Below are 115,343 nucleotides of genomic sequence, written 5' to 3'. Positions count from 1 at the left end.
TTGGCCTTGGGGGCAGCATAGGTTTTGGCGGCGGGGCGCTCAAGGCCGGTGTCCGTCACCGCGTCCACCACGCCGTCGCGGAAGTGAAGCGTCAACGTCCCCGCGTCGCGCGCCGACGTTGCGGACGCGAGCGTCTCGCCGCCGGGACGCGCCGTGACGCGGGCATAGCCGCGGTCGAGGATCGCGTCGGGGTTGAGCGACTGGACGAGCCGCCATGTCGCATCAAGCTGCGCGCGTTTCGCTTCGAGTTTGCGCTCCAGCGTGGCGGGACGGAGTGCGGCGCCCGAGCGATCGAGACTGCCGCGCGCGAGCGTCAGGCGGCGCTCAAGCCCGCGATCGAGCCGCTGACCGAAATCGTCGGCGCGCTGGCGCTGCGGTCCGAGCAGCTGGTCGCGCTTCGGGAGCAGGCGTGCGAGCGCATCGAGCCGTTCGCGACCGCGCTCGACATGGCGGCGCGCGCAGCGTTCGGTGCGGTTGCGGTGGCTGTCGATTGTCAGGCGCAGGTCCGCTAGCACTGGCACCGCGATCTCGGCCGCGGCGGTCGGCGTCGGCGCGCGCAGGTCGGCGGCGAAGTCGCACAAGGTGGTGTCGGTCTCGTGCCCGACAGCGGAGATGATCGGGATCGTGCAGGCGGCAACCGCGCGGACCACGACCTCCTCGTTGAACGACCACAGGTCCTCGACCGAACCGCCGCCGCGCGCGACGATGACGAGGTCGGGACGCGGCACCGGACCGCCGGGGGCGAGCGCATCGAACCCGCGGACGGCGGCGGCAATCTCGGCGGCGGAACCCTCGCCCTGCACCTTCACCGGCCAGACGATGACGTGCGTCGGGCAGCGATCCTCCAAGCGGTGGAGGATGTCGCGGATCACGGCGCCGGTGCCCGAGGTGACGACGCCGATCACCTTCGGCATGAACGGCAGGCGCTTCTTCCGCGCGCCGTCAAACAGCCCTTCGCCAGCAAGCTTCGCCTTCAATTTCTCAAGCAGCGCCATCAGCGCGCCGGCGCCTGCCAGCTCCATCCGCTCGATGACGATCTGGTATTTCGAGCGGCCGGGATAGGTGGTGAGCTTGCCGGTCGCGATCACCTCGATGCCGTCCTGCGGCACGAACGCGAGGCTCGACGCATTGCCCTTCCAGATGACGCCGTCGATCACCGCCTGGTCGTCCTTGAGCGACATGTAGCAATGCCCGGACGCGACGCGCTTCCAGCCCGAGATCTCGCCGCGCAGACGGACATGGCCGAATTCGCCCTCGACCATCCGCTTCAGCTTGAACGCGAGTTCGCCGACCGACATGGCGAGTGCGTTGTCGCCGGGGACTTGCTCGGCTACCAGCCGGCCCATGTCGCTGGACAAGTCATCGGAAAAGGGATCGGGCATGAACGTCCTGCTGCTGGGCTCGGGGGGGCGCGAACATGCGCTCGCGTGGAAGCTGGTGCAATCTCGCGGCCTCGATACGCTGTATGCCGCGCCGGGCAACCCCGGGATTGCGCGTGTTGCGACGCTCGTGCCGCTCGATGCGACGGATCATAGCGCGGTCGTCGCGTTCGTGCGCGAGCATGAGGTCGGGCTGGTCGTGATCGGGCCGGAGGCGCCGCTGGTCGATGGGCTGGCGGACACGCTGCGCGACGCGGACGTTCCGGTGTTCGGGCCTTCGAAGGCGGCGGCGCAGTTGGAGGGGTCGAAGGGCTTCACCAAGGATCTGTGCCTTCGCGCCGGCATTCCGACCGCGGGCTATGTCCGCGTCAAGACCCGCGAAGAGGCGGACATCGCGCTTGCCCGCACCTTCTCGCTGCCGGTGGTCATCAAGGCGGACGGGCTAGCAGCCGGCAAGGGCGTGGTGATCGCGTTCAGCGCGGCCGAAGCCGATGCCGCGCTCGACGCGCTGTTCGCGGACGGGGAAGCCGAGGCGGTGATAGAGGAATTCCTCGAGGGCGAGGAGGCGAGCCTCTTCGTGCTGACCGACGGCGTGTCGCTGATGCCGTTCGGCTCCGCGCAGGATCACAAGCGCGTTGGCGAAGGCGATACCGGGCCGAACACCGGCGGCATGGGCGCGTACAGCCCTGCGCTCGTGCTGACGCCGGCGCTGGAGAAGCGCGCGATCGACGAGATCGTCGCGCCGACGGTGGCGGCCATGGCGGCGGAAGGCATGCCGTTCTCGGGCGTGCTGTACGCTGGGCTGATGCTGACGCCGCAGGGGCCGAAGCTGATCGAATACAACGCGCGGTTCGGCGATCCCGAGACGCAGGTGCTGATGATGCGCTTCCAGGGCGACCTGCTCGCGACGATGCTGGCGACCGCGGAAGGGCGTCTCGGCGATATGCCGGCAGCGCAGTTCAGCGACGAGACCGCGTTGACGGTGGTGATGGCGGCGGAGGGGTATCCGGGGACGCCCAAGGCGGGCGGGTCGATCGTCGGGCTGGACTCGGCGCGGGCCGCGGGCGGCACGGTGTTCCACGCAGGCACGCGGCTGGAAGATGGTGGGCTGGTCGCGTCCGGCGGGCGCGTTCTTGCGGTGACGGCGACCGGCGACACCGTCGCAATGGCGCAGGCGAACGCGTATCGCGCGGTCGAGGCGATTGATTTCGCGGAAGGCTTCTACCGCCGCGACATCGGCTGGCGCGAGATCGCGCGCGGGGCTTGAACGAGAGGGCTGAACGGGTCGCTTGAACGGACTCGGGCGACGTGACACTCTCCGCGACTATCATCCGGGAAAGTGGTTGCGATGCGCATCTTGTCCGTACCGTCGCTTGCCATCGTGGCGCTGATCCTGACGTCGGCCGCGCCACTGCCGCCCGTTCAGATCGCCAGGCGATCTACCGTCGGCAATGACTCCCCGGTTCGATGCCGGGTGACCGATCCTGATCCTCGCGGATCGGGGCGAACGGGCGGCAACATCGTCGTCACGGGATCGAGAGTCGCGCCCCCGCCCCCGGGACCGCCCCCGCCGCCGCCTCCCCCGCCACCCGCGCCAGTACCGATGATGGCGCCCGCGGCACCCGGCGCTCCCATGGCACCCATCACCCAGAGCTTTGCGATGCAAAGGCCCGCGCCCTTCGGATCGCCTGAGAACACCGAACGCTATGATGGCCGCGCGGTGGCTGCGGTCCAGCAGGTCGCGACGAACCCGGTCTCCACCTTCTCGGTCGATGTCGATACCGGGTCCTACGCCAACGCCCGCCGCTTCCTGACGAAGGGGGAAACGCCGCCTGCCGACGCGGTGCGGACCGAGGAGATGATCAACTATTTCCGCTACGATTATCCACGCCCGACGGACCGCGCGGTACCGTTCAGCGTGACGACCGACGTCGCGCGGACGCCGTGGAATGCGGAGACGCGGCTGCTCCGGATCGGCCTGCGCGGGTATGACGTGACGGGGGCGACGCGCCCGCCGGCGAACCTCGTTTTCCTGGTCGACGTGTCCGGGTCGATGGACTCGCCCGACAAACTGCCGCTGGTGAAAGCGGCGCTGATGGGCCTCGCCGACCGTCTCGAACCGGCCGACCGGGTGTCGATCGTGGTCTATGCGGGCAACAGCGGCATCGTCCTCGAACCGACCGCGAACAAGGGATACGTCAAGGCGGCGCTCGACTGCCTCAGCGCAGGTGGTTCGACTGCGGGCGGCGAAGGCATCGCACTGGCCTATGCAACGGCGCGCGCGAATTTCCGCCAGGGTGGAGTCAACCGGATATTCCTCGCGACCGACGGCGATTTCAACGTCGGGATCAGCGATACGAAGGTGTTGGAGGCGCTCATCAAGACAAACCGCGACGATGGCATCACGCTGACCACGCTCGGGTTCGGCACGGGCAATTATAACGAGGCGATGATGGAGCGGATCGCCGACGTCGGCAACGGCAACTACGCCTATATCGACAGCGCGCTGGAGGCGAAGAAGGTGCTGGAGGACGAACTGTCCGCGACGCTCGTCACGATCGCCAAGGACGTGAAGGTGCAGGTCGAGTTCAATCCCGCCCAGGCCAGCGAATACCGTCTGATCGGCTACGAAAACCGCGCCTTGAAGGAGGAGGATTTCACCAACGACGCGGTCGATGCCGGCGATATCGGCGCGGGGCATCAGGTGACCGCCTTGTATGAGATCGTGCCGGTCGGCGCGAAGGGCTGGGTGCCGACGCGGCGCTATCCTGCGAACCGAACGGCGGCAGCGCCCTCGGCCGGGACCGAACTGGCGGTGGTCAAGCTGCGCTACAAGCTGCCCGACGGAACGACCTCGCGGGAGATCGTTCGGCCGGTCCCCGCGGCGCTGATCCGCGATGCCACCGCGCCGTCCGGCGACTTCGCGTTCGCGACGGCGGTGGCGGCGTTCGGGCAGAAACTGCGCGGCGACCCGTATCTCAGCCAATATCGCTATGCGGACATGCGGGCGCTGGCGAGCCATGCGGACGGTTACTGGCGGCAGGAATTCCTGCAATTGACCGAACTCGCCGCGCGTGACGGCAATCGTCCGGCATCGTCGAACGACTGAACGGTGACGGCGCTCGCGGATTAGGTCTCGCCGCCCTTCGCGGGTGACGCTACGGTATGGGAATGAACGAAACTTCCTCGACCTCCGCCTCGGGCCTGAGCCTATTGCCTGACGGCATCGGGACGCTGACCGCGATCCACTTCGCGATCATCGCGGTGCTGGCGGTCCTTGTCATCATTGGGCTGCTGTGGGGCATCAAGGCCAAGCGCAGCCGCACCAAGGCGTCGCACGAGGTGATCGCGCACGCCGAGGAGGCTGGGGTCGCGCCCGAACCGGTCTCGGCGGATCCCGTCGCCGACGAGCGCAGGGTCGAGCAGTCCCAGCGCCAGACGCAGACGGTAGCCGCTGCCCCCACCCCTGCCCCTGCCCAATCGCCGGTACCGGCGGCTCGGGCAGCAGATACACCGCGGGATGTGCCGTCTAGTCAGAGCGCGCCTGCACCAACCCCTGCCGCTGCTCCGCCCGTACAGCCAATTGCAGACGCACCGGACGACTCCGCGGCGGCGCCCGAGCGGCTAGCCGACGAGCCGATCGCGGCAGCGTCGCCGTTGGAGGCTAGCCCAGCGACCGAGGTCGCAGCGCCGACGCCGATCGCACCGGCAGCCCCGACCCAGTCCTATGCAGACGGTCCCGTCACGCAGTTGAAGGGGCTTGGGCCGAAGGTCGCGGCACAGCTTGGCGCGCTCGGCGTCGCGACGGTCGGCGAGATGGCGGCGCTGTCGGACAGCGAGGCGCAGCGCATCGACGCGCAGCTCGGCAACTTCACCGGTCGGATGGGCCGCGATCGCTGGATCGAACAGGCGCGATTGCTGGCGGCTGGCGACAAGGCCGGCTTCGAAGCGGTGTTCGGCAAGCTCTGAGCTACGCCTTCGCTCCCGACGGATCGGGACGGGGCGTCGCGCGATCGGTTAACCTCGATCCGCACGCGCGGATGACGATTGGCTCTATGCTCCACGCGCGCCGACGGGCATGTCAGGTGCGTCGCATCTCGATGTAGGAGAGCGGCCGACAACAGGGCGATGAGTGCACATGCTGGTAACGATGAGCGCAATGCTGTTGACGGCTGCCCCCGTTCACGTGACGGCCGCGCCGATAGCGTTACCTGGCGTCGGTGCAAGCGTCGCGCTGCCCGGCGCGGTATCGTCGCCGTTCGCGGGTGACTTCGAGCCAGTCGCGGCGATGGCGGTTTCGCCGCTAGCCTTGGCCGCGTCGCTTCCGGCGATCGAGATTTTCGCCCAGGGGCTGCCGACGCAGGACATTCCGCCGGTTGGTCCCGCTCCACTGGGGACTCCGCCTGTCCAACGGACGCCCAACGACATCATCGTCACCGGCCGCAAGGAGAGCGCGGGCGATCCGCTGCGCGCGGTCAACGCCGAGTCGTTCGCGGTGACGCAGAAGGTCGACGACGCGGTGATCGGCCCGGTCGCGCGGACCTACAAGAAGACCGTGCCGAGCCCCATTCGGCGCGGCATCCACAATTTCCTCTACAATCTGCGCGAGCCGATCGTCTTCCTGAACTTCCTGCTGCAATTCAAGCCGGGCAAGGCGGCGGAGACGGTCGGGCGGTTCGCGATCAATACGACGATTGGCGTGGCGGGGGTGCTCGACGTCGCCAAGAAGAAACCGTTCCACCTGCCGCGGCGGTCGAACGGGTTCGCCAACACGCTCGGCTATTACGGCGTCAAGAACGGCCCTTTCCTGTTCCTGCCGTTGGTCGGACCGACGACGATCCGCGATCTGCTCGGCGGTGCGGTCGATCGTTTGATCCTGCCGGTCGCCATCGGCAAGCCGTTCACCAGCACGGCGTACGCCATTCCGGCGGGTATCCTGGGTGCGCTCGATCACCGGTCGGAATTCGACCAGACGCTGAAGGACCTGCACGACAATTCGCCCGATCCGTATGCGGCGACGCGGTCGTTTTATCTCAACCGGCGGCAGGCCGAGATCGACCATCTTCACGGGCGGGTCGAGGGCGATCCGGCGGGGATGTCGGGGCCGCCGCCAAGCGTCGTGCCGTTCGTGCCGAGCGACCTGGAGCCTGGGGCTAGGCCGGTTTCGGAGGTGCCTGAAAAGACTCCGGTGGTTGAGACGCCCCAGGTTGATGCGAAGCCCGCGGCCGAAACCGGTCAGTAGAAGGGGACGGAGCCGAATGGTCTAGTTTTGGCTTACTTCCTCCTTCCCCTCTCTCCTGCCCCCCTCCGTTCGTGCTGAGTAGAGACCGAGTAGCTCCGTCAGGAGCGTATCGAGGGCGCGTATCGAAGCATGAGTTCCGCGCGCCAACCTGTCCTTCGATACGCCGCTTCGACGAGCTCAGCAGCTACTCGGGACGAACGGAAGGTGGGGGTCAGCGCGTCCTCGGCGTAAGAGGAACGAGTCCTTAAGGAGGGAACAAGTCTCCCAATCGACCACCACCCCGGCGGAGGCCGGGGCCCAGTTGGGGGACGTCGAAAACTAGCGACTGCGCTGCGTTACTGCGGCCTTGCCAACTGGGCCCCGGCCTCCGCCGGGGTGGTGCAGAACGGAGACGCCGTGTTCGATCTTACCCGCGCCGCGTAAGCCCTCAGACTTCGCTCACCAGCAGCTTGTCGATCCGCCGCCCGTCGAGATCGACGATCTCGAACTTCCAGCCCTGCTCGACGAAGCTCTCGCCCTCGCCCGGCAGGTGGCGGAACACCGACAGCGCCAACCCTGCGACGGTCGCGTAGTCGCGGTCCTCGGGCAGGTCGATGCCGAGGCGATCGGCGAGCGAATCCGCCGCCATCGTGCCCGCCACCAGCAGCGAGCCGTCGTCGCGCACCACGACGGAAGGCGCATCGTCGGGATCCGAGTCCGACTTGAACTCGCCGGCGATCGCCGCAAGCAGGTCGGCGGGCGTGACGATGCCTTCGAAATGGCCGTATTCGTCATGGATCAGCGCCATCGGCACTTCGGCTTCGCGCAGCGCGAGCAGCGCATCCATCGCGTCGATCTGGTCGATCACCACCGGCGCCTTGCGCATCAGCGCGCGCAGGTCGATCGGCTCGCCGCGAAACAGCGCGGCGGCGATGTCGCGCGCCTGGACGACGCCCTTGACCGTATCGATCGAGCCTTCGCCGACCGGCAGGCGGGTGTGCTGCGATGCGAGCAGCGTCTCGCGGATCTCGTCGGGGCCCCAGTCGCAGTCGAGCCAGTCGATCTCGGTGCGCGGCGTCATCACTTCGCGCACCGGACGATCCGCGAGGCGGACGACGCCCGAGATGATCGACCGCTCATGCTCCTCGATGATCCCCGATTTCGACGCCTCGGCGACGATCATGTGGAGTTCTTCGGCGGTGACGTGTTCTTCCGATTCGCGGTTCAGGCGCAGCGCACGGAAGATCAACGCGCTGGTCGAATCGAGCACCCAGACGATTGGCGCGGTGCCGATCGCGAGCCAGCGCATGACGGGCGCCATGAACGAGGCGATCGCCTCGGGCGCGCGCAGTGCGAACTGTTTCGGCACGAGCTCGCCGATGATTAGCGACGCGTATGTCGTGAGGCCGATGACGATCGCGAACCCGGCGGTCTCGGCGGTCGAGGCGGACAGGCCCCACGCCTGCAACCGCGCGGCGGTCGGCATGCCGAGGCTGGAGCCCGAATAGGCACCCGCGAGGATGCCGATCAGCGTGATGCCGATCTGGACGGTCGACAGGAATTTGCCGGGGTCGGCGGCGAGCAGCAGCGCGGCGCGCGCGCCCTTCTTGCCCGAGCGCGCCATCGCCTCGAGCCGCGCCTTGCGTGCGGAGACGATCGCGAGTTCGCTCATCGCGAACACGCCGTTCAACGCGACGAGCGCGAGGATGATCGCGACGTCGATCCAGGGGAAGGGGGGAAGCGGTGCCATTGGCTCACGCGCTCTTTGCAGGACAACGGTCCGTCGCACAACCGTCCTTACGTACTGGCCTGCGCATACTCGACATCGGACCGCGAAGATGGTCAGGCTCGGTTCAGTGCGCAGGCGGAACAATCGTCGCGACACCGGGTTATCGGCGGTATCAGGCGAAATGCCGTCATCCAACACGTCCCAGGGAGATTATCTATGAAAACCAAGATGTTCGCAGGTGCTGCGATTGCCACACTGATCGCCACCAGCGGCTGCACCACCGATCCGGAGACGGGTCGCCAGACGATCTCGAAGACCGCTCTCGGCGGTATCGGTGGCGCGCTGGGCGGCTATCTGCTCGGCGACGTGGTCGGTGGTCGGCATGACCGGACCGAGAAGCTGCTGGGCGCGGGCATCGGTGGTCTCGCGGGTGCGGGTATCGGCGCGTACATGGACAAGCAGGAGCGCGACCTGCGCGCGCGTACCGCGGGCACCGACGTGCAGGTGATCCGCCAGGGTGACGATCTGGTGCTGAACATTCCGTCGGGCATCACCTTCGCGTATGACAGCGCCAACGTGCAGCCGCAGTTCCAGCGCACGCTCGACCAGGTCGCGGATACGCTGTCGCAGTACAACCAGACGTATATCGACGTGTACGGGCATACCGATTCGACCGGCAGCGACGCGTACAACCAGACGCTGTCCGAGCGCCGCGCGCGCTCGGTCGCGGACTATCTGGCGGGCCACGGCGTGCAGACCGCGCGCATCGGCACGCGCGGCTACGGCGAAACGCAGCCGATCGCGTCGAACGATACCGATGCGGGTCGGGCGGCTAACCGTCGCGTCGAGGTGAAGATCGTGCCGATCACGCAGAACGACCTGCGCCAGTAAGGGGCGCCTATCGAGGGCATTCTCCCCTCCCTACCGTTCCCCCGCGAAAGCGGGGTCCAGGAGCCACGAGCGTTTCGACTGGTACCCTGGGCTCCCGCCTTCGCGGGGGAACGGATTTAGGCGGCGACCGGACGGTTCAAAACAGCCGGCCGCCATTCGGGACTGGTCCGGTCGGCGAAATCAGCACCACTTTGCCGTCCGCATCGGGGAAGCCGAGCGTCAGGACTTCGGACATCATCGGGCCGATCTGACGCGGCGGGAAGTTGACCACCGCGGCGACCTGACGGCCTACCAGCGTCTCCGGCGTATAATGCTCGGTGATCTGCGCGGACGAGCGCTTCACGCCGATCTCCGCACCGAAATCGATCCGCAGCTTGATCGCGGGTTTGCGCGCTTCGGGAAAGGGTTCGGCCTCGACGATCGTGCCGACGCGGATGTCGACCTTCGCGAAGTCCGCGAACGCGATCTGGTCAGAAATCGACATTGTCGTAGTGCGCCGGGGGTGAGATCAGCTCCATCCGCTCGGACAGCAGCGGGCGGAAGCTCGGGCGGCTCTTGAAGCCGCGATACCAGCGCGCGGTCTGGTCGTGGCCCTTCCAGTCGATCCCGCCGAGATAATCGGTGACTGATATCTGCGCGGCCGCCGCGAGATCGGCGAGACTCATTGTCGCGCCGCCGAGCCAGTTCCGATGATCGAGCAGGTAATCCATATAGTCGAGATGCCCGACCGCGGCCTTCATCGCCTCGCGCAGGCCCTTCGCGTCGGGCGCGGTGCGGTGCGCGAGGCGCTTGACCATGCGTTCGTGGAGCAGTGGTCCGGTGACGTCGCGGTAGAAATGCGTGTCGAACCACGTGACCAGCCGGCGGATCTCGGCGCGGTTGGTCGCGGTGCCGTTGATCATCGCCGCCTTCTCGACGGTTTCCTCGAAGAATTCGCAGATCGCCATCGAATCGATCAGCGGAGCCACGCCGCGCGACGCGTCGACCATCACCGGGGTCTGGCCGGCGGGGTTCATGTCCATGAACTCGTCGCGGCGGTCCCAGGGCGATTCGCGCACCAGTTCGTAGCCGACCCCCTTCTCGCCCAGCAGCAGGCGCACCTTTCGCGAGAAGGGACACAGGGGGAATTGATAAAGCTGCCACATGCCATCCGTTTAGGCGGTGGGGGGCGGCTGTGTCACTAGCGCGGGTTGGCGTCGCGTAAGAAGATTTGGTTCGCGCGGAGGCGCGGAGACGCGGAGGTGTTACGTTCGCAGCGAGCGAAGCTCCTTCACCACCGATCGCAATAAGAGAGATGCAGAGGGACTTTAGCTCCGCGTCTCCGCGTCTCCGCGTGAACCCCTCTAACTTGCCCCCCCCCCCCCGGCGAAGGCCGGGGCCCAATTGGGAGACATCGCTAACGGAGGTCCGCGTTCCGTTACTCCAACCTTTCCAATTGGGCCCCGGCCTTCGCCGGGGTGGTAGGCCTGAAGAGGCTATTCCGCCGCTACCAACTCGGCGCTGTCGTCGAGTGGGTGGCTCAGGCGGGTCAGCATTTCCTTGGGCACGATCTGCCAGAAATGCGGCGCGACCCGGTCCCAGTCCTCGAGCAGGCCCTTCGACCATTTGCTATCGGTGTGGTCGGCATGATCGCGAACCAGGTCGAGCAGCACGTCAGCCCAGTGGAGCGACTTCACGCGGTCCCAGGTGATGTTCTCGGGGTTGGCGCGCTTCGCGAACACGCCGTCGGGATCGTAGACGAACGCCATCCCGCCGGTCATGCCCGCGCCGAAGTTCGCGCCGACCGCGCCCAGTACCACGGCGATGCCGTTGGTCATGTACTCGCACCCGTTCGCGCCGCAGCCTTCGACGACGACGATCGCGCCCGAGTTGCGGACCGCGAAGCGCTCGCCCGCCTGCCCCGCCGCGAACAGTCGGCCCGAGGTCGCGCCGTAGAGCACGGTGTTGCCGATGATCGTGTTGTCCTGCGATGCGAGCGGCGAACTCACCGCCGGCCGGACGATGATCGTGCCGCCCGACAGCCCCTTGCCGACGTAATCGTTCGAATCGCCGAACACTTCGAGCGTGATCCCCTTGCACAGGAACGCGCCGAGCGACTGGCCCGCCGACCCACGCAGACGGATCGTCACGTGATTGTCCGCGAGCGTCGACATGCCGAACTTCCGCGTGATCTCCGACGAAAGCCGCGTGCCGACCGCGCGGTGCGTGTTGCGCACCGAATAGGTCAGCTGCATCTTCTCGCCGCGCGAGAACACCGCGGACGCGTCCTTGATGATCTGCGCGTCGAGACTATCGGGCACTTCGTTGCGGAACGTCGACAGGCTGAACCGGCGCTGCGAATCGTCGGCATCCACCTTCGCCAGGATCGGGTTGAGATCGAGATCGTCGAGATGCTCCGCGCCGCGGCTGACCTGCCGCAGCAGTTCGGTCCGCCCGATCACGTCGTCGAGGCTCTTCACGCCGAGCCGCGCGAGGATATCGCGGACTTCCTCGGCGATGAAGGTCATCAGGTTGATCACCTTCTCGGGCGTGCCGACGAACTTCTGGCGGAGCGCGTCATTCTGTGTGCAGATCCCGACCGGGCATGTGTTCGAATGGCATTGCCGCACCATGATGCAGCCCATCGCGACCAGCGACAGCGTGCCGATCCCGAACTCCTCCGCGCCGAGGATCGCGGCGATGACGATGTCGCGCCCGGTCTTGAGCCCGCCATCGGTGCGCAGCCGCACGCGGCCGCGCAGGCCGTTGAGCGTCAGCACTTGGTTGACCTCCGACAGGCCCATTTCCCACGGCGTGCCGGCATATTTGATCGACGTCTGGGGCGATGCCCCGGTGCCGCCGACATGGCCGGCGATCAGGATCACGTCGGCATGCGCCTTCGCCACGCCCGCCGCGACCGTACCGATGCCCGCCGACGAGACCAGCTTGACGCAGACCCGCGCGCGCGGGTTGATCTGCTTCAGGTCGTAGATGAGCTGCGCGAGATCCTCGATCGAGTAGATGTCGTGATGCGGCGGCGGCGAGATCAGCGTCACGCCGGGCGTCGCATGGCGCAGCTTGGCGATGAACTCGGTGACCTTGAAGCCGGGCAGCTGGCCGCCTTCGCCGGGCTTGGCACCCTGTGCGACCTTGACCTCGATCTCCTCGCACGCGTTCAGATATTCCGCCGTCACGCCGAACCGGCCGGACGCGACCTGCTTGATCGACGAGTTGGCGTTGTCGCCGTTCGCGTACGGCACGAAGCGCGACTTGTCCTCCCCGCCCTCGCCCGACACGGCCTTGGCGCCGATCCGGTTCATCGCGATCGCCAGCGTTTCGTGCGCTTCCGGCGACAGCGCGCCGAGCGACATGCCCGGCGTCACGAAGCGCTTGCGGATTTCGGTGATCGCCTCGACCTGGTCGACCGGAACGCCTTCCGCAGGGAAGTTGAACTGAAGCAGATCACGCAGATACACCGGCGGCAGATCGGACACGCCGCGCGAGAATTGCAGGTAGCTCGTATAGCTATCGGTCGCGACCGCGGTCTGGAGCAGGTGCATCAGCTGCGCGGAATAGGCGTGCGTCTCGCCGGTGTGGCGCTGGCGATAGAAGCCGCCGATCGGCAGCGTCGCCACCGCCGGGTCGAATGCCGCTTCGTGGCGATCGGTCGCGTTGACGTGGAGCGAGGCATAGCCCTCGCCGCTGATCTTGGCGGGCATGCCGGGGAACAGGTCGTTGACCAGGCTGCGCGACAGGCCGACCGCCTCGAAGTTGTAGCCGCCGCGGTACGACGAGATGACCGCGATGCCCATCTTCGACATGATCTTGAGCAGCCCCTCCTCGACCGCGATGCGGTGGCGGCGGAGGCATTCGGCGAGGTCGAGATCGCCGAACAGCCCGCGCGACTGGCGATCGACGATCGCGGCCTCGGCGAGATAGGCGTTCACGGTGGTCGCGCCGACGCCGATCAGCACCGCGTAATAATGCGTGTCGAGGCACTCGGCCGAGCGGACATTGATCGACGCATAGGAGCGCAGGCCACGGCGAACGAGGTGTGTGTGCACCGCGGCGACCGCGAGCACGCCGGCGATGCCGACCCGGTCTTCGCTGATCGCCTCGTCGGTGAGGAAGATCTCGCTCTTGCCCTGGCGGACGGCCTGCTCCGCCTCGTTGCGGATCCGCTGGATCGCCGCGCGCAGCTTTTCGGGGCCACCGCCGACGTCGAACGTGCAGTCGATCTCGGCGACCGCGTTACCGAAATGCGCCTTCAGCCGCGACCAATGTTCGCCCGTCAGCACCGGCGAATCGAGCACCAGCACGCGCTCGCGCTGGTCGCGCACGTCGAGGATGTTGGCGAGATTGCCGAACCGCGTCTTCAGCGACATCACGTGGCGCTCGCGTAGCGGATCGATCGGCGGGTTGGTGACCTGCGAGAAGTTTTGGCGGAAGAACTGGCTGATCAGCCGCGGCTTGTCCGAGATAACCGCGAGCGGCGTGTCGTCACCCATCGATCCGATCGCTTCCTTGGCGGATTCGACCATCGGCGACAGGATCAGCTCCATGTCCTCCATCGTCTGGCCCGCGGCGACCTGACGGCGTGCGAGCTCGGCGCGGTCGTAGCGGACGATCGCGTCCTCGACCGAGGGCAGGTCGGCGAGCGTGTGGAATTCGCCGATCATCGCGGCGTAGTCGGCCTCGCCAGAGATGCGATCCTTCACTTCGCGATCCTGGAGCAGGCGACCTTCGTCGAGGTCGACCGCGATCATCTCGCCTGGTCCGAGCCGGCCCTTGGCGACGATCGTCGATTCGGGAACGACGACCATGCCGCTCTCGGAGCCGACGATCAGCAGGCCGTCCGACGTCAGCGTATAGCGGAGAGGGCGCAGCGCGTTGCGGTCCATGCCCGCGACCGCCCAGCGGCCATCGGTCATCGCCAGCGCGGCGGGGCCGTCCCATGGTTCCATCACCGACGCGAGATACTGGTACATCGCGGTATGTTCGGGCGGCATGTCCGGGCTGGCGGCTTCGGGGACTAGCATCAGCTTGGCGGTCGGCGCATCGCGGCCCGAGCGGCAGATCGCCTCGAACACGGCATCGAGCGCGGCGGTGTCGGACGCGCCGGCGGGGATCACCGGCTTGATGTCCTCCGAATTGTCGCCGAACGCGAGGCTCGCCATGCGGATCTCGTGGCTGAGCATCCAGTTCTTGTTGCCGCGGATCGTGTTGATCTCGCCGTTGTGCGCGAGGCAGCGGAACGGTTGCGCCAACCACCATTGCGGGAAGGTGTTGGTCGAATAGCGCTGATGGAAGATCGCGACGCGGCTCTCGAAGCGCTGGTCGCACAGGTCCGGGTAGAAGACGGAGAGCGATTCGGCGAGGAACAGCCCCTTGTAGATGATCGAGCGGCACGACAGCGAACAGATGTAGAAGCCCTGGATCTGCGCCGCGATCACGCGCTTCTCGATCCGGCGGCGGACGAGGTACAGCGTCTTCTCGAACTCGGCGGCGTCCTGTTCCTCCGGCAGCGGCCCGGCGATCATGATCTGCTCGATCTCGGGGCGCGTAGCCTGCGCCTTCTGGCCGATCACCGACACGTCGACCGGCACCTGGCGCCAGCCATAGATGGTGTAGCCCGCCTCGATGATCGCGCTCTCGACGATCGTCCGGCAATCCTCCTGCGCGCCGAGATCGGTGCGGGGGAGGAAGATCATGCCGACGGCGAGACGGTTCGGGCGAACCTTGTGTCCCGACGCGGCGACCGCATCGTCGAAGAAGCGCAGCGGCAGGTCGATATGCAGACCTGCGCCGTCGCCGGTCTTGCCGTCCGCATCGACCGCACCGCGGTGCCACACGGCCTTGAGCGCATCGACCGCGGACTGCACGACACGCCGCGACGCGCGGCCATCGGTGGCGGCGACGAGACCTACACCGCACGCATCGCCCTCGAATTCGGGGCGGTACATGCCGTGTTCGGCGAGACGGGCGCGTTGATCGATCATCGGGGAACCCTGTTCATTGCTCATGCCGCCACCTTCGCGTTGGCCGCCTTGGTCTTCAGCCATTTGTGCATCGTCGCGGCGACGTCGCGGCCGTCGCGGATCGCCCAGACGACGAGGCTCGCGCCGCGGACGATGTCGCCTGCTGCGAACACGCCGTCGAGCGAGGTCATCAACGTCTTGCCGTCGACCAGCACGGTGCCCCAGCGGCTCACGCCCAGTTCCGGCGTTGCGAACAGCGTCGGCAGATCCTCGGCATCGAAGCCGAGCGCCTTGATGACGAGATCGGCATCGACCGAATAGTCGCCCGCTGGATCGGGTTCGGGTGCGCGGCGGCCGCTCGCGTCGGGGGCGCCGAGACGCATTTTCCGGACCTTGACGCTCGACACCATTTCACCGCCATCGAAGCTCTGCGGGCCGGAGAGCCAGACGAACTCGACGCCTTCTTCCTCCGCATTGGCGACTTCGCGCTGCGAGCCGGGCATGTTGGCGCGGTCGCGGCGGTAGAGGCATTTCACCGACTTGGCGCCTTGGCGGATCGCGGTGCGGACGCAGTCCATCGCGGTGTCGCCGCCGCCGATCACGACGATGTCCTTGCCCTCCGCGTTGAGGCTGCCGTCGTCGAACGCGGGAACGGCGTCGCCAAAGCCCTTGCGGTTCGAGGCGACGAGGAAGTCGAGTGCCGCGACCACGCCGTTCGATCCGCCGCCCGGCAGGTCCATCGCACGCGCCTTGTAGACGCCGGTCGCGATCAGGATCGCGTCGTGGCGCTGGCGGAGATCGTCGAGGCTCGCATCGTCGCCGACCGCGAAGCCTTCGTGGAAGACGATTCCAGCGGCCTTCAACCGCTCCACACGGCGCATGACGATCGGCTTTTCGAGCTTGAAGCCGGGGATGCCGTAGGTGAGCAAGCCGCCGGCGCGATCGTAGCGGTCATAGACGTGCACGTCATAGCCATGCCCGCGCAGATATTCCGCCGCGGTGAGACCAGCTGGTCCCGCACCGATCACGCCGACCGACTGGCCGCGCGACTTGCCGGGGACCAGTGGTTCGACCCAGCCATTCTCCCAGGCAGTGTCGGTGATGAACTTCTCGACCGAGCCGATCGTGACCGCGCCGTGCCCGGTGAATTCGATGACGCAATTACCTTCGCAGAGCCGGTCCTGCGGGCAGATCCGGCCGCAAATCTCGGGCATCGTCGAGGTCGCGTTGCTGAGCTCATACGCCTCGCGCAGCCGACCTTCCGCGGTCAGCCGGAGCCAATCGGGGATATGGTTGTGCAGTGGGCAATGGACCGAACAATAGGGCACACCGCACTGCGAACAGCGCCCGGCCTGCTCCTCGGCGGGCTGGACCGCGTATCGCTGCGCGATCTCACGGAAATCCTCCTGCCGCTCATCCGCGGTGCGCTTTGCCGGATAGGATTGCTCCCGCCCGACAAACTTTAGCATCGAATCGTTCGCCATACATGCCTCCGACAGCCGCGTTATTGCGCCATCGGAAACTTGTCACCGTGAAATCGACCAGTATGTCAGGATTGCTGCCGTATTAATCGGTCAATTCAGTCAAATTATCTAAGAACAATTCTCAACAAGACTTATTGATACCGAAACGGACCTACTTGCTGAGCAGCCAGACCAGCGCGGCCGAACCGGCAGCTACCCGGTACCAGGCAAAAGGCACGAACCCATGCTTGGTGACGATCCCAACGAACCACTTCACGACCAGCAGCGCGACGACGAACGATACCGCAGCGCCGATCGCGATCGCGCCAAGCCCGACACCGCCGCCGCTAGCGATCGCATCGCGGTTCTTCAGCAGTTCGAGCGCGCTTGCCCCCAGCATCGTCGGGATCGCGAGGAAGAAGCTGAACTCGGCCGCAGTGCGCCGCTCGACGCCCAGCGCCAACGCGCCGAGAATCGTCGCACCGGAGCGGCTGACGCCGGGGACCATCGCGAGGCACTGGAGGAAACCGATGCCGATCACGGTCTTCAGCGGGATGTCCGCGACGCCGCTGATGTCGCTGCGCGGTGCGAACCGCTCGACCGCGAGGATCGCGAACCCGCCGACGATCAGCGCGATCGCGACGACCTCAGCATTCCCGAGCAGCGCCTCGATATACTTGTGCAGCGCGAGGCCGATGACCGCCGCCGGGATGAACGCGACGACCAGGTTGCGCAGGAACAGCCAGGATTTCGGCTCGCGCTTGATGAGCCCCATGCCGACCGCCCAGAACGTCCGCCAGTACAGCACGACAATCGCGAGGATCGCGCCAAGCTGGATGACGACGTTGAACACCTCCCAGCGCCCCGCGTCATAGCCGAGCAACCGTGTCGCGAGGATCAGGTGCCCGGTCGAGGAGACGGGCAGGAATTCGGTGATCCCCTCGACGATGCCGAGAAGGATGACGGTGAGAAGTTCGGTCAAGCGGGAGCTCCGGCGCGGTAGGTCAGGGCAGTCTCAAGGGTAGGTAGCACGCGCAGGATCAGGCGACATGAACTTCCGCATGCGTCTCGGCGCGACGACCGAACCGTCCGGCCTTGCGAAAGCGCACCAGCCAGCCCGGTGCGACCGTCGACAGTGGTGTAGCCTCGATCCCGAACGCGGCAAGGCCATCGGTGCCGGTAACGATATTGTCGGTCTGCAGCATCGTCCACTGGTCCTTGGTGATCGGTGCCCCCGGCAGGAAGCCGCCCTTGGCGATCAGCGCGCCGGCAAAGTCCGGCAGCTCGACGATCGAAGGGTTGCGCCCGATCGTCTTGGCGATCCAGCGGATGAGATTGCCCATCGTGATTATGTCGGGCCCGCCGAGTTCCAGCGTCTGGCCGCCGAACGTCTCGGGATCGGACGCCGCTGCGACCACCGCGTCCGCCACGTTGCCGACGAACACCGGCTGGAACTTCGCGCCCGCGCGCAGGACCGGCACGACCGGCGCCTTGGCGATCATCCCGGCAAAGCGGTTCACGAACTGGTCTTCCTGGCCGAACACGATCGACGGTCGCAGGATCGTCGCGTTCGGGAACGCCTCGAGCACCGCTGCCTCGCCCTGTCCCTTGGACTTGCCGTAGGCCGAAGCGGAGGCGGGATCGGCGCCGATCGCCGAGACGTGCACGAGCGCCCCGACGCCGGCCTTCGCCGCAGCCTGCGCCACCGTCTGCGCGCCGAGTGCCTGGACGCGCTGGAAATCGCCCGCGAGCACGCCGACCAGGTTCACCACGACATCCGAGCCATGCACGGCATGCGCGATCGTCTCGGGCTTGGTGACGTCGGCACCGACGAACTGCGTCTGGCCGAGCCCGCCGAGTGGCTTCAGGAAGAACGCCTGCCGCGGATCGCGCTGCGCGATGCGGACGCGTGCACCCGTCGCCAGCAGCGCCTGTGCGACATAGCGGCCGACGAAACCGCCACCCCCGATCAGCGTCACCAGTTTGTCGTTCATCGCGCGTCCGTCCACTTTGTTTTGCCTGCCAATCACGAATAACCCCTTGCCCCAGCAAGAGGCGTGTTGACAAGCATCGCGACCCTCCCCTAGAGGCGCCCTCCTACCCCGTGCCCGGATGGCGGAATTGGTAGACGCACCAGCTTCAGGTGCTGGCGATCGCAAGGTCGTGGAGGTTCGAGTCCTCTTCCGGGCACCACTTCTGGTCAAAGAATGGCATTGCGCCTTCTTTGACGGGAAGTCCTACAGTGACACGGGTTTCAGGACATGAAACTGGGCCTGAGATGACAATCTCCCGGTCCGACACCTACGGTGCGCTGACGAACATCTGCGGTCTGATCTACCGCCCGTTTCCCGGAACCCAACATTGGTTCGTCTGCACTCAGACCAAATCGGGTTCGCCGTTCTGACGGCCTTGGACCGATCCAAAAAACCATGCTTCGGTCGCAAGGGAGGAAACCATTCGCCTTGGAATGACTGTGCTCTGGCATCGGTGCCGGCAGCTAGGGCACAATCACCGCGCGCCCTGCACTACCGCAGGTGGGAGCCAATCAGGATCCAGTCGAACGGGATAATCCGCAAAGAAGACAGGTATGGCATCGCTCGCACCATGTTCCGCACGGCCGAGGACGTCAGTCAACCACCCTGCATAAGCCCAGTCTCGGCCATCGCCCTTTTGCGCGATGATCGGAAAACGCTGGATGAAGAGAACGGCGAGTTCGCGGGCGGAGCGTCCAGCGGCGTCCTCCCAGCCGAAATAGCGATCCTCGCTTCCCGAAGAATGGTGGGCTATCTCATCGTTGGGCGTGCTGGCTAGAAACGATATGCCGTCGGCCGCAATATTACCGGCATGCGTGATCGCGCAGCGCCAATGCAATCCGCTCGGCGACATACCGGAGTAAAATCTGAGACGCTGATAGCCCGCCTTGTGAAGTTCGTGAATCATCGACAGGAGTCGGGTGGCATTTCGAATAGAGAGCTGCGCAGACGGCTGCATGGAGATTCGTCGGGCCATGCAATCCTATAGATTAGGGAACGTAGCAGCGTCACGCGGCGAATGTCGCAACCCCCGACGTGCACGTCCAATGCTCCCACTGCACACTGCAACTTGCCTGCGAGGATCGAGCGGATGCCCATGATTTGGAGCGCTTCCCGGCACGCTGCTTCGCTAACCAAGACGCGTGCGCGCTGTCCTACGAACGATGAAGCAATGGAAACTGAGCCACGTTTCGAACGTGCGATCGAGCAAGACCGGGAGTGCACGCGGGTCCTGCAACAGGCGACCTCGTGCCGCGGCGAGCTCGACGGGTTCATCGCCGGAGTGATCGAGGATCATATCCGCGAGCACATGATCGATCCCGCATCGTCGCGTGACGATCCCCGCACGGTCGCGGCCGAGGAGCTGGTCGAGATCGTTCACGCCTACCTCACCTGAGCGCCGCCGCCTCTATGCAGCGAACTCCTTGGGGAGATAGCGATCGGCGACGATCTCGAACCGGTCGCCGTCGACCAGAACCTGCGGGCTGAGCGCGCGGCAGTTGTAGGTCGAGGCCATCGCCGCGCCGTACGCGCCGGTAGCGTGCAGCACGGCGAGATCGCCGCGGCGGACACGGTCGATATCGCGCGCGACCGCGAACACGTCGCCGCTTTCGCAGACCGGGCCGGCGATATTCGCGACCATCCGCTCGCCGTCCGGCATGACCGCTTCGAAGCGGTGAAAGGCATCGTACAGCGCCGGCCGCGCGAGGTCGTTCATCGCGGCATCGACGATCACGAACGGATGGTCGGCGCCAGGTTTCACCCAGATCACCCGCGTCAGCAGCACGCCGGCGAGCCCCGCGACCACCCGTCCCGGCTCGAACGTGAGTTCGACGTCCCAATCGCGCGTGACCCGCGCGACCATGGCGGCATAGGCGTCAAGCGTCGGAACCACGTCGTCGGCGCGATAGGGTATGCCAAGGCCGCCGCCGAGATCTACGCGGCTGACGACATGGCCGCGCGCGCACAAGTCCGCCACGAGCCGGCCGATCCGGTCATAGGCTTCCTCCAGAGGCGCGAGATCGCGCAACTGACTGCCGATGTGCAACGCGACCCCGACCAGGTCGAGACCCTCGAGCCGTGACAGTCGGTCGTACATCGCCGGGACGTCGGCGATCGCCACCCCGAACTTGTTGCCGCGCCGTCCGGTCGAGATCTTGGCATGCGTGCCGCCATCGACGTCGGGATTGATCCGCAGCACGGCGGTCGCTCGCCTGCCGTGCGCGCGTGCCAGCGCGGCGAGCACCTGCCCCTCCTCCTCCAACTCGAGGTTGAACTGCCCGACGTCGGCAGCGAGCGCGTCGGCGAGTTCGCGGTCGGTCTTGCCGACGCCCGAGAAGACGATGTCCGACGCGGCGATCCCCGCGTCGAGCGCGCGCCGCATCTCACCGCCCGAGACGATGTCGGCGCCGAAGCCACACCCGGCCAGCAGGTGCAGCACCGCGCCGTTCGGGTTCGCCTTGACGGCAAACGCGACCCGCACCCTCGGGAGGATCGACAGCGCCGACCTGAAACGGTGTGCGGCATCGCGCAGCGCCGCGGCGGAATAGACGTGGACGGGCGTTCCCACCGCCTCGGCGATGACGGGCAGCGGCACGCCTTCGGCGCACAGGACGCCGTCCCGCGGACTGAAATAAGTCATGAGTGCTCGGTGTCCGGTCATCAGGAATGAGGCGGAGCGACGCGCCGGCGGGAGCGACGAAGGCGCACGGCGTGGATCGCTTCGGCGGTATGCCCATGACCATGACGTTCGGCCCGCAGCACCACCACCACGCGCTTGCCGTTGATCATCAGCGTCAGGCCCAGCAACGCGATCGGAAACACGAGCATCGCCATCGCCGACCCATTCATTGCCGCGGCCACGCCACAGGCTCCGACGGCCAGCACCACGCCTATTCCGCGCCAGAGGATATCGCGCCGGGTCATGCCGCGATTCCCCGGACATGGCATGCGGCATCATCGGTGATGACGATCCGCCCGGCGTTCCGGACCGCACGCGCTGCCTCTGGACGACGGTCTCTCGCGAGGTCGTGGCAGATCACGATATCGGCCGGCAGGTCCTGCTCGTCGCGCAAGGCCGTGATCATGTCCGCCGCCTCGAAGTCCACACCGAGCGCCGGGTCGGCAGCACGCCTCGCCGCCAACCGCGCGCGGCCGATCAACAGCGACGATCGATCGATCCCATGCCCCTCCACGGCGGTGAATCCCAGCTGCCTCGCATGTCCCAGCGCATGCAGCAGCAGCGTTCCGGCACCGCAGTCGGCATCGACGATGCGGACCGCATGCCGCCCGCTGGATCGTAATGCCAACAAGGCGGCCTCGATACGAGGCCAGCGCAGGTCATCGACCGCCGCCTCCGAGCCGTGTTGCGCACGACAGGTCCGCTTGACCGCGCCGACGACGGTACGCGACCAGATAGGTAGAGTGTGGACGTTCATCGCCATTCCTCCCCTCACGCCGCGCGCGGCAAGGCGCGCTCGTCGCGACCGACGGGCGTAAAGGACACCAGTGGCGTGAGCGGCAGCTCGGCGATCTCGACGCTGGCATGGTAGATATCCCGCTCGGCCTGCGCATAGCCCATCGCGGCACCGTAGGAGATGAAGCGGCCTTCGAGAGTGCGCCGGCTGTCCTGGACCAGCCAATGGCCTGCGCGATCCTGGCCGACATAGATGACGAGCCCGGTAGGATCGGGCTCCGATATGGGTTCGGACGACATTTCGCCTGAGTGCCTTTCGTATCGCGAGCGTCCTGCCCGCCCCAGGTATGTACGGGTCGCGGCATAGCGCTTCGAGATCGATCCAGGCCTATCGCATAGTGCGCGCATAGTTTTGCGCTCGCAACCGTATCGGCGGTCAAGGAAGCGTTCGATACTGTCGGCGGCCGCTTAGTCGTGCTGTTCGGCTTCACCGTTCTGACCGCCCCGCCCGCCGCGGCAAACGGCAGGCGTGGCTGTTGGTACCAATACCGGCCGGCAGGCAGGGCACACCGCGTTTCAAAGATAAAACGCGGTATGCCCCAACGCCGAAATCAGAACCTCAGGCGCAGACCAGCGGTCAGGCTTTCCTGATGATCGTCGCGACCGGTCTGCGAGCCGGCCGAGGCGAACAGGTCGAGTCCGCTCGGCAGACGATACGCGATCCCCGCCGCCGCCGTGCCGACCACCCGCGCTCGCTGCGCGCCGAGCGCCACCAGACCCAGACCTCCGCCGGAATATCCGGCGACAGCGTCGGTCCGCGTGCCCTCGATCTGATACCGCGCACCGAGCGACACGAACGGACGGAACGGGTTCGTCGATGTCTCAGGACGGGCAAACGACATCCCGGCATCGGCAAAGCCGGCGACATGCCGGTCGCGCGCAACGGTCAGCGCGAACGGACTGCCGCCCGTTTCCGCCACGCCGTCGCGCGTGGTGCGGACATAGGTGACACCGGCGCGCGGGCGAAGCGTCCAATCCGACGCCATGTCGAGATCGTAGCTGACCGACACGTCGCTGACCCAGCTGTGAAGGTCATACCGGCCGTTCGCGGACGCCGTCCCCGGCAATGCGCGGTCGGTCCGTGCCGTTCCACCGTCGTAGAGGACCGATGCGGTCAGGCCGAACCCGCCCTGGGTAAGGTAGCGGCCATGAACGCCCGCAACGACGCCGTCGAGCTTGGTCCGTGCCCCCAGTGCGTCGATCTGCTGGCGATCGTTGAGATAGCCGGCGAAACCGCCGATGCTCCAGCTTGCGTTGCCGATACCGATGCCACCCAGGAAACCGTAGCTTCGGCTCTGCGCCATCGCGGTACCCGTGGCCGGGTCGCCGCCAAGCCGGTGCCACCCGCCCAGCGTCTGCGCGAACGTGAAGGCGTGCGTGTCGTCTCCCGAAGTGCCGAACGCCGAGCCACGCGCGACGCTGGTGAGTGCGAGTGCATTGTCGACACCGACCTGCGTTGCGGATGCGTAGGCTTCAGGCGTGATCTGCGCGAACGCCACAGGGTTCGACGCACCGCTGGCGGTCAACAGCGATGGCAGCGCGTTGAACAGCGTACTCGTCGCCGGGACCGCCGCAAGCGTCGCATTGGCATAACCGATGCTGCGCGTGACCTGCGGCGAGAAGGCGGCATCACCCAGGAACTGGCCGAGCAACTGGATCCGGTCGGCGCGCTGGACCACGAACCCGAACAGCGTGTCCGGTTTGATGACCGTCGAATAGCTGCCGGTGATCCCGCCGCTCGCGACGATCAGGTCGTAGGAGGTGCCGGGACGCAGCGTTCCGCTCGGCGCCAACTGAAGCGTCGCACCCGACGCGATCGTCAGCGTGCCGTTGATGAGCAGCTTGTCCGACACCGTCGGCGTGATCTCGAACAGCGAGACCGAGCCCGATTGCAGCGCTACGTTGCCGTTCACCGTCATCGTGCCGGGCGACGCGCCCGGGCTGAGCGTGCCAGCGACCGTCAGGTTGGCGTTGACCGTGCCGGCCGACCCGAAGGTCGCGCCCTGACGAACGAGGATCTGCGAGGCGCCGATCGTCGAACCGGCGAAACCGACCAGCCGTCCCCCGGCGAGGTCGACGTTGCCGAACGCAGCCGTACCCGTCACCGTCGCAAAGCCGCCCGACATCGTGAAGGCCTCGACATTGGCGACCGAGCCGAACGCGACCGGCGTGGACTGGCTGCCACCCGATACGGCGATCGTGTCGCTGCCTGCACCGCCATCGACCGATCCTGCAAAGGTGCCCGCGATCGTGAAGCGGTTGTCGCCCCCGGCGAACACGACCTGCGACGCGACCAGCGATGCGCCGGCCACAATCGTCAGATCGCTGCCTGCCAGCACACGGTCATAGGCGTGCGCGCCGCCGAGCGACAATGTGCCGGTACCTTCGGTCGCAAGCGTTTCGAACCCGCTCAGCACGGCACCGAGGGTGCGATTGCCCGCCAGTTCGATCGTCGCGACGTCGGTCCCGGCTCCACCGGCGATCGTCCCGTTCAGCGTGCCCGTAGCGGCAAGGCGGAAACTGTCATTGCCCGCGCCCAGGTCGATCGTACCCGCAAGCATCCCACCGCTGGCGACGGTGACCCGCTGGTCGCCGGCGCCGAACGTGAGTGCGGCCCCGGCGGTGCCAAGTGTACCCGTCACGGTCAGCGCACCGCCTGCGAGCGCGACCTGTTCGAAGCCCGTCGCCGTGCCCGCCAGCGTGACCGGCGCCAGCGCACCGAAGCGCAGCGTGTCGTTACCCGCACCACCGTCATAGCGTCCCGCCGCGCGCGTCGTACCGAGCGTGAGACCGTCGTCGCCCGCACCCAGCGAGACGCTGGCGATATCACCGTCGACGCTCAGCGTTTCGGCCGCCGCCGATCCCGTCACCGCGCCGACGCTGTAGCCGGCCAGTGCGAGGTTCAGTCCCGTGCCGGTCAGCGCGATCTGGTCGAGCCCCTGATCGAGCGTCAGCGACAGCGTACCGGAACCCGCCACGCCCAACCGCTCGAACCCGGTCCAGGTGCCGAGGCCGGAACGATCGCCAGCGAGGATCACGGAGTAGAGATCGTTGCCCGCACCACCATCTACGCCACCGACAACGCGGCTGTTCGGCTGTGCGACGAACTCGTCGTCTCCATCGCCCAGCGACACGGCACCGCCGACCACGCCGGCATTGACGAAGCGATCGTTGCCACCCAGCAGCATGACCGAACCTGCGATCGTCCCGTTGTTGATCACCGTCTCGGCAGCGTCCGAGCCCGTCAGCGTGACGGCGCCGTCGCTGGCCAGTGTCTCGCCAGCCGCGATCGTGACGGTCCCCATCGACACGCCGATCGTATCGAAGCGAAAATTGCCCGAATAGGCGACACTGCCCTGGCCGATCTGGCTGAAGCGTTCGAAGTTGATGAACTGGTCGCCGTTGACCGCGCCGCCGCCAGTGGCATCGACGATCAGGCTGTCGAGCCCGGTACCGCCATCGACGGTACCGAGCAGGGTCGCACTCGCCAATTGCAGGAAGCTGTCGTCGCCGGCGCCGAGGACCACGTTGCCTTCGATCCGGCCGCGGTTCTCGATGGTATCGTTGCCCGCAGCAAGGTCGATCAAACCGGTGATCGTGCCGGCATTGACGATCCGGTCGTCCGCGCTGCCGATCGTCCGGATCGCACCAGCGGGGTAGCCGGACGTGTCCGATCCCCCGCTGCCGACAGCGACGCCACCACGGATCGTGCCGGTATTGGTCAGATCGAGTTTCGCGTCATAGGACAGGATGGCGGTCGAGCCGGTGCCGGTCGCTTCGATCAGGCCTCCGCTTGCGTTGACGACCGTCGCCGTAGCAGGCGTGTTGCTGTTGATCAGCAGCGCGATGCTGGTGTCGCCATTGGCGCGGATCGTGCCGGAATTGACGACGTTGATCGTCAGGGTGGAGTCATTCGATTGGCTGGCCGCATCGACCAGCACACCGATGCCATCGTTGCCGGTCGCCTCGATCGTGCCCGAATTGTTGAGCGACACCGTGCCGGCCGCGGTGCCGGTATCGACATGCAGATCGACGACGATACCCGACGCGCGGGTGATCGTGCCGCTGTTGACGAGCGAAACCGACGCGGGTGATGGCGCTACGCCATACGGTCCGTAATCGGCATAGGACGACGCGAAGAGCCCTCCGACGATGGTCCCGCTATTGGTCGCCGCGACCGAACCGTTGAAATAGTTCAGCAGCGACACCGCCATAGCGTCGACGCCCGCCGATATCCGTCCGCTGTTGGCAAAGTTTATCGCCGAAGCATAGGCGAGGACGGTATCGTTGCTGCCGTCGTTTTCGAGCGTGCCGTTGTTGTCGAAGTTCAGCGCGGACGCTTGGTTGAAATACACCGCGGTGTCCGCCAGCGCGGCGGTGCCGATCGTACCGGTGTTGGCAAAGGATGCCGTCCTGAGCACGGCGCCCCCCGCGATCGAACCGGCATTGGTAATCGATGCGAGCGTCTGATCGACAGGAAACAGCGGGTTGGCGTCGAACGGGTTGGACAGCGGATAGGGCAACTCGGTCGTCATCCGGCCCGCTATCGTGGCCTGGTTCACGACACTGCCGTCACCCGTCAGATACAGATCGCCCGCAAACGGGCTTGATGCCGTTACCGTGGCGACCGTGTCCGCGCCCGCCGCCTGCACCAGCGCATCCTCGAAGTTGCGAAGCCCAGCGAAGTCGATCGCCATCGTGCCGCTGCTGGCGAGTACGCGGCCGTAAATGTCATATCCCGCACCACCATCGACGATGCCGGAAACCCCAAGCGTGTCCCCGGTCTGGAGAAGCAGATCGCTGGCGTCGCCGAACAGCAGGTCGCCCGCGACCGTACCGCCGGCGGCGACGAAGGTGCTGCTGGCATAGGACCGCGTCGGCGCGCCGGCGTAATATGGGAACCCATATCCCATATCGACCGTGCCGTTCACCGCGCCCGCATTGGTAAAGGTGCCGTAGTAGAGGCGCACCGCGGTTCCGCCGGTACCGGTGATCGTGCCGCCCGACGCATTGGTGATTGCGGCGGACGCAGAAGTGTCGTTGCCCGAAATGGCGATGCCACCGGTGCTCGACAGGGTGCCCGAATTGACGATCTGCCCGCTGTTGTACGCGGTTACCGCGACACCGCCGACACGAATGGTACCACGGTTGTCGAGCGTTCCAGCGACGACGCCGCGCGCGACCGCACCGCCGTCGATCTGCGCGATGATGCCGGTGTTGGTGACCTTGGCGCCGGAGATGCCGACGCCGCCATCGAGCAGGATCGAGCCAGCGTTGGTGACGGTCCCGCTACCGCTGCCGAAGCCGCCGACGATGCCGGCCGAACCGCCGTTCGCATTGCGGTCGATGACGGCGATCGTGCCAAAATTGGTGAAGCTGTCGTCGTAGCCAAGGCTTACGCCCGTACCCCCACCGTTTGAACTGCCGGTCGCGCGTGTCACCGTGATGGTGCCATGGCTGCTGATCGCGAGCGCCCCTGTCGGGCTGCCGTACGACGCCTGCGTCGCCAGGATACCGTCCACGGCAAGCGCGGACGTCGTCGTGTTGGTCGCCAGGTCGGCGTAAAGGTCGATGCTGCCGGTACCGGCGACCAGCACTTGTTGCGTGACTGTCGCTGGCGCGGTCAGGGTCAGGGCTGCGCCGTCGGTCAGCTCGTATGCGGCATTCGCGAACGGACCGACGGGTCCCAGGACGGCGGATTGCGCACCCGTCACGCGGTAGCGCAGCTTGGCGCCACTCGCGGCGGTGACCGAGCCCGTGATCCCCGCGAACAGGCCGGGGCCGGTGTTGACCAGATCGGTGAACAGGAGGCCGCCGGATCCAAGCACGAGATTGCCGTTCAGGACACCGCCTGCCTGCGATATATAGCGCTGGCTGCTGCGGCCCGGATCGGCATAGGTCAGCGAGACCGCACCATTGATCGTGCCGGCGTTGACGACGGATTCGTTGAACACCGTGCCGGTGATCGCCTGACCGCCATTGCCGATGACGCCGCCTGCGTTGTTGAACACCACGCCGTACGCATCGAGTACCACCGCAGTACCGTTGCTGTTGGTCGCCGTGATGGATCCGGTGTTGGCCAGGTACGCACTGGTCTGCACGCCGACCTGGGCACCCTGGATCGTCCCGCTGTTGGTCGAAAGGATGCCGACGTTGCCGCTGAGCCGTGCGCCGACGCCTGCGGTCGAGCGGATCGTCCCGCTGTTGGTCAGCGTGTTGCCGAAAATCTCGACGCCGGTGCCAGCGACGGTGAGCGTACCGTCGTTGACGACACTGGCCTGCGAGCTGTTGATACCGCCTCCGGCCGACACGATCGTACCGCTGTTGACGATCCGCGAATACCCGAACCCGCCACTGATCGCGTAGGCCGATGCGTTGCCGGCCTGAATGCTACCCTCGTTCACGAAGCGCTGCACGTCGGGCGACGATACGCCGTTCAGGACGAACGCCGTCCCGGCCGTGACGATCGCCGCACGATTGACCAGGGATCCGGCGCCAGCCACTTGGATGGTCGTCGGCGCGACGAAGCCCGCACCGAGCGTGGTCGTCACGCCCTTGTCAGTGGCGATGGCGAACTGCTGGAACCCGTTCAGCAAAGCGACCGGCGTCGCGATCGTCGTGTCGCTGCCGATCGCGATCTGCTGCGTGTTGATGCCGCCGCCGGCGTCGATCGTGCCGGTGATCCCGGTGACCGGGGTGGCGGTGCCGTCATAGCGGACCACCAATGTGTCATAGCCGGAGCCGAACACGACCGAGCCGTTGATCCGGCCCTGCGACGAATCGATCAGGCTGCTGCTGTTACCGGTCACGACGTTGCCGGTAATCGTCCCCCGGTTGACGAGGTTGAGATAGCCGGTGCCGTCGATGGCGGTCGCGCCGCCGCTGGAGATCTGCCCGCCCGCCTGGTTCTGCACGACCAGATACGAGGACGACAGCGCTGCGCCTGTGCCCGCATTGGCGATCGTGCCGCTGTTGGTCAGCGTGCCGATGGTCGAACTCACGATCGTCGCGGCGGTGCCGTTCGATCGGATCGTGCCACTGTTGGTCCATGTGCCGGGATTGATCGTATAGGGATAACGCGTGTTCGCATCGCCACCCGTCAACGCACTGCCGCTGCCGCCGTCGATCAGCCCGGCATTGTTCAGCGCGGCGACCGGGCCGGCGATGCTGCCCGAGATCGTACCGGTCGCCCGGTTGGTGATCGTATCGAACGCCGACCAGGATGTCGTGAACCCGTTGGTGGTCGTGGCGACGTCGCCGCGCAGCGCGACCCCACCGGACCCCGTGATCGTGCCGGCATTGTCGACCGTGGCGAGCAGCTGGCCATAGAGGCTGCCGGCCGTCCGCCCCATGACAAGGCCGGTCGACCCCGACAGGGTCGCACCATCCGTTACGGTCAGCGCCAACCGTGTCGTACTGCCGTTATACAGTGAAGTCGGCCCCGTCAGCAGCGTGATGCCGCTTTGCGTGCCGCCGGTTACCTGCCCGGATATGAGGATGGTTTCGGTGATCGTCGGGACGGTGTTGGGCACCTCGATCGTGATCGCCGATCCGCCCGCATTGGTGACGGTCGCGCCGCTGGCGACGGTTACCGTCGTGCCTGGCGTCGTTACGCGGATGCCGTCGACGTCGGTGCCGGTGCAGGTGGTGGTGCCATTCGCCAGCGTCGGGTCTGGCGCACATTGCGCAAAAGCGGGGGCCGCCAGCGCCAGCGTCATGACCAGAGCGCTCGTCTGCAATGCGCGTGCGCGGACACGCCGCGCCGACGACATACTTCCCAACATGTAATATCCCCCAATTTCCATCAGACGCCTACCGGACGACGAAGCCCTTTGTCTAGGAAAGTCGGCAATGGAACGCGGCCTGTAGCTCCAGGTCTGGATCTGTCGATGGCTTCTATTCGCTTAACCCAGTCGACGCCCACTATCCGGGCTCCGCGCTCAACAGTAAATCATAGGTTAGCACAGCGGAGACTAGCGTATGTGCCCGCTCTCTCGCGATCGGCGAAACGGGATGCGTTTCGCCTCGTGTTTTGTAAAGGAACGACAACGCGTCCTTGCAGCTATACTGCTCCAGAGCCGAACAGTCCGCGTACCATAGGTCTTCCCACGCGTCGCTCGAAGCGGCGATCGTTGGATACGGATCGGGCCACTCCGCGTCTACCTTACTTGCATCGCCGCCTTGATCGATCAGCGACGTGGCCGGATACCGGGTTGGCTCATGCGAACGGGATAGACATCGCGTCTACCCCGTTCCCGACCCGGCGCCTTTCGCCCCGCCGCCTCGCCGATCAGAACTTCACACGCACACCGAAATTATAGCGTGCACCGGTTTCCTGAAGCGCCAGGAACCGGTCCTCGACCGCCGACCATTCGTTCACCCGCTCGTTGGTGACGTTGACGCCTTGGACGTAGACTTGAAAATTCGAGGTCAGGTCATAACCGACGTTGAAGTCGAGCTGACCATAGGAAGACCGGCTACGCGGGCGTCCCTGGCTCGACCGGCATTGCCGCAGATAATCCGACCGCCAGTTGTACGAGGTACGCGCCGAAATCCCGTATTTCTCGTAGAAGACGCTGCCGTTGGCGGAGTGTGGCGACAGGCCGTTATAGCCGCAGTCGAAGTCGGCGAGAACCTGGTCGCGCTGCACCTTGCTGTCGACATAGGTGTAGTTGCCGGTGACGCCGAAGCCCGAAGCGAAGCCCGGAAGCCAGTCAAAGGCATATTGCGCGCCAACCTCGATGCCACGGATATAGCCGTTCTGCCCGTTGCGGGTGCGGGTGTCTTGGAACACCCGGTTGAACCGGTTCACCGGCAGCGTCTGGAGTTCGAGGAAGTTGCTCAAGTCCTTATAGAAACCGCCGACGCTGACATAGCTGACGGGGGTCATGTACCATTCCACCGACACGTCGTAGTTGGTCGACTTGAACGGCAGCAGGCCCGGATTGCCACCGCTCGACTGCGGTACCGAGATGCGTCCACCGAAGTCATTGTTGACCCCGAGATCGGTGAGCGTCGGGCGCGTGACCGTCTGCGAGAAGGCGGCGCGCGCCAGCAGCTTATCGGTGACGTTGTACCGGATGTTCGCCGACGGCAGCGCGTTGACGTAGCTGTTGCGGACCGACACTGCCGTCGCCGGCCCATAGGTGAACTGCAGGGTATCGTCGCCGGGCGTGTTGGCGATGTTGATGACGGGCGTGTTGAAACCCGACGACACGACATCGGTCTTGATGACGCGGACGCCGACATTCCCCGCCCAGCGCTCGCCACCGAACTGCATGCTGATATAGCCTGCGGTCAGCTTCTCCTGGACGTTGACCGTGCCGCGAAGCTGTTCGCGGACGCCGAACGGTCCACCCGGCAGCGCGAGCACCTGTTGCGCGAATGCCGCCTGTTGCGCGGGTGTGCGACCGTTGGTCGGAATCGACAGGGTGGCGGGGTCGTTCAGATAGGCGAGGAACGCCTTCGGATCGAACTGAAACAGCGAGGGCGGGATATTCTGCCCCCCGCCCAGGAGGTTGCGCCAGTCGTATGCCTCCAGAAGACCGGACGCGATCGGAACCTGATAGCCGCAATAGGTGCAGTTCGAATCGCTGTTGTTGAACTGCCGATTGATCTTGCGTCGCTCGGTATAGGACCCGCCGATCAGCACCGACTTCAGGATCGAGTCCTGCACGTCGTACTTCGTGTCCAGATGGAACTCCGAGCCGCGATCGCGCGACCGATTGGTGTCGATCCCCATGTAATGCAGCCGCATGCGGGCGGGATCGTTGATGATCGCGTTGTCGAACGATACCGTCGGCAGCCCCTGCCCGGGGTTCAGATTGAACTGATAGCTGTACGGCAGCAACGCACCGATCACGAGATACTGGTTCGGCGAGATGCGGTTCGCGCCCGTGACGGACGCGTCCAGCCGCACTTCGACGTCGTCGGCCGGGTTCCACTTGATGTTGCCGCCGAACTGATAGCTTTCCGATTCCCGCTTCGTCAGGTTGTAGACGTGGTCGATCTTCGCGTTGAGGCCGTTGTTGGTCAGCCTGTCGCGATTGTCCGCCAGGAACTGCGGGTTCTGCGCGATGAAGTCGCCGCCGATCATGCCCAGCCCGGTCGCCGTCGCATTGCCGTCGAACGTCGGCGCGAAATACGGCGCGGCCAGGAAGTTATCCATCTTGCGGACCACCCCCGACACGGTGAACTTCGAATAGATGCCGTCGACGGTAATTTCGAGATTGTCGCGGGGCTTGAACTGGACGGCACCGGCCAGATTGATCCGCTCGCGCTCTTCCTGCGAGCGCTGGTAATAGAGGCTCTGGGGAACGTTGACGTTGCCCGTCGTCGGGTATCGCGGGTCGGCGCCGGTGATCAGCGTCGGTGTGCCGCCGATCACCGAGACGATGTCGGGCCGTCCGTTGATCCAGCCATCGATCGCGATGGTGTCTTCCTGGTTCTTGCGCTTGGTGTACGACCCCGACAGCACGACGCCGAAGGTCTTGTCCGGATTGGTCCACGACGCGGTGGCCGACGTGTCCGGCCCCGCCTTGTCTCGCAACGTGTCATAGATCGCGCCCGCCGAGGCGGAAAAATGGAACCCTTCGCGTCCCGACAGCGGGCGCGCGGTGATGATATTGACCGTCGCCCCGATGCCGCCCTCTTGAAGCTCGGGTACGTTCGATTTGAACACATCGGTCCGCTGGATCATGTTCGACGACAGCACGTCGAACGAGAATTCGCGGCCCGGATTGTCGGTCGCCATGATGCGGCCGTTGACCAGTACGGTGTTGAATTCCGGCCCGAGACCGCGAACCGTGATGAACTGACCCTCGCCACCCGACCGATCGATCGCGACACCGGTGATACGCTGGAGTGATTCAGCAATGTTGGAGTCGGGGAATTTGCCGACGTCCTCTGCACTGATGCTGTCGACGATCTGCTGCGCATCGCGCTTCACGCGCGCCGAATTGGCAAGGCTGCTGCGGATGCCGGTGACGACGATCTCGTCGCCGGTCGTGGGAATGTCCTGACCCGGCTCGGCGGCTGTCGGTGGCGGAAGCGCGGTGGCGCCATCCTGCACCGATCCGGGTGGGGGCGCGGTCACATCCTGTGCGGACGCCGGCATGATCATGAACGCGCTGCCGAGCAGCAGACAGATTCGTGCAGAAAACAGGCTCATAGTTCCTCTCCCGGTGACAGGCTCAGTCGAGCCCGTTTTGTTTATAGTCGTCCCGGGTCTTTGATTGCCCGATGATCGACTATCTCAAACACTATGCATTGCGCGGCATCGCTCTACACGACCTGCGCATGAGACTTCGTTACGGTAACTTTCGTATCCAGATGTTGCGGAAACTGATCGGCGCGCTCGGATCGCCGTGATCCTGCAACTTTATCTGCGCAGGGCCGTGCGGCTTGTAGCTCGGTTGGCCGATATACTGGGTCGCACCTTTCAGGATCGCGTGATCCTGCACCACGACATTGTTGAACATGACCGTTGCAGAAGCCGGGCGCGTCACCTTGCCATCTGCACCGAACAACGGAGCCGTCCACAGGATATCGTAGCTTTGCCATTCGCCCGGACGCCGCATTGGATTGGCGAGCGGCGCGATCTGCTTGTAGATGCTGCCGGCCTGCCCGTTGACGTAGGTCCGGTTGCGATAGCTGTCCAAGATCTGCAGTTCGTACCCGTTATCGCCGTCGCCGGTCGAGGCGAGGAATATCCCGCTGTTGCCGCGCGCCTGGCCTTCACCCTTGATGCCGGCGGGGATGCGCCATTCGACGTGGAGTTGATAGCTGCCGAAACGCTCCCGGGTCTGGATGTTGCCAGTGCCCTTCGCGACGGTCAGTACGCCACCCGCAACCGTCCACCGCGCCGCGCCGCCATCCTTCACGGACACCCAGTGCGACAGGTCACGACCGTCGAACAGCACCACCGCATCGGACGGTGGCGGTGTTGACACATACGCGCCGGGCGTCACCACCGGCGGCTCGGGCGCCCACACTTCCGTATCCTCGGGTCGCGGGCCGCCCTGCCCCTGAGCGGCGAGCGCGGCCGCGACGACGATCAGCAATTTCATGCCATTCCCCCTGAAACTTGCATCGATTTAAACTCGCCTGGATCGCGGTTCGCAGACTTGCGCCGGTCGGGCATCGTCTTCGGCTGGTCGCCCCGCGTGCCCCCTGCCCGCAACATGCCGAACGCGGTCGATTGCCTCGAATCGCCGGTCGGGTGCGTGTGGTAGCCGCATCTGCATGTGACCATGCTCGCCTCTCCTTCAGCAGCGTCTTTGCGCCACGTTTGATCATTGCGTATGTCGGTCGATCAGCGATGTAAAGGATTACATTGCTGATCGACCGACGTTCGACGATGCTCGATAAGAGAGAAGCAGGAGGTCGTTCGCGCTTCAGTTCCAGCCACATACCCGCTGCCTTGCCGTCAGTTTCGGGGGCAAGATCTCAGCTGGGGGGAGCATGTGTGGCGTAGCCGAAAATTGGCGATATGCGCGACCGCCACCAGAATCCCGCCCGCCACGGTCACCGCAGTTTCGAGGCCGCCTTCCGGTACTGCGAAGGCACCGAGCGCCATCAGGCTCAGTCCCCCGATACCGAGACCTAATGGCCATAAGGCAGCGTGACGCGCATGCCCGCCGAGCAGCGCGATAACCGCTACCGGTACCGCAAACAGCAGCACCCAGACGTGGAAGCTTTCGGGAATCGCAACGAACGCGGACACCGTGGGTAGCGCGGCCAGAAGCACCGGCAGCACGAGACAATGCACCATGCATACCGCGGATCCTGTCATCGCAGCCCGATCGAGCCAATCCATTCCGCACGTCCGCATATATCTCATCTTGTCATCGCCCGACCTTTCAATGTAATGATACATTGTCTCATACGATGCAAGGTCGGTTCATGATCAAAGCTGCAAGGCCGCTGTTACCGGTAACGGTGCTCTCCGGATTTCTGGGTGCCGGCAAGACGACGCTCCTCAATCACATCCTTGCCAACCGGGAGGGCCGGCGGGTGGCGGTGATCGTCAATGACATGTCCGAGGTGAACATCGATGCGGACCTGGTGCGCAATGGCGACACTGCTCTGTCGCGCGGCGAGGACACGCTGGTCGAGATGACCAACGGCTGCATCTGCTGCACATTGCGCGAGGATCTGCTCGTCGAGGTCCGCGCGCTCGCCGACGCCGGACGGTTCGACTGCCTGGTGATAGAGAGTACCGGCATCTCGGAGCCTTTGCCGGTCGCCGCGACCTTTTCGTTCGAAGACGAGCAGGGCGAAAGCCTGTCGGATGTCGCGCGTCTGGACACGATGGTGACGGTGGTCGACGCCGCCAATCTGCTTCGCGACTATGCGAGCACCGACTTTCTCACCGACCGCGGCGAGGCGCTCGGCCACGACGATCGCCGCAGCCTGGTCGGCTTGCTGGTCGAGCAGATCGAGTTCGCCGACGTCATCGTCATCGCCAAGGCCGATCTGGTAGACGCCGCGCAGTTGGCCACCGTGCGCAAGCTGGTCGCATCGCTCAACACCGATGCCCGCATCGTCGAGGCGCAGCACGGACGCGTGCCGCTTGATACGGTGATCGAGACCGGGCTGTTCGACGATGCGAAGGCGGAACTGCATCCGCTCTGGGCCAAGGAACTATACGGCCATGCCGATCACCGTCCCGAAAGCGAGGAATACGGCGTCGAAAGCTTCGTCTACCGGGCTCGCGCACCGTTCGACCCAGTGAAGTTCCACGCATTTGCGAGAGGCGGCTGGCCGGGCGTGGTTCGGGCGAAGGGGCATTTCTGGCTCGCGACTCGCCCCGACTGGTGCGGCGAACTCGCGCAGGCTGGAGCGCAGTCCGTGACGGAGGCGCTGGGCCGCTGGTGGGCGTGCGTACCGGAAACGAAGCGCCCCGGCGGCGAAGCGTGGGACCGGATGGTGGCGGCGAAATGGTCGCCGATCTGGGGCGACCGACGGCAGGAACTGGTCTTCATCGGCATCGACATGGACGAGGCCGAGATCCGACGGCGCCTCGATGCGTGCCTCGTGCCCGCCGCCGCGTTCACGCCCCGGTTGTGGGAAGATCTGCCCGATCCGTTCCCGATCTGGGGTGTGCGGGAGATGGCCTGATGAACGACACGTCAATGCTCGCCCCGCCCCGCTCGCATGTTCATCGCCTGCGTACCCTCGATGCTCTCGCGGTGATCCTCGACCCCGCGATCAATCTCGTGATCTGGGAGCGGCCGTCCGCGCTGCCGGTTGGTTCGCTGGCCGGCTTCGGCACCATCCAGATGACGACCGCAGTCGATCACGCGCACGGGTCGCTGACCGCTGCGTTCGCGCAGCAGCCTCCGGCTGCCTGGCATGCGGAGATCGCCGCGGACATCACCGCGCTCGCTGCGGCCTTCGCCACGATCATGGACCTGTCGCACGTCGTCATCCGGCTGGAGCGAGTGACCGGCGACGCCTGCAAGCGCTGGCACGTCGACTACGTCTCCATCCGCATGATCTGTACCTATCGCGGATCGGGAACGCAGTGGATCGAACGATCGGTCGAAAGCGCCGATGCACCGGCGGTCGAGACGCCACAATCGCTCGCCCCTGGCGATGTTGGCCTGTTCAAGGGCCGCATCCTCGCCGGCGAACAGGCGATCATCCACCGTTCGCCGCCGATCGCGGGCACCGGCGAGGAGCGGTTGCTACTGGTGCTCGACTGCCCGCCACCGGAAGAAACCGCAGCGTTGTGGGCAAGCGCGATGCAACGTGGCTGACATCGTCGCAGCCCATCATAGTCGTGCGATCGGCCGGCGCCTCCTCATTCTTCCCATGATCCAAACCATCAGGACTCAGACCCCATGACGCGTTTGCCGCTTATCATCGCCGCCATGCTGGCCAGCCTTGGCGCCGTCGCCGGCGCCCAGCAGGCGCTTGGGCCGGCAGGATATCTCAAGCCGGGTGCGTTCGACGTGCTGGCCGTCCTGCCGCCCGCCCCGAAGTCGACCGACCCTCGCGGACTCGCCGACCGCGCGATCTTCAAGGCGACGCGGGCCTTGCAGGGCAGTCCGCGCTGGGCGATGGCGACCAGCGATGTGAAGTCCGCGCCCGCCGACCTGTTCCACGACTTCAGTTGCGCGATGGGGGTCGCGCTGACGCCCGAAAACGCGCCGCGGACCGCCGCGCTGCTTCGGCGCGCGATGTTCGACACGGCACGCCAGACCGGCATCGCCAAGACATTCTACAAGCGCCAGCGCCCCTTCCTGATCGACAAGGGGCCAATCTGCCAGCCCGCGGCCGAGGTTGCGGACAGCTACGATTATCCGTCGGGCCATACGACCGCGGGCTGGACCATGGCGACGTTGCTGGCGCAAATAGCCCCGGATCGTGCGACCGCCCTGCTCGCGCGCGGCCGGGCCTACGGCGAAAGCCGGATCGTGTGCGGCGTCCACAATGCCAGCGCCGTCGACGCGGGACGCCTGTCCGCCTCGTCGACGCTGACCGCGATGCAAAGCGACCCGGCCTTCTCCGCCGATCTCGCCGCGGCCAGACAGGAAATCGCGGCGCTTAGACAGGACGGCGGCACGACGAAGCCGGACGCCGCGATCTGCACGCGTGAAGCGGCACTTGTCGCCCAGCCTCTCTACTGACGAGACAGGCGGTGCTTGGATAGCAACTCCAGCGCCAAGTCGAACGGCGAACTCCAACCCCAGCCCCAGTCCCAGTCCCAGCCGATCTCGCGGCCTTTTGGTCGTTGCGTCTCGGCCGCGCGGCAAATTGCAAACTCGCAGTCTCGTAAGCTATTAAAGGCCGATAATGAGCGTACGGCGTGACATACTCAGCGGCGGCGACCGACACGCTCGGTTCGAAGCGTTGCTAAGCGCCTTGCCCCCTTTCGCGCGGGACGAGGTGCGCCGCCGGGCCGGACGCGGCGTACCGCCCGCTACCGCTACCGAGTTGTTCGAAGCGGTGCGCTCCTGGTTGAACGGAGCCGGCATTGCCGAAGGGCGCGGCGGCTTCCCGGGTGGGCGCGGCAAGCCCGGTTGGACGGACTATGTCGCCGAGCAACGGCGTAGCATTGGCGTCTTGCGCGCGCTGGTGGACGCGTTCGGTGCGCCATCGGACGACATCGTGGACATGCTGCAAAGCTATGAACGATCGTTCCCGCCAGCGGTTCGGCGGATGGGCGACGGGTACGAACCCTGTGTCGATGACGAAGCCGGACGCCTGATCTACTCGATTCCGGTCGACTCCGGCTTTGTCAGCATGATGTTCGAATTCGAGATTGCCGAGCGCGATCTGCAAACACTGCTCACCGATCCGTACCGTCGCGCGATACTGGGCGTCATTGCGCACACGGTGCTGCAACATTCGATGCTGCGCGGTCATGAGGACGTCACGCAACGTGACTTCCGCCAGCTGGTCGACCGGGTGCTGCACGCCTCCCGGGCCGAACTCGCCGAGACCGTTGCCGAGGTTGAACGCGCGCATAACATCAACGTCGCTGCGTTCGTCGGCAAGACGGTACAAGCCTCGGGGCCCACCGGCACGTCTGGGGCGTGAACTGGTTCTCCCGCCTGCGCCGATCCCTTGCCGTCAAGCTGACGGCGGCCGGCAATTCGTCTGGCCCGGCTCCGGTGCCGCTGTACCTCGCCTTCGACGGTACGAACCCGATCCACCAATTGCTCGGCGATACTGGCCTGCCATGGCTGGAGCGCCGCCGTGATCTGGAGGCTAGGATCGGCATTACGGAGGACCCGTTCTACCGCAATCCTGCGCTGTTCTTCGCTGGCGCCGTGCCGCCACCGGGATTCCTTCAGCCGTGGCAGGCCGCGGTGTTCGAACGCTACGCGCCCGACATGCCGGTGGTGCGCTTTACCGGCCTGACGTGGTTCGCCGACGATGCCGCAACGAACATCGAACGCACCGCGGAATTCTTCGCCGCGCGGTTGGGTCCGGCGCCCATCGAGCAGGGGTACGACACGCTGGTTTGCCGGTGGCAGGCGGGTTCGGCCTCGCTTCAGCTGGTGTGTTGGCCCCCGGCCTTGCAGTCCCCGGGCCGCCGCAACGATGCATATGCGCGCGAACCCAGGCTTGTGACTGCCTGTCACGTGACGCTCCTGACCGGCTTCCGGCTGCCCCTGAGTGCAGAAGAAAAAGCCTGGGTTGAAGCCTTTCGTCCGATTGCCGACACGCGATCCGTTTTGGCGCTGACCGCGGAACGGCTGATTGCCTGGGCGCCTAACGATACGGAGGTCGAGTATGCACGCGATCCAGCGGGGTATCTGTCGAACGTGCTCCACAGCGTCGGCTGCCCGCCCGGTTGCGAAGCGCTGATCCTCTGCACCAACCAGCTGTTCGTCCTGCCGGCAAACGACGTGCTCGGCTTTGAGGTCCTGCGGATGCTGCCCGCCAAGGGCGGCGGCGGCTCGACGCTGCTGGTGCGTTGCCGCACCTCCTGCAAGGGCGTGGCGTACAAGACATTGATCGTCGCCCAGCACGGCGATCCCGACGGCATGGTGCCGCTCGGCCGTGAGCTGGCAGACCTGTTCAACAAGCCATGTGAAGTGAGCCGTTACTTCGATGACGCTTGATCGCGTGCCACGACGCTCGACAGGCTCGATCGGAACGGCGCGAGTTGGTCGACTGCTCCGTGCCCTCTCGACCCGAAGCCGAAGCCGACGTTCGTCCACAGTTTTGGTTTTCCGACTGCGGACGCTCCTTCGGCTACCGAACGCCACCAGACATGGATTGCGAGCTCAATATCCAAACTGGCTGAAAATCGACCTCGATCACGGGTAGACGCGCCGGATCGTGAGCGAGGCCGTCCGCGTCAGACGCTCGCAGCGTCCGCGAAGGATGGCGACATCCGGCGGGCTTGTACGAGTGCGCCATCGATCGCCGTACGACGCGCCTCATCCCCACGCCCGAGCCCTTCGGCGACGATGACTTCGACGTCCGCGCCGACGAAACTGAAGATTGAGCGCAGCAGCGTTTCCGCATGCTCGTACGACGCATAGGGCGATCCCTCGCCATAGACGTTGCCACGGGCGAGCGCGACGATCACGCGTTTGCCGACGGCCAGGCCGACCGGACCGTTCTCGCCATAGGTAAAGGTCTTGCCCTTCACGGCGATGCGATCGACCCAGGCTTTCAGCTGGCTCGGAATAGAGAAATTGTAGAATCCCGCACCGATCACCACGATATCGGCGTCGAGGAACTGCTGCACGTCCTCGCCGCTGTCCAGCGCCAGAAAGGCGTCGAGCGTCATATGCGGAATCGGCTCGGCCGTGAGGTCGCGATAGTTAACCTCAAGCATCGGATAGGTTTCTCGGAGACGCTCGACCACGGCCGCCGATATGGCGCGGCTCGCCGACCCCTCACCCATGATGCTGGAATCGAGATGAAGAAGCTTCATTGATTGTCTCCGGTCTAGATTTGTGACCAGGACCAGGTATGTGACCTAAAGCGATGCGCCAAGGACGCATATTTTTAGGACTAGGTCATATGGATATGCCTGCCAAGCCCGGCGTCAGCGCCAACTGCCGCAGAATGAGCAGCGTGCTTTCCCTGGTCGGCGATAAATGGACCGTGATGATCGTCATGGTGCTCGTGGAGCGCCCGCGGCGCTTCAACGACATCAAGCGCACGATCGGCGGGATCTCGCAGCAGATGCTGACCCGGACGCTGAAGGCGCTCGATCGCGACGGCATGGTCAGTCGGACGGTGCATCCCACGGTCCCTCCACAGGTCGAATACGCGCTGACGGAACTCGGTTACTCGCTGTCCGAGCCACTTCGCTCGTTAGGGACCTGGGCTGGAAAACATCTTGAGTTGATCGACGAAAACCGCCTTCGCTATGACACGGCCGGAAATGCCCAGGCCGACGTAACTGCCCGCGGGGCAAGACCATAGATCATCTGCTGACGGCCCGCCACGTTGCCGGAACATTTTTAAGACTACATTCACGCCTTTCACCTTCCCAATTTCTGCCTTGGATTGGCTGGCAACAATAGGTTCTAGTCGGCTCGACCGGTCTTGTTCACGACCTCGATATCGTGACCGTCGGGATCAAGAATCCAGGTCGCGAAATAGTCGGGGAAGTACTGGAGCTGCGGGCCTGGCGCGGTCTTGACGCTCGCACCGGCTGCGACGGCAGCGTCGTGAAATTCACGGACTTTCTTCTGGCTCGCCGCCACCAAGCCGACATGCACGGCATTCGGTTCGGCCTGGCCTTCCTTCAGCCAGAGGAACCACGCCCCGTTGGTCCCGAAACCTTTGAGGTGCGGATGGCCGTCCTGACCAGGGAAATCGGTCACGTCGGTAAGTCCTAGTGGCTTCAGGACGTCCTCGTAGAACGGCACGGAGCGTCCGAAATCGGATACGGTCAGGATCACGTGGTCGATCATATCGGTCACTCCGGAAGGGTTATCGGCTGATTCCGGGTTAGTCGTAGCCCCTGTCAGTTTGTGTCAGGAGTGATGGCGTGGAGCGCGCCCGTGATGAACTGGCGGGTTGCGTCGTCGTAGATCTGGCTTCGCCACCGGCGCAACAGCGCGTTGCGGCGTTCCGGGTAGCGCTGCGGCAACATATCGGCGGTGACGATGCGATCGGTTCGAAACGTACGAAAGGCCTCCCGTGTCTCGCACCATGCGACGATCACGCGCGCCTCCTGCATAAATCCGAGCGCGATCGGCCAGACGATCCGCTCGCTAGGAGTGCCGTTTGCATCGCTATAGGCGATGCTCAACTTCCGCTGCGTATCGATGCTTGAGCGTAGCAGTGCATAATCGACGAGGTCGTCGGGAAATCCCGGACCGACCGGGCCTGGCAAGGACATGGGCTCTCGGAGCGTTTCGTACGCCGCTGGCGACAGCACGGACGCGATCTTGGCCGCCGCGTCGCGTGCCGCCGCCTTCAATATCTCGTCGCCGAACTGATCGACGTATTTGAGGCCGAGCACCACCGCCTCGGTTTCTTGTTTAGTGAGCATAAGCGGCGGGAGAAACATGCCCGACCGCAGGACGTATCCGACGCCAGCTTCCCCATAGATCGGCGCACCTTGCGCAGTGAGCTCGGCAAGGTCTCGATAAATGGTGCGTTCCGATACGCCCATTTCCCGGGAAAGCGCCAAGGCGGTGACAGGCCGCGTCTTACCCCGAAGGATCTGTAACAGTTCGAAAAGTCGCCCCGTTCTCGCCAAAAGCGCAGCCTTATTTATTGCCAGCGAGAATGCCGTCACGCGATTATGACGAATAGCTGCTGCTCGTGACAGAGTACGGCAGGAGCGTCGAGCCGTAGTCTCAGTCGCTTTCGGTTAATATTGAGGCGACCAAAGATGCCGACCTGGATCCGCCGTCACCTGTCGAACACCACCGGTCTCCACTGCTGGAACCGGTGCCAGTGGCTCGCTTCGGTCTTAGGTACCAGCAGGACGTCAACGATGGAGTCATCGGGCTCGGCTCACACCCGGACATTCGCAAGCTGTTTTCTGCTTCTCGACTTTGGCTGTTCATTCACGGGCGAAGCAAAGGTTGATGTTGCGGGAATTTGTTCACCCGACGCAGGCCGGGTTGCCCGAGAAGGATGGTAATCAAAAAAATCGAACTCGGTGGGCATTGCATCGCCTAGATCGTTATGGCCACAACCTTGAGCGACTTTAGCGCGGTTATCCCGGCAACGGCCAGCAGCAGCAGCGCTGCCCATGGCAACGCACCCGCGCCAAACCCGTCGAGCAGATACCCGCCGGCAACCGCACCACCAGCGATCGCCAGGTTCCAGGCGGTGACGATCATGGCCTGCGCGATATCCGCCGACGCGCCCGCTGCATGTGCAGAGGCGGTCTGCAACACGGTCGCCGCGCCACCGAAGCCCAGCCCCCAGGCCACAGCCGCCGCGTAGACGCCGATGGCTCCCACGGGCGCGGCCAGCAGCATCGCGGCGCTGGCGAACAGCGCGATACCGATGCCGGTCAGCAGGCGGAGATGGCGGTCGACCAGCATGCCAGTCAGCACGATGCTCACCAGCCCGGCCACACCAAAGGCGAGCAATACGCGGTCGATCTGCGCAGGCATGCTGGCGCGTGCCAGCAGTGGTGCGATGTATGTGTAGAGAATGTTGTGCGCGAGGACGAAGGCAAGCGTCAGGAGCAACACCGGACGCACGCTGGGTAGCACGAAGACGCGCCCCAGCGAGGGCCGGTCCACCGCGTCCTCGCCCGGAAAATCCGGCAGTCGCAGCGTCATCCAGCATGCCAGCATTACGGCAATCGCGCTCAGCAGCACGAACGCCGTCCGCCACCCCGCCAGATTGCCGAGCATCGTTCCGGCGGGGATTCCGATGCACAATGCCAACGGCGTGCCGGCCATTGCCACCGCCATGGCGCGTCCGGCCATGCGATCGGGCGCCATGCGGAGGGCATACCCAGCCAGCAACGCCCACAGCAAACCCGCCGACACCCCGCCGACGAAGCGTGCGATGAGCGACACGACGAAGCTGTCCGTCATCGCCGTCAGCAGGTTGGCGACGGCGAACCCGGCTATCGCACCGATCAGCAGCGGGCGTCGCCGCCACTGTCGGGTCGCGGCCGTCAGCGGTATCGCGGCGAGCAGCGACCCTAGCGCAAAAACACTGACCCACTGTCCGGCGAGTGCCTCGCTCACGCCGAAGCTGCGTCCGATCTGCGGCAGCAGGCCGGCAGGAAGCGCCTCCGTCAGGATGGTGACGAACCCCGCCGCGGCCAAGGCAAGCAGCCCTGACAGCGGCAGTCGATCGGATGCGGGTGTCATACAGCGACCGGCGGCAGCACGAGGTCGCCAACGGTGTAGGTGTGAAATTCACTGCTCGATGCGGCGTTCAGCTGCTCGAACTTCTCGACGAAGACGGGGTCCGAGAAAAACAGCTCGACATTGCCGGAGTCGGAAATCGCCTCGACGTTCACGACGGTCAGGCCATCGGTGCTCTTGGAAAGGCTGCTCCAGAGAAATCCCGGCTTCCGCTCGGCGACATAGTGCACGACGTCTTGGATGATACGAAACGCCTCGTCCTGTTTGCCGGCATGGGCGTGGATGACATTGACGACGAACGTCGTCGGCAAGGGTGAGGGTGTAAACGTGGCGGCCATGTCGCGCTCCCGATCGTGTCTGGAGAACCGGAGTTAGGCCTGTCTGCGACGGCGAAAAACAGTCCGCTGTTCCAGTGACTGCGGAACATCGTTCCGGTATATCAGCTCGATGGATCAGTTCGCCGCGCTTACCGTATTCGCCCAGGCCGCTGAGACCGGCAGCTTCGTAGCCGCTGGCCGCCAATTGGGACTGACCGCATCTGCCGTCGGCAAGGCGGTCGTGCGGCTGGAGGAGCAATTGCAAACGCGCCTGTTCCACCGGAATACCCGCAAGATGGCGCTGACCGAGGAGGGGCGCATGTTCCTCGAGCGATGCCGCCGCATCCTGGCCGAGATGGAAGCGGCACGCGCAGAATTGGGCCAGACTCATCCTACACCGCGGGGCAGGCTCCGCGTCAGCCTGCCGCTGGTTGCGATGTTCCTTGCGCCGGTATTGGCCGACTTCATGGCCGCATATCCCGAGGTACAGCTCGACCTGGACTTCAGCGACCGGCTGGTCGACGTGGTCGATGAAGGCTTCGACGCCGTAGTGCGGACGGGACACCCCACCGACAGCCGGCTGATGAGCCGCACCGCCGGGCGCTTCCGGCTGCTCCTCGCGGCAGCCCCCAGCTATCTCGCCGAGCATGGCAGCCCGGCGTCACCGCAGGATCTGGCAACCCACCGCTGTCTGCGACAACGCTCACCCAGTACGGGCAAGCTGCGCCCTTGGCCCCTCGCGGGGGTGCGTCGGTCGTGCCGGAAACGATGAGCGCCAACGTCGTCGATCCGCTGATTCACCTGGCGATCGCTGGACACGGCATCGCCTGCCTGCCGCCGTTCTCGATACGGCAGGAAATCCTCGACGGTCGCCTCCTGTCGTTGCTCGAACAGCATGTCCACGAGTTCGATCAGTTCAGCATATTATGGCCAGCCAGTCGCCAGGTGACGGCGCGGTTGCGGGCGTTCATCGACTTCATGACCTCCCGCCTGACACCGGAGTAACCGTCGGATCGATGCATGTGATGCACGTTCGTCGTCGTCTATGGGGCCGTGGCGAAATCGCGCCTGACCGCGTCGAGCGAGATCGGCGAGGCCGGCAACACGAAGCGCGACGCCGGTATGCGCGCGTGGTCGATCGTGTCGAGTGTCATCCCGAGGAAGACGAGCGGCGCGCCCTTGTCCAGCATACCCTCCATGAAGGCCCACGGGCTTTCGGCGCCGAAAATGCCGTGCATTGTCCCGATCGACGCGGCGAACTGCCTGTGCATCACCGCGGCCAGCGGCGCGAGGGTCGGATCGTCGCTGACGACCAGATAGGGCTCGTCCTCCGCCCCGCTTTTGCCGTCAAGGATCAGGCCATAGGCTAGACCCTTGCGCCCCCGGATGCTGACCGGGCCGCGTGCGACGAGACGGATATCCATCTCGCTCTTGTGCGGTGACGGTCGCACATTGGGCTTCACCTGTTCGATCATCGCGGTGGCGATGTCCTCCTGCCGCATGACCGTCGGCCCGGCAGCATTGGTCTCTACGAGATAGTCTCGCCCCGCCTTCGTCAGGAAATAATGGGAAGCATCGCCGATCGTCACCCGGTAATCGCCCTCCGTGGCGATCTCGATCGTCATCATTCTGTTGTCGTCGGAACCGACATAATGCGCCGTCATGTCGGCAAAGGCGGGACCAGCCCATGCCGCCGAAATGACGGCCAGAAACGCAAACCCGAGCTTCATATCTCGTCCGTTGGTAAAAGGGGGACCGGGCGAACTCCGTAGCACAGGCCGGACCTCTACGCTGGTCACCGTTACTTATCCGAAACAATATATGCAACTCATTCGCATTAGCTTAATTGCCGCCCCATCAAAAGGGGTACGCAAGCATGAGGCTTCACAGGACGCGCCGGTTTTCGCGCAACGCCGCATTGGGGGGACTGACGCTTGCGATACTGGTGCCACTTCCAGCCCTGGCGCAGGCGATCGAGCAGGCCAATGTTCCGACGGGCGACACCACCGGCGCCGAGATCATCGTCCAGGCCAGCCGGTCCGCGGACGGGTATCGGCCGACGGATTCCTACGTAGCATCCGGCGTTGCAGCCAATGTCCTGAACACACCCCGCTCGATCAGCATGGCCAGCCAGCAGGTCTTGCAGGACCGCGGCGTCGTCAATCTCGAACAGGCGATCAAGACGTTGCCGGGCGTGAGCCAGGATAACAGCTTCGGGGGCACGCAAGACAGCTTCAACATCCGCGGCTTCCGCGTCTATTCGTCGGTTGCCTCGACCAACCCGGGCATCCTGATCGACGGCGTGCGCGGAGCGATGGCGCGTGGCTTCCAGGCGAACACCGACCGGGTCGAACTACTCTCCGGCCCCTCAGCGATGCTCTATGGCCGCACCGAGCCCGGCGGCGTCATCAACATCGTCCGCAAGCAGCCGCTCTATACCGCGTATCGGGCGTTCGAGGGTAACATCGGCAGCTACGGCCAATACCGTGCGGTCGGCGATCTGTCTGGCCCGATCGGCCAGCTTGCCGGGGGCGAAACCGCCTACCGTCTTGTGGTCGCCGGCGAGAAGCAGGACTATTGGCGCAATGTCGGCCACGACATGCGTAACCTGCTGATCGCGCCGTCGCTGGGCTGGCGCGACGACAAGGTGCAGCTGGTGCTCGCCTACGAGTATAACGACAGCACCGCGCCGATGGATCGCGGCACGATCCTGCAGAACGGCAAGCCCGTCGCGGTCCCGGCAAAGCGCAGCTTTTCGGAGGATTTCTCGCGCTATCACAGCGTTAGCCATTTCGTCCGCGGCAATCTCGATTACGCGGCGACCGACTGGCTCACGCTGCGGACCCGCGCGGCGTACATGAACTATCTGACGTCCGACGTGCAGGTGAATGCGTCGCGGCTGAACGCGCAGGGCGACCTGACGCGGTTCGTGCTCGCCAATCGTCATGGCCGCCAAGAGAACACCTATCTCCAGGAGACCGGCGTCGCGACGTTCGCCACCGGCCAGCTCAAGCATGAACTGCTGTTCGGCGCGGACTATCGCTACCAGAACCGGCGGCAGGCGGGGCAGGACATGTCCGACATCCGCGGCGGCTTCAACATCTACAATCCCGTCTACGGCCAGCTTTCCGAGAGCGATGCCGTCGCGCAACCGAGCGACGGCCCGTTCTTCATCAACCGCAGTCGCGAATGGGGCGTCTTCGCGCAGGACAGCGTCACGCTCGGCCGACTGACCGCGGCGGCCGGACTGCGCTGGTCGCACATCATGCAGTTCGGCGCGGCGCAGGGCGAGGTCAGCGACGATTCCAGCAAGGGCGTGTTCCTGCCGAGCGCGTCGCTGCTCTACCGGCTCACCGATCGCGTCAGCGTCTATGGCAGCTACAGCACATCCTATCATCCGAACGCATCGGTGCCCGCCGCCGGACCGGTCCCCGCCTCGGGACCGTTCGCACCCGAAAAGGGCGAAGGCTGGGAAGCCGGCGCAAAGGCCGAGTTCTTCGGCGGCAAGCTGCTGACGACCGCCGCTTTGTTCCGGATCGACAAGACCAACGTGCTGACCACGTCCGACGACGTTACCTCGACCGTGGGCAGCGTGCGCGCACAGGGCGGCGAGCTGACGGTCTCGGGTCAGGTAACGCCGGCGTTCAACCTCATCGCCAGCTATACTTATCTCGATGCCAAGGTACGCGACGATCCGACGCTCGGCGGCAACCGCTTCGTCAACGTCCCCACCAACAAGGGATCGATCTTCGGCACGTACGAGATCAGGTCGGGCGCGCTCAAGGGACTGGCGGCAGGCTCGGGCGTCACCGCCTCCAGCCGCATCGCCGTCGATACCGCCAACGCCGCATTCCTCCCCGGCTACGCGACGGTCGACGCAGTGCTGCGCTACCGGGCGCGGCTGGCCAACGGGATGATCTACCGTATCCAGCTGAACGCCCGCAACCTGCTGGATAAAAACTACTATCCCTATGCGAACGGCGTCTACCGGATCGGCGTCGGCGAGCCGCGGACGGTGATGCTCACCGGCAAGATCGAGTTTTAACCGCGTGGCGGGTCCGGCGCGAGGCCGTCTGATATGGCTCAAGATCCACAAATGGATCGGCCTGAGCTTCGGATTTCTGTTCGTGTTCGAAGCCGTGACCGGGTGCATCCTGGTGTTCCAGCACGAGATTTCGGACGCGTTCGACGCGCCCTACGCAGCGGTCGGGGCACCAGTCGGCGTGGGGGTCGATCGCGCGGTCGCCCTGGCCCGCGCGGCCAATGGCGGCGGCGATCTGGCGCTGGTCGGACTGCCCGCGTCAAATGCCGATCATGCCTACCGCGTCCTGATCGCCGGCCAGGACCACGCCACCCGCGAACTCTTCGTCCACCCGAGTTCGGGCAGCGTCGATCGCGACCATCAGCGCCCGGTCGGGGCGGTGCTCAAGTTCATCTGGACGCTGCACAAGCGGCTCGCCGTCCCGCTGGTCGGGGATCTGCTGATCGCGGTCAGCGGGCTCGTCCTCGTGCTCTCGACCGTTTCCGGGCTGGTGCTGTGGTGGCCGAAGCCCGGCAAATGGCGCAAGGCGCTTGCGATCAAGAAGAACGCAACGCTGCCGCGGCTGACCTTCGACCTGCACCGTGTGCTGGGGGCCATGCTGGCCGTGATGTGCCTGCTTTGGGGAATCTCGGGGACGTACATGATCCGTCCGTCGTGGATCGTCGGCCTGCTCCCGAGCGATATGCGCCCGCGCAACGAACAGACGCTGCGCACCGCGCTGCCGGCGAAAGCCGAGCCGATCATTACGCACGAGCGGCTAAGTCCAACCGACATAGCGCGTCTCGCAAGCCAGGTGCCCGGCACCACGGGGACCTATCTGTTTCCCCCGGAAGACCCAGCTGCCTGCGCGTGGCAGGTTCGCCTTAGCCGGCCCGACGACCGCATCCGCTACGTCGGCTCCGCAACGGTGACCGTCAACGCCTGCACCGGGACGATCACCGGGATCAACGACGAACGCGGCGACGTCTCCAGCCGCATCTTCTACTGGCTGCGTCCGCTGCACTCGGGCGAAGCGTTCGGGATCGCCGGCAAAATCGTCGTCCTCATCCTCGGCTTGGCATTCCTCGCGATCGGTATCGCCGGCCTCTATCTGTGGTGGATACGGCGCGGCGCGCGGAAGTTAAGCGCCAGATCCCGGTCGCGCCCCCGCCGGCTTTGATCGGCGGGAGCACGGTCGTGATTGCCGACGGGGTCGTTCCCGCTGGAATTTCAGCCTCGACACTGTCCGTCGAACAGCGTGATCGTCCGCCCTGCTACCCATACCTGCGCCCGTTGGTCCTGCGAGACGTCGATCCGTCCGTCGCGGCCGATGCACGAACCCTGCGCGGCGACGTAGCGGTCGGTCGCCCGGCCGCTGGCGAACAGCCATTGGCCGATCGAGGCGTTGAGGCTGCCGCAGACCGGGTCCTCGATCAGCGCGCCGTGCGCGTCGCTGAAGACCGCACGGATCTCGAATGCGGCGTCGCTGCCGGCCGGGTGCGGACCGACGATGCCGATATCGATGCGGCGGGAGTGATGCCGCGCATGATCGACCGCGAGCACCTCGGCGGCGGAGGCACGCATCACCGCGATCCAGCCTGGACCGTTGTCGACCCACTCCACTGTGCGTCGACGATCGCAACGCGGTCGATCCGCAGCAGTTTGGCCACGTCCGCGATTTCCGCCTCGGTCGGCGTTCCGCTGCGGATCAGCGGCGGCGCGGCGAATGCGAGCCGATCGCCGTCACGTTTGACCTCGATCAGCGGACTGTCGTCAATGTTATTAACGAATACCCGAACCTTCAGCGCGACAATGCCAGCTCGCTTCGTGTTCCTCGTGATCCACGAGTGGACAGCCAGTCCCGCTTATCGAGAGGCAAATGGCGATAGCTCACCTCGCAGCCCGCTATAACCCTTTCCGGAAAGCATCGAGCTTTGTGCCATTAAGCCGGTACAATCTCTTTTCTCGCGTTTGCCCAGGATAGCAATGCCACCAGCACCGGTTCGAGCGCTCGCCCTAGGTCGGTCAGCGTATATTCGACCTTGGGTGGAACCACAGGATAGACGGTTCGCAATATTATCTGTTCGTCCTCGAGCGATCGCAATTGCTGGATCAGCATCTTTTGCGAAACACCTGCAATTTCGCGCTTGAGTTCCGATGCGCAACCAGTTCTCCGCGTGCGCGAGAAGGGCGACGAATATGTTTTCGCGTTCGGCATCCATCAGCCCCCATTGACCGACACCCGGCCCGAAGCCGCGCCCGGCGGGCATCGTCAGCGCCAGCATATCGATGTGCGCCGAGATCCGCCCGACGACGCGATCGTCCTCATAGGCCAGGAACAGCTGCGCTTCGGCATGGCTGAACCATCCGTTCTTGGCCGGCGTGATGAGGCCGAGCGCTTCGCTCTTGAGCGGAGGCACCCAGAACGGATCGTCGCGGTAGAGGCGAAACGGCAGATCGACGAAGAGCTTTCGATCGTTCTTCGACGTCACGGGCGCGATTTTCAACGTGGGCAAGAAAAGTTCCGATATGTCAGGGCGATGGAGCGGCAAGCGAGACGGCATCCGGCCGTCTCATGCGGCTTTCGGCTTTCGTGCGTCACTGCGGGCGGCCAGCGCCGAACGCTGCAAGCGAGTGAGTGCGTGAGGGGGCCGAACGTAAAAGGGGGCGGGGCTAAGGAGGGGCGGCGGGTTGTCGGCCATGCACGGGCCACCACGACGCAGGGCATCATCGTGCAGCCTGCGCCGACGCACGGTCCGAGGAGCGCAGAAACCGGGAGGTCGTGGCCATTACGAGTACGGGTTGCTCGATATGCACCATGTGAGACGCGCGGGGAAATACGGCGAGCGTGGCGTTGGCGATCAGGCGCACGATCTTCGTAGCCACCCATGGGGGCGCTTCGTCGAACTCCCCGCAGGTAACCAACGTCGGGACCGCGATACGTTTGAGGTCGCTGCTGATATCCAGCGTCGCGAGTTTGCCGGTCAGCTGAAACTCGGATGGCCCGTTGAGATAGGCGTAGACCGGATTGATCGCGAGCGCCGCGCCAACCTCCATGAAGAACGCCGGCCACGGATCCAGGCGCAGCAAATGACGCCGATAATATGCTTCGGTCAGTTCCTCGTACGCGGCCTCATAGGCGGGATTGGGCTCAGCGGGGGGCAGTTCCTGCCGCGCTATCGTCGTCCGTGCCGACGGTCCGAACGCGTTCAGCCAGCGGGCTGCCGCCTGCGAAAAGTCGTTCATCGATGTGGCCGTTCCTGCCAGCACGAGTGAGGCGAGACGGTCCGGGTACGCCGTAGCGTACAGAGCACCAAGAAAGCCGCCCCAACTATGGCCGAGGAGGGAAACCTGCTCGAACCCCAGATGATCGCGCAATGCTTCGAGTTCGGAAACATAGGCGTCCGGGGTATAGCCCGCGAGATTGCCAGGTTTCGCCGAACGCCCACAACCGGTCTGATCGTAGAGGACGACCTGCCGGTCGACCGCCAGACCCGCATAGGGTCTCATATAGATTTCGCCGGCTGCCGGGCCGCCGTGCAAGACAATCAGCGGCGTGCCACCCGCCTTGCCATAGACCCGGTAATAGACGGGGCCATTGGGTCCAGGCGCCATGCCTTCCCGCTCCGGTCTGGTTTCCATGTGCCAAGATTTGGCGTCCGGATATGATAAGGTCGTAGCGCGCGCCGATGCTGGAATGGCAGCAGTGGCCAGAAACCCCGCGACGAATGTTCGGCGGTCAGTATCGTGCATATCGCGTCTCTATTGTTGTTTGAGCCGAGGATCAGGCATTCGCTATCTGGGTGAGCTTGAACCCGAGGATCAGAAAGACACCTCCGGTCATGCGATCGAGCGCCTTCGCTACCCGTGCGCTTTTGAGCCAAGGTCTGATGGCGGCGGTGATAGTTGCCAGAAGCGTGAACCAGACAAGAGCGATGCCAGCGGCACTGCATGCAAGCCAGAAGGCATAGTTGCTGCCGATTTCCGTCCGAGGAACGAATTGCGGGAGGAAGGATACGTAGAACAAACCGACTTTGGGGTTCAGGATGTTCGTGCCGAATCCCCGCATGATGGATGCTCCGTATCTTGGCGAAGGAGACGTCGCGACATGGCCGGGGACGATCGCCTCGCGCGGATGGAGCAGGAGTTGCGCGCCGAGCCACGCCAGATACGCGGCACCGCCCCATTTCAGCGCCAGGAATGCCAGAGGCCAGGCCTGCAACAATGCCGACAAACCCAGCACCGCCGCGCTACCCCAGCACAGGCAGCCTGCCGCGACGCCGACGGCCGTCAAGGCCCCATGCCGACCGCCGTTAGCGAGCGCAGATCGAAGGACCATCGCGGTGTCGAGGCCCGGCGCCATGGTCAGCGCCGTCGCTGTGACGACGAACGCAATGATGTTTTCGGCGAACATTGAACGTCTCGTTTCCAGTAGAGTTTTTTGCGTCGGCACATCGGGCACGCAGAATTGCCCAGGGACGGCGGCGCCGGCCTCGATCGCAGCGATTTGAGCCGATCTGTTGCGTAAGGGCGGGGCACCAGATCCTGCCGATCGGTGCCCCTGCCTGCCGATCAGCGAGTGACTTCGAGTGACTCGTCGCTTTCCCGACGCATTGCCCGTGAAGCAGCAGCAGAGCGCCGTCCCTCTGTCAGCAAGCTGGCGAGCCGTTCACCGATCACGACGCAGGGTGCCATGGTGTTGCCGGTCGTCACCCGTGGCATGATCGAGGCGTCGGCGATCCGGAGGTTCTCGACGCCGTAGACGCGGAGTTCGGAGTCCACGACGGACATGCCATCCGTCCCCATTTTGGCGGTTCCGGATTGGTGCCACACGCTCGACGCCGTGTTGCGGACGAACGCGCGCAACGCCTCGCCGGTGAGATTGCCCGGCATGATCTCGCGCTTTGCGAAAGCGCTGAGAGCCGCCCCGTTGCCGATCTCGCGACATAGCTCGACGCTGCGGATGAGTGCCGTCAGATCGTCGGGGTGCGAGAGCACATTGGCATCGATCGCCACGGGATCGCTTGGGTCGGGACCGGTCAGCCGGACGCTGCCCCTGCTTTTCGGGCGAACCAGACCGGGGAGCAGCGCCCATGCAGCAGCAGGCGGCGTTCCGTATTGCTCGAGCGCATCGGGCGCCACGATCGGAACCTCGATCAGGAACGCCTGGATATCCGGCGTGTCGAGCCGATCATCGCTTTTCCAGAAGAACGTCGCCTCACCCAGATTATTGCGCGGCACGATCGGAACGGGACTTTCCCAGACGCAGCCCGCCACCATCACATGGTCCTGGAAGTTGCTGCCGACGCCGGGAAGATGTTCGACGACCGCGATCCCGTGCTGCCGCAACATGGCGGCATCGCCGATGCCGGACTGCATGAGGACCTTGGGCGTGTGGATCGCTCCAAGCGAAAGGATCGTCTCGCGCCGTGCACGCAGCCGCAGATGCTCATTCCCGAGCGTGACCTCGACGCCCGTAGCCTTGCCCCGCTCGACGATGACGCGGGTGACGGTCGCATGCGTCAGCACCGTGAGATTGGCCTGCGCCATGACCGGCGCGACGTAGCGCTGAAACACCGAGGATCGGCGACCGTCGCGAACCGCGAGGTTGCTGAGCGCAGCGCCACCCGCGTCTTCCATCATGGCGCCGTTATGATCGTCGAACGTCGGGATTCCGGCCGCAGCCGCACCCTTGAGCATGGCACTCGCAATCGGATGCGCGTTCTGAGCGGGTTCGACCGGGAACAGCCCGCCTCGGCCGCGTCGCTGCCGGTCGGGATTGCCACTCCAGTCCTCGATGCGGCGATAGATGTCGAGGACGGCCGGATAGTTCCACGCCGGATCGTTCGCTTCGTCCGCGAAATAGTCCCAGTCGTTCGCGTGCCCCCGCGCCCAGATCATGGCGTTGACCGACGACCCGCCACCCAGGCCCTTGCCCATCGACAGCGGCATCGACCGTCCGGCCAGATGGGAACTCGGCTCCGCGACGAAGCCCCAATCGCGTTCGCTGCCGAGATTGGTCGGCCAGAGCGATGGATCGGATACACTCGCTGCGTTATCGTCTCCGCCAGCCTCGATCAGCAGGACGGACATATCGAGGTCTTCCGCCAGACGGCGTGCGACGACCGATCCCGAGGATCCTGCGCCGCAGACGATGAAGTCGTATTCGCCGAGCAGGTTCGCGCGACGTTCGGCCTGGTTGGCGCTCGCCCGCATTGCAAACGCTGCGGTGCTCTCGTTTTTATCCTTCATGGTGTGAGCCAGAAGCAGGTGAAGGGGAAGAGGTCAGCGGTTCGTCCGCCACCGGTACCGCAGTAAAGGTTGGTCGCTCCGCACAATTGTGGACGCGAGCAGCCGAGCGAGCAGCGACCAAGGCTTGCCACTGTGGTAGCAGGCCAAAGCCGGCGAGGCTGTAATTATCCAAGACGCTTACTCGACCCAGCTACTGACCGCGCAGGGGCGATAAGCAGACGTACTCCTGTTACATACTGCAATATTTTAGATGATATGATGCCTATTCGTGAATACCGAAGTCTCTTTTTTACCGCGCTCATCGAAGTATCTTTCTAAGATCCAAAATGTCTGCATACGGATAATCCGTGGAACGCTTCGCAGACCGCTCACGATCTTCTGGCGTAATCCTCGTTCCGGATGCACCGACATTTGATTATGTTTGGCGTTGCGACGCAATTTATGCACAGGCCATCAAGCGAAAACTTGAAGGTCAAAATTATAGTCCTCTGGGAACTAGGTCAGTCCTGCCCGCTATGTCACGGCGTCGATGTCAGCTTTAAAGCAGGATGCGCGCGCTGCGGCTTTCAGCTGCGGGGCGAGCTGTCACGAAAATGCTATTCGTTACGTCTGCCGAATATTGGTTTTGGCGCTCGCCAACCTCATCGGTATCACTATTCGTGCCCGCATGGCGGCGATGCGTAGTATAAGAGGCTTTGCGTCAAGCCGGCAGGTAACGCTCACGCAAGGAACTGTGTCCTGACGGAGTCGATCGCCAAAACCCCGGTAGATACGATGCTAACCGCCGCGACATTTGGCGGACAAGAAACCTTGTCGATCACGCGCGCAGGTGTGCTGGTCGAGCGGCGTCACGTTCCGGCGCTCGAACGTGGTAGCGCGGTACTTAACTTTCACCACATTCTGTCGTGGGAGAATGTGCCGGTCGTCACCGAGCAATCGTATAACGGGCGCCAAGCCGCGCGGACGGTCAAGGCTCCGGGCACGGTATCGCTTGGCCTTGCGGGTGATCTTGCGCCGGTCCGTTTCCATTCGCCGTTCCAGGTTGTCGCGTGCCTGATTGACCCAGCACAGGTCGCCACAGTGATGGCAGAACAAGACCGCCCGAGCCGAGAGCCCTTGCACCCGCACCTGCTCAGCGAGGACGCCGCATTGGTGACTTTGGTCAGGATGCTGATGGCGGAAGCAGACATCGACGGTGGTTCCGGACGACTATATGGCGAGTCACTGGCACTCGCCATCACAAGCCGGTTCGTGACGAATGCCCAGATGCGGCCGCTCGGCCCGGCGGAGGGCGCCGCGCATGCCCTGTCCACGGTACGGCTACGGCGGGTCGTTGATCTGATGACGTCGGACCTGTCGGACGACCTTTCGCTCGAGGTGCTGGCCCAGGAAAGCGGCTATAGCCGCGCGCATTTCCTGCGAATGTTCCGCGCCGCGACCGGTAGCACTCCGCATCGCTACCTGAGGGAGAGGCGCCTCGAACATGCCCGCGACCAACTGGTGTCTAGTCGCAGTTCGATCACGGAGATCGCTCATGCCTCCGGCTTCTCCAGTCACTCGCACCTGACCAAATTATTTCACGAGCGGTTTGGCGCCACGCCCAGCGAGTTCCGACGTGGTAACTAGCTTTAGTGGATTGCGATGTACTGCCCCGGGCCGCGCGACGTCGAGCTTGGCGTCTTTTTCCGCGGCCCGTGCTTTCAACGACACGAACTCTGGCCGCCTAACCTCATCTGGTACGCTCCATGAGCGGACGCTCGCGGCCTACTTCCTGCATCCCGACTTCGGCCGCTCGTTCATCTCGGTAAGAACGCGCTGTGGGATATAACGGCCTTGCCCACCGACGGCCGCCGTCTCGATAAGAGAATATCGGATGCTCTTGTCATCCTTGGACAAGCGTATCGATAAGGTGGTCTTCGGCGGGTAGTTGCCCATCGAGCATCAGCATGGCGAGACCATGAACGAGCGACCAGGATCGGAGCGCGCCGGTCTCCACTTGATCCGAACCGACGCCAGTCGGCGACGCTGCCGCGGCATTGGCACGCAACATCCGCAATGCCTCTATTTCTCCTGTCGCCTGCAACTGCGCTGACGACGTGAATATCAATCGGAAGATTGCCGGGTTGGCGAGCGCGAACCGCACATACGCCCGGCCGGTTGCCGCAAACGCAGCAGCGCCGTCCTTGCCGCTCGCCGCATCTCGCTGGGCGATGGCGAGCCGATCCAACCCCTCCAGGGCAAGCGCACGCATCAGCGCCGCCTTGTCGGGAAAATGCCGGTAGACCGAGGTCGCGCTGACCCCGACCTCGCGTGCCATCTCGCGCAGCGACACGCCTTCCACGTCACGTTCCGCCAGCAACCGCAGCCCGACCTCGATCAGCGCCGCGCGCAGATCGCCATGATGATATCGTTTTTCCATGTTGACACTGTTACCTCGTCGCCTATGATCACGGTGTAAACATTGGAGGCGGGCATGGCTAGCGTTCTGACGCGGATAGACGATGATGGCACTGCGGAAGGGCAACCGACCGCGCACCCCTTCCTATCGGGCATTCACCAGCCAATGGAGAAGGAGCTGACCCTCACCGAGCTGGAGGTCCGCGGCATCATCCCAGAGGCGCTACGTGGTCGCTATCTACGGACCGGGCCGAACCCGGTCGCCGCCGATCCCGCATCGTACCACTGGTTCACGGGTGACGGCATGGTGCACGGCTTGGCGATCCACGATGGCAAGGCATTGTGGTATCGCAATCGCTGGATCGATTCGCGCAGCAACGCCGCAGCGCGCTGCACCACGCCGGCACCGGGGCCGCGCCATGGTCACAGCGATACGGTGAACACCAACGTCGTCGATCTTGGCGGCCGCGTCTTCGCGGTCGTGGAAGGGGGCAGCTACCCCGTCGAACTGTCCGAGACGCTCGACGAACAGCGCTACGACGATTTCGGCGGATCGCTCGTCGGTTCTTTCACCGCGCATCCCCACCGCGACCCACTAACCGGCGAGCATCACGGCATCTGCTACGAGGGTGGGCGCCCCAACGAGATCCGCCATGTTGTCCTCGATTCCACAGGCAGAGTGGTGCGCGAGGCGCCGATCGCGGTCGAACATGGCCCGATGATCCACGATTGCGCGATCACCACGCGCTACGTCGTCATCCTCGATCTTCCGGTGACGTTTTCGCTGGCAACTTACCTCGCCGGCCAGCCGCTGCCCTATGCCTGGAACCCTGCGCATCGTGCCCGCGTCGGCCTGATGCCACGGGGCGGCGATCAGCATGCCATCATCTGGTGTGACGTCGATCCGGCCTATGTCTTTCATGTCGCCAACGCCTTCGACCTGCCCGACGGTCGGGTGGTCCTTGACGTGTGCGCCTATCCGACGATGTTCGCCGGAGCGCTAGGGGGACCGGACGCGTCCTCGCGCGGCCTGGAGCGCTGGACGCTCGACCCTGCGACCGGCACGACCGCGATCGGCACCATTGATGCCACGCCGCAGGAGTTTCCCCGCATCGACGAACGCCGGTTCGGCCAGACGTACCGTTATGGGTATACCCTGGGCACGCAATCGGACCGTCGGTTCCAGAGCGCGAGCCGGCTCTACAAACACGATCTCGTCGAGGGCGCTCGGGAGGTGCACGACTTCGGTGCCGGCTGCCATCCCGGCGAATTCGTCTTCGTGCCCGCGCACGAGAATGCAGAGGAAGACGAGGGGTGGCTGATCGGCTTCGTCATCGACGAACCGAGCGATACCACCGACCTGGTCATCATCGATGCGCACGAATTCGAGGGCGCTCCGGTCGCCACAGTGCGCCTGCCGCACCGCATTCCGCCGGGCTTTCACGGCAACTGGATCAACGGGGGAGACGCACAATGAACACGATCGTCACGACCATGAAGGACAGCACTGTAATGAACCGCCAGACCGGCAGCCGCATCGGCCTGCTTGCCATCGAAGCCGGCATCAATTTCGGGCTACCGTTGCTGATCTACGATCGCGTGGCGCCGCAGTCGGGCGAAATGGTCGCGCTGATGGCGTCCTCGCTGCCACCCTTGCTCTGGTCGCTCGTCGAGTTCGCTCGTCGGCGTCGCGTCGATGCGCTGTCGATCCTCGTGCTGGCCGGCATCGCGCTGTCGCTGCTCGCGATGCTCGGGGGCGGGTCCGTCCGCTTCCTGCAACTGCGCGAGAACCTCGTCTCCGCGTTGATCGGCCTGGTGTTCCTCGGCTCGGCCGCGATGGGTCGCCCCCTGATCTATCAGCTCGCACGCGCCGGCCTTGCCCGGAAATCGCCGGACGAGGTCGCCGCGTTCGAGGCGAAGCGCGACACGCCTCGCTTCCGTCGCGTGATGACGACCATGACTTTGGTCTGGGGCGTCGGCCTGCTCGCGTCGTCGGCGCTTGCCTGCATGCTCGTCTTCGCGCTCAGCATCCACGATTACATGCTCGTCAGCCCGTTCGTCGGCTACGGCTCGATGGGCGCGCTCGCCCTTTGGACGGCCTGGTACAGGCGTCTTGCCCAACGCCGCGCAGCACGTTGAGTTGAGATGCGGGGGTCTTCTCCTAGACGACTTTCGCTCTACCCATGATCGACTGATGTGATCTATCTCTCCCGAATAATCGATTGGACAAATGTCCGTCAAATCCTGCATCTTGCGCCCAAGCACGGAATACTCATCGAGAGAGGACGCCAAGATGGCCGATTACGAACAGCCCAAGAGCAGCGGTTGCCCCATGGGCCCCAACGGCGGCGGCGAGGTCAAGGCCCGCTCGCTGCTCGGCCGTACGAACAAGGATTGGTGGCCGGATGCGCTGCCGATCGACATGCTGCACCAGCACGGCGTCTCCCCCGACCCGATGGGCGAAGAGTTCGACTATGCCGAGTCGTTCCAGCAGCTCGATTATGCTGCGCTCAAGGCGGACCTGACCGCGCTGATGACCGACAGCAAGTCCTGGTGGCCAGCTGATTACGGTCACTACGGCCCGTTCATGATCCGCATGGCGTGGCACGCCGCCGGTACCTACCGCGTGACCGACGGCCGTGGTGGATCGTCGTCGGGTCAGCAGCGCTTCGAGCCGCTCAACTCGTGGCCGGACAATGGCAACCTCGACAAGGCACGCCGCCTGTTGTGGCCGCTGAAGCAGAAGTACGGCAAGAACATCAGCTGGGCCGACCTGTTCATCCTCGCCGGCAACGTCGCGATCGAGAGCATGGGCGGACCGATCTTCGGTTTCGCCGGCGGCCGCAAGGACGTCTTCGCCTCCGAGGGCGACACGTTCTGGGGCGCCGAGGAGCTTTGGGTCAACGAGGGTGCGCAGACGCGTATCAGCGAGGACCTGCCCGAGCTCGAAGGCCCGCTCGCCGCGATCCAGATGGGGCTCATCTACGTCAATCCGGAAGGTCCGGGCGGTGACCCGAACCCCCTCCTGTCGGCGCGCGATATGAAGGCGACCTTCCAGCGGATGGCGATGAACTCCGAGGAAACCGTTGCACTGACCGCGGGCGGCCACGCGTTCGGCAAGGCGCACGGCGCCAAGCCAGCCCCGCACTTCAAGGCGCCGTCTTCGGAATCCGTGCATATGCAGGGTCTCGGCTGGCTGACCGACAGCGAGGAGATTGGCCAGGGCCACATCACGACCTCGGGCGTCGAGGGCGCATGGTCGAACAACCCGACCAAGTGGACCGGTGATTACCTGCGCCTGCTGTTCAAGTACGAGTATGAGCTGACCGAGAGCCCGGCCGGCGCGAAGCAGTGGCAGCCGGTCAACCCCGAGCACGAGGACATGGCACCCGACGCACGCGACCCCAACAAGCGCGTGCCGACGATGATGACCACCGCCGACATGGCGCTGAAGATGGACCCCGAGTTCCGCGAGATCGCGCTGCGCTTCCGTGACGATCAGTCCGCACTCGACGACGCGTTCGCACGCGCCTGGTTCAAGCTGACGCACCGCGACATGGGCCCGCGCGTTCGTTACCTCGGGCCTGAGGTTCCGGAAGAGACGCTGATCTGGCAGGATCCGGTTCCCGAGGGCACCGCGCCGTCGGCCGCCGACGCCGCTGCGTTCAAGGACGCCGTGTTGTCGAGCGGGCTGACGATCGGCCAGCTGGTCAAGACCGCCTGGGCGTCGGCATCGAGCTATCGCCGGTCGGACCACCGCGGTGGTGCGAACGGTGCGCGCATCGCGCTCGCACCGCAGAAGGACTGGCCGGTCAACGAGCCCGAGCAGCTGAGCAAGGTCCTGGCCAAGCTCAACGAACTGCGCGGCGACATGTCGCTGGCCGACGCGATCGTGCTGGCCGGTTCGGCAGCGGTCGAGAAGGCGGCGCGCGATGCCGGTCACGACGTGTCGGTGCCGTTCCTCGGTGGACGCGGCGATGCGACGCAGGAGTGGACCGATGTCGAGAGCTTCGTGTGGATGGAGCCGCAGGCCGATGGCTTCCGCAACTACCTGAAGACGCGTCACCCGGTGAAGACCGAGGAGCTGCTGCTCGACAAGGCTTCGCTGCTCGGCCTGTCCGCGCCGGAGATGACCGTGCTGGTCGGTGGCCTGCGCGTGCTCGGCGCGAACTTCGGCGATGCGCCCGAGGGCGTACTCACCACGCGTCCGGGTCAGCTGACGAACGACTTCTTCGTCAACCTGCTCGACAACGACACGTTCTGGGATCTGGTCGACACGTCGAGCGACGAGAAGTTCATCGGCTACGATCGTGGTGGTCGCGAGAAGAAGTGGCAGGCGACCCGCACCGACCTGATCTTCGGCTCGAACTCGCAGTTGCGCGCGACGGCCGAGGTCTATGCCGAGAACGGCCACGAACAGAAGTTCGTTCGCGACTTCGTCAAGGCGTGGGTCAAGGTCATGAACGCCGATCGTTTCGACGTGACGGCCAAGCCTGTGTCGTCCAATCAGGCGACCTAAGTAACGTTGGCGTGCGGATAGGCCGTGGTGATCTGGGCAAGGTTCCGGAAAACCACGGCTTATCCGCCACCGACCTGAGACATGAAATATAGACTCTGGTCTTTCCGCTGCCCGAAGGCACCGGCATCAACGGCTATAATCCAGCAACTCTTGCTACGGTCTCGCGCGCAGTTCGCCGTGTCCTTGGTGCGCCAACCCATTGACGACCGCGCTGGATCGTATCCTTAGCAATGCCGACCAGGACCATATGACCTGCGCACGGCTCCCGGCCGGCGGGGTAACGTGACAGGGCCGGCCATTCGCGCCTTCACCGCTTCCCAGCGGCCACTCCACAATTAAATATTGATTTGCCTCTCCGCCTTTAGGTCTGACGTAGGATATTGCGAAACCATGGGAGCGGACGGTATCGCGCGATGTTCGAAAGCGCAAAGTCGAGAAAGTACACGCTTTTGACACGCGTTAGGTTGCATTGGGAAGTTGGTCATTCTCCAAACCTGAACCCATGGCCAATTTAGAGCAAGCACGCGCAATGATACATGTCCGAATGCGTTGGCAGTTGTCGGATTGATCGCTGATCCGAATACCCGACCGTGGCTGAAAGTGGACAATTACACTTAGCTACGAAGCGGCGATCGAACTGTAAGCAATGCCGTGAAGTGCGGGTCTTCCACAGATGCATCCTCATCAGCCATCTGGTAGATGCCGGGGCTCGCCGCCTCGATAGCGTCAAGCATCGGGGCGATCACAAATTCCTCATCATTGGCTTGACGGATCACGATGCCAGCAAGCCTGTCGACTGATAATACGGTTCCAAAAATCTGTTGTCGCCGTAGCATTTTGTCTTCGTGATCGACAAACGTCAGACCGACCAGAAGCGTGCATCCGACCAAGTCGTTGGCGAAATCGTCATCCCAGTTATCATCTCCGTCTAGGCTCTCGAATTTGTCCATGGCTCACCATGCAGGTCTGGCGGGATGTCCGCTAGTAAGCGAGTGAGCGGAATGGCTGGAATGGAGAGGAAAGCGGACAGGCGGCTTTAGGACAGTTCCGGCCGATGGCGGCCGCTTGCCCCCCAACTTCGAGGCATCGCTCCTTCGTCGTATCCAGAACAATCACAGTTATTGACCATGCAAAGCATCTGCTCTTCCGTGCCAGCATGGTGGTAGCCGATCGCATGCCCGCACCGGCTGCAATCCCCTGTGCCTATGCTATTAGGCGGTTTGATTGATGCGCGGTGGGGTCGCCGCAAGAGCGTATCGAGAAAGCCCCGTTTGCGGATGATCTCCCCAGTCCACCAAGTCGGCACCTCGTGCTTTGGGTCTAGAAAGCCTTGGATTTTGATGAGGATGGGGCCACCCACCCGCTCCTTCCAATCCGCATCCCATGTGACCGACATATACGGCCCCTCATTCTGCGGCCGCGTGTAAGTCGTGCCGATCGGAACGCGTTCCCCCAGATCAGCCCACGCAAAGTCCGCAACTTCGTATGCGACGTCGCTGACGCGGAGTTCAAGTTCATCACGGTCGGCGTCGGTGGGCATGCGCAGAGACTGAATGAACGGCGGCTATCGGGCAACCTACATTGGCACGCGGACGACCGATTATGGGCGTAGGCGGTCATCCGAAGATGATCCACAATGCCACTCCACCAACTACGAAAGGTCCCAACAGAGCCGCCGCACCGCCAACCCATCCCCATTTATGGTAGGCAACTTCGACCGCACCTTCCCAGAAGCCTTGGACGATCATCTCGGCGATCCATGTCATTGTGACACGATGTAGGACGACATGAATGTCCGCAATCGGGAAATGCCCGACCACTGTCGACGATCACAATTGGGCGGAAGCGGAATGGCTGGAATGGGAGGAAAGCGGACGTTCGCTGCCGAAGTCGATGGCCTCGCGCACCACCGAAGCAAATTCAGCGATTTGCCCTGCCGTGCCGCTCCGGGCTAGTGCGCGACGCGCAGGAGATCATGCATGAAAACAGCGCCGGTCGCCATTCTTTACCAAGCGCTTCCGCCACCGTTGATCGACGGCTTGCGCAAGGACGCAAAGCCTGGCGGATATTCAGATGGCGGCGCCGACATCGCTTTCGCATTGCGGACGGCAGGCGTGAATGTGGTCACGCCGACCTCCTTGCCAAACCCTTCGAAGGCACTCGATTGGGTATTCCCGGACACGGTCGAGGGTCTCCGTAGCGCAGGCGCTGCGGGCGCATCGGTCCTGTGGGCGAACACGGTCCTGTTCGAAGGACATCCGCTCGAGACGGCGATGGCCGACTTCGACATCGTCGGGCAGCTTCCTGCGGCAATGCAGGCGTTCGACGACAAGTTCGAGACCAACCACCGCCTTGCCCAGGCTGGTCTGCCGGTCGCGCAATCGTTTTTGCTGTCCGGCACGGGTAAGGCAAACGTCTGTGCGCTGGTCGATGTCGAGGATGCGTGTGCTTTCCGCGGCATGTCCTTTCCGATGATCGTCAAGCCGGTGCGCGGCCGTGGCAGCCAGGGCGTGACGCTGGTGGAAAGCCTCGCCGCCCTGCGCGATGCCGCGACGGCGCTGATCGAGGCCGCCACCTTCGGCGACATGCTGATGGTGGAAGAGTTTCTTGGGGGCGACGAGATGACCGTCACCATCATGCCGCCTGCATCCCCGCGCCCGGACGGTTCGCGGGCATCGACGCACTGGGCGTTGCCGCCAGTATACCGCTTCGATCAGCGCGGCGGTGTAGCACCGTATAACGGCGACGTTCCGGTTACCGCCAACAGCATCGCAATCGGCCCCGAGCAGCGGCGCGATCCGGCGATCGTGGCGATGATCGACAGCTGCGTGTCGGCGGCCGGGCTGGTCGACGCCCGCACCGCGATCCGGATCGATTGCCGGGCCGACCGCGATGGTCGTTTCAAATTGTTCGACCTCAACATGAAACCCAACATGACGGGGCCGGGCCGCCCGGGGCGCGAGGATCAAGATTGCCTCTCGGCGATCGCCGCCCGCGCCAAAGGGTGGAGCTACGCCGATCTTCTGCTGGCGATGCTTGCTGCCAAATGGACGTTCGACTCCTCGAACGAGGCTTAGGCTGCTTGGAACTTCGCGACTGACGAGACCTAGAAGCGGTCACTCGCGTCGCTCTTGCAACGTTTTCAAACCCGTCGCTCATTCGGCTTGGCTTGCCGGCGCCGTGCGTGTTCGAACAAACGGAAATGCTGTCGGACTTAGGTGCTTGCCGCCCCAGTCAGTCGCTCCCAGTTTGCAAAAGCGAGCCCGCGGCGCGCCGCATCGTCGAGGTCGACGGTGTCGATGAACCGCCGCGGCTCGCCGCCAGGACGATATTGGTAGGGAAAGTCGGTCGAGAAGAGCAGGCGATCAGGCCCGACGATCTCCAGGCAACGACTGAGGTATGACTCGCTCCACATGCCGCTTCCCGTCACGTATAGGTTGCGGCGCGCGTACTCGCCGAGTGGCCGGTCGAGCTCGAGCGCGCGGCCAAGGACGGCCGCAGTGCGCTCGAGATAGAACAGTACCACCTCGCCCCAGTGACCGAGGATGATCTGAAGGCCGGGAAGCTCGTCGAAAATCCCAGCCGCTGCGAGCCGCACCCATTCCAGTCCTGCCTCATAATGCCAGCCTAGGCCGAAGGCAGCGAGAGCGAGGTCCGCCCGCTCACCAATCCCCGAGTAGGTGGCCTCGCGCACCGCCGGCGACGGGGTCTGGGGATGAATAAACAGGGGGACGCCAAGCTCCGCTGCCTTGGTCGGCATGGGTCTGAGGGCGGGATGATCGAGATGTCGGTCGCGTGTGCGCCCGCACAGCAATGCGCCTTTCAGACCAAGATCGCGAACGGCACGCTCTAGCTCGCGGGGCGCGGCTTCTGGATCGGAAGTGGGCAAGGCCGCAAAACCTTGGAAGCGACTGGGATGACGGGCGCACGTCTCCGCGATCAGATCGTTGACGCGGCGAGCCGTCTCTACGGCCGGTCCGGGCTCGAGGTTGTGAAGCCCTGGCGTGGTGAGGGACAGCACCTGTACGTCGACGCCCTGCTCGTCCATCAGCGCAAGACGACCTTCGCCGAGATCGGCTAGGCGATCGCCGGTTTCGCCCCCGTCTGCGATGGCAGATACGGGGTCGTACGGCGGTGGTGCGGACGCCCAGGCCTCCCGGACGTTCAGCGGCAGGATATGTTCTTCGATCGCAATCAGGCGCATAAACGTCTCGCAGCTAGTCCGCGAACAACTCATCTCCATGGCACAAGGTTTCCGAGGCTCGTGTTGGCCTCGCGCGTCCGAAACCCCGCGCTATGCCTCACGAGATCACCGACGATCCCGACTAAGCAAGACCGGTGCGACGCATAATGCCGAGTAACCAAACGCTAAGTCCTTGCCGTTAAGCATGCTGCGATGTTCGTCTCGCTAACCGCACGTATCGCCGCGATCGGGCTCATCGTCCTGCTGGCGCTGGGGTCCTTGGCGGGGCTGCTCGCCGACGCGTCGTATCAGGCCAGCCAGAGCGTCCACTGGGCCGCGCATTCCGCCGGGATCATCGAGACAACTGAGGCTGCACTGGGCGACCTGCGCGAAGCCGAGTCCGGCCAGCGCGGCTTCGTCATCACCCGCAATCCGGCCTATGCCCGGTCTTTCGCCGAACGTGTCGACAGCGCCGCCCAGACCATCGCGAAAGTGGTTGAGCAGACCGACGACAACCAGCTTCAGCACGCACGCGCGCAGGAGATCGCGTCGCTGATGAAGGAGCGCTCCGCCTTCCTGTTGCAGCCGCTCGATCGTGCCCGTCGCGGTGATTTTTCCGGGGCGGTCGCGATCATCGCGAGTGGCCGGGGGCGGGAATTGATGGATGCGATCAGCGTGCGGGCCAATGGCTTCCTCGATGAGGAACGCGCGCTGCAGACCATGCGGCAGGATGCCGCGGTGCAACGCCTGCGCAGCGGCAAAAGGCTCGCCATCCTCGGTGCGATCGCCGTCGCGCTTCTCGTCGTCGGCAGCTTTGCATTGTTGGTACGGGCGATCCGCCGCCCGCTGGATACCATGATGCGCGCCATGACCGCGCTGGGAAGTGGCGAGCAGGAGGCGCGCATCGACATCGCGATGGGCTCACGCGAATTTACCCGTCTCGCCACGGGCTACAATGCGATGGCCGACAGACTGGAGGGCGCCGTCGCCGACCAGGGTGCAAGCGAGCGCCAGTTGCAGATCGTCAATACGGAACTGGAGCGGAATACCAGGACGCTTCGGGAACGTGGCGACGTGATCGAACTGCTCGGCGGCATGGCGCATCGCATGCAGGCCGCGCGTACCGACGACGAGCTGGCACAGATTATCCGGGTATTCGTGCCGCAGGTGCTCCCGGCCATCCCGGGCGCGCTGTATGCGCACAATAATTCGCGCAACTGCCTGGTGCCTGTCGCGAACTGGGGTGGCATCACCGTGGCGATCGACGGCTTTGCGCCCGAACGATGCTGGGCGCTACGCCGCGGCCAGAGCCACTCCGTCGAAGATCCCAGCCGCGAAATCGTCTGCGGTCACGTAGCCGAGGACGAGGTCTATCACTGCGAACCGTTGCTGGCGGGTGGCGAGGTCATCGGCGTGCTCTATCTGCAAGGGCGGATCGAAGCCGAGAACCGCTTCCGGATGAGCGTGCTGACCGAGAACATCGCGTCTGCGCTGGTGAACCACCGCCTGCAGCGATCGCTGCGCGAGCAGACGATCCGCGATCCACTGACCGGCCTGTTCAACCGTCGCTACATGGAAGAGGCGTTGAAGCTGGAGATCGCCCGCGCAGCCCGTGCTAGCGGTCCGCTGAGCCTCGTCATGTGCGACATCGATCATTTCAAGCGGTTCAACGACGAGTTCGGCCACGATGCTGGCGACGCCGTGCTGCAGACGGTAGCCGCAGAAATGCGCAGCCGATTCCGCGACGGCGACGTTGTCTGCCGCTTCGGCGGCGAGGAGTTCACGATCATCGCGCCGGGTACGACGGCGGAGGCGCTTGCCGGGCGCGTCGAGATCGTACGTCAGGCGATCGCCGAGTTGAACGTCCGCCACGGCAACCGCACGCTGGGCTCGACCAGCATGTCATTCGGCATCGCGACCTGGTCCGACGCCATGGACCGCGACGGCTCCACACTCATTCAAGCGGCAGACATGGCACTGTATCAATCCAAGCGCGACGGCCGCAACCGCGCTACCATCAGCCTGCTTGCGGCCTAATTCCAGCCGGTCAGGCACGATCAGACACGCCCGACACGTCAGCTTATGTCGCTCCAGTAAGCCTCTCGCGCCGGCGACGATGCTGGCAGCGCGACGACCCAATCGCAGCCAGTCACGAGGCGTTTCGGCGTCCCGGCTTCAGACTTTTGTTCATGTCGGATCCAAAGTGGGTCCCGCCTAGCCGCGGGGCTCGGAACCGACGACCGAGCGACCGCTCAAGGAGCTTGTTGAGGCGAGCCCGATCTCTGATGCCGGGTTGTCCGTTGTCCCGTGACGATTGATCCCATTGGGTCCTTTCACGGCACGAGAAGTACGCCCTCTACGCTACGAACGGGTAACATCCAGGGCTTCGCGTACAGCAGGTTGTCTCGAGCGGCTGACGGGTACCGGTGCACCCTCGCTAAGGTGCAGTCGCCAGCGGTCGCCGTCCCGCTCGAGCCGCTGCACTTTGGCCAAATTGGCGATCACCGACCGGTGGATTCGCAGGAAGTTCGCTGGCAACTGGGTCGCCAAGCCGTCGAGACGAGCGGCGTGCAGCAGGCTGCGACCGCCGACCAGCCGCAGTTCGACATAATCGTCGGCCCCAACCACGGCCAGGATCTCCGCGATCGGTACCAACTCGACGCCACGCGCGGAAGCCACGGTCAACCGATCGGGGCGGGTGGCGGCACGGGTCAGGGCGGCCTCCCGGTCGCGGTCGTCGCGGCCCAGCCGCACCACCTCGACCGCCAGCAACGGCAGCACCAGGCCGGCGGCGAGCAGGAAGTAGGAAAGATCGGCCAGCCATGCGGGAAATCCAAGCGCCAGCGCCAGGAACAGCGCCAGCCAGGCCAGAACCGGCCGCGCGCCGCGGACGCGCTGGCGCACGCCCGCGGCAGCCGGCACTGCGGCAAGCACCGCCCCCAGGATCAACGCCGAGACCGTTTTCATATCGAAACCGGGAAGCAGGGCCGTGGCGCCGACCCCGCCCAGCGCGAGCCCGATCATCAGGCCGCGCGCTCTGTGCAGGAATCGAGTCGCGACATAGGCCACCAGCAGGATCGCGAAGGCGGCAGCCAGCACCCAGATGGCGCTCATCCGCAAGGCGTGCAACGGATAGGAATAGTCGAACAGCGTCCGCAGACTCTCGACGATGGCCTGCAGCGCGGCGACCGCGGCCATCGCAGTCAGGGCCAAGCTGGAGCCGGTGCGGCGCATGGCGTGAATGACGCCGAAGCCGAAAGCCCCCGCCAGCAGGGCGCCCGCCGCGATGAAGGTGATGGCCAGAGGCACGGTGCGTGGCCGAAAGGGATAGGACCAGACGCCCATGGCGCTCATCGGCCGGTCGAAATGGAGGCCGCCATGGAAGGACGACAGATGCAGGACCAGCATGTTCCCGCCCGGTCGCCACGCGGTCTCGCGGATCGGAAAGATCGCCTGGTATCGCCCGGCCACCTCGGCCTGTGCCGTCGCGCCGGGGCGGCCATTCGCGCCGAGGCGCTGGCCGTTAAGCCACGCCTCAGACGACGCCACGCCTGCCACATACAGGGCGCGGGGCTGTGACCTGGCAGGCGCATCGATGACGGAGCGGATCCAGAGCTCGCGGCCTTGAGGGTCGACGAAATCCTGGACCGAGCGGCAATCGCTCAACACCGGGCCGGCCGGACCGACCGTACCGTGACAGGTTTGCCACGGCATATCCTGCGCCCGGCCCGCAGTGGCCAAGCTCATCAAAAGCATGGTGAGGAGGATTCGCCACATCCCGCCTCTCTAATCCGCCGCTCGCCGAGATGCACCGCCATTCGCCGATGAGCGGACGCCACTGACCGAACCGGGATGGCGGCGGCCGCCGGGAACGGTGCAGCAAGAGGTATGAACCACATATCGCTCAATCGCCGCGCCGTGCTCACCGCCGCCGCCCTTGCCCTTCCCACCCTGGCGCTCGCCCGGGCCTCAGCACAGACGGCATCTCCGTCGCAGGCTGGTCCCTTCCGCTTTAAGGATCGGCGCGGCGAGGAGACCGATGCCGAACGGGGCTTCTTCGACGTGCCGGAGGATCGCCGCGATCCCAGTTCGCGAAAGATCCGGTTGGGCTATATCCGTTTCGCATCGACGGCAGCACGTCCGGGCCCACCGATCGTCTATCTGGCGGGGGGCCCCGGTGGCGAGGGGTCAGGCGCAGCGACCGGACCGCGCTTCCCAATCTTCATGGCGCTTCGGGCGGTCGCCGACGTCATCGCCTTCGATCAGCGCGGCACGGGGATGTCCAGTTCCATCCCGGAGCGGCCGGCCGCGACCCGCCCACCGCCGATATTCACCGAGGCCGGACTAACATCCTATTACCGCTCGGAACTTCAGGCCGCATGGTCAGACTGGACGACGGCAGGCGTGGCCATGGCTGGCTACAATACCGAACAGAGCGCCGACGATATCGACGATCTGCGCCGTCACCTGCGCGCGGAGAAGATCGATCTATGGGGCACCAGCTACGGCTCGCACCTGGCGCTGAGCGTACTCAAACGACACGGTGACAGAGTGAACCGCGTGGCATTGTCCAGCCTGGAGGGCCAGGACCAGACAGTGAAGCGACCGGCGCGGGTCGATGCGTATCTGCGTCAGGTGGACGCGCTGTTGAATGCTGACCCCGCCGCCCGCGCGGCAGTGCCGGACCTGCTGGCCATGATGCGCCGCGTGCACGGCCGAATGGAGGCGCGTCCGGTCTTAACGAAGGTCATGTTGAAGGGCGCACCGGCCGAGATCATGATGGGCGGCTTCGGGGTCCAGATGCTGGCAGGCGGGCTGATTGCCAATCCCTCAACCCTCGCCATGCTGCCAAGCCTGTATCTGGCACTGGATGCCGGCAATACTGCCGTGCTGGCGCCCTTGCTGGGCGATGTAGCGGATCTGCTGAGCCTGCGTGGCATGCCCGAGGCAATGGATCTGGCGTCCGGCATTTCGCCGCGCAGGCTAGCGCTGGTACGGCGTGAGGCGCGGACCGCCGTGCTGGGCGAGACACTGAACTTTCCGATGCCGCAATTGCTCGGCGCGGTCCCGGGCGTCGACCTGGGCGAGGATTTCCGGGCGCCGATCCGCATCGATCACCCCGCCCTGCTGATTGCCGGTTCGCTGGACGGTCGCACACCACTGGCCGAGCAGGACGAGGTGGCTGCCCAGTTCCAACATAAATCCCGGGTGATCGTCGAGCATGCCGGGCACAATGTCTTCGAGGCCCATCCCGATGTACGGCCCCTGCTTGTACGGTTTTTTCGCGGCGAGGCCGTCATCGACACGCGGCTGGTCCTGCCGCCGCCGAAATTCCAGGTGGCTTGAGTAGATGGGCACAATGACGAGGTCAAAGTGCCCCCCTCAGGGGCAAGCGGGGCCATGTCCGAACCGCAACTGAGCGCGTTGCCGCACACGACGGCAAGTCCAGATGATTAAAATGCGTACACCTCGTCCGCTTGCCGACAGCCGGAATGAGCATAAGGGGAGTCGCAGATTAAGTGCCTGCAATTTGGCGGAGACGGAGGGATTCGAACCCTCGGTACCAGTAAACCCGGTACGGCGGTTTAGCAAACCGCTGGTTTCAGCCACTCACCCACGTCTCCGGCTGCAGCAGATGCGGGGCTATAGCGAGGGTCGGTGCGGGGGGCAACGCCTGTAATGGATCGGGCTCGCGAATTCCGGCATTCCCCGTCTTGGCGATCGGGGGTCCATCCCGACGCCCCGGCCCGATTGCCCGCATTCTCGTCATTCACCCCGAATTCGCCCAAATTCGACACGCGCGCCCGCTTCGTTCATTGCGCGGCAAGGCCGACGTTGGTTAACCTAGGCGGAGACGGGCATTCGGATGGTCAATCAGCCATCATTGACTGCCCTGGTATTTTGGGGATCGATCGACATGCGTAGCGTCTGGCTTGGCCTGGGTGCCCTAGCGGCAGCGGTTTGCGGCGGCACCGCGTCCGCGCAGGTCCGCACGATCGATCCCAACCAGGCGATCGACGGCGATCTCGCGCCGCGCGCCTATCAGCCCCCCTCGCGTCCGCAGGCGACCACGCAGCCGTCGCGCCCGGCCGCGCCTGACCCCGCCTATCCGGAGACTCCGGTCCAGGACTCCGCCCCGCCCGTCACGACGACCACCACCCGCCCCCCGGAGACGCGCGCCGAGGCGACGATGCAGGCTGCCGACACCTATGAGCGCGACGATCTGCTCGCGGCAGGCGAAGGCGTGTTCGGCAAGGGCGCCGCAGGTCTCGGCGGTATCCTTGAGAACATCCTCAAGGACCAGGGTCAGCCCAACGCGTACATCGCCGGGCGCGAGGCGTCGGGCGCGTTCATCCTCGGCGTGCGCTACGGTTCGGGGATCATGAGCCACAAGGTCGAGGGGCAGCAGCCGGTCTACTGGACCGGTCCATCGGTCGGCTTCGACGTCGGCGGCGACGCGAACAAGGTCTTCGTGTTGGTCTACAACCTGTACGACACCGAAGAACTCTACAAACGCTTCCCAGCAGTAGAAGGTCGCCTGTACCTCGTCGGAGGTTTCGCCGCGACCTATCTGCGCCGTGGCAACGTCGTCCTGATTCCGATCCGCCTCGGCGTCGGCTGGCGCGCGGGGGTGAACGTTGGGTATATGAATATCACACATAAATCGAGGTGGTTGCCGTTTTAAGCGCAGTCGGGCAGCCGGCCACGCCCGGCTGACTCCGACAAGCCCGGCCGGCGGGGCAAGGCCCCGTCCGACGACGTGGGCTTTGCCCACGGCGCGCGCCCAAACAACGACTTCGCTCGTGGAACAACGCCAAAGCCAAGCCCAAAAGTTGACGCCCCCACCAGGCACGCTACCCCCAACACATGGCAAAACCCGACCGCCTCGCCCGTCTAGACGCCCAGCGCGAAGACCTCGAAACCGACTACCGCGAAACGCTGATCGCAGCCCTCGAGAAGACCGCCGCCGGTTCGCTAGGCCTGTTCGACCGCACCCCGGACCGCCGCGTCCGCGCCGCGATCGCCCCGACGATCGACGCGCTCACCGAGATGGGCAGCGACATCGACTCCATGCGCGACCGCCTGATGCTTGAGCCGTTCGCGCTCCACCGCGACTTCTTCGCCGCGCGAGGCCCAGTCAGCGCCAGCGCAGTCGGCGAGCAGAAGGAAGCGCGGCTGTGGCTCGATCGGCTGAAGGCGGGCCTGCAGCCGTAGATACCAGCTGCTCGTCATCCTGACGAAAGTCAGGATCCAGAGCCACAAACGTCGATATGCATAGCTCTGGATCCTGGGTCGAACCCAGCATGACGGAGCGTTCGGGGCATACTGCGGTCGGAGGTAATTTTACCCCTCGAACCGCCACCCGACATTGGTCCCCGCGAGAAACGGTACGACTGCCGTCTCCCCCGCGCCAATCGACGCCGGCACCTCGACGTCGCCCCGCACCAACGTCACCGTCCCCTCGTTCAGCGGCAATCCGTAGAACCGCGCGCCATGCTCCGACGCGAACCCCTCGAACTTGTCGAGCGCCCCCTCCTCGTCGAACACGCGCAGATACGCCTCGAGCGCGAACGGTGCGTTGAAGATCCCCGCGCACCCGCACCCGGACTCCTTCGCCCCGACGACATGCGGCGCGCTGTCCGTCCCCAGGAAGAACCGTGGCGACCCCGACACCGCCGCTGCCCGTACCGCCAATCGATGCGTCTCGCGCTTCAGCACCGGCAGGCAGTATGCGTGCGGACGCAGCCCCCCGTCGAACAGTGCGTTGCGGTTGATCAGCAGATGCTGCGGCGTGATCGTCGCCGCGATCGGATGATCCGCCTCGGCCACGAACGCCGCCGCCTCGGCCGTCGTGATATGCTCCAGCACGATCTTTAGGCCCGGATAGTCGCGGACCAGCGGCGTCAGCACGCGCTCGACGAACACCGCCTCGCGGTCGAAGATGTCGATCGACTTGTCGGTCACCTCGCCGTGGATCAACAGCGGCATGCCGATCCGCTGCAACGTCTCCAGCACAGCCGTCAGCGCGCGAATATCGGTGACGCCGTGCGCGGAGTTGGTCGTCGCATGCGCGGGGTACAGCTTGCACGCGGTGAACACGCCCTCGGCATAGCCGCGTTCCAACTCCGCCGGATCGGTGCCGTCGGTGAGGTAGCATGTCATCAGCGGCGTGAAATCGATGCCCCCATCTTTTCCACCGCCCAACGCCGCCATGATCCGACCCCGATACGCCTTGGCAGCCTCGATCGAGGTTACCGGCGGGGTCAGGTTCGGCATGATGATCGCCCGCGCGAACTGCCGCGCGGTATGCCCCGCGACCGCCTCCAGCATCGCGCCATCGCGCAGGTGGACGTGCCAGTCATCGGGGCGGCGGATCGTGAGGCGGTCGGTCATACCGCCTTCCTATCGGCGCACGTGCCGCGACGCCAGACGGACGGGCGCGGGTTTTCGTCGCATGGGCGGATGCCGCCTTCGGTCGGGATCATACCTTGGTTGGAAATCGCCGCGCACGCACTAGGTGGTACGCATGGACACAGATCTTCCCGGAACGATGCTCGCCGACCGCAGCGTGATCCGCGTCGCCGGCGAAGATGTACGCGGTTTTCTGCAGGGGCTGGTCACCGCCGACACCGCCCTGCTCACGCCGGATGCGCCCGCCTGGGCGGCGTTGCTGTCGCCGCAAGGCAAGGTGCTGTTCGACTTCATCCTGTGGGCCGACGGCGCCGACGTGCTGATCGACGCCGAGGCCGCGCAGGCCGACGCGCTGACCAAGCGCCTCTCGCTCTACCGCCTGCGCCGCGCGATCACACTCGTTCCCGACGCGCTTGCGGTCCATTGGGCACCGGAAGGCGATCGCGGCGTCCCCGACCCTCGCCTTGCGGACCTGGGCCGCCGGTGGCTGGGACCGCCCGGCGAGCCGGCAACCGACTGGCGCGCGCACCGACTGTCGCTCGGCGTGACCGAAGGCATCGGCGAACTCGGCGCGGGCGAGACTCTATGGCTCGAATGCAACGCGCGCGAACTGAACGGCGTCAGCTTCACCAAGGGGTGTTACGTCGGCCAGGAGAACACCGCGCGGATGCACCACCGCTCGAAGGTCAACCGCCGGCTGATCGTCGCGCCGTTCACCGAACCGAGCGGACGGACACGCGTGACCTATCCCGAACTCGGTCTGATGGTGGAGCATCGCCGTGTCGAGGCACTTGGCGACGCGATCGTTCCGCCCTGGCTGGCCACTGCGCTAACGGAAACGTCGACCGGCTGACTCGCTCACGGATGCGCGCGAGCCCAGTCCGCAGCGTCCGTTACCTGAGCCGGCGACGGCGTCACGCCCGTATACAGCACGAACTGCTGCAACGCCTGTAGCGTGGCCACGTCGGCCCCGGTGATGCAACGCTTGCCCGCCTCGCCCGCAGCTTTCAGAAACGGCGTCACGACCGGATATTGCACAACGTCGAACGCTACGGAGCAGGCCGCGATCATCGCGTGTGGAAAGGCCAGTACGTCGGCATCCGCCCCGGTCATCCCACAGGGCGTGGCGTTAACGAGTAACGCCGCCTCACCCTCTGCTTCCGCCGTCCAGGCAAAGCCATAGCGATCCGCGATCGCGCGCCCGGCTGCTTCGTTCCGCGCGACGACGATGCCACCACGAAATCCGCTGTCGCCGAGCGCCGCCACGACCGCCTTTGCCATCCCACCGGACCCTCGCACCACGAACGGCATCGCCCGATTGAGATCCGCAACCAGATCGACGACCGCGCCGTAATCGGTGTTGTGCCCGGTGAGCACGCCGTCATCGTTGACGATCGTATTTACGCTGTCGATCGCGCTCGCCGACTGCGCCAACCTGTCAAGCAGCGGGATCACCGCCTCCTTGAACGGCATCGAGATCGCGCACCCGCGAATGGCGAGCGCCCTGATCCCGCCGACTGCGGCATTGAGGTCGGTGGTCGAGAACGCCTTGTAGACGAAATCCAGCCCGGTCAGCTCGTAGAGCCGGTTTTGGAACCGCGACCCGAAATTCCCCGGCCGCGCCGACAACGACATGCACAGCCGCGTGTCCCGTCCGATCAGCGGTTTCATCTGCTTCTCCTCGTTCACTCAGCCCCAATATAGCGTCGATACGCCAGGGTGAAGGCGCGGGCGTCGCGACGACGCTCCCACACGGTATCCAGCCAGAAGATATGTTCACGCGAAGGCACAAAGGCGCGAAGCTGTCGGACCCCGGGCGAGACGCTGCGCCCTGACGGCTCAGGCGCGAAAGCACTCTAAAGATTCGGGAAGCAAGGTAACCCCGTCCCACGCAAAACCCTCTTCGCGCCTTTGCGCCTTAGCGTGAACATATCGACGTTCCGCTCGGGTACTGCCGTATCGAACAGAAGGTTTGTTCGCGCGGAGACGCGGAGGCGCGGAGATGGATTGCACCGGGACAGCGCACCCGCGCAAGCGGCCTATGATAATCGGCTTCGCCAAAAGCGGGATTGGCTGAAGGCACGACCGCATGCTCCAGCACTTACTCTCCGCGCCTCCGCGCCTCCGCGCGAACAAAATCGACACTCGCCCAATCCACGAACTTTCGCGATTGGCCCCCCGCGAAGCACAAAAGAAAAGGGAGGCCAGCTTGCGCCGACCTCCCCGATCTTCATTCCGTAACCGACCCGAGAGCCGATTGGCGAAAGTCTTACTGGCCCGAACCCGGACCGTAGGTGACTTCCACGCGACGGTTCTGCACTTCGCGAACGCCATCGGCGGTCTCGACGCGCGGACGGCTCTCGCCGAATGCTTCCGTCGAGATGACGCTGTCCGGGATGGCATGCGAAGACAGGTATGCCTTCACGCCATCTGCGCGGCGCTGCGACAGACCGACGTTGTACGATGCCGAACCCGACTTATCGGCGTGACCTGCCAGCATGACCTGTGCGTTGCCGCACGACTGGTACTGCGTGACGGCGTTGTCGAGGATCGACGCTGCCTCAGGCGTGATGTCCGACTTGTCCCATTCGAAGAACACGATGAACGGACCAGGCGAGCAGACGACTTCGACCGGCGCAGGCGGCGGAGGAGGAGCGACTGGCTCAGGCGGCGGCGGCGGCGGCGGCGGCGGCGGAGCAGCAGGCTCGCCGAAGTTGTACGTCACACCACCAAGGATGCTGTGCGAACGATAGCGACCGTCGAACACGCGGTTCGAAACGTCGACCAGCTTGACGTTCTCGGCGTTGAAGAAACGATACTTCAACGTCGCGTCGATGTGGTCGGTCAGCGGTGCGCGGATACCGGCCAGGCCCTGATACGCGAACACGGTGTCCGAGTCGTTCAGGAAGTCGCCGTTGTTGTTGAGTGCGTACTGCGCCTTGACGCGAGCAACACCAACACCACCGCCGACGAAGCCCTGGATGCCATCGTCCGGACCGAAGTCCAGAAGGCCGTTCAGCATGAAGCTGAGAGCCGACGACGAACCACCAGCGTAGTCGTAGTTGTTAGCACCCACGTTGCCGCGAACGCCGGTGCGACCGAACACAGGCGTGGTCGTCGACGACGTGTAGCCGTCAACGGTTGCCTTGCGGTAGCCGACTTCGGTTTCGAGGCGGAAACCGCCAAAGTCGTAGCCCATCACGGCATCGACATCGTAACCATAGTCATGATCGACAGAACCGGCCTTGTTCAACGAGCCGATATCATAGTCGATGTCTTCAACGATCATCGCACCGCCTTCGACGCCAACGTACCACGACTTGTCGCGGGCGAGGGCGGGAGTGGCAAGTGCGGTGGAGGCGAGTGCCAGAACGACGGCAAGCTTCCGCATATAAATCCCCTTTCATGAGTGTCACACGGACATCGCAAACTCCCTATCCTCGGGCTTGTTTCCACGCAAGCTAACAAAAGTTGGATGTGTTGCTGGAACGACACAGTTTTCAGGGTGTTTTACGCCGAAATCAATCCGTGCCCGCGCAATGCTGCCAATATGGCACCAATCGCCGCTCTCGACTGGGCATCCACCACGGTCCCGCCGGCCGGATCCGGAACCGCCGCGCGCCGTGCGCCGACCACATCGACTCCACCGATCGAGACTCGGCTACCTGTCAGCACCCCCAGCGTCCACGCGCCCGCACCGAACCGCACCGACTGTCCATCGGCAATGCTCCACACGGTCATGCCCTCGCGCGGCGTCAGAAACCGCCACCCACTTGCCGTCCACCCGGCGACAGACCGCGCCTGCCCGGCCCAGCCGCCGGTCGGTGCGGTCCCGACGATCCACGCGCTGCCCGCAGTCGGCGCGGCCGGCGGCACATTGGTTCCCAACGCCGTCACGCTCGCCTGCACCGCGAGATCCAGCAACGTCAGCGCCTCGTTATGCGTCGCTTCCTTCTGCGCCTGGCCAGGCTGCAACAACGGCAATGCCAGACGCGCTGTGCGGTCGTCGCTCATAATTCGTTCCCCCGTTGGTGAATCAAGCCGGTACGATCAGTTCCGCCGTGAGCGACTCTCCGAACACGCCGCGCTGCCGAACTGCGATGCTCACGGAACCGATGCGTTCCGCCGCCGTGATCGAGACAAAGGGTTCTATCACATCGACATCGCGCGAGGTTCCACCAGCCGTCACGGTCACCCGGTACGCCTCGACCTCTTCGACGAGCGGCGCATCGACCCCGTCGATCCAGCGCCAACCCGACCTGCTCCGCCGCGTCCACCGCACCGTAGCACTCCCATCGGTCTCGGTCGCGAACCGCAGATGCACCGGCGAAGGCGGCACCACCGAAGCCCCGTGCATCACGCACCGCGTCTCGACCGGCGCATCATCACCGACCCCGGAGGCGATCACGCGAACCTCACGTCCCAACACCGACACCGGCAAGTCGAACGCCCGAGCCGCCTCCGCCTCAAGCAACACGAACCGATCCCCAACCATCTGGGCGCCAGTCGCAGCCTCGGTTCCCCGCCGCCCCCGTAGCAACCCGCTCAACCGCCACCGCGCGCCGTCCAGCGGTTCCGCCCGCCCGAACTGGACCAGCTCGTCCCCCAGGAGCGCCAGGTTCACGCCGCGATCGAGCGCCGCCGCATCCGCGTCCCCCAGCTCCATCTCCGCATGCGCAAGGACCACCTCGAACGCCCCACGCAGATCGACAAGCGTCACCGGTGCACTGGATGCTACAACCGCAATCGTCCCAAGCACCCCAGGCGCAGCCGTCGGCCCGGCCGCCACCCAACTCGCCCCATCATCAACGCTGTAAAGCAAAGCCGCCTGCCGCCACGCCGCCCCCGTACCGCCCGCAACCACCGTCATCCGCGGCGCGCTCAACGGAGCGTCCTCGAGCCCTGGAACTTCGAAAGCCCGCACGATCGTAGCCCCGACGACCGCATCCACCGCCCCCGAAACCCGCCCGCTCGTCGCAGCCGCCGGCAACGACGCCGCCACCAACGGCACCAGCCCCAACGTCGTCACCATCCCCTCGATGCTGACATCGGCCACCCGCCAGACGCCGCCCTCGCCCGCAATCGTCACGCACGCCCCCGGCGCAATCGCCATAGCCCCGAACCCCGCCGCGATAGTCCGCCGCACCCGCCCAGCCTCAGCCCGCGCGAGCATCGCCTCCGCCACCGTCTTCGCCGCGCCCGCCTCCAGCACCGCCGGCACTTCGACGGACACGTCACGCATACCAGCCCCCGGCCGCCGCGCCCGCTGAACACCCGCCTGATAATCCCGCGCCGCGTCATAATACCCGACGGTCACGGTCCGCGGCACGGTCTCGATCGCCGCCACAGCCCGAGCCCGCCGCATGCCCTTCCCCTCAACCGCAAACCCCTCGTCGGCCACGGTGACGGTCGCCCCCGCAACATCCCGCATCACCAACCCGCCGCCGACAGGAGCAAACCACGCGCCCCCAGCCTGCCCCAACATCTCCAGCACCGCCCGAACACTCCCGCCCGACACGGCAAACCCACCCACCGCCAGCAGAGCCGTCCCCGAAACCTCCCCCGCCAGCGCCTTCGCGATCGTCGACACCAGCACCGGACCCTCGTCCGCAATCACCTCGAACGTCAGCGAAGGAATCCGATTCCCGAAATCCGCCAGCTGCAGCATCTCGAACACCGCATAAGCCGCCCCCCGATACGCCGGCGTCGCCGCCCCCTCCGCAGACGCGATCAACGGATCCACAGCCTGATCCTCACCCCCAAGATGCAACCGAAACCCGGTCGCCGTCTTGAAGTCCCCAGCCGCCCCCCGAAGCAGCTTCCCCTCAGCCCAGATCCGCCCAATGCCCAGAATAGCCCGAGCCGACAACAACACCGCAAACGACGCCGCATAAGAGTAGGTGGACGTACTCGGCTGCCCCTTGCCCGAACGAGACGAAGCGCGACTCTCGATCAGATCGGTCGCCCAGATCACCGTCCCCGCCACGCGCATCGTCCCGAACAATTTCGGAATCTGCGCTCCGTAAGACGAAGTCTGCACTGCCAGCTCGACCAGCCGCGGCCCCTCGCGTCGCTTGGGTCCAAACAGCGCATGATCCACCGACTGCCCGATCAAGGCGCCGATCGCGCCCCCGATCGCCCCGCCCACCGCGCTCCCCACGGCCGTCAATACCAAGGTCGCCATGTCACACCCCCCATCCGCCACACACCGATCAGAGGCCAGGGCGGCATCCCCGGCCGCTCCACCACGCGCCGCAACCCCGCGTCCGCATGCACGAACCCGCCCGCCGTCCTGATCCCCAGATGAATCTGCCCCGGCCCCGCCGCCATCAGCAGCACGTCGCCCGCCTCAGCCTCGGCAACCCGCACCAGCATCCGATCGAGCAAACCCCAATCGCCACCCCGCAACGAATACCCGCTCGGAACTTCGCCAAGATAACCCCCAGCCCGAAGCGCCAGCGCGACCAGCCCGACACAATCGAGCCCGTCCGCCCCCCGCCCATGCAACCGAAACCGCGTCCCCACCGCCGCGACGGCGGCGTCCGCGATCCGGCTCAAGCCCCAGGATACCGGGTAAGAAGATCGATCCCCGGCAAAAACGGCTCCCCCCGAAAGTTCACCGCATTCCCAAACCGCCCCGCACAGGTAGCGAGACTCTTGTCACACCCCTCGACGACCTCGACGAGCTCCCCCGCCTTGACCACGAAAGCCGGCACCGCCCGCAAAGTCACCGCCACTCCAGCACCCCGAGCAACGGCACTCTCCAACCCACAATTCGCCCCCCCGAACCAGCGCAACAGCCCACCCCCAAGCCCCTCCGCGCTCGAGTCCAGCGTCACCACCGCCCCCACGCACGCGACCACCCGGGCAAACCGCCGCCGCCCCGCCATCGCCACTCGACACCGCCGATCCCCCAGCTCCGCGCGACATTCCGGCGACGTCTCCTCCACCACAGGCCGATCCAGCGCCGCACTCGCCCCCCGCAGCTCGGCCGTAAACCCGGCATCCCCCAACTCGACCGCACCGATCACGCCCTCCCCGAGTTCCACCCGAGAAGCCGGATCGGTCCAGTCCACAGCGAACAGCACCACCCGAGCCCCATCCCAGCGCCCGCTGAGCAAATCCCGCTCGCCAATCGCGGCGCTCGTCAAAGCCCCCGCCACATCCATCGTATCCGCCTCCAGCCCGTCCGCCCGCTGAATCGCCGAAGGAGTCATCCCCGGCGCAGCCCGATGCACCAGCCCGTCCACCACCAAATCCCGGTCATGAGCGGTCAAGCCCACCGCCACCCCATCCCGCCGCTCGATCCGCCAGCAAAGGGCGATCGTCGCCAGCTCAGCATCCAGAAACATGAGCGTCTCCTCCGAAAGCATACCCTCGCCCCTCCGGGGAGAGGGAGGGGCCCGCGTGCCCTTGCGCGTGGGAGGGTGAGGGGCGTGAGGCACGGGACACAAATCCCAACCACCCCTCACCCTTCCGTCGCCAAGCGGCTCCTCCCTCCCTCTCCCCGACAGGGAGAGGGAAACTAAGCGTCCCGCACCTCGACCAGCGGCACACTCGCCGCCACCCCAGTCAGGAACGTGGCCCGCGCCACGCTCAACCGATCCTCGGCAAACCGAACCGGCACATCGAACGCAAACCCGGAAGTCACCACCACCCCAAGAGCAGGCGCGACATCCAGCACCACCCACCCCCCAGCCTCCACGGAGAACGCCGAAGTCCCAACGCCCCCCACAGCAACCGAAACGCTCCCCCCAACCGGCCGAGTAATCCGCCGCTCCATCGCCCCGTAAGACTTCACCAAAGCAAACCGCCGAGCCACCCCATCGCCAACCCCAACGACCTCCCCGACGGCATCGAAGTCGAAGGGATCCCGCAACCGAAACCCCCGCGCCGCGCCCATCCGCGCCCGAAAGAATGCGAGCAGCACGCCGATATCCGCCTCGCTCCGCAACCCCGGCCCGACATCATACGACGTCCGAGCCTCCGCCCACGCCGCATTCCGAGCCTCCCGCCCCCCGGCACTCGTCAAAATCGCTGTAGAAAACCCAGGCGCCACCTCGGCCTCGCGCCCCAGCTCCAACGGAAACAGCACGTCATCGAACGCATCCACGACCTCGTCTCCCGTTGTGTCAAAATGCACGAACCCATCCCGCATCACCTGCGGCAGCGCCCAGAGGAACGTCTCCGCCACCCCCCGAGCCCGAGCCACCTCGGCAGCGGCCTCGATCAGCCCCCACTCCGCCGCCTGATCCGGCTTCAACACGAACCCCGAAAGATAATGCTGCCGTTCGACCGGATACCCCAGCCGCGCGAAAGCCACCGCCACGCCCTCGGCCGACGACGCAGAATCCCCCGCCGTCACCCAGTCGTAATCCTCCAGCTGCAGCACATCGAAAGCAGGACTGGCCCACCCCACAGGCATGTTCGCGCGCTTGGCCTCCGGCGCCTTCGCCTCCAGCACGGTCGGCAGATACGTCAGCAGATGCGACACGCAGCCCGGCGCTTCGGCTTTGACAGCCGCCACCAGCGCCGCCGTGGACGCCGCCAGGCAAACCCCCGCCGCATCCAGCGTGACGATCTGCGCAGGCGTCTTTGACCGCCGGATATTCACGATCGGCACCGGCGCAAACGCCGCCACCGCACTCGCGTCATAGAAGCACGGCCGCGCATCCGGCATGATCCACCACCACGGCTCGCCGACCTGGAACTTCGCCGCCAACCCCGCCGCCACCGCAATCGCCATGAAAGCGCGCGCGACCGCCTGGAGATAGCCCATCGCCCCGCCATGCGCCGGCGACAGCAACGTCGAAGGCGGCTCCCACCCGGTCAGCGCCGGCGCCCCATCGGCCGCTCGCTGCTTCCAGTCGTTCCAGCAATGCGCATCGAACAGCTCGTAGCTCAGCGACCAGATCACGTCATAGCCAAGCGCCTTCGCCCGCCCCGCAAAATCCCGATGCCAAGCCGCACACGCGACGTTCAGGACGCCGCCTGCCGCCGACACGAACAGCCCCCCGCCTGTCGCCTCGAGCCGGAAATAATGGCTCATCCCGACATAATGCGTGATGCTCCCCCGATACCCGAGATGCAGCGCATTGCGCAGCAACCGCGCCGGCGTCAGGTTATAGCTGTCGTCATATCCGCCCGCGATCCGAACCCCGTGCTCCGGCACGACGGCATCGCCGATCGCCAGCACCGACCCCGGCCCCTCGCAGACGAGACCGGTCCACTCGACCCACCCCTCGCGCGGCGCGGCCAGCGGAACATCGACCTCGGCATAGTCCGGCGGCACCACCGACACGAACATCCGGTCGATATCCCCCGCCCACACCGGATCGCTGTCCTCGGGCAGCTCATACCCGCCCACCATCGCCCCGAAATCGAGCGAAACGACCGCATCCTCCGCCGCCCCCACCGCATAATTCCACAACCGCACATACCAGGACCGAGCCACCCCCACCGCATCCCGCCCCTCGATCGTCAACGTCGGGCCGTTGATGGCATCCAGCGCCATCACCCCCGAAGACCGCCACCGAAATCGCAGCCGACAATCCCGAAAATCCCGCGAAGTCTCATACTTCAGCAACGGATGATCGAACCGATCCACCGACTCCCAGATCACCCCCGCAAGATCATCCGCCCTATAAAACACCGCATCCACCCGCAGCGACGCAGGGCCGACCGTCACAACCGAAGCCATCATCGGCCGCGGAAAATCCACCGTCCAAAACCGAGGATCGAACCGAGAAACAAGCCCCTCGACCTGCACAGTCCGAGCAGAGCAAAGCCAATGCGCCATAAAGATCTCCTATTCCCTCGCCCCTCCGGGGAGAGGGAGGGGCCCGCGCGCCCTTGCGCGTGGGAGGGAGAGGGGCGTGAGGCACGGAACCCCCGCCCCAAAACCCCTCACCCTCCCGTCGCAAGAGCTCCTCCTTCCCTCTCCCCGACGGGGAGAGGGACTAAGGTCACTCCACCGCCAAAGCCGCCTTCACCGCTCTCGCCACCTGCCGGCTCGACTGCGCCAGCACCCCCGCAGCACTCCCCCCAACAGCATTCACCGTAATAGCCACCCTCACCTCCCGAACCCCGCCCCCCGGCGCCCCAACCTCAACCCGCCCGCTGGAAGTAGGCACGAAAACCTCCGCCCCCCGCTCCCCCACGACATAAGCCCGCCCCGGAGACACCGGCCCGCCAGTCGCCCGCCCCGGCAACCCACCAACCAGCCCCGCAAGCGCCCCACTCAACCCGCCCCCGCTAAGAACCGACTGCACCCCAGCCTTCAAAGCCGCCGAAGCAATCGCATCCAGCGCCGACAGAGCCACCACCTTCAGCTCTTCGAACCCCAATTTCCCCGACCGCACGGCTCGCAACAGCCCCGCCTCCAACCGAAGCGCAGCCCGCTCCGCCCCAGCGCCCAGCACCCCCTCCAACTCCCCCCGCATCGCCTCCACATCACGCGAAAAGCCGGTCGTATCCGCCCGCACGCTGACCAGCGCAGCATCAAGATCATCCATCAGGAAAAGCCCCCCTCAACCGAGCGATCGTCGAAGCATCAGGCGGCGCCGTCACATCGCCCACCAAAGCCCCTACGACCCCCGCCAACTCCGCCGGCGTAGCCCGCCAGAACACCTCCGGCGCCCACCCCAGCACAGCGCCAGCAAAGCCAGCCAACCGCCCGGCGCTATCGGAAAACGTCACTTCCCCGCCAGGATCTGCCGCAACAGCCCCCGCAGAACCGGCGTCACCGCCGCCAGCCCCGCCTCGACGACCGCCTCCCCCAACCGCTCCCGAGTAACCCCCTCGGGACACTCGCGCAGGCAATGCCAGAACAGCCCCACCATCTCCCCAATCCCAAGCCGCCCCTCCGCCGCGCGCTCCACCAGCGCAAACAAAGGCCCCAATTCCCCCTCGGCCGCGACCAAAGCCGCAAAGCTAGGCCGAAGGACAAGCACCTCCCCCCCGACCCGAAGAGAAGCCTCCCCCCGAACCGGATTCGCCAAATCACCCATGAGAGTTCTCCTAAATTTCCCTCGCCCCTACGGGGAGAGGGAGGGGCCCGCGCGCCCTTGCGCGTGGGAGGGAGAGGGGAGTGAGGCTAGGAACTCCCACCCCAAAACCCCTCACCCTCCCGTCGCCAAGCAGCTCCTCCTTCCCCCTCCCCAGCGGGGCGAGGGAAAGCCGCTAACCCACAACAACAGCCCCGGAACTCTCCAGGCTAAGCGTATAAGACCGCTCCCCATTGAAATCCCCGGCATAGTCCAGCCGCGACACCAGGAACTTCCCCGTCATCGTATCGCCCCCCTCGAACGCCAGCCGATAATCATCGAGCACGCCGGTCAGCGCGCTAGCCTTCACCCGCAACTCGGCGACAGACCCGGTAAAGACCCCAGCTCCCGAGACAGAAACACTCCGAACCCCAGCCCCCGACAGCAACTGCCGCCACCCCCCGGAGTCCTTCGTCGTGACAACGATGGCCTCCCCATTGACCGACATCTGCGTCGTCCGCAGCCCCGCCACCGTCGCGTAGACCACCGGCACCGCCCCGTTCCCCACCTTCAGCAGGAACGCACTCCCCTTCTCCACCGCCATGTCCGTCTCCCCCAAAACCGTGCCACTCAGCTCTCGCGGTACATCCGCACCAGAAACTCCGACGTCCCCCGCCACCGATCCCCGACCCGCAGCACCCGAGACCGCACCAGCGCCAACCGAACCACCCGCCACCCCTCACCAAGATCGGGCGGAAGCGCCTCCAACCCCTCCTCCGCCGCAGCCAGCAAAGAACGCACCCGAACCGGCCGCTCCCCCCCATCGAACAGCGTCAGCAAAACGCGCCCCTCCCGCCCGACCCAGGTCTTGGTGCTCCAGTCCGACAGCACCGGCTCGTCCACCACCGCATACGGCAGCCCCCCACGCACCGGCGGCGCATCGAACACGCTAACGTCCAGCACCGCATTCAACCGAGCTACGATCGCCGCCTGCAAGACCACCCGCCCACTCACGAATGCACCCCAGCGGACAGCCGCATCCGCCGATAAGGCCGCCACAAAGCCGCCACCGCCGCCGGCGGCGCGACGTCGCTCTCCCGGTGATCAAAGAGGTGCGCGACCAGCATCGCCACCCCCTGCGCGATCGGCGCCGGCACCGCCTCGAAACTCAAGGCCAGCCCCGCCGAGTACGCCACAGCCACCCGCCCGGCCGATCCCGCGGCAAGAACCCGAACCCAGCCAACCCCATCCGCATCGATATCGACCGCATACGCCCCGACCGCCAACACGAACGGCGCTCCCTCGCCAGGCAACCCGGTCACCCCGGAAATCACGGTAACCGGCGCGACCAACAACCGCCGCCACCCCGCTGCACTGGTCACCACATCCTCGAACGGCCGCACGATCACCGCCGCCCCGAGGAAAGCCTCCCCCAGCAGCAACGCCGTCGACGCCAACCGCGCCAGCACGACGTCCTCCCCGCTCTCCACCCGCAACAAAGCCCTAGCCGCGACGACCACCTCAGCGATCACCCCGGCAGAAATCGCCGACCCCGTCATAAGACTTCTCCTATTTCCCTCGCCCCTCCGGGGAGAGGGAGGGGCCCGCGCGCCCTTCGCGCGTGGGAGGGAGAGGGGAGTGAGGCTAAGGACGTGAATCCCAACCACCCCTCACCCTCCCGTCGCAAGTGCTCCTCCTTCCCTCTCCCCGACGGGGAGAGGGACGATCTCAAGCCACCGAGAACTTCAGCAACTTGATCGCCTCGGAATTCGTCACGCACCCACCGACCCGCTTGGTCGCGTAGAAGTTCACGAACGGCTTGTTCGAATAAGGATCGCGCAGGATCCCCGTCTCGGTCCGCTCGGCGATAATATACCCCGCCCGGAAATTCCCGAACGCGATCGCCAGCGCATTGGCGGCAAGGTCCGGCATGTCCTCGGCCTCCACCACCGGATACCCCAGCAGCGTAGCCGGCACGCCAGCCGCCAGCGACGGCGCCCAGACGAACGCCCCATCCGTCGTCTTGAACTTCCGGATCCGCGCCAGCGTCGCCGCATTCATGACAAAGCTGGCGCCCTGCCGATAAGGCCCGCGCAAAGACTGAACCAGATCGATCAACCGCTCCTGCGGGTTCGCCGAAAAGTCCCCAGCCGTCCCGCTAGCAAGATACTGCAAAGTCCCGAAAGCCCGAACCCCGTCCGCAGTCGCCGCAGTAGCCGACGTCAAAAACCCCTTCGGCCGCGACACGCCCGACCCGGACACGAAAGCCGCCCCCTCGGCCTTCGCAAACTCCATCGCGATCTCGCCCGCCAGCCACTCCTCGACATCGAAAGCGGCGTCATCCAGCATCGCCTGGCTAGCCGACGGATTGGCATACAGCTCCCCCGTAGGCGGCGCGATCTCGACGAACACCGGCGAAGCCGTCTCCGGCCGCGCCGCATTCTCCGCCGCCCACCCCGAAGGCGTACCGCCCGTGGTCACGAGCTTGCGATACCCAGCCGACCCCACCTTCACCACATTGGCGATCGCCCGGATTGGCGAGATGCCCTTCAGCAACGTATCGATCTGAGCATCGATCTCCCGCGGCACCGCAAACCCGCCCGCGTCGCCGGTCACCCCGGTAAACGCCTTCATCTCCAGCGTAGCGCCAGTCCGAACGAACCCCGCAAACGCCGCATTCTGCGCCAAGGGGGAAGCCCCCGCCAAAACCGGCCGGTCAACAACACTCATGCCCATCTCCTCGCGTGAAACAAAAAAAGGCGCCCCGCAGGACGCCTCATAAAACTTCAAAATTCCCTCGCCCCCCCCGGGGAGAGGGAGGGGCCCGCACGCGCTTGCGTGTGGGAGGGTGAGGGGAGTGAGGCTCGGGACGCCCGCGCCAATCCCCGTTCTCCTGCGAACGCAGGAGCCCAGGGTCACACGCGTCTCACCCCTCGACCCTGGATTCCTGCGTCCGCAGGAAAACGATCACGCCACGATGTCCACCACCTCAACCCGCGCCAAAGCCTGCATCGGCACCGCCACCAGACTAACCTCCACCAGCTCGACAGACAGCAACTCCCGCCGAACCCCTTGCCGCACGGACGTCGCCCGATACCCAACCGACAACCCAGCCACCGCACCACCCCGCACCAGCCGAGCCAGCTCAGGGTCGGCAACCACCCCCTCGACCCGCAACCCCCGCGCATCCTCCGCAACGACGGACAAAGACCCAACCGCCAGCCCCCGATGCTGCCACAACAAAGGCACCACCCCAGCCCCGGCAAAAGCCCCCCGCCGCATCACATCCCCCGCCCGATCCACCACATCGAACACCGCCGCATACCCAGCGAACGCCACTTCGCCCCCTCCCCGTTCGTCCCGAGTAGCTGTCGAGCCTGTCGAGACGGCGTATCGAGGGATCACTTCAACCACGCAGCAAACCCCAGCTTAACCGCCAGCCCAGCCAGCATCAGCGCCATCGCCAGCCGAGCGATCCACCCCACCACAGCCTTCCACACCGACCGCTTCGCATCCCGCCAGGCCGCCAGCAGCTCGCGCAATTCCGCCACATCCTCCCGAGCCCGCTCGTCGCTCAACGCCACCCGCGCCAAAGCCCGAGCCGCCCCCAATTCCCCCGCCTCCTCCACGATCGCCCGCAGCGTCACCAGGTCGACACCCCGCTCAGCCCCCTGCCGCATCAACTGCGCCAAAACCGCCCCATCCATCACGCCACCTCCTGAATCTCGAGCAACGCCCGCTTCTCCACATCACTGAGAAACGAAGCCGCAGAAACCATCCCCCAAAGCCGCTCGCGATCCTCCGCCAGCGCAGGCACCCGGTCGAGATCGACCGAGATCGCCGCCCCCTCGAACCACCCGGCCAGCCCCTGCGCGATCCCGCCCAGCACCGCGGTCGCCAGCGGCAGAATCGCCAGCCGCCACAGCGCCCGATTGGCCTCGCGGTAATTCGCGTAGCTATTGTCCCCCGGCAGCCCGAGCAGCATCGGCGGCACCCCGAACGCCAGCGCGATCTCCCGCGCCGCCGCCGCCTTCGTCCCCACGAAGTCCATATCCGCCGGCGACAAGCTCAACGCCTGCCACCTGAGCCCCCCCTCCAGCAGCATCGGCCGCCCCGCATTCCCCGCCCCCGAGAACGACGCCTCCAGCTCGCCCCGCAACCGCTCGAACTGCTCGGTCGACAGCGTCGCGCCGTCCTTCGGATCGTACATCAACGCCCCCGAAGGCCGCGCCGCATTGTCGAGCAAGGCCTTGTTCCACCGCGCCGCCGCATTGTGGATCGCCACCGCCCCCGAAGCCGCCCCCAGACACCCCAACCCATAATGGTCATCGACCGGATTGAAGCTCTTCAGGTGGATCACCTCAGGCCGCACCGGATCCGCATGCAGTCGCGAAACCCGCTCGCCCACCCGGTACCGGTACGCCGCCGGCCACCCACTGGCATCCGGCTCGACCGTCACCCGCTCGGGCCGCAGCGCATAGAGTTCCGCCGCCCCGCCCTCGACGTCGCGCAGCACCTGCACATACGCATTGCCGTGCAGCATCAGATGCGCCGCCACCGTCTCGATCAGCGTCTGCCCCCCCGACCGCACCGTCGCCAGCGCCAGCAACGCCGGATCCGACGCGACGATCGGCGCGCTCCCCAGCCCCTCCACCACCAGCTTCACCGCCCGCTGCGCGATCGGATTATCCAGATACGCCTCGCGCACTTGCGCCTCGTAACTCCGCGGCCACTCGCCAAACGCGGAGCCCCCGATCGCGCCGGCCGAAGACCGAGACAACACCGGCCGCGACTCATCGCGCCCGGATTTCCACCCGAACAATTTCATGCCGATCTCCTCTAAATTCCCTCGCCCCCACGGGGAGAGGGAGGGGCCCGCGCGCCCTTGCGCGTGGGAGGGAGAGGGGCGTGAGGCGAGGAACACCCGCCCCAAAGCCCCTCACCCTCCCGTCGCCTACGGCTCCTCCTTCCCTCTCCCCGAAAGGGAGAGGGCCAAACCTAAAGCACCCGCACCGAAACCCGCGCTCTTGGCCCCAGCATCACCTCGGTCATCGCCCAAACAAGCGCATCAGCCCGATCCGGCGACCGCCCCGGCCCCTCATACCCCCCGCCCGCGATCAGCCCGCAAAGCTCATCCTCCAGGTCCGGAAACGCCCCCACATGCCAAGCCCGCCCGGACTCATACAAAGCCGCCACCGGCTCAGCCCGCGCCACCTTCCCCAGCGACGCATGCACCAGCTTCACCGGCATCGCGCGGTCCGCCCCAGAGAGAACGCTCCCCACCATAGTCCCCCCCTGGTTGGCCTCCGCAATCACCCGGTCCGCCCCATGCCGCGCCGCGCACTCGGCCACAGCCCGAGCCCACCCCTCGGGAGACGCCCCGGAAACGCTCGCATCCTCCAGCACATACGCAAACCCGTTATCCCCCAGCGCCACCACCACGATCCCACAAGCATCCCCCGGCCCCCCGGAAACACTCCCAGCCGGAGGATCCACCCCAACGACAACCCGCACGACGGCCGGCGTAAAAGCCACCCGCCGGGACTCCACCAGTTCCCTAGTCCACAACGCGCCGACAACATCCTCGATCAGCTCGCCATCCAGCTCCTGCCGCCCCAACCGCGTCCCCGCATAGGACGCCGTCATCGACTCCACGAAGCTCACCGGCAGGTGCACATTATCCCGCGTCCGCCCCTGCGACCGCACCACCCCCGGCAGCGCCAGTATCCGCCGCAGCAACGCCACCGGCTTAGGCGTCGTCGTCACCACGATCCGCGGCAGCGTCCCCAGCCGCAGCCCCATCATCAGATTGTCCCACGTCGCATTCCCGTTGCGCCACTTCGCCACCTCGTCGCACCACGCCACATGATGCTCCGGCCCGCGCAACCCCTCCGGCGCCTCCGCCGAATAGGCCGACGCCAACGCCCCATTGGCAAACCGCAGCTCGCCCAGCCCAGCCCGCCACACCGGGTCCTCGTCATCGCGCGCGACGGCCAGCAACCCGCTTTTCCCCTCGATCATCACCCGCCGCACATCGTCGATGGTCGCCCCCACCAGCGCGATCCGGGCGCCGGGATTGTCTCGCGCCACCTGGCTGACCCACTCCGCCCCGGCGCGCGTCTTCCCGAATCCACGCCCCGCCAGGATAACCCAGATCCGCCAGTCGTCCGCTCCCGCACCCCCCGCTGCACCGGACCCCGTACCGGCGCTGGCACCAACCTTCGCACCGGCCTCCAGATGCTGCCCGGGGTGCGCCCAGACCGCCCACCGATCATGCAGTTCATGCAACTCCGCGGCAGTCAGCGTCTCGACCAGCCGCGCGCGCTGCGCCGCCGGCAGTACCGCCAATTCCGCGATCACATCCCGGCCGTTCTCCGCCCCGTCTTCGCCAGCCCCGTCTTCGCCCCCTATGTCGTCCAGACCGCCGCCAGGCGTCCCAGCCGCACGACCACCCGCCTTCTCCAAAGCCAAGCGGTCCGAGTCATCAACCACGCCAAGCCCCCCGTCATCAGACCGATCACCGCTCATGCTGGATCCCTTTCTCCAGGACCGCGACAGGACCGGGCAGGCACGCAGCGGACGAAGACCCGCCATCGCCCGAAGGCCCTGCCAGCACGATCACCGCAACCGGCGCCGCCGCCACGTCCGCCGCCGCCAACCGCTTCGCCAACGCATCCAGTTTACTGCCGATCGAAGCATTGGTCTCTTCGGGCGACGCCCGCCGATGACGCGTCTTCTGGCGCTTGCCGCCCTCCGCCTGCGCTGCGCGATACCGCCCCAGCATCGCCAGCGCGACCTGCACCGCCTGCATGCTCGCTAGTCGCACGACACCCGTACCAAGCCCCGAACCCTGCCCGATATCCGGCGCCATATTCGGCTCCGCAACGCCAAACCCGCCGGATGTCCCGACCTCGATAGCCGTCCCGCTGCCAGCGACATCACCGGCTTCAGGCCCAGCAGCCGCCACACGAGTCTCATCCCCCCAGTCGCCACTCAACCCGGCGATCGCCGCCGCCAGCAGCGCCTCCTCGAGCCGATCATAGCCACTCGCCAGCGCCGCCGCCCACGACGCAGCAAAGACCGGATCGCGCAGCCGCAACGCGTACGCCCCGCTCAACGCCAGCCCGGCACTCGCCGCCGACGCCCTGACGTTGCATGTCGTCCCCAGGGCCCGCAGAAACTGCGCCCGCCGTGGCTTGGTCCATCCGTCATGCCGCAGCGCCCGCATCTGGATCCCCCGGTTCCTGCTTCCGTTGACGATCGTCCCGCATGCGCCGTCGCCCAGAACACCAGCACCAGCAGTCTCACCCACCCCCCGAAAGCCCATAACCCCGCGCCCCCGCTATTTCATGACCAGACCGCCAGAACGCAAAAAGGCCGGCAACGCCCGAGGCTCCCACCCCAACCGTCCCGGCCCTCCATCTCCTCAGTCAAGCCAACCAGCCCGACCCGCAATTCTGCATCGTTCCTGTTATGTACCAAACGAGCGTGACGATGTCAAGGTATTTAACCAATATGGTTCACGACGCGGCGCTACGGAAGGTGCCCCTGACGTCGCGCGAGCTGGAAAGGGCACCGAACGCAGGGCTGTGCACGCGGAACACGCCGTGCCGGGCACGGTAGAAGCGGCCCCTGCGCGGGAAAGCGAGCATAACCACGATGACGTGCCGATACCATCGGGCGCGGATGCAAGCCCCGGCGAAGCGATGCAGTCCGATGTGTCGCCAGTACCGGAGATTGCGACGACGCCCGCGGGGACGGACCAGAGCCCGGGCAATGCTCCCGCTCCGGCCCCTTCGCGAGGTTCAGGCGCTCTACAGCCGGGCGCTCGATCCCTATTGGAACCTTCAGGCAGGCGTCCGGTACGATCTCAAACGCAACCCTTCGCGGACCTATGCGGCGATCGGGATCGAAGGCCTCGCGCCGTATTGGTTCAACGTCGAAGGTACCATATTCCTCTCCGATTCCGGGGGGTGTATCTGGCCGCGCCGAGGGCTGGTACGATCAACGCGTGGCGCAGTATGTCGTGCTTCAGCCGCGCATCGAAGCGAATTTCGCAGCGCAGGCCGATGCGCGTGACGGCACCGGATCGGGATTGACCGACCTCGAACTCGGCGTGCGGCTTCGCTACGAAAAATCGCGCGAGTTCGCGCCTTACGTCGGCGTGTCTTGGGAACGACAGTTCGGCAATGCCGCCCGCGGCTCGCGAGAGCGCGCTGAAAATCCAAATGGCGTCAGCCTCGTCGCGGGCATCAGGGTTAGATTCTAGCGTGCTGAAGTTCGTGCATGACTGGCCTCGTAACTCGCCCGCTCAAATCCAACGGAAACCTCAATCGTCGGCAGGTAGACGCACGGTGCCCAAGGCCACGCGCAACTCCCGAATTTGCGCGTTCAAGGACGTGAGTTGATCGAAACTCATACCGGTTCGCTCGACCAGCATCTCGCCGAGACAGGTCGTACTGACCTGCAAGTCACGTCCCGCGTCGGTCAAGCGCACGCGTACCTGTCGCTCGTCAGCCGGATTGCGCATGCGGCCGACCAGTCCGGCTGCTTCGAGCCGTTTCACAAGCGGCGTGACGGTGCTCGACTCGAGCGACAAATGATCTGCGATGGTGCCGATCGTACGGTCGTCCTGCTGCCATAGCGTGCTCAACACCAGATACTGCGGATAGGTGAGGCCGAACCGGTCGAGGATCGGCTTGTAGACGCGCGTGATCGCCATGCTCGTCGCGTACAGCGAAAAACAAAGCTGGTCGTCCACCGGCAAGGATGCGGCAGTCTTAGAAGTGTCCAGCATGGCCATCGTCATCCACTCAATATCGCAGAATTATATATCGTGCGAAACAATACATTGACAAGCGCAAGTTCAACTCTAGACAGATCTTATCGCGATACACATTATCGTACAAATGGAATTCCCTTATGGATATCCTCTATCCACGTCGGTCAAGGTGGTCGGCGGTCGAACTGGATCCGCGCAGTCAAGCGACGGCCTCCTCGATCTGACCTTGGCGACCGTCATGTTGGCCCCGAGTAACGATGTGAAGAAGTCGGGTGACGGATACCTGATGCTGGCCCACGACAAGTTCGCGGCCGATTTCGCCGCCGACGTGCCCCCGGCCTTGTCCGAATTCATGGCGCGATCGCAAATGCCAGTTGCGGAGGCTGCGTTTGCGGGAGCGATCGCACCCGACCGGTTTCTTTCGCCTGCCGTGCACGAACAAAGATCGAAAGAGCCGTCCCTACCGCCTAACGGTCATTAATGACGCACTAGGGTTTACGCAAAACCTCTATCCCGCAACGCAAATGCGCGGCAAATCTCTCCGCGAATGGAGAACGCGCGAACGGCCCGGTCAGTTGGATGGTCGCGCTCCTCAAGCCATCGCCGATGCCAGCGTACACCCGTCATTTGACGATCCGACTATGGTATTCGGAGCTAAGCCAGCGTCGATGATGGACCGCATATGGAAGTCGGCCTCGGACATACCCCCCCGGCAAATACCAGGTCAAACCTCGCAATCGATGTAAGGTGGGATCGCTGACATCATACGTCGAAACGGGTTCAGGATAATGTTGCAGATTTGCAACTGATGTTGAAACTTCGCAACAAACGAGACACGGTCGACTGGCAATCTATTGCGGCGCAGCGCATTTTCCGAAAGACTCCCAGTCGTTAATAAGGGGGCCGCGACAATGATGACCATGACCTTGCTACGTGCTGGCATATGCCTGCCCGCCATGCTGCTTGCGGCGGCTACCGCACAGGCGCAGGCGGTAGACGTTGGACCAGCGGCTGCCGCAAGCGCTTCCAGCAACGAGGCGGCGGACACGCCCGACGATATCATCGTCACCGGATCGCGCATCCGTCAGAGCCCGCTCGAACAGCGCTCTCCTGTCGTCACGCTCGATACTGCCGCGCTCGCACAGACCGGCCTGACCTCGGTCGCTGATATTCTTCAGCGCCTCCCAAGCGCTGCGGGTGGTTTGAACACGAAGGCGAACAATTCCGGTAACATCGGCAATCCGCAGGATGGCGGCGGTGTCGGCGCTGGCTCGGCCGAGATCGACCTGCGCTACCTGCTGGCCAAGCGGACGCTCGTGCTGGTCGACGGGCTTCGCTACGTCAACGGCGCGTCGGCAAGCGGCATTCCCGGCACGGTTGACCTGAACACCATTCCCAACAGTTCGATCGAGCGGATCGAGGTGCTGCAATCGGGCCAGTCGCCGCTGTACGGTTCGGATGCCATTGCCGGCGTCGTCAACATCATCACCAAGGCCAGCCAGCAGGGACTGCGCATGTCCGGCCAGTTCGGTACGTACCGCGCAGGAGATGGTCATTCCTACAACGGCGACATCAGCTACGGCGTGAAGGGTCCCAACACGTCGCTCGTCTTCGGCGCCAGCTATGTGAAGGAAGGCAGCGTCCGCACCAGTGATCGGGCCCTTTCACAATTCCCAAATCCGGACCAGACGACCTGCCTCGATCCTCGCGGCGGGTGCTCGGGCGCGGCGCTGGGCGGTCGCATCGTCTTCAACCCCGGCAACGCCATCCGTCCCCAAGGCGGCACGCTCACGGTGCGCCAGAACGGCCTGACCAGCCGCGGTGTCTACGATCCCACGCTCGCGGGCGGCGACTTCCGCGCGTTCACCACCGCGGACCGGTTCAACTTCTCGCCGTTCAACTATTTCCTGACACCGTCCGAACGCTACGGTGCGTTCGTCAGCTTCAAGGGCGACCTCGGCTCGGGTATCAACCTGCGGATCAAGTCGGTGTACAATCACCGGAACTCGCAGAACCAGGCCGCCTTCCTGCCTCTGAACGTTGGTCCCGATGCGGGGACCGGCACGCTCACCGACCGGATCTCGATCGATGCGACCAACCCGTTCAACCCCTTTGGCGTCACACTATCGGCTGGTGGCGCCGGCCAGCCCCCCGCAAACTACGGGTTTATCGGACGACGCCTCGTCGAGGGCGGGCAACGCACCTACAATCAGAGCGTCGATACGATGTCGGTCACCGCGACGCTGGACGGCAAGTTCCAGGTCGGCGGGAAGACGTTCTACTGGGACGTGAACGCGGTCCAGGGCTTCAACGACGCCAAGCAGGTGTTCACGGGCAACATCAACACGCAGCGCCTCGCGCAGGCGCTTGGTCCGCTCGCGCAATGCACGGGGGAGTGCGTACCGTTCAACATCTTCGGCGGCGCAGGCTCGATCACGCCGCAGATGCTGGCCTTTGTCGGCTTCACCGAGCGCGCCAAGAGCAGCCAGGAACTGCGCGACTACACCGCCAACCTCACGGGTGAACTGTTCGACCTCCCCGCCGGCCCGATCGGCTTCGCGGTCGGCTACGAACATCGCTACCAGAAGGGATCGTTCACCCCGGACGCGTTGATCCAAGCCGGTTTCGGCGCCGACATTCCCGCGCAGGCGGCCAGCGGCGCGTTCAACTCGGACGAGTTCTACGGCGAAATTCGCGTTCCGCTGCTGAAGGACGTGCCGTTCTTCAGCTCGCTGGAAGCCTCGGGTGCGGTCCGCCATGTGAACTATTCGATCAGCGGCAGTAACACCACCTACACCGGCACGGGTCTCTGGAAGCCGATCCCCGATCTGCTGCTACGTGCCTCCTATGCCACGGGATTCCGTGCGCCCAGCATTGGCGAGCTGTTCGGCGCGCAGTCGCGGTCCGATATCGGTATCCCCGATCCGTGCAGCAATATCCCAGGCTCGCGCTATCAGGCGTCCGCCACGGTGCGGGCCAACTGCGCGGCCAACGGTGTTCCCACGAACGGCAGCTATCAGGAACCGACGGGTCAGCTCGGCGTGACGACGGGCGGCAACCAGGCGCTTGCGCCGGAAACCTCGAAGACCTGGCTGTTCGGCGCCGTCCTCAGCCCGGCGTTCATGCGGACAAGCGGCATCGCCAGCCAGTTCGCGTTGGAAGCGAATTATTACGACATCGAGGTGTCGGGCGCGATCGCCTCGACCAACCCGCAGGTGACGTTGGCGCGGTGCTCCGAGGCGGGTGACGCGCTGAGCTGCTCGAACGTGGTGCGCAGCAGCAGCGGCCGCATCTCGAGCATCGTCGGCTTGCTGCAGAACATCGGGCAGATCCGCACGCGCGGCATTGACCTGACGCTCAACTATCGTTCGCCCCAGACCGGCATAGGCATTTTCGGCCTGTCGCTGAACGGCAATCATCTCATGAAGTACAGCGAGACGACACCAACCTCGACCGGGTTCAGTGCAATCAGCTATCGCGGCACGACCCGCGGTTCACCCGACCAGTCCTACCCCAAGTTCAAGGGAACGGGCGTCGTCAGCTGGAGCATCGCCGATGTCGAGGCGTCGTTCACCGGCCGTTACATCAACCATGTCCGTGAGACCACGGGCGCCCGGCTGGACAACACCTTCTACGGTGACGTGCAGTTGACCTTCTCGCCCGCCTTCCTGGACAGGAAGTTCGATTTCACGGCGGGCGTGCGGAACGTGTTCAACCAGGATCCGCCGGCGTGCACGACCTGCACCGGGCCGAACTATGATCCCACGACCTATGACGTACCGGGGCAGTTCGGCTATCTGCGCCTCTCTTACCGGATGTAATATATCCATCCGATTGCTCGGGTGACCTGACCATCCCAACCGTACCCCGAAGGACGATTTCGGTCCTCCCTCGGGGTGCGAGCAAAGTAATGCCCGGGCTTATTCGGCCAAAAAGGCGACGGCCTTAGCCAGTTCCATGCTGGACGGAAACTCAGCCGCGAGCCTGTTGTAACAACTCGGGGAAATCATTCAGGCGACGGCAATGCATTCTCGACAAGATAAGGCTCCCGTAGCGCTCGCGACCGTATCCGACCGTCCGCCTACCGAGCAGCATCTCACCAAGCTCATCTCAATTCGACCAGGCATTATTACAAGCAGTTGACGCGATTATTGAGGAATGGGCCTATTTCGATACACCGACCGAGCTCGACATCGTTCCGTCGAAAACTTGCCTTATCTACAGAGCGCCCGGCACGGGCAAAAACAGTTTGGCGTTGTGGATAGCCCATGAACTCGGGCTGCCCGTCGTTATTGCGAAGTTGGATGGCCTGGTATCGTCATCTCTCGGAGCCCCTGCGCGTAATATTGGCAATCTCTTTAACTTTGCCAACCGATATGACTGCATCCTGCTGATCGATGAGTTCGATGCCATCGCGAAGGTTCGTGATGATCCACAAGGCTCCGGCGAGATCAAGCGCGTCGTCAACGTGGTCCTTCAAAACCTTGATGCTCGTCGTTACGTCGGCTTCACGATCGGCATTACAAATCACTCGAGATTGCTGGACAAGGCTGTTTGGCGAGGGTTCGAAGCACAACTCGATATACCGAAGCCCGATTTTGATCTGCCCAAGTTGCTTGCGGCCCGCCCCGTGCGACCCGTGGAAGCGCTAGACAGTCACCTACAACTCATCACGTGGTTCACCGACGATGCCACCGGCGGCGTACGCGGCGTACGACGCCGCGCCGTGACGGTCGGATCAAGCGTAGCGGCGAGGGCTCCGAGCAAGCTCACGTACGTCGCGACGAATTCGTGGTGGCCCCGGAATTCGCGACCGCGAGGCTGCAGCACAGCACCATCGCAGGCGTAAGGCCTTCCAGGCAGCGCGTCGTGGAACCGTGAGCCTTCACTCCATTCAGCGGCCTTCCGTCGACCTCCTTGGGTTCCTTCCCGGTCCACCAGGCCTGATGGGTCCTGGGGTATTTAGAAGTCGCGCGACTGCGTTGAGGCAAGGTCGTAGTGCTGACACATCGCACAAATCTTCCGAAGCTCGCGATATACGTTAGATTCGTCGGCCCTAATTTCGCGAACGATCTCGCGAAGTTCTGCAATTCGGTCACCGCTATCGGCGCCCTTAAGCCGGGTTTATCAACGACGAACCCCTTCGTTGCAAACTGAACGAGCTTGTCGGTCGCCCAACGCCGAAACATCGTGGCCTGCTTCGGCGACACTCGGTAGCCGACCGAAATTATCATATTTAAGCAGTAATGCTCGATCAGGCGAACGACCCGCCTTGCGCCCTTGAGTCGAACTATTTCAATTTCTGTAAGGGTTGCCGCTCGCTCTGGCTCGCCCTCTTCATAGATGTTCACGATGTGCGGGAGATCGACGCTACGGTAACGCCGAACAGGTCGGCGGCCTACGCTGGGGTCATCCAAAGCGCCTCGCCGGAATCGTAGATCAAAAACCGGCGGCCGTTGTCTCCGTCTTCGAGCAGATGGACCGGCGTCGAATCGCTCATTTGTTTTCCCTAAGCGTATAGAACGCCTGTGGAACACCGGCGGCGTCGCTGCCAGCCATTCGACTTACTCGAGCGCTATCCCCGCGACGCAATCACCGGCTCAGCGCTCTGCCTTGGCGGCAGCGTTGACGACCGCCCGTGCCGCGGTGTCCTCAGTTGCATCTGCCATTGATTCCCAAGTGGCCGCTGAGCGCTCGTGCATTTCCCGCCGATTTGCGAGTGTCGTTTTCTCAGCAGCTTCGCGTTGGGCGGCCGCGTTGGCTCGGTAGGTTTCGGCGGGGGTCATTCATCTCTTCCACGATCGGCATTCGCAAACGCTCGCTCGCGTTCGCCACCAACTCGAAACCAAAAGAGGGACCAAATGTGGGAACGCCCGTGCGCAAAACGGGACAACATCCCGCCTTGTCAGCAACTTAGGCAGGAAGCGCTGGATGCCCCGTGAGGATTCGAACCTCAATAGGCGGTATCAGAAACCGCAGTCTTACCATTAGACGACGGGGCATCAGCGAGGGCGGGCTCTACGGGGGGCCGCCAAGGCTGTCAACGCCAAGATGATGCCGTTCCGCCACTTCGCTTGCGTAATCGCGGCGCCGCGCTACATTCGTGTCCAAGCACCGGGCGGGTATTTTCCCGCGGCGGCAGACATAGATAGCGAGTTTTACGGCGATGGGGGATGTTTCCGCCCGAATGCCGTTCCGGCAGGATGGTCCTGCCCGTCCGGCGGCGACTCGGCCCTCTCGTGGGCGGTGGGCCGATGCGCAGGCGTTTGCCGCGCTGGATCTGGGCACCAACAATTGCAGACTGCTGATCGCACGGCCGCAGGCTGGCGGCTTCGCGGTGATCGATGCGTTCTCGCGAATCGTCCGGCTGGGCGAGGGATTGGCCTCGACCGGCAAGCTGAGCGATGCGGCGATCGAGCGGACGATCGCGGCGCTGCGCGTGTGTTCGGACAAACTTCAGCGGCGCAACGTCACGCTGGCGCGATCGGTAGCGACGGAGGCGTGTCGGCAGGCGTCGAACGGGCCTGCGTTCATCGCGCGCGCGCTGGCCGAGACGGGCATCCATCTCGACATCATTTCCGCCGAGGAAGAGGCGCGGCTGGCGGTGCTCGGCTGCCATGCGCTGATCGAGCCGGGGGAGGACCCTGCGCTGGTGTTCGATATCGGTGGCGGGTCTACCGAGCTCGTGCTGGTCGATACCTCGACGCCGATACCGACCGTGCTCGACTGGCATTCGGCGCCGTGGGGCGTGGTCTCGCTGACCGAGCATGCCGGCGGCGGTGAGGGCGAAGGCGGCCGTCGTGCCGCGTATGCGAAGATGCGTCAGGTCGTTGCCGACAGTTTCGCGGGGTTTGCAGCCCGCCTGCCCCGGCATATCGAGCGGCCGCGTTTGCTCGGCACCAGCGGCACGGTGACGACGCTCGGCAGCGTGCATCTTGGGCTCAGCCATTACGACCGCTCGGTGGTCGATGGGCTGATCGTGCCCGCCTCGGCGATGCGCAAGATCAGCGCCGACCTTTCCCACATGTCGATCACGGAGCGCGCCAAGCTGCCGTGCATCGGCAACGAGCGCGCCGACCTGGTGGTCGCGGGCTGTGCTATTCTGGAGACGATCATGGATCTATGGCCCGCCGAAAGACTCGGCATCGCCGACCGCGGCATTCGCGAGGGTATCCTCCGCGGACTAATGGGTTCGCCGAAGCCTGGCAAAGCCACGGGAGCGGTCGCATGAGCCGCGGTGGTTCCGGCGGGCATGTCCGCGTGCTCACCGCGCGCAAGCGGACCGCGCAGTCGACGCGCTGGCTCGAGCGGCAGCTGAACGATCCCTATGTAAAGCGCGCCAAAGCCGACGGCTATCGCAGCCGGGCGGCGTACAAGCTGATCGAACTGGACGAGCGGTTCGAACTGATCCGCGGCTCGAAGCGCGTGGTCGATCTCGGCCTCGCACCGGGCGGCTGGGCGCAGGTGATCCGGCGGCGGATACCCAAGGCGACTGTCGTCGGCATCGACCTGCTCCCGGTCGATCCGATCGAGGGCGTGACGATCTTCGAAATGGATTTCCTCGACGATGCCGCGCCGGGCAAGCTGATCGAAGCATTGGGCGGCGCGCCGGACCTGGTGCTGTCGGACATGGCGGCGAACACGGTCGGGCATCCGCAGACCGATGCGTTGCGGACGATGGCGCTGGTCGAGACGGCGCTGCACTTTGCGTGCGAGGTGCTGGAGCCGGGCGGGACGTTCGTATCGAAGGTGTTCGCGGGCGGTGCGGATTCGGAGCTGGTCGCGGAGATGAAGCGGAACTTCAAGACGGTGAAGCATGCCAAGCCGCCGGCTAGCCGGAAGGGGTCGGTCGAATGGTTCGTGGTGGCACAGGGGTTTAAAGGCCGAGACCCGAAATAGCAGAGCTATTTCGGACCAGTCGAAAGCCTGGCCAGCGTCGCGTAGCAACGGCTGACGACGCGGCTTCGCCGCGGCGCCCTACCTTAGGATGGTCGCAAACAATCCGGCTGGAATGCATCATAAGCATGTTTCCCCGCGAAGGCGGAGATCCAGACTGGGCTCCCGCCTTCGCGGGAGAACAATCAGGCCGTGGGTCGGCGGTCTTCCTGAAGCGCGTGCCCTCACCCTTCCCACGGCAAGCACCGCGGGGCCCTTCCCTCCCCCTTCAGGGAGAGGGAATATAGAAAAAGCCCGCGGACCTCTTCAGTCTGCGGGCTTTTCTATTTCGCGCCGCGGCAAAGCCGCGTCGTCGGTCGGGCCATGCCCGCCGGCCGGGGTTTCGGCCTAGACACGGATTAGCTTTTGCTAATCCGCTGCCTCACCCCTCGTAATCCGCCCCGAGATTCTGGTTCCGCGGCGGCGCAGCAGCGGTAAGACGCAGTGCCTCGGCCGATGCAGCCAGGCTGCCGACGGCATCGACCTCGTCGTCGTCGTCGACGCGAACCTTTTGCAGGCCCTGGATGACCTGTTCCTTGAGATGCGCCGACTTGACGTTCTCGTCGGCGATCTCGCGTAGCGCGACGACCGGGTTCTTGTCGCGGTCGCGGTCGAGCGTCAGTTCGGCGCCGCCCGAGATCTGGCGCGCACGCTGGGCCGCGAACAACACCAGGTCGAACCGGTTGGGGATCTTGTCGACACAATCCTCGACGGTAACGCGCGCCATGCGGCTTCCTTCGTAACAACGATAGAATGAGAATGCGTCGCCTACGGGGAGTGGCCTGCAAAGTCAAGAATTGCACCTTGGCTTGCCTCAGGTGCCCGCCATGTCCATCAGGCTGCCCATGGAAGATCCCGCAGACCAGCCGACTTTCAGCGTCGACGGCAACCAAATGACGCTGCTCGATACCGGCCCCCGCCGGCTGGACGCGGTGCTCGCGCTGATCGACGGCGCCGAGCGAACCCTGCGCATCCTCTATTACATCTACGCCGACGACGAGTCCGGAAAGCGCGTCAACGCCGCGCTCATTGCCGCCGCCAGACGCGGGGTCGAGGTCGCGCTGATCGTCGACGGGTTCGGTAGCGACGATGCCCCACACGCCTTTTTCGAGCCGCTCGAAGCCGCCAACGTGTCGGTATGCCGGTTCTCCGCACGGTTCGGCCGCCGTTATCTGCTCCGCAACCACCAGAAGCTCGCGCTTGCCGACGAAACGCGGATCATCATCGGCGGCTTCAACATTGAGGACGATTATTTCGGCACCGCCGCCGAGCAGGCGTGGCGCGACCTGGGATTGCTGGTCAAGGGTCCGGCGGCAGGGCGGCTGGCCGGCTATTTCGACGCGCTGAAGGACTGGATCCATGAACCCAAGGGCAAGCTGCGTCATCTGAACGCTGCGCTATCGCACTGGAGCGAGACCAAGGGCGCGACCCGCTGGCTGATCGGTGGACCGACGCGGAAGCTGTCGCCCTGGGCACGTGCGGTGCGCGACGACATGCGGCGCGGGCGGCGGATCGACATCATCGCCGGGTATTTCACGCCTAGCCCCGCGCTGCTGCGTCGGCTCGATAAGGCCGGGCGGCGGCAGGCCGAGGTCCGGGTCGTCACGGCCAGCAAATCCGACAACAATGCGACGATTGCTGCTGCGCGCTTCACCTATGCGGGGTTGTTGCGCAAGGGCGTGCGGCTGTTCGAATACCAACCGACCAAGCTGCACACGAAGCTCTACGTGATCGACGATGCAGTCCATATCGGCTCGGCGAACTTCGACATGCGCAGCCTGTTCATCAACCTCGAACTCATGCTGCGGATCGAGGATGCGGCGTTCGCGGCACATGTCCGGGGGTATATCGACGGCGAAGTGGCGAAGTCGGTCGAGGTGACCAAGGAACTCTATCAGGCGAACATCGGTTGGGTGCAGCGTATCAAGCAGCTCGGAGCGTATTTCGTGGTGGCGGTGGTCGACCCGAGCTTGTCGCGCGGGCTGAACTTCGGGATCGACGAGTAGGGGGTCGGGGGCCGAGGGCCTGGAGCATATCCTCTTCCGTCATCCTGACGAAAGTCGGGACCCAGGGTCGAGAACGCCATCCTTATTGGCTCTGGGTCCTGACTTCGTCAGGATGACGGAGGGGATTTGGGCGAGGTTTCCATTTACCTGGCTTGGAGCAACACCAGCGCCGACGGCAAAGCCGCCGTCGGACGGGTTCGGCTAGTTCCAGCCGACCCGCCGTCCGGGCCTGAAGCTGTGCGGCGCTTTGCTTGCGCATCAACGCGGGCGTGGCCGCGCCTGCTTCAGTCCTTCCACGCCCAATACAGTTGCGCCGGCGGCACGTTCCACCACTCCATGTCGTGATCGATCGACTCGAAATGCGGCGTCAGGAAGTCCTTCACCTTGGGCGAGAACTGATAGACCAAGAACGCACCGCCGGTCCGCAGCACCGAGTGCGTCGCGGTCGCGATCGCCGGGCCGACACCAGGCGGCAATGTGGAAAAAGGAAGCCCGGACAGCACGTAGTCCGCTTTTTCGAAACCATGGTCGGCGACGATGGTCTCGACCTCGTCCGCCGACCCCAGCACCGCGAAGAAGCGTGGGTCGGTGATCGTGTGGCGCAGATACTGGATGAATTCGGGGTTCGTATCGATCACCACCAGCTTGGCGTCGGACGCCATCCGGTCGAGGATCGGGCGACAGAACGTGCCGACGCCTGGGCCGTATTCGACGAACAGCTTGCAGTTCGCCCAGTCGACGGGCCCCAGCATCTTGCGGATCAGCTTGTCCGACGACGGCACGATCGAGCCAACCATCACCGGGTGTTTCAGGAACCCTGAAAAGAACATCTGCCACGGGGACGGCACGCCGGCTGGTCGGCTGCGTGCGCGCCGGGTGGCGGTGGTCGAACTGGGCATCGCGTTCCTTACGGTCAGGGGTCCCGCACGCTGGCGAGGCTTTGGCCCTCCCGTCGCACGAATTCCGAACGCGTTTCAAGGGCCGCAGGTTGCATCGGGCGACGAACCGAAGCGGAAGTCGTGCTGCGCCAAGTGGTTCTGGCAGCTTTGCCAAGCGTACGGCATCGCTTAAGCACGGATCATGAACGACGATCGGGCAGGACAGATTGCAGTTATTTTCGTGTCGATCCGTAACGACGCGGACGCCGCAGGTTATGGCGAGGCCGCCGTGGCCATGGACGCGCTAGCCGCAGCTCAGCCTGGCTATCGCGGTGTCGACAGCGCGCGCGAGGTGGGCGGCATGGGGATCACGGTCAGTTATTGGGCGGACGACGCCGCGGCGATCGCCTGGCGCGACCATCCCGAGCACACTGCGATTCGCGAGCGCGGGCGGGCGCTGTGGTACGACAGCTATTCGGTCAACGTCGCGCGGATCGAGCGCGCCTATGAGTGGCGACGGCCATGATAGGTTCCGCGACCGAAGGCCCGAAGATCGACCGCCGCTTCGCGCTGATGTTCCTCGTGATGCTCACGATCGCGGCGGGAAATACCGCACTGCAATCGGTCCTGCCTGCACTCGGGCGGTCGCTCGGGGTCGCCGACAGCGCAGTGGCGGCGGCGTTCTCGGTCTCCGCTCTGCTGTGGGTGATCGCCGCGCCGTTCTGGGCGAACCGGTCGGACAAGCACGGCCGGCGCGCGATGATCCTGCTCGGCGTCGGCGGGTTCAGCGTGTCGCTGACCTTGTGCGGCGTGTTCCTGCTTGCCGGGATCAACGCCTGGATCGGCGGCACGACCGCGTTCCTGTGTTTCATCGGTGGCCGACTGATCTACGGCACGTTCGGTGCGGCGGCCCCGCCGGCGGTTCAGGCGCTCGTGGCTGGCGAGACGACCCGCGAGGAGCGGACCAAGGCGCTGACATTGCTCGCCTCGGCGTTTGGGCTTGGCACCATCCTGGGGCCGGCGATCGCGCCGTACCTAATCCTCGGCTCGATCGGCGGAGTCGAGATCGGGCTCGCAGGCCCGGCGTTCCTGTTCGCGGTATTCGGGGTGGCGGTGTGGATCACGGTGCGGCGGATGCTGCCCGACGACAAGATCGTCGCTCCGCACGAAACGCACGGTGCGAGTTCCGCCTATCCCTCGATCGGCGGCGCGCCAACCGGCGCTTCGGTCGCCGCCGCGACCGGATCGCATGTCGAGCATGTCGGCTACACCGATCCCCGCATCCGCGCGTGGATGATCGCCGGGCTGGTGATGGGCCACGCGCAGGCGATGACGGGGCAGGCGATCGGCTTCCTCGTGATCGACCGCCTCCACCTCGCCCCTGCCCTCGCGCTGGAGCCGACCGGCATCGTGCTGATGATGGGCGCAGGCGCCGCGCTGCTCGCGCAATGGGGCATCATCCCGCGCCTCAACATGACCCCGCGGCAACTCGTCTTGACCGGACTGGTGCTCGCCGCGGCCGGCACCGCCCTGACCGGGATCGCGACGTCGCTCTACACGATCGCGACCGCCTATGCGCTGGCAAGTCTCGGCTTCGGCTTTACGCGACCGGGGTTTACGGCGGGATCCTCGCTGGCCGTCGGGGCGAACGCGCAAGGCTCGGTGGCGGGAAAGGTGACGTCGATTAACGGCGCGAGCTTCGTGCTGGGGCCGTCGATCGGGGTCGGCCTGTACGAAGCACAGCACTCCCTCCCCTATCTGGTCGCGGGCGCGGCCTGTGTAGTGATGATCGCCTATGCCTGGATTTCGCTGAAGGACGCCAAAGGTTAGGATAAGGTTACACCAAGGACGGCTACTTCAAGGATCGTTTCGTTATCGAAACGAAGTCTTTTTAGTTGAGAGGCTTTGGCTATCGTTAGCCATAACGTCGCAAAATGGGACGGCTAAAACCCTATAGGCTAGTTTCTCACGACCATTCACATTGTTCGGCAACTCAGGCTTGGATAGCGTAGCGCTTGGGGAGTCCTGCCGCTTGCGATCATCGAAATATATGCGGTTAGTAACGAAGTCGCGAGAAGCGTGTCTATCGGCCGTGGAGACTTACAACCGGGCATCTGCGATGTACCGGGAGGAAACATTCGCAATCCTGATGATCAATGCCTGGGAGCTTTTGCTCAAGGCACGGATCATGCGCGAAAACGGTGGGAAGGCGTCCTCCCTGTACGAGTTCAGACATAGGAGGAAAAAAGACGGCAATGCGAGCAAACTGAAGGAAATCAAGAAAACTCGCTGCGGCGCGCCAATGACGATCGGCCTAGACCGCGCCTGCAACTTGGTCGCTGGATACACTCGAGACAGGGTCGATCAATCCTGCATAGCGAACATCGATGCACTTCTCGAAATACGAGACAGCGCCACGCACTTCGTAGCGCCCGACGCTTTGCTCAAGAAGACCCTCACCGAGATATCACTCGCGTCGGTGCGCAACTACGTAATTGCTGCGCAGCAGTGGTTCGGCGTCACTTTTAGCGATCTCAATATCGCATCGATTCCCCTCTCGTTCGATCTCGATCAGAAGGAAGTTGAGGCCGTTGCTCGCAAATCGTCAAATGCGGTAGTCCGCTTCCTGACACACATGGAAATCCTACGAATAAAAGCTATCGCCGATGAATCCGACTTTGCATTCTCTGTTCGGGTAAATTTCGACCTTATCAAGAACAAGGACGACACCGCGATCAAGGCCGCTATTGTAAATGCGGATCCCGATCTAACTATATCGGTAGAGAGTGATAAAGTGCCAGCAGGCTTCGACTGGACCTACCAGATCCTTCTCTCAAAGCTGACAGAACGATATTCAGATCTGAAGCAGAATCCCGCTTTTCACGCGATAATGACGCCGCTCAGGGCGAACAGCAAATTCTGTTACCATCGCTACCTCAATCCAACGACGAAATCAGGAGGTAAAAAGGCCTTCTTCAGCCCGAACGTAATCAAAGAATTTGACGCACACTACACTCGGAAGCCGCCGACGCTATTCGAGCCGGCTGAGACATAAGAGTCCTTCCTCTCCCCGGAGGGAGAAGAAGGCCATGCTCAGTCGTCCGCCTTGCTGGGGAACGCGAAGCCCAGGGGCTGGATGGCCGTCGCGTCCTGCTTCAGGCGGGCGGCCATCTGTTCGTATTCGCGTTCCGTCTCTGGCGTGACGCTGGCGCGCGACTCCTTCAGCGCGCCTTCGAAGTCGGCCATCGTCACATCGGTCGAGTCGATCGAGCGGCGTAACGCGACCAAGCCTGCGCGGCGGACGACGTCTTCCAGATCCGCACCCGAGAAACGGTCGGTGCGGTCCGCGAGACGATCGAGATCCACGTCCGACGCCAGCGGCATCTTCTGGGTCTGGATGCCGAGGATGCGGCGGCGGCCGGCCTTGTCGGGGACGCCGACATAGACGAGTTCGTCGAACCGGCCGGGACGCAGCAACGCGGGGTCGATCAGGTTGGGCCGGTTGGTCGCGCCAATCACGACGACCGACTGCAACTCCTCCAACCCGTCCATCTCGGCGAGGATCGTGTTGACGACGCGTTCGGTCACCTGTGGTTCGCCCGCGCCAGAACCCCGCGCAGGCACCAGCGAATCGAGCTCATCGATGAAGATCACGCACGGCGCGACCTGGCGTGCGCGCTGGAACAGGCGGGCGATCTGCTGTTCGCTTTCGCCGTACCATTTGCTCAGCAGGTCGGACGATTTGGTGGCGATGAAGTTCGCTTCCGCCTCACGGGCGACCGCCTTCGCCAGCAAGGTCTTGCCGGTACCGGGGGGGCCGTAGAGCAGGAAGCCCTTGGCCGGCCGGATGCCGAGTCGGCGGAACGCGTCGGGGTTCTTGAGCGGGAGTTCGACGCCCTCCTTCAGCCGCATCTGCGCATCGTCGAGACCGCCGACATCGGCCCAGCGCACGGTCGGCGCCTGCACCATGACTTCGCGCATCGCCGACGGCTGGACACGTTTGAGCGCGCCAAGGAAATCCTCGCGCGTGACCGACAATTCGTCGAGCACTTCGGGCGGGATCGTCCGCTCCTCGAGATTGAGCTTCGGCATGATTCGACGCACCGCCTCGATCGCCGCCTCGCGGGTCAGCGCGGCGAGATCGGCACCGACGAAGCCGTAGGTGGTACGCGACAGCTCGTCGAGGTCCACCCGGTCGCCGAGCGGCATGCCACGCGTGTGGATGCCGAGGATCTCGCGACGGCCGCGCTCGTCCGGCACGCCGACGACGATCTCGCGGTCGAACCGGCCCGGACGCCGCAGCGCTTCGTCGATCGCCTCGGGACGGTTGGTGGCGGCGATCACGACGAGGTTCGCGCGCGATTCGATGCCGTCCATCAGCGTCAGCAACTGCGCAACGAGGCGCTTTTCCGCCTCGCCCGAGACCTGGCCGCGCTTGGGCGCGATCGAATCGATCTCGTCGATGAAGACGATCGACGGCGCTGCCTTCGCCGCTTCCTCGAAGACCTCGCGGAGGCGCGACTCGGACTCGCCGTACGCCGAGCCCATGATCTCGGGGCCGTTGATCAGGAAGAACTGCGCGTCGGATTCGTTCGCGACGGCGCGTGCGAGACGCGTCTTGCCGGTGCCGGGAGGGCCGTGCAGCAACACGCCCTTGGGTGGATCGACGCCAAGCCGCTGGAACAGTTCGGGGTAACGCAGCGGCAGTTCGACCATCTCGCGTAACTGGTCGATCGTCTGCGCCATGCCGCCGATATCGTCGTAGGTGACGTCGGCGCGGCGGGCGGCCTGCGGCTCCTCGTACTCGGAGCGGAGTTCGATCTCGGTATTCTCGTCGATGTGCACCACGCCCTTTGGGCTGGCGGCGATCACCGCGAGGCGGATCTCCTGGAGCGCGTAGGCCGGCGCGTTCATGAACTGCTGGACGCCCGGCGGCATGTCACCGACGCGCTGATGCCCCGCAGTCGCGACGATATCACCCTGGCAGATCGGCCGGCCGAGGAAGGTTCGCTTGAGTGCGTTGGTCGAGCCCTGGAGGCGGAGGTTCTGCTGTGCGGGGGCGAAGACGACGCGCGTCGCCGGCTTCGACTCGGCTTTCCGCACCTCAACGAAATCACCCGAGCCGACGCCGGCATTGGCGCGCTGGAGCCCGTCGAGGCGGAGGATGTCGAGACCCTCGTCTTCCGGATACGGGCCGACGGCGCGCGCAGGCGTGTTCTGCTTGCCGAGTATCTCGATTACGTCGCCCTCGCCGATGCCGAGCGTCGCCATCAGCGCGCGCGGCAAGTGCGCCAGGCCGCGGCCGCTGTCTTCGGGACGCGCGTTGGCGACCTGAATTTTGCGCGTGGGGATTTCGCTATCGGCCATGTCGACTCCATTCGATCTCGTAGCATCCGAGATAGGGGGCCGGTTCCAACCTTGTCAGGGGTTGAAAACACAAAAAAAGGGCCGGCCAATGAAGGCCAGCCCGTGAAAGTTTTTAGGAGAGGATGCCTGAAAGGCGAGGTCTTTTTGCGTCGAGACAGTTCGTGTTGCAAGTGCGAAGGGATCAGCTACGATTGCGCTAACTGCAATCGCATGCATGAATGCGTCCAGCGGTCATTGTCACACTCGTCGAGTCGAAAGAGGAATCATGCGCAGGCTGCCGCCATTGGGGGCTATCGAGGCGTTCGTGCAGGTCGCGCGGCTGGGGTCGATCAAGGCCGCCGCCGAGGATCTGGCGCTGTCCGCGCCTGCGCTCAGCCGTCGCGTGCAGAGCCTCGAGCGCTTCATCGCCAAGCCGCTGTTCGCGCGGCGGCATCAGGCGATGGTGCTGAATGCGGATGGCGAACGGTTGCTGGCGCAGATCGCACCGGTGCTGGACTCGCTGTCGGACGCAGTTGAATCGCTGACCAGCACAACCGAAGTGCTGCGATTGCGGCTCGGGATCCTGCCGCTCTATGCGTCGCAGAAGCTGTTTCCGCGGCTGGGCGAGTTACGGACGTCGCATCCCGAACTGCATCTCGATATCGATACCGCGGCGCATCTGGTGTCGCGGCTCGGCGATGGGCTCGATGCGGTGATCGCCCTGTCGCGCGAGATCGACCCGGCGTTCTACGCGCGGCGACTCGATCGGAACTCGGTATATGTGATTGGCGCGCGCAGCCTGCTGGAGCGCGCGGACCCGGTCACGCGACCCGAACAGCTGTCGACACTAACGGCGCTGGTCCACCGCGACATGACGGATACGTTCACCGCGTGGCGGACGGCGGCGGGGCTAGACGATATCGAGCCGCTCGCAATCGATCATTTCGATTCGGGCGCGCTGATGCTGGAGGCGGCCGCGCAGGAGCTCGGCGTCGCGTTCATGCATGCGAGCCATTTCGAGGATGCGAACGATCCGCGACTGGTGCGACTGTTCGATATCGAGGTGGAGAGCCCGTACAGCTACTGGTTCGTCTGCCGCCCGCGGGCGCTGCAGACCAAGCCGGTGAAGCTGTTCCACGACTGGCTGATCAAGACGGTCGCCGAAGTCTGATCCCAATGATTATCAAGTTACACCATACCGGATGTAGTCTCCATCGCGATGATCCGTCACTAGACTAGTATCGACTCCTTAAAGAATTTTGGGAGAATCGCGATGGTGATGGACGCAGATAAAGTCGATGGTCAATTGTTTCTTGGCGACAACTTGCCGCCGGACGCAGCAGCCCGTTACCAGCGGGGTAGCGGACAGGAAACCGATTTATGGGGAACTCAGCCGACGTACGAAATCGTCGATCCCGATAATGGCGTGCTCTACGAACGGGTTCTCCTCCTTACGAAGGACCCGACGACCCTACCGCACAGTCGCGCAAAATGCTCCAAATGGGTGAGAATTGGAACAGCGAAGATATGCGTTGGCTGGACGGTCAACTGGCAATGGTATTATGTTCGTGCAGTACTGCGGGTTTCAACCGCCAACCCGATCGACATTAAGGACATTGTCGAGGATTGTTTGCGGGAAGGCGCGATTGCCGCTGCGATCGCTGCGATCATAACTGGAGGCGGTGCGGCGGCCGCGGCCGCTGGCGCCGCGGTCGAGGTTTGCCTCACGCGTAAACTTAGCGATCAGTTGCTGACGGTGACCGTCAAACTCGAACATTTTTGGGGAGAATGGCAATAGGGACGCTAAAGCGACTGACTACCGGGGCGACCCTGAGCCGCCCCGGCAATTCATCCTTTAGGCCGCGCGTGCCTTAACGATCTTGCCTGGCGCCTTTGGGGGCTCACCCTTCGGCAGCGCGTCGATCAAGTCCATCCCGTCGGTGACTTCGCCCCAGACGGTGTACTGCTTGTCTAGGAAGCGGGCGTCGTCGAACACGATGAAGAACTGCGAGTTCGCCGTGTCGGGCTGGTTGGTGCGCGCCATCGAGCACACGCCGCGGACGTGCGGCTCGGCCGAGAATTCCGCCTTGAGGTTGGGCTTGCTCGACCCGCCGGTGCCGTCGCCGCGACCGCCGTCACCGCCCTGCGCCATGAAGCCCGGGATTACGCGGTGGAAGGGGACGCCGTCATAAAAGCCTTCGTTCGCCAGCTCGGCGATGCGCTCGACGTGCTTGGGCGCCAGATCGGGGCGAAACTTGATCGTGACGTCGCCGCCGTCGAGGGTCAGCGTGAGCGTTTCGGGGGTATCGGGCATTCATGGTCTCCTGAATTGATGCGCCGCAGATAGGGAGCCGCGCTTCGACTGGCAAATGCACGCCGGCCGCGTTAGGGCCCAACCGCGCAACTTTTAAGGGAGGCAGCCATGAGCGAACTCGAGCTTCCCGAAGTCGAAACCGAGACCCAGCCCGAAAACCAGCTCGATCGCGACGACCATCTGCGTCCCGAATTCGTGCGGGCCGTGCTCGATGCGGTCGAGAATGGCGACGACGAGAGCGCACGCGCGCTGGTCGAGCCGCTGCATCCGGCCGACATCGCCGATCTGTTCGAGCTGACCCCGCAGGAGGATCGCGCGGCGCTGGCGCGTGCGGTCACCGACCTGCTCGGCGGCGACGTGTTCGCCGAGATGAACGATTACGTCCGCGAGGACCTGATCGACGCGCTCGAGCCGCACCAGGTCGCCGATCTCGCGTCCGAACTTGATACCGACGATGCGGTCGCGATCATCGAGGACATGGACGAGGACGAGCAGCGCGCGGTGCTGCGCGCGCTCGATCCGGACGATCGCGCCGCGATCGAGGAGGCGCTGAGCTACGCCGAGGAGTCCGCCGGCCGCCTCATGCAGCGCGAGCTGATCGCGGTGCCCGAGCATTGGACCGTCGGCGACGCGATCGATTATCTCCGCGGCCATGAGGAGCTGACGACCGATTTCTGGGAGATCTTCGTCGTCGACCCTGCACACAAGCCGATCGGCACGTGCCAACTGTCGTGGATGCTGCGAACGCCGCGCGGGATCGCGATCGCCGACGTGATGAAGCGCGAGCAGACGCTGATCCCGGTCGACATGGACCAGGAGGAGGTCGCGCTCCGCTTCCAGAAATACGCGCTGATCTCCGCCGCGGTCGTGGATCATGGCGGCCGGCTGGTCGGCATGATCACGGTCGACGACATCGTCCACATCATCTCCGAAGAGGCGGGCGAGGATACGCTTCGTCTGGCCGGCGCGGGCGAGGGGGACATCAACGAGCCGATCCGGCTGACGGTGCGGACGCGGTTCACGTGGCTAGTGGTCAATCTCGGTACCGCGATGGTCGCGTCGTCGGTCGTCGGGCTGTTCCAGGGGACGATCGCGAGCTTTGCATTGCTCGCGGTGCTGATGCCGATCGTGTCGGGGATGGGCGGCAACGCGGGCACGCAGACGCTCGCGGTGGTGGTGCGGGCGCTCGCGACCAACCAGCTGACGAGCTCGAACACCGCGCGCATGATCGGCCGCGAATTCCGGATCGCGGCGGCGAACGGCGTGATGCTGGGTGCGCTGATCGGGCTCGGGACCTACGTCATCTTCCACAACCAGAATCTGTCGATCGTGATCGCGGCGGCGATGCTGACCAACAACATCGTTGCAGGCTTGAGCGGCGTGCTGGTGCCGGTGACGCTCGACAAGTTCCGGATCGATCCCGCGGTGTCTTCTGCGGTGTTCGTGACGACGATGACCGACACGATGGGGTTCTTCTCGTTCCTCGGGCTGGCGAGTCTTTGGGGTCTGCACGGTTGATCGGGACAGTTTAGGTCCCATTTCCAACGCCATGCCGCTCCATCTCACCAAAGTCGCGTTCGGCGCGGAAAGCGTCGACCACCTCGCCGAGCGGTTCCGCGTGCGCGGCGAGGAAGGGCCGGTGTTCCTAACCACGCGCTATCTGCCAAAGCGGCACGAGGAAGTGGCTGGTCAGGGTTCGATATTCTGGATCCTCAAACACCAGTTGATCGCCCGGTCGCCGATCCTGGGCTTCGGCGACGCCGAAGAGGGCCGCGTCGCGATCCATATCGACCCGAAGCTTGTCCTCGTCCAGGCGCGGCCCAAGCGCGCCCACCAGGGGTGGCGCTATTTGGAAGGCGCGGACGCCCCGCTTGATTTGGGAGGAGATGCGACCGGCTTGGACGTGATGCCGCCAGCACTGATGACAAAACTTGCGGAATTGGCGCTTATTTAGCGCGGTACCTGGGCTGCAACGAGGCTTCGTCCGGCATTCACTGATCCGTATGTTCAAACGCATGGACTGCCGGACCGGGGAGGTCCGACCGTGCTGGGTAACGCGGCTGAACAGCAACGAATTACGGAGCCGCTACCGCCCTCGGCTTCCAGCAGGTCACCGGCCCTCTAGCGGCCACATCTACGAGGCATTTCGCGTCACCCGTGATCGCTACCGTCCCCAGCCCGCTGTTCGTGACCTGTGCGGTATAGAGCGCCGACGCCTTGGTCTCGCCGACGTCGTCGAGATGAACCGTAAGGTCCTTTACGTCCAACCCTGATGCATCGATCATCCCAGCACCACTGGTGACCCACCGCGCCCGCCCAGCCTTGCCGGCGAGCATCATACTACCTGGCCCGATCATCGTCGCGTTCAGTTGATCGGTATCCGCCGCTACCAGCGCAAGACTGCTACTACCGCTCCCCGTTACGTCTATCCGCATCCCGCGCATTTTCGCGATCTTCAATTGGCCGCCAGCCGCCACACTCGCTGAGATCAACTGCGGAGTAGATAGCGTGACGATGCTCGGACTAGAACTAACGCCGCGTGGCCGTTCGCCCCAACTGCTTGTGTTCTTGCGAACGGACAGCGTCGCCCCGTCGACACGAACCACTACGTCACTATCCGCCCGTGTTCCCGCGATTTTCGCACACGGTAAGCCCATCGTCACATGAACATCGAACGGTCTCTCAACACGAATATGATCGAAACTGCCGATCGACACCGTACGGGCGGTTGTCGGCGTTTGGCCAGCAAGCTGCACCGACCACAGTAGTGACAGCAGGACACAAAGATATCTCATACTCGCAATCCTCATTGCTGAAACGCGCGTTCGCAAGTACGTGCCGCTTTTAGGCGCAACGATTAGCGACTGTGCATTTTGCAACGCATTCCGTATCGCCTAATGTTTCATTCTGGGCTTTCGAGGGCACTGAGGCGCAGGCGTTCGAACGGTTGCGTGCGCTCATCGAGGCGGTGGTGCTGACGCCGGAAGACGGCCATCTCGCCATCGACCTGCGCGGCGAGCTTGCGTCGATGCTGTCGCTATGTGCTGGAGCGGAAACGCAAAAAGCCTCCGCGGGAGA

General features: G+C 64.9%; 100 protein-coding genes, 3 tRNA genes and 1 pseudogene (1 of these 104 running past the window's edge). 42 read left to right on the top strand and 62 right to left on the bottom strand.

Features of this window, described 5'->3' with window-relative positions; genetic code table 11:
- Positions 1–1,382, bottom strand: the 5' portion of a protein-coding gene (gene xseA, locus O6X71_RS07070; protein WP_353465197.1) for an exodeoxyribonuclease VII large subunit. Its footprint begins 43 nt before the window's first position; 1,382 of the gene's 1,425 nt are visible here — the first part of the coding sequence; the start codon lies at positions 1,380–1,382; its stop codon lies beyond the left edge, outside the window.
- Between xseA and purD the strand changes: the two genes are divergently transcribed.
- From purD to O6X71_RS07050, 4 genes are all read left to right on the top strand, one after another.
- On the top strand, positions 1,381–2,646 hold the full coding sequence (purD, locus tag O6X71_RS07065; protein ID WP_353465195.1) for a phosphoribosylamine--glycine ligase: 1,266 nt from the start codon (positions 1,381–1,383) through the stop codon (positions 2,644–2,646). The two genes, xseA and purD, sit on opposite strands and share 2 nt — an antisense overlap.
- A gap of 366 nt (positions 2,647–3,012) precedes the next feature.
- Positions 3,013–4,488, top strand: a complete 1,476-nt coding sequence (locus O6X71_RS07060; protein WP_353465194.1) for a vWA domain-containing protein — start codon at positions 3,013–3,015, stop codon at positions 4,486–4,488.
- A gap of 62 nt (positions 4,489–4,550) precedes the next feature.
- Positions 4,551–5,348 carry a hypothetical protein gene (locus tag O6X71_RS07055; RefSeq protein WP_353465193.1) on the top strand — a complete coding sequence of 266 codons (798 nt, stop codon included), beginning with the start codon at positions 4,551–4,553 and terminating at the stop codon, positions 5,346–5,348.
- Between the two features lie 181 nt (positions 5,349–5,529).
- Positions 5,530–6,621, top strand: coding sequence for an MlaA family lipoprotein (locus O6X71_RS07050; protein WP_353465192.1), 1,092 nt, complete (start codon positions 5,530–5,532; stop codon positions 6,619–6,621).
- A 427-nt stretch (positions 6,622–7,048) separates the two neighbouring features.
- Here the strand turns inward: O6X71_RS07050 and O6X71_RS07045 are convergent, their stop codons facing one another.
- Positions 7,049–8,350 (bottom strand): hemolysin family protein, encoded by a 1,302-nt coding sequence (locus O6X71_RS07045; protein ID WP_353465191.1) that lies wholly within the window; start codon positions 8,348–8,350, stop codon positions 7,049–7,051.
- Between the two features lie 195 nt (positions 8,351–8,545).
- On the opposite strand from O6X71_RS07045, the gene O6X71_RS07040 reads away from it, so the two are divergent.
- Positions 8,546–9,220 carry an OmpA family protein gene (locus tag O6X71_RS07040; RefSeq protein ID WP_353465190.1) on the top strand — a complete coding sequence of 225 codons (675 nt, stop codon included), beginning with the start codon at positions 8,546–8,548 and terminating at the stop codon, positions 9,218–9,220.
- A 136-nt stretch (positions 9,221–9,356) separates the two neighbouring features.
- Here O6X71_RS07040 and O6X71_RS07035 read toward each other — a convergent pair whose 3' ends face one another.
- The 6 genes from O6X71_RS07035 to O6X71_RS07010 all read right to left on the bottom strand — a co-directional run bounded on the left by O6X71_RS07035 (position 9,357) and on the right by O6X71_RS07010 (position 18,634).
- On the bottom strand, positions 9,357–9,704 hold the full coding sequence (locus O6X71_RS07035; RefSeq protein ID WP_353465189.1) for a tRNA-binding protein: 348 nt from the start codon (positions 9,702–9,704) through the stop codon (positions 9,357–9,359).
- Positions 9,691–10,365, bottom strand: coding sequence for a glutathione S-transferase family protein (locus O6X71_RS07030; RefSeq protein WP_056054264.1), 675 nt, complete (start codon positions 10,363–10,365; stop codon positions 9,691–9,693). Before O6X71_RS07030 ends, O6X71_RS07035 begins: the two co-directional genes overlap by 14 nt.
- A 330-nt stretch (positions 10,366–10,695) precedes the next feature.
- Positions 10,696–15,198 carry a glutamate synthase large subunit gene (gene gltB, locus O6X71_RS07025; RefSeq protein ID WP_353465188.1) on the bottom strand — a complete coding sequence of 1,501 codons (4,503 nt, stop codon included), beginning with the start codon at positions 15,196–15,198 and terminating at the stop codon, positions 10,696–10,698.
- A gap of 20 nt (positions 15,199–15,218) precedes the next feature.
- Complete coding sequence (locus O6X71_RS07020) at positions 15,219–16,661, bottom strand: NAD(P)-dependent oxidoreductase (RefSeq protein WP_353465187.1); 1,443 nt, start codon at positions 16,659–16,661, stop codon at positions 15,219–15,221.
- Positions 16,662–16,812: 151 nt separating this feature from the next.
- Complete coding sequence (locus tag O6X71_RS07015) at positions 16,813–17,622, bottom strand: undecaprenyl-diphosphate phosphatase (RefSeq protein ID WP_353465186.1); 810 nt, start codon at positions 17,620–17,622, stop codon at positions 16,813–16,815.
- A 58-nt stretch (positions 17,623–17,680) separates the two neighbouring features.
- Positions 17,681–18,634, bottom strand: a complete 954-nt coding sequence (locus O6X71_RS07010; RefSeq protein ID WP_353465185.1) for a complex I NDUFA9 subunit family protein — start codon at positions 18,632–18,634, stop codon at positions 17,681–17,683.
- A 112-nt stretch (positions 18,635–18,746) separates the two neighbouring features.
- Between O6X71_RS07010 and O6X71_RS07005 the strand changes: the two genes are divergently transcribed.
- Positions 18,747–18,833: transfer RNA gene (locus tag O6X71_RS07005), tRNA-Leu, on the top strand.
- 315 nt (positions 18,834–19,148) lie between these two features.
- Here O6X71_RS07005 and O6X71_RS07000 read toward each other — a convergent pair.
- Positions 19,149–19,649 carry a hypothetical protein gene (locus O6X71_RS07000; RefSeq protein WP_353465184.1) on the bottom strand — a complete coding sequence of 167 codons (501 nt, stop codon included), beginning with the start codon at positions 19,647–19,649 and terminating at the stop codon, positions 19,149–19,151.
- A 195-nt stretch (positions 19,650–19,844) separates the two neighbouring features.
- On the opposite strand from O6X71_RS07000, the gene O6X71_RS06995 reads away from it, so the two are divergent.
- Entirely contained in the window at positions 19,845–20,069 is a 225-nt protein-coding gene (locus O6X71_RS06995; RefSeq protein WP_353465183.1) for a metal-sensing transcriptional repressor, read from the top strand.
- A 12-nt stretch (positions 20,070–20,081) separates the two neighbouring features.
- Here the strand turns inward: O6X71_RS06995 and lysA are convergent, their stop codons facing one another.
- The 8 genes from lysA to O6X71_RS06955 all read right to left on the bottom strand — a co-directional run bounded on the left by lysA (position 20,082) and on the right by O6X71_RS06955 (position 34,941).
- A complete protein-coding gene (gene lysA, locus O6X71_RS06990; RefSeq protein ID WP_353465182.1) occupies positions 20,082–21,314 on the bottom strand; it encodes a diaminopimelate decarboxylase in 1,233 nt (410 codons plus the stop codon).
- Positions 21,315–21,334: 20 nt separating this feature from the next.
- A complete protein-coding gene (locus O6X71_RS06985; RefSeq protein WP_353465181.1) occupies positions 21,335–21,598 on the bottom strand; it encodes a hypothetical protein in 264 nt (87 codons plus the stop codon).
- Positions 21,595–22,110, bottom strand: coding sequence for a methyltransferase domain-containing protein (locus tag O6X71_RS06980; protein WP_353465180.1), 516 nt, complete (start codon positions 22,108–22,110; stop codon positions 21,595–21,597). The genes O6X71_RS06985 and O6X71_RS06980 overlap by 4 nt, the downstream gene beginning before the upstream one ends.
- Positions 22,111–22,124: 14 nt before the next feature.
- On the bottom strand, positions 22,125–22,388 hold the full coding sequence (locus O6X71_RS06975; protein WP_353465179.1) for a hypothetical protein: 264 nt from the start codon (positions 22,386–22,388) through the stop codon (positions 22,125–22,127).
- A 311-nt stretch (positions 22,389–22,699) separates the two neighbouring features.
- Complete coding sequence (locus tag O6X71_RS06970) at positions 22,700–29,932, bottom strand: autotransporter outer membrane beta-barrel domain-containing protein (protein WP_353465178.1); 7,233 nt, start codon at positions 29,930–29,932, stop codon at positions 22,700–22,702.
- Between the two features lie 506 nt (positions 29,933–30,438).
- Positions 30,439–33,318 carry a TonB-dependent receptor gene (locus tag O6X71_RS06965; protein ID WP_353465177.1) on the bottom strand — a complete coding sequence of 960 codons (2,880 nt, stop codon included), beginning with the start codon at positions 33,316–33,318 and terminating at the stop codon, positions 30,439–30,441.
- Between the two features lie 139 nt (positions 33,319–33,457).
- Positions 33,458–34,216 (bottom strand): 3-keto-disaccharide hydrolase, encoded by a 759-nt coding sequence (locus tag O6X71_RS06960; protein ID WP_353465176.1) that lies wholly within the window; start codon positions 34,214–34,216, stop codon positions 33,458–33,460.
- Positions 34,217–34,575: 359 nt separating this feature from the next.
- Entirely contained in the window at positions 34,576–34,941 is a 366-nt protein-coding gene (locus tag O6X71_RS06955) for a MerC domain-containing protein (RefSeq protein ID WP_353465175.1), read from the bottom strand.
- Positions 34,942–35,051: 110 nt separating this feature from the next.
- On the opposite strand from O6X71_RS06955, the gene O6X71_RS06950 reads away from it, so the two are divergent.
- The 5 genes from O6X71_RS06950 to O6X71_RS06930 all read left to right on the top strand — a co-directional run bounded on the left by O6X71_RS06950 (position 35,052) and on the right by O6X71_RS06930 (position 39,727).
- Positions 35,052–36,269: a GTP-binding protein gene (locus O6X71_RS06950; protein WP_353465174.1), complete on the top strand. Its 1,218-nt coding sequence runs from the start codon at positions 35,052–35,054 to the stop codon at positions 36,267–36,269.
- Complete coding sequence (locus O6X71_RS06945) at positions 36,269–36,910, top strand: DUF1826 domain-containing protein (RefSeq protein WP_353465172.1); 642 nt, start codon at positions 36,269–36,271, stop codon at positions 36,908–36,910. Before O6X71_RS06950 ends, O6X71_RS06945 begins: the two co-directional genes overlap by 1 nt.
- Positions 36,911–36,994: 84 nt before the next feature.
- Positions 36,995–37,783, top strand: coding sequence for an acid phosphatase (locus O6X71_RS06940; RefSeq protein WP_353465170.1), 789 nt, complete (start codon positions 36,995–36,997; stop codon positions 37,781–37,783).
- Positions 37,784–38,090: 307 nt separating this feature from the next.
- Positions 38,091–38,696: a hypothetical protein gene (locus tag O6X71_RS06935; RefSeq protein ID WP_353465169.1), complete on the top strand. Its 606-nt coding sequence runs from the start codon at positions 38,091–38,093 to the stop codon at positions 38,694–38,696.
- Positions 38,693–39,727: a hypothetical protein gene (locus O6X71_RS06930; RefSeq protein WP_353465168.1), complete on the top strand. Its 1,035-nt coding sequence runs from the start codon at positions 38,693–38,695 to the stop codon at positions 39,725–39,727. The genes O6X71_RS06935 and O6X71_RS06930 overlap by 4 nt, the downstream gene beginning before the upstream one ends.
- 239 nt (positions 39,728–39,966) lie before the next feature.
- On the opposite strand, the gene O6X71_RS06925 is transcribed toward O6X71_RS06930, so the two are convergent.
- A complete protein-coding gene (locus O6X71_RS06925; RefSeq protein WP_353465167.1) occupies positions 39,967–40,551 on the bottom strand; it encodes an FMN-dependent NADH-azoreductase in 585 nt (194 codons plus the stop codon).
- 89 nt (positions 40,552–40,640) lie between these two features.
- Here O6X71_RS06925 and O6X71_RS06920 point away from each other — a divergent pair, with 89 nt between their 5' ends.
- The gene (locus tag O6X71_RS06920) at positions 40,641–41,048 is read left to right on the top strand and encodes a winged helix-turn-helix transcriptional regulator (protein WP_353465166.1); all 408 of its coding nucleotides are present in this window, start codon (positions 40,641–40,643) and stop codon (positions 41,046–41,048) included.
- A 104-nt stretch (positions 41,049–41,152) separates the two neighbouring features.
- Here O6X71_RS06920 and O6X71_RS06915 read toward each other — a convergent pair whose 3' ends face one another.
- The 4 genes from O6X71_RS06915 to O6X71_RS06900 form a co-directional block, all read right to left on the bottom strand.
- A complete protein-coding gene (locus O6X71_RS06915; RefSeq protein ID WP_353465861.1) occupies positions 41,153–41,542 on the bottom strand; it encodes a VOC family protein in 390 nt (129 codons plus the stop codon).
- Positions 41,543–41,595: 53 nt separating this feature from the next.
- Entirely contained in the window at positions 41,596–42,375 is a 780-nt protein-coding gene (locus O6X71_RS06910) for a helix-turn-helix transcriptional regulator (protein WP_353465164.1), read from the bottom strand.
- A 385-nt stretch (positions 42,376–42,760) separates the two neighbouring features.
- Positions 42,761–43,921 (bottom strand): MFS transporter, encoded by a 1,161-nt coding sequence (locus O6X71_RS06905; RefSeq protein WP_353465163.1) that lies wholly within the window; start codon positions 43,919–43,921, stop codon positions 42,761–42,763.
- Positions 43,918–44,256, bottom strand: a complete 339-nt coding sequence (locus O6X71_RS06900; protein ID WP_353465161.1) for a hypothetical protein — start codon at positions 44,254–44,256, stop codon at positions 43,918–43,920. Before O6X71_RS06900 ends, O6X71_RS06905 begins: the two co-directional genes overlap by 4 nt.
- Positions 44,257–44,365: 109 nt before the next feature.
- Between O6X71_RS06900 and O6X71_RS06895 the strand changes: the two genes are divergently transcribed.
- Both O6X71_RS06895 and O6X71_RS06890 read left to right on the top strand, forming a co-directional pair.
- Positions 44,366–45,007, top strand: coding sequence for a LysR family transcriptional regulator (locus O6X71_RS06895; protein ID WP_353465160.1), 642 nt, complete (start codon positions 44,366–44,368; stop codon positions 45,005–45,007).
- Entirely contained in the window at positions 45,004–45,240 is a 237-nt protein-coding gene (locus tag O6X71_RS06890; RefSeq protein WP_353465159.1) for a LysR substrate-binding domain-containing protein, read from the top strand. The genes O6X71_RS06895 and O6X71_RS06890 overlap by 4 nt, the downstream gene beginning before the upstream one ends.
- Before the next feature lie 38 nt (positions 45,241–45,278).
- Here O6X71_RS06890 and O6X71_RS06885 read toward each other — a convergent pair whose 3' ends face one another.
- The gene (locus O6X71_RS06885; RefSeq protein WP_353465158.1) at positions 45,279–45,965 is read right to left on the bottom strand and encodes a hypothetical protein; all 687 of its coding nucleotides are present in this window, start codon (positions 45,963–45,965) and stop codon (positions 45,279–45,281) included.
- Positions 45,966–46,111: 146 nt separating this feature from the next.
- Between O6X71_RS06885 and O6X71_RS06880 the strand changes: the two genes are divergently transcribed.
- A complete protein-coding gene (locus O6X71_RS06880; RefSeq protein WP_353465157.1) occupies positions 46,112–48,280 on the top strand; it encodes a TonB-dependent siderophore receptor in 2,169 nt (722 codons plus the stop codon).
- A 4-nt stretch (positions 48,281–48,284) separates the two neighbouring features.
- Positions 48,285–49,436, top strand: a complete 1,152-nt coding sequence (locus O6X71_RS06875; RefSeq protein WP_353465156.1) for a PepSY-associated TM helix domain-containing protein — start codon at positions 48,285–48,287, stop codon at positions 49,434–49,436.
- Positions 49,437–49,486: 50 nt separating this feature from the next.
- On the opposite strand, the gene O6X71_RS06870 is transcribed toward O6X71_RS06875, so the two are convergent.
- From O6X71_RS06870 to O6X71_RS06845, 5 genes and pseudogenes are all read right to left on the bottom strand, one after another.
- Positions 49,487–49,879 (bottom strand): PhzF family phenazine biosynthesis protein, encoded by a 393-nt coding sequence (locus O6X71_RS06870; RefSeq protein ID WP_353465155.1) that lies wholly within the window; start codon positions 49,877–49,879, stop codon positions 49,487–49,489.
- A gap of 536 nt (positions 49,880–50,415) precedes the next feature.
- A pseudogene (locus O6X71_RS06860) lies at positions 50,416–50,820 on the bottom strand (hypothetical protein); the annotation flags it as partial.
- A gap of 163 nt (positions 50,821–50,983) precedes the next feature.
- Positions 50,984–51,898, bottom strand: coding sequence for a proline iminopeptidase-family hydrolase (locus tag O6X71_RS06855; protein ID WP_353465153.1), 915 nt, complete (start codon positions 51,896–51,898; stop codon positions 50,984–50,986).
- Positions 51,899–52,040: 142 nt separating this feature from the next.
- A complete protein-coding gene (locus tag O6X71_RS06850) occupies positions 52,041–52,670 on the bottom strand; it encodes a LysE family translocator (RefSeq protein WP_192239391.1) in 630 nt (209 codons plus the stop codon).
- Between the two features lie 158 nt (positions 52,671–52,828).
- Positions 52,829–54,508 carry a GMC family oxidoreductase gene (locus tag O6X71_RS06845; protein ID WP_353465151.1) on the bottom strand — a complete coding sequence of 560 codons (1,680 nt, stop codon included), beginning with the start codon at positions 54,506–54,508 and terminating at the stop codon, positions 52,829–52,831.
- A 774-nt stretch (positions 54,509–55,282) separates the two neighbouring features.
- Here O6X71_RS06845 and O6X71_RS06840 point away from each other — a divergent pair.
- Positions 55,283–56,134, top strand: a complete 852-nt coding sequence (locus tag O6X71_RS06840) for a helix-turn-helix domain-containing protein (RefSeq protein WP_353465149.1) — start codon at positions 55,283–55,285, stop codon at positions 56,132–56,134.
- A gap of 256 nt (positions 56,135–56,390) precedes the next feature.
- Here O6X71_RS06840 and O6X71_RS06835 read toward each other — a convergent pair whose 3' ends face one another.
- Positions 56,391–56,927 (bottom strand): TetR/AcrR family transcriptional regulator, encoded by a 537-nt coding sequence (locus O6X71_RS06835; protein ID WP_353465148.1) that lies wholly within the window; start codon positions 56,925–56,927, stop codon positions 56,391–56,393.
- Between the two features lie 54 nt (positions 56,928–56,981).
- Between O6X71_RS06835 and O6X71_RS06830 the strand changes: the two genes are divergently transcribed.
- The 3 genes from O6X71_RS06830 to katG all read left to right on the top strand — a co-directional run bounded on the left by O6X71_RS06830 (position 56,982) and on the right by katG (position 61,424).
- Entirely contained in the window at positions 56,982–58,382 is a 1,401-nt protein-coding gene (locus tag O6X71_RS06830; protein ID WP_353465146.1) for a carotenoid oxygenase family protein, read from the top strand.
- On the top strand, positions 58,379–59,044 hold the full coding sequence (locus O6X71_RS06825; RefSeq protein WP_353465145.1) for a VC0807 family protein: 666 nt from the start codon (positions 58,379–58,381) through the stop codon (positions 59,042–59,044). Before O6X71_RS06830 ends, O6X71_RS06825 begins: the two co-directional genes overlap by 4 nt.
- Before the next feature lie 154 nt (positions 59,045–59,198).
- The gene (gene katG, locus O6X71_RS06820) at positions 59,199–61,424 is read left to right on the top strand and encodes a catalase/peroxidase HPI (RefSeq protein WP_435368455.1); all 2,226 of its coding nucleotides are present in this window, start codon (positions 59,199–59,201) and stop codon (positions 61,422–61,424) included.
- Positions 61,425–62,038: 614 nt separating this feature from the next.
- Here katG and O6X71_RS06815 read toward each other — a convergent pair.
- Positions 62,039–62,374 (bottom strand): hypothetical protein, encoded by a 336-nt coding sequence (locus O6X71_RS06815; RefSeq protein WP_353465144.1) that lies wholly within the window; start codon positions 62,372–62,374, stop codon positions 62,039–62,041.
- Positions 62,375–63,040: 666 nt separating this feature from the next.
- Positions 63,041–63,190: a hypothetical protein gene (locus O6X71_RS06810; protein WP_353465143.1), complete on the bottom strand. Its 150-nt coding sequence runs from the start codon at positions 63,188–63,190 to the stop codon at positions 63,041–63,043.
- 213 nt (positions 63,191–63,403) lie between these two features.
- On the opposite strand from O6X71_RS06810, the gene O6X71_RS06805 reads away from it, so the two are divergent.
- Positions 63,404–64,501, top strand: coding sequence for a biotin carboxylase (locus O6X71_RS06805; protein WP_353465142.1), 1,098 nt, complete (start codon positions 63,404–63,406; stop codon positions 64,499–64,501).
- Positions 64,502–64,638: 137 nt separating this feature from the next.
- Here O6X71_RS06805 and O6X71_RS06800 read toward each other — a convergent pair whose 3' ends face one another.
- The gene (locus O6X71_RS06800) at positions 64,639–65,628 is read right to left on the bottom strand and encodes an amidohydrolase family protein (protein WP_353465141.1); all 990 of its coding nucleotides are present in this window, start codon (positions 65,626–65,628) and stop codon (positions 64,639–64,641) included.
- Between the two features lie 258 nt (positions 65,629–65,886).
- Here O6X71_RS06800 and O6X71_RS06795 point away from each other — a divergent pair, with 258 nt between their 5' ends.
- A complete protein-coding gene (locus tag O6X71_RS06795) occupies positions 65,887–67,644 on the top strand; it encodes a diguanylate cyclase (RefSeq protein ID WP_353465140.1) in 1,758 nt (585 codons plus the stop codon).
- A gap of 324 nt (positions 67,645–67,968) precedes the next feature.
- Here the strand turns inward: O6X71_RS06795 and O6X71_RS06790 are convergent, their stop codons facing one another.
- The gene (locus O6X71_RS06790; protein ID WP_353465139.1) at positions 67,969–69,384 is read right to left on the bottom strand and encodes a LytR/AlgR family response regulator transcription factor; all 1,416 of its coding nucleotides are present in this window, start codon (positions 69,382–69,384) and stop codon (positions 67,969–67,971) included.
- Positions 69,385–69,525: 141 nt separating this feature from the next.
- On the opposite strand from O6X71_RS06790, the gene O6X71_RS06785 reads away from it, so the two are divergent.
- Entirely contained in the window at positions 69,526–70,953 is a 1,428-nt protein-coding gene (locus O6X71_RS06785) for an alpha/beta fold hydrolase (protein WP_353465138.1), read from the top strand.
- A gap of 185 nt (positions 70,954–71,138) precedes the next feature.
- On the opposite strand, the gene O6X71_RS06780 is transcribed toward O6X71_RS06785, so the two are convergent.
- Positions 71,139–71,231 (bottom strand) — tRNA-Ser (locus O6X71_RS06780).
- 293 nt (positions 71,232–71,524) lie between these two features.
- Between O6X71_RS06780 and O6X71_RS06775 the strand changes: the two genes are divergently transcribed.
- Both O6X71_RS06775 and O6X71_RS06770 read left to right on the top strand, forming a co-directional pair.
- On the top strand, positions 71,525–72,292 hold the full coding sequence (locus O6X71_RS06775; RefSeq protein ID WP_353465137.1) for a DUF1134 domain-containing protein: 768 nt from the start codon (positions 71,525–71,527) through the stop codon (positions 72,290–72,292).
- Positions 72,293–72,474: 182 nt separating this feature from the next.
- Positions 72,475–72,822 (top strand): hypothetical protein, encoded by a 348-nt coding sequence (locus O6X71_RS06770; protein ID WP_353465135.1) that lies wholly within the window; start codon positions 72,475–72,477, stop codon positions 72,820–72,822.
- 129 nt (positions 72,823–72,951) lie between these two features.
- Here O6X71_RS06770 and pyrC read toward each other — a convergent pair whose 3' ends face one another.
- The gene (pyrC, locus tag O6X71_RS06765; protein WP_353465133.1) at positions 72,952–74,001 is read right to left on the bottom strand and encodes a dihydroorotase; all 1,050 of its coding nucleotides are present in this window, start codon (positions 73,999–74,001) and stop codon (positions 72,952–72,954) included.
- Between the two features lie 133 nt (positions 74,002–74,134).
- On the opposite strand from pyrC, the gene O6X71_RS06760 reads away from it, so the two are divergent.
- The gene (locus tag O6X71_RS06760) at positions 74,135–74,872 is read left to right on the top strand and encodes a YgfZ/GcvT domain-containing protein (protein WP_353465131.1); all 738 of its coding nucleotides are present in this window, start codon (positions 74,135–74,137) and stop codon (positions 74,870–74,872) included.
- Positions 74,873–74,877: 5 nt separating this feature from the next.
- Here O6X71_RS06760 and O6X71_RS06755 read toward each other — a convergent pair whose 3' ends face one another.
- The 19 genes from O6X71_RS06755 to O6X71_RS06665 form a co-directional block, all read right to left on the bottom strand.
- On the bottom strand, positions 74,878–75,690 hold the full coding sequence (locus tag O6X71_RS06755; protein ID WP_353465129.1) for a shikimate 5-dehydrogenase: 813 nt from the start codon (positions 75,688–75,690) through the stop codon (positions 74,878–74,880).
- A 598-nt stretch (positions 75,691–76,288) separates the two neighbouring features.
- The gene (locus O6X71_RS06750) at positions 76,289–77,410 is read right to left on the bottom strand and encodes an OmpA family protein (RefSeq protein ID WP_353465127.1); all 1,122 of its coding nucleotides are present in this window, start codon (positions 77,408–77,410) and stop codon (positions 76,289–76,291) included.
- A 119-nt stretch (positions 77,411–77,529) separates the two neighbouring features.
- Positions 77,530–78,033, bottom strand: coding sequence for a DUF2793 domain-containing protein (locus O6X71_RS06745; protein ID WP_353465126.1), 504 nt, complete (start codon positions 78,031–78,033; stop codon positions 77,530–77,532).
- Between the two features lie 22 nt (positions 78,034–78,055).
- Positions 78,056–80,203, bottom strand: coding sequence for a phage tail protein (locus O6X71_RS06740; protein WP_353465125.1), 2,148 nt, complete (start codon positions 80,201–80,203; stop codon positions 78,056–78,058).
- Positions 80,185–80,577 carry a peptidoglycan endopeptidase gene (locus O6X71_RS06735; RefSeq protein ID WP_353465124.1) on the bottom strand — a complete coding sequence of 131 codons (393 nt, stop codon included), beginning with the start codon at positions 80,575–80,577 and terminating at the stop codon, positions 80,185–80,187. The genes O6X71_RS06740 and O6X71_RS06735 overlap by 19 nt, the downstream gene beginning before the upstream one ends.
- On the bottom strand, positions 80,574–81,392 hold the full coding sequence (locus tag O6X71_RS06730) for a DUF2163 domain-containing protein (protein ID WP_353465123.1): 819 nt from the start codon (positions 81,390–81,392) through the stop codon (positions 80,574–80,576). Before O6X71_RS06730 ends, O6X71_RS06735 begins: the two co-directional genes overlap by 4 nt.
- Before the next feature lie 152 nt (positions 81,393–81,544).
- The gene (locus O6X71_RS06725; RefSeq protein ID WP_353465122.1) at positions 81,545–83,818 is read right to left on the bottom strand and encodes a DUF2460 domain-containing protein; all 2,274 of its coding nucleotides are present in this window, start codon (positions 83,816–83,818) and stop codon (positions 81,545–81,547) included.
- A 166-nt stretch (positions 83,819–83,984) separates the two neighbouring features.
- Positions 83,985–84,536, bottom strand: a complete 552-nt coding sequence (locus O6X71_RS06720; RefSeq protein ID WP_353465858.1) for a tail tape measure protein — start codon at positions 84,534–84,536, stop codon at positions 83,985–83,987.
- Entirely contained in the window at positions 84,526–84,648 is a 123-nt protein-coding gene (locus tag O6X71_RS20950) for a phage tail assembly chaperone (RefSeq protein ID WP_373458607.1), read from the bottom strand. Before O6X71_RS20950 ends, O6X71_RS06720 begins: the two co-directional genes overlap by 11 nt.
- A 65-nt stretch (positions 84,649–84,713) precedes the next feature.
- Entirely contained in the window at positions 84,714–85,028 is a 315-nt protein-coding gene (locus O6X71_RS06710) for a gene transfer agent family protein (protein WP_353465120.1), read from the bottom strand.
- Between the two features lie 172 nt (positions 85,029–85,200).
- Complete coding sequence (locus O6X71_RS06705) at positions 85,201–85,608, bottom strand: phage tail tube protein (RefSeq protein ID WP_056060976.1); 408 nt, start codon at positions 85,606–85,608, stop codon at positions 85,201–85,203.
- A 26-nt stretch (positions 85,609–85,634) separates the two neighbouring features.
- Positions 85,635–86,018, bottom strand: coding sequence for a DUF3168 domain-containing protein (locus O6X71_RS06700; protein ID WP_353465119.1), 384 nt, complete (start codon positions 86,016–86,018; stop codon positions 85,635–85,637).
- A complete protein-coding gene (locus O6X71_RS06695; RefSeq protein ID WP_353465118.1) occupies positions 86,015–86,563 on the bottom strand; it encodes a head-tail connector protein in 549 nt (182 codons plus the stop codon). Before O6X71_RS06695 ends, O6X71_RS06700 begins: the two co-directional genes overlap by 4 nt.
- 169 nt (positions 86,564–86,732) lie before the next feature.
- Positions 86,733–87,734, bottom strand: coding sequence for a phage major capsid protein (locus O6X71_RS06690; RefSeq protein ID WP_353465117.1), 1,002 nt, complete (start codon positions 87,732–87,734; stop codon positions 86,733–86,735).
- Positions 87,735–87,971: 237 nt separating this feature from the next.
- Complete coding sequence (locus tag O6X71_RS06685; RefSeq protein WP_353465116.1) at positions 87,972–88,409, bottom strand: HK97 family phage prohead protease; 438 nt, start codon at positions 88,407–88,409, stop codon at positions 87,972–87,974.
- Positions 88,406–88,711: a DUF6127 family protein gene (locus O6X71_RS06680; protein ID WP_183129183.1), complete on the bottom strand. Its 306-nt coding sequence runs from the start codon at positions 88,709–88,711 to the stop codon at positions 88,406–88,408. The genes O6X71_RS06685 and O6X71_RS06680 overlap by 4 nt, the downstream gene beginning before the upstream one ends.
- Positions 88,711–89,832: a phage portal protein gene (locus O6X71_RS06675; protein WP_353465114.1), complete on the bottom strand. Its 1,122-nt coding sequence runs from the start codon at positions 89,830–89,832 to the stop codon at positions 88,711–88,713. Before O6X71_RS06675 ends, O6X71_RS06680 begins: the two co-directional genes overlap by 1 nt.
- A 170-nt stretch (positions 89,833–90,002) precedes the next feature.
- On the bottom strand, positions 90,003–91,532 hold the full coding sequence (locus O6X71_RS06670) for a DNA-packaging protein (RefSeq protein ID WP_353465113.1): 1,530 nt from the start codon (positions 91,530–91,532) through the stop codon (positions 90,003–90,005).
- Positions 91,522–92,232: a hypothetical protein gene (locus O6X71_RS06665; protein ID WP_353465112.1), complete on the bottom strand. Its 711-nt coding sequence runs from the start codon at positions 92,230–92,232 to the stop codon at positions 91,522–91,524. Before O6X71_RS06665 ends, O6X71_RS06670 begins: the two co-directional genes overlap by 11 nt.
- A 431-nt stretch (positions 92,233–92,663) precedes the next feature.
- Between O6X71_RS06665 and O6X71_RS06660 the strand changes: the two genes are divergently transcribed.
- Positions 92,664–93,083 carry a copper resistance protein B gene (locus tag O6X71_RS06660; protein ID WP_353465111.1) on the top strand — a complete coding sequence of 140 codons (420 nt, stop codon included), beginning with the start codon at positions 92,664–92,666 and terminating at the stop codon, positions 93,081–93,083.
- Positions 93,016–93,273: a copper resistance protein B gene (locus O6X71_RS06655; protein WP_353465110.1), complete on the top strand. Its 258-nt coding sequence runs from the start codon at positions 93,016–93,018 to the stop codon at positions 93,271–93,273. Before O6X71_RS06660 ends, O6X71_RS06655 begins: the two co-directional genes overlap by 68 nt.
- A 60-nt stretch (positions 93,274–93,333) precedes the next feature.
- On the opposite strand, the gene O6X71_RS06650 is transcribed toward O6X71_RS06655, so the two are convergent.
- Positions 93,334–93,813: a MarR family winged helix-turn-helix transcriptional regulator gene (locus O6X71_RS06650; protein WP_353465109.1), complete on the bottom strand. Its 480-nt coding sequence runs from the start codon at positions 93,811–93,813 to the stop codon at positions 93,334–93,336.
- A 100-nt stretch (positions 93,814–93,913) separates the two neighbouring features.
- On the opposite strand from O6X71_RS06650, the gene O6X71_RS06645 reads away from it, so the two are divergent.
- The 3 genes from O6X71_RS06645 to O6X71_RS06635 all read left to right on the top strand — a co-directional run bounded on the left by O6X71_RS06645 (position 93,914) and on the right by O6X71_RS06635 (position 98,635).
- Positions 93,914–94,267 (top strand): hypothetical protein, encoded by a 354-nt coding sequence (locus O6X71_RS06645; protein WP_353465108.1) that lies wholly within the window; start codon positions 93,914–93,916, stop codon positions 94,265–94,267.
- Between the two features lie 439 nt (positions 94,268–94,706).
- The gene (locus O6X71_RS06640) at positions 94,707–97,607 is read left to right on the top strand and encodes a TonB-dependent receptor domain-containing protein (protein WP_353465106.1); all 2,901 of its coding nucleotides are present in this window, start codon (positions 94,707–94,709) and stop codon (positions 97,605–97,607) included.
- 272 nt (positions 97,608–97,879) lie between these two features.
- Positions 97,880–98,635 (top strand): AAA family ATPase, encoded by a 756-nt coding sequence (locus O6X71_RS06635; RefSeq protein WP_353465857.1) that lies wholly within the window; start codon positions 97,880–97,882, stop codon positions 98,633–98,635.
- Here O6X71_RS06635 and rhuM read toward each other — a convergent pair.
- Together rhuM and O6X71_RS06625 are read right to left on the bottom strand one after the other, a co-directional pair.
- Complete coding sequence (rhuM, locus tag O6X71_RS06630; RefSeq protein ID WP_353465105.1) at positions 98,556–99,137, bottom strand: RhuM family protein; 582 nt, start codon at positions 99,135–99,137, stop codon at positions 98,556–98,558. The genes O6X71_RS06635 and rhuM overlap by 80 nt on opposite strands.
- Before the next feature lie 577 nt (positions 99,138–99,714).
- A tRNA-Gln gene (locus O6X71_RS06625) sits at positions 99,715–99,788 on the bottom strand.
- A 185-nt stretch (positions 99,789–99,973) separates the two neighbouring features.
- Between O6X71_RS06625 and O6X71_RS06620 the strand changes: the two genes are divergently transcribed.
- The gene (locus O6X71_RS06620; protein ID WP_056487964.1) at positions 99,974–101,017 is read left to right on the top strand and encodes a Ppx/GppA phosphatase family protein; all 1,044 of its coding nucleotides are present in this window, start codon (positions 99,974–99,976) and stop codon (positions 101,015–101,017) included.
- Positions 101,014–101,685, top strand: coding sequence for an RlmE family RNA methyltransferase (locus O6X71_RS06615; RefSeq protein ID WP_093398175.1), 672 nt, complete (start codon positions 101,014–101,016; stop codon positions 101,683–101,685). Before O6X71_RS06620 ends, O6X71_RS06615 begins: the two co-directional genes overlap by 4 nt.
- Before the next feature lie 418 nt (positions 101,686–102,103).
- Here the strand turns inward: O6X71_RS06615 and rpoZ are convergent, their stop codons facing one another.
- A complete protein-coding gene (rpoZ, locus tag O6X71_RS06610) occupies positions 102,104–102,448 on the bottom strand; it encodes a DNA-directed RNA polymerase subunit omega (protein WP_353465104.1) in 345 nt (114 codons plus the stop codon).
- 118 nt (positions 102,449–102,566) lie between these two features.
- On the opposite strand from rpoZ, the gene O6X71_RS06605 reads away from it, so the two are divergent.
- Positions 102,567–103,727 carry a phospholipase D-like domain-containing protein gene (locus O6X71_RS06605; protein WP_353465103.1) on the top strand — a complete coding sequence of 387 codons (1,161 nt, stop codon included), beginning with the start codon at positions 102,567–102,569 and terminating at the stop codon, positions 103,725–103,727.
- A 284-nt stretch (positions 103,728–104,011) separates the two neighbouring features.
- Here the strand turns inward: O6X71_RS06605 and O6X71_RS06600 are convergent, their stop codons facing one another.
- Positions 104,012–104,626, bottom strand: a complete 615-nt coding sequence (locus O6X71_RS06600; protein WP_136188766.1) for a class I SAM-dependent methyltransferase — start codon at positions 104,624–104,626, stop codon at positions 104,012–104,014.
- A 181-nt stretch (positions 104,627–104,807) separates the two neighbouring features.
- Here O6X71_RS06600 and O6X71_RS06595 point away from each other — a divergent pair, with 181 nt between their 5' ends.
- From O6X71_RS06595 to O6X71_RS06585, 3 genes are all read left to right on the top strand, one after another.
- Positions 104,808–105,131: an antibiotic biosynthesis monooxygenase gene (locus tag O6X71_RS06595; protein ID WP_353465102.1), complete on the top strand. Its 324-nt coding sequence runs from the start codon at positions 104,808–104,810 to the stop codon at positions 105,129–105,131.
- The gene (locus O6X71_RS06590) at positions 105,128–106,435 is read left to right on the top strand and encodes an MFS transporter (RefSeq protein ID WP_353465101.1); all 1,308 of its coding nucleotides are present in this window, start codon (positions 105,128–105,130) and stop codon (positions 106,433–106,435) included. Before O6X71_RS06595 ends, O6X71_RS06590 begins: the two co-directional genes overlap by 4 nt.
- 220 nt (positions 106,436–106,655) lie before the next feature.
- Positions 106,656–107,660 (top strand): DUF3644 domain-containing protein, encoded by a 1,005-nt coding sequence (locus tag O6X71_RS06585; protein ID WP_353465100.1) that lies wholly within the window; start codon positions 106,656–106,658, stop codon positions 107,658–107,660.
- A 38-nt stretch (positions 107,661–107,698) separates the two neighbouring features.
- Here O6X71_RS06585 and O6X71_RS06580 read toward each other — a convergent pair whose 3' ends face one another.
- On the bottom strand, positions 107,699–109,972 hold the full coding sequence (locus O6X71_RS06580) for a CDC48 family AAA ATPase (RefSeq protein WP_353465098.1): 2,274 nt from the start codon (positions 109,970–109,972) through the stop codon (positions 107,699–107,701).
- Between the two features lie 265 nt (positions 109,973–110,237).
- On the opposite strand from O6X71_RS06580, the gene O6X71_RS06575 reads away from it, so the two are divergent.
- The gene (locus O6X71_RS06575; protein WP_353465096.1) at positions 110,238–111,122 is read left to right on the top strand and encodes a LysR substrate-binding domain-containing protein; all 885 of its coding nucleotides are present in this window, start codon (positions 110,238–110,240) and stop codon (positions 111,120–111,122) included.
- A gap of 102 nt (positions 111,123–111,224) precedes the next feature.
- On the top strand, positions 111,225–111,749 hold the full coding sequence (locus O6X71_RS06570) for a hypothetical protein (RefSeq protein ID WP_353465095.1): 525 nt from the start codon (positions 111,225–111,227) through the stop codon (positions 111,747–111,749).
- A 57-nt stretch (positions 111,750–111,806) separates the two neighbouring features.
- Here O6X71_RS06570 and O6X71_RS06565 read toward each other — a convergent pair whose 3' ends face one another.
- Positions 111,807–112,265, bottom strand: coding sequence for a peptidylprolyl isomerase (locus O6X71_RS06565; RefSeq protein WP_353465094.1), 459 nt, complete (start codon positions 112,263–112,265; stop codon positions 111,807–111,809).
- Between the two features lie 108 nt (positions 112,266–112,373).
- Here O6X71_RS06565 and mgtE point away from each other — a divergent pair, with 108 nt between their 5' ends.
- Entirely contained in the window at positions 112,374–113,783 is a 1,410-nt protein-coding gene (mgtE, locus tag O6X71_RS06560; RefSeq protein WP_353465092.1) for a magnesium transporter, read from the top strand.
- Between the two features lie 31 nt (positions 113,784–113,814).
- The gene (locus O6X71_RS06555) at positions 113,815–114,219 is read left to right on the top strand and encodes a DUF1489 family protein (protein ID WP_353465091.1); all 405 of its coding nucleotides are present in this window, start codon (positions 113,815–113,817) and stop codon (positions 114,217–114,219) included.
- Between the two features lie 121 nt (positions 114,220–114,340).
- On the opposite strand, the gene O6X71_RS06550 is transcribed toward O6X71_RS06555, so the two are convergent.
- The gene (locus O6X71_RS06550; RefSeq protein ID WP_353465090.1) at positions 114,341–115,060 is read right to left on the bottom strand and encodes a GIN domain-containing protein; all 720 of its coding nucleotides are present in this window, start codon (positions 115,058–115,060) and stop codon (positions 114,341–114,343) included.
- Positions 115,061–115,343: the final 283 nt, after the last annotated feature.

Origin of the sequence: Sphingomonas faeni, from assembly GCF_040407505.1 — a bacterium.
Lineage (GTDB): Bacteria > Pseudomonadota > Alphaproteobacteria > Sphingomonadales > Sphingomonadaceae > Sphingomonas > Sphingomonas faeni_E.
The sequence above is the reverse complement of the archived record's forward strand: the minus strand, read 5'-3'. Positions and strand labels throughout refer to the sequence as shown.

What these genes read in the sequence shown, in the direction of transcription:
- purD (WP_353465195.1), top strand. Translation starts at nt 1,381, where the DNA reads ATGAACGTCCTGCTGCTGGGCTCGGGGGGGCGCGAACATGCGCTCGCG.
- O6X71_RS07060 (WP_353465194.1), top strand. Translation starts at nt 3,013, where the DNA reads ATGGCACCCATCACCCAGAGCTTTGCGATGCAAAGGCCCGCGCCCTTC.
- O6X71_RS07055 (WP_353465193.1), top strand. Translation starts at nt 4,551, where the DNA reads ATGAACGAAACTTCCTCGACCTCCGCCTCGGGCCTGAGCCTATTGCCT.
- O6X71_RS07050 (WP_353465192.1), top strand. Translation starts at nt 5,530, where the DNA reads ATGAGCGCAATGCTGTTGACGGCTGCCCCCGTTCACGTGACGGCCGCG.
- O6X71_RS07045 (WP_353465191.1), bottom strand. Translation starts at nt 8,350, where the DNA reads ATGGCACCGCTTCCCCCCTTCCCCTGGATCGACGTCGCGATCATCCTC.
- O6X71_RS07040 (WP_353465190.1), top strand. Translation starts at nt 8,546, where the DNA reads ATGAAAACCAAGATGTTCGCAGGTGCTGCGATTGCCACACTGATCGCC.
- O6X71_RS07035 (WP_353465189.1), bottom strand. Translation starts at nt 9,704, where the DNA reads ATGTCGATTTCTGACCAGATCGCGTTCGCGGACTTCGCGAAGGTCGAC.
- O6X71_RS07030 (WP_056054264.1), bottom strand. Translation starts at nt 10,365, where the DNA reads ATGTGGCAGCTTTATCAATTCCCCCTGTGTCCCTTCTCGCGAAAGGTG.
- gltB (WP_353465188.1), bottom strand. Translation starts at nt 15,198, where the DNA reads ATGATCGATCAACGCGCCCGTCTCGCCGAACACGGCATGTACCGCCCC.
- O6X71_RS07020 (WP_353465187.1), bottom strand. Translation starts at nt 16,661, where the DNA reads ATGGCGAACGATTCGATGCTAAAGTTTGTCGGGCGGGAGCAATCCTAT.
- O6X71_RS07010 (WP_353465185.1), bottom strand. Translation starts at nt 18,634, where the DNA reads ATGAACGACAAACTGGTGACGCTGATCGGGGGTGGCGGTTTCGTCGGC.
- O6X71_RS07000 (WP_353465184.1), bottom strand. Translation starts at nt 19,649, where the DNA reads ATGGCCCGACGAATCTCCATGCAGCCGTCTGCGCAGCTCTCTATTCGA.
- O6X71_RS06995 (WP_353465183.1), top strand. Translation starts at nt 19,845, where the DNA reads ATGGAAACTGAGCCACGTTTCGAACGTGCGATCGAGCAAGACCGGGAG.
- lysA (WP_353465182.1), bottom strand. Translation starts at nt 21,314, where the DNA reads ATGACTTATTTCAGTCCGCGGGACGGCGTCCTGTGCGCCGAAGGCGTG.
- O6X71_RS06985 (WP_353465181.1), bottom strand. Translation starts at nt 21,598, where the DNA reads ATGACCCGGCGCGATATCCTCTGGCGCGGAATAGGCGTGGTGCTGGCC.
- O6X71_RS06980 (WP_353465180.1), bottom strand. Translation starts at nt 22,110, where the DNA reads ATGAACGTCCACACTCTACCTATCTGGTCGCGTACCGTCGTCGGCGCG.
- O6X71_RS06975 (WP_353465179.1), bottom strand. Translation starts at nt 22,388, where the DNA reads ATGTCGTCCGAACCCATATCGGAGCCCGATCCTACCGGGCTCGTCATC.
- O6X71_RS06970 (WP_353465178.1), bottom strand. Translation starts at nt 29,932, where the DNA reads ATGTTGGGAAGTATGTCGTCGGCGCGGCGTGTCCGCGCACGCGCATTG.
- O6X71_RS06965 (WP_353465177.1), bottom strand. Translation starts at nt 33,318, where the DNA reads ATGAGCCTGTTTTCTGCACGAATCTGTCTGCTGCTCGGCAGCGCGTTC.
- O6X71_RS06960 (WP_353465176.1), bottom strand. Translation starts at nt 34,216, where the DNA reads ATGAAATTGCTGATCGTCGTCGCGGCCGCGCTCGCCGCTCAGGGGCAG.
- O6X71_RS06955 (WP_353465175.1), bottom strand. Translation starts at nt 34,941, where the DNA reads ATGACAGGATCCGCGGTATGCATGGTGCATTGTCTCGTGCTGCCGGTG.
- O6X71_RS06950 (WP_353465174.1), top strand. Translation starts at nt 35,052, where the DNA reads ATGATCAAAGCTGCAAGGCCGCTGTTACCGGTAACGGTGCTCTCCGGA.
- O6X71_RS06945 (WP_353465172.1), top strand. Translation starts at nt 36,269, where the DNA reads ATGAACGACACGTCAATGCTCGCCCCGCCCCGCTCGCATGTTCATCGC.
- O6X71_RS06940 (WP_353465170.1), top strand. Translation starts at nt 36,995, where the DNA reads ATGACGCGTTTGCCGCTTATCATCGCCGCCATGCTGGCCAGCCTTGGC.
- O6X71_RS06925 (WP_353465167.1), bottom strand. Translation starts at nt 40,551, where the DNA reads ATGAAGCTTCTTCATCTCGATTCCAGCATCATGGGTGAGGGGTCGGCG.
- O6X71_RS06920 (WP_353465166.1), top strand. Translation starts at nt 40,641, where the DNA reads ATGGATATGCCTGCCAAGCCCGGCGTCAGCGCCAACTGCCGCAGAATG.
- O6X71_RS06915 (WP_353465861.1), bottom strand. Translation starts at nt 41,542, where the DNA reads ATGATCGACCACGTGATCCTGACCGTATCCGATTTCGGACGCTCCGTG.
- O6X71_RS06905 (WP_353465163.1), bottom strand. Translation starts at nt 43,921, where the DNA reads ATGACACCCGCATCCGATCGACTGCCGCTGTCAGGGCTGCTTGCCTTG.
- O6X71_RS06900 (WP_353465161.1), bottom strand. Translation starts at nt 44,256, where the DNA reads ATGGCCGCCACGTTTACACCCTCACCCTTGCCGACGACGTTCGTCGTC.
- O6X71_RS06895 (WP_353465160.1), top strand. Translation starts at nt 44,366, where the DNA reads ATGGATCAGTTCGCCGCGCTTACCGTATTCGCCCAGGCCGCTGAGACC.
- O6X71_RS06890 (WP_353465159.1), top strand. Translation starts at nt 45,004, where the DNA reads ATGAGCGCCAACGTCGTCGATCCGCTGATTCACCTGGCGATCGCTGGA.
- O6X71_RS06885 (WP_353465158.1), bottom strand. Translation starts at nt 45,965, where the DNA reads ATGAAGCTCGGGTTTGCGTTTCTGGCCGTCATTTCGGCGGCATGGGCT.
- O6X71_RS06880 (WP_353465157.1), top strand. Translation starts at nt 46,112, where the DNA reads ATGAGGCTTCACAGGACGCGCCGGTTTTCGCGCAACGCCGCATTGGGG.
- O6X71_RS06855 (WP_353465153.1), bottom strand. Translation starts at nt 51,898, where the DNA reads ATGGAAACCAGACCGGAGCGGGAAGGCATGGCGCCTGGACCCAATGGC.
- O6X71_RS06850 (WP_192239391.1), bottom strand. Translation starts at nt 52,670, where the DNA reads ATGTTCGCCGAAAACATCATTGCGTTCGTCGTCACAGCGACGGCGCTG.
- O6X71_RS06845 (WP_353465151.1), bottom strand. Translation starts at nt 54,508, where the DNA reads ATGAAGGATAAAAACGAGAGCACCGCAGCGTTTGCAATGCGGGCGAGC.
- O6X71_RS06840 (WP_353465149.1), top strand. Translation starts at nt 55,283, where the DNA reads ATGCTAACCGCCGCGACATTTGGCGGACAAGAAACCTTGTCGATCACG.
- O6X71_RS06835 (WP_353465148.1), bottom strand. Translation starts at nt 56,927, where the DNA reads ATGGAAAAACGATATCATCATGGCGATCTGCGCGCGGCGCTGATCGAG.
- O6X71_RS06830 (WP_353465146.1), top strand. Translation starts at nt 56,982, where the DNA reads ATGGCTAGCGTTCTGACGCGGATAGACGATGATGGCACTGCGGAAGGG.
- O6X71_RS06825 (WP_353465145.1), top strand. Translation starts at nt 58,379, where the DNA reads ATGAACACGATCGTCACGACCATGAAGGACAGCACTGTAATGAACCGC.
- katG (WP_435368455.1), top strand. Translation starts at nt 59,199, where the DNA reads ATGGCCGATTACGAACAGCCCAAGAGCAGCGGTTGCCCCATGGGCCCC.
- O6X71_RS06815 (WP_353465144.1), bottom strand. Translation starts at nt 62,374, where the DNA reads ATGGACAAATTCGAGAGCCTAGACGGAGATGATAACTGGGATGACGAT.
- O6X71_RS06810 (WP_353465143.1), bottom strand. Translation starts at nt 63,190, where the DNA reads ATGACATGGATCGCCGAGATGATCGTCCAAGGCTTCTGGGAAGGTGCG.
- O6X71_RS06805 (WP_353465142.1), top strand. Translation starts at nt 63,404, where the DNA reads ATGAAAACAGCGCCGGTCGCCATTCTTTACCAAGCGCTTCCGCCACCG.
- O6X71_RS06800 (WP_353465141.1), bottom strand. Translation starts at nt 65,628, where the DNA reads ATGCGCCTGATTGCGATCGAAGAACATATCCTGCCGCTGAACGTCCGG.
- O6X71_RS06790 (WP_353465139.1), bottom strand. Translation starts at nt 69,384, where the DNA reads ATGTGGCGAATCCTCCTCACCATGCTTTTGATGAGCTTGGCCACTGCG.
- O6X71_RS06775 (WP_353465137.1), top strand. Translation starts at nt 71,525, where the DNA reads ATGCGTAGCGTCTGGCTTGGCCTGGGTGCCCTAGCGGCAGCGGTTTGC.
- O6X71_RS06770 (WP_353465135.1), top strand. Translation starts at nt 72,475, where the DNA reads ATGGCAAAACCCGACCGCCTCGCCCGTCTAGACGCCCAGCGCGAAGAC.
- pyrC (WP_353465133.1), bottom strand. Translation starts at nt 74,001, where the DNA reads ATGACCGACCGCCTCACGATCCGCCGCCCCGATGACTGGCACGTCCAC.
- O6X71_RS06760 (WP_353465131.1), top strand. Translation starts at nt 74,135, where the DNA reads ATGGACACAGATCTTCCCGGAACGATGCTCGCCGACCGCAGCGTGATC.
- O6X71_RS06755 (WP_353465129.1), bottom strand. Translation starts at nt 75,690, where the DNA reads ATGAAACCGCTGATCGGACGGGACACGCGGCTGTGCATGTCGTTGTCG.
- O6X71_RS06750 (WP_353465127.1), bottom strand. Translation starts at nt 77,410, where the DNA reads ATGCGGAAGCTTGCCGTCGTTCTGGCACTCGCCTCCACCGCACTTGCC.
- O6X71_RS06745 (WP_353465126.1), bottom strand. Translation starts at nt 78,033, where the DNA reads ATGAGCGACGACCGCACAGCGCGTCTGGCATTGCCGTTGTTGCAGCCT.
- O6X71_RS06740 (WP_353465125.1), bottom strand. Translation starts at nt 80,203, where the DNA reads ATGGCGACCTTGGTATTGACGGCCGTGGGGAGCGCGGTGGGCGGGGCG.
- O6X71_RS06730 (WP_353465123.1), bottom strand. Translation starts at nt 81,392, where the DNA reads ATGCTTTCGGAGGAGACGCTCATGTTTCTGGATGCTGAGCTGGCGACG.
- O6X71_RS06725 (WP_353465122.1), bottom strand. Translation starts at nt 83,818, where the DNA reads ATGGCGCATTGGCTTTGCTCTGCTCGGACTGTGCAGGTCGAGGGGCTT.
- O6X71_RS06710 (WP_353465120.1), bottom strand. Translation starts at nt 85,028, where the DNA reads ATGGGTGATTTGGCGAATCCGGTTCGGGGGGAGGCTTCTCTTCGGGTC.
- O6X71_RS06705 (WP_056060976.1), bottom strand. Translation starts at nt 85,608, where the DNA reads ATGGCGGTGGAGAAGGGGAGTGCGTTCCTGCTGAAGGTGGGGAACGGG.
- O6X71_RS06695 (WP_353465118.1), bottom strand. Translation starts at nt 86,563, where the DNA reads ATGACGGGGTCGGCGATTTCTGCCGGGGTGATCGCTGAGGTGGTCGTC.
- O6X71_RS06690 (WP_353465117.1), bottom strand. Translation starts at nt 87,734, where the DNA reads ATGAGTGTTGTTGACCGGCCGGTTTTGGCGGGGGCTTCCCCCTTGGCG.
- O6X71_RS06680 (WP_183129183.1), bottom strand. Translation starts at nt 88,711, where the DNA reads ATGGATGGGGCGGTTTTGGCGCAGTTGATGCGGCAGGGGGCTGAGCGG.
- O6X71_RS06675 (WP_353465114.1), bottom strand. Translation starts at nt 89,832, where the DNA reads ATGAAATTGTTCGGGTGGAAATCCGGGCGCGATGAGTCGCGGCCGGTG.
- O6X71_RS06670 (WP_353465113.1), bottom strand. Translation starts at nt 91,532, where the DNA reads ATGAGCGGTGATCGGTCTGATGACGGGGGGCTTGGCGTGGTTGATGAC.
- O6X71_RS06665 (WP_353465112.1), bottom strand. Translation starts at nt 92,232, where the DNA reads ATGCGGGCGCTGCGGCATGACGGATGGACCAAGCCACGGCGGGCGCAG.
- O6X71_RS06660 (WP_353465111.1), top strand. Translation starts at nt 92,664, where the DNA reads ATGACGTGCCGATACCATCGGGCGCGGATGCAAGCCCCGGCGAAGCGA.
- O6X71_RS06650 (WP_353465109.1), bottom strand. Translation starts at nt 93,813, where the DNA reads ATGACGATGGCCATGCTGGACACTTCTAAGACTGCCGCATCCTTGCCG.
- O6X71_RS06645 (WP_353465108.1), top strand. Translation starts at nt 93,914, where the DNA reads ATGGAATTCCCTTATGGATATCCTCTATCCACGTCGGTCAAGGTGGTC.
- O6X71_RS06640 (WP_353465106.1), top strand. Translation starts at nt 94,707, where the DNA reads ATGACCTTGCTACGTGCTGGCATATGCCTGCCCGCCATGCTGCTTGCG.
- O6X71_RS06620 (WP_056487964.1), top strand. Translation starts at nt 99,974, where the DNA reads ATGCCGTTCCGGCAGGATGGTCCTGCCCGTCCGGCGGCGACTCGGCCC.
- O6X71_RS06615 (WP_093398175.1), top strand. Translation starts at nt 101,014, where the DNA reads ATGAGCCGCGGTGGTTCCGGCGGGCATGTCCGCGTGCTCACCGCGCGC.
- rpoZ (WP_353465104.1), bottom strand. Translation starts at nt 102,448, where the DNA reads ATGGCGCGCGTTACCGTCGAGGATTGTGTCGACAAGATCCCCAACCGG.
- O6X71_RS06605 (WP_353465103.1), top strand. Translation starts at nt 102,567, where the DNA reads ATGGAAGATCCCGCAGACCAGCCGACTTTCAGCGTCGACGGCAACCAA.
- O6X71_RS06600 (WP_136188766.1), bottom strand. Translation starts at nt 104,626, where the DNA reads ATGCCCAGTTCGACCACCGCCACCCGGCGCGCACGCAGCCGACCAGCC.
- O6X71_RS06595 (WP_353465102.1), top strand. Translation starts at nt 104,808, where the DNA reads ATGAACGACGATCGGGCAGGACAGATTGCAGTTATTTTCGTGTCGATC.
- O6X71_RS06590 (WP_353465101.1), top strand. Translation starts at nt 105,128, where the DNA reads ATGATAGGTTCCGCGACCGAAGGCCCGAAGATCGACCGCCGCTTCGCG.
- O6X71_RS06585 (WP_353465100.1), top strand. Translation starts at nt 106,656, where the DNA reads ATGCGGTTAGTAACGAAGTCGCGAGAAGCGTGTCTATCGGCCGTGGAG.
- O6X71_RS06580 (WP_353465098.1), bottom strand. Translation starts at nt 109,972, where the DNA reads ATGGCCGATAGCGAAATCCCCACGCGCAAAATTCAGGTCGCCAACGCG.
- O6X71_RS06575 (WP_353465096.1), top strand. Translation starts at nt 110,238, where the DNA reads ATGCGCAGGCTGCCGCCATTGGGGGCTATCGAGGCGTTCGTGCAGGTC.
- O6X71_RS06570 (WP_353465095.1), top strand. Translation starts at nt 111,225, where the DNA reads ATGGTGATGGACGCAGATAAAGTCGATGGTCAATTGTTTCTTGGCGAC.
- O6X71_RS06565 (WP_353465094.1), bottom strand. Translation starts at nt 112,265, where the DNA reads ATGCCCGATACCCCCGAAACGCTCACGCTGACCCTCGACGGCGGCGAC.
- mgtE (WP_353465092.1), top strand. Translation starts at nt 112,374, where the DNA reads ATGAGCGAACTCGAGCTTCCCGAAGTCGAAACCGAGACCCAGCCCGAA.
- O6X71_RS06555 (WP_353465091.1), top strand. Translation starts at nt 113,815, where the DNA reads ATGCCGCTCCATCTCACCAAAGTCGCGTTCGGCGCGGAAAGCGTCGAC.
- O6X71_RS06550 (WP_353465090.1), bottom strand. Translation starts at nt 115,060, where the DNA reads ATGAGATATCTTTGTGTCCTGCTGTCACTACTGTGGTCGGTGCAGCTT.